This window comes from Streptosporangium subroseum (assembly GCF_900188345.1).
Classification (GTDB): domain Bacteria; phylum Actinomycetota; class Actinomycetes; order Streptosporangiales; family Streptosporangiaceae; genus Streptosporangium; species Streptosporangium subroseum.
On the sequence record NZ_FZOD01000007.1, the window covers coordinates 57,672 to 173,014 of the forward strand.

Consider the following 115,343-nt stretch of genomic DNA (forward strand, 5'->3'; position numbering starts at 1 on the left):
CGCCTGCTCAACCTGACGGACGGCCTGCTCGGCCAGGGCCGCGACGTGCTGGTGGCCATCACCACCAACGAGAACCTCGCCCGCCTCCACCCCGCCGTGGTCCGTCCCGGACGCTGCCTCACCCAGATCGAGGTGGGCGGCCTCCCCCACGAGGAGGCGGCTCACTGGCTCGGCACCTCCGAGGGCGTGCCCTCCTCCGGCGCCACCCTCGCCGAACTGTTCGCCATGCGCGACGGCTTCCTCAACCACTCGACGGTCCAGGAGAACACCGGCCTCTACCTCTGATGCCTCCGACGACCGCGAGCCCGCGGTCCCTGCCTTCGAGGACTTGACGCGCCACGCCGGGGGCACCGGGCTGGGCCTGCCGATCGCCCGGCAGATCGCCGAGACGAGCGGGGGCAGCCTCCAGATCGAGGACAGCCCCCGCGGCGCGCGTTTTGTCCTGTGTCTTCCGGTCCACGATGGTGATGCGGCTTCTCTCGCTTCGGAACCCGGCATCCTTCACCCGGACGTGTCCCCGATCGCCGGGTAGGTTCCGTACTCCCGACGCTAGGACCGCTCCCGCGAATCCCTCGATCGCTCCCCCGCCTGCGAACTCGGCCAAATATTCACCGAAGACGTCGCCCACCACAGCGCGTCGAAGGGTAGAACATCCTCATGGCGGCCCGAGACCATGAGCTTCTGCGTGCTGCCAAACACATCGCCACCGCGCTGGGCTTCACCCCCGATGAGGTCATGCGACGCGTCGTGGAGCTGGGCCGCGGCGACCGCGCCGACTGGTCCAGCAGCGAACTCCTGCTGCTTGCTCTCGCTCAACTGACAACCGAGCGGCCAACCTCTCCAGGAGTGGGTGGGCGCTGAGACGGTCGAGAACAAAACTCGCCCATCGACGTCACACGTCCGCCGACCGGGGATACCGGGCGTCGAGAATGGTGGTGACGCGTCCGGTGTCGATGTCATACACGTGGCCCGAGACACTCACTTTGGGTGAGAGCACAGGCGACGCGAGAAGCCGTTCGACGTCGGTCCTCACGGTGGTCTGCGGGTCGGCGACCTCGGTGGCTCCCAGCGCCGCCTCGGATATGCCGGTCGCCCGAGCGGCTTCACGCCGAAAGGCGGGGTCGGCCAGAAAGCCCGTTCCGCATTGTGTGTGGTGGACGACAGCCACCTCGAAGAGCCTGTCAGGCATGCCGAACACCTTCTCGGCCAGGAAGGCGAGGTAGGAGATGTCCTCGATCACGGCCTGGGTGACGCGTCCGCCCGCGTTACGGATGACGGGAGCGTCTCCGAGCCGAAGCCCGAGGACGATCGCGGGGTCGACTCGGTGGTCGAGGCAGGTGACGACAAGCAGCTGGGCGGCCGGCGGGCCGAGCGGCACCGGGGTGTAGCCGCGGGCGAATTGCTCGTTGCGTTCAAGCAGCAAGGTCATCCTGGTCATGGTGATGTCCGTTCGGGTTCAGGTGGTCGTTCTCATCGCCCTGCCGCGACCACGCACTGGAAGACCGAAGTGCGCCGAGTGTCGCGGCGGCCTCCACGTCCGTCAGTCCTCCGTCGACGCTTAGTGGACGCTGTCCACTTTAGCCCGACTGGTGGACGCTGTCCACATTGCTATCGTGGCCAAGTGAGCACGGGCCGACCAGCAGCGGAAAGACCCCCGGCAGGGCGACGGCGACCCCGGGGCGCCGTCCGCGACGGCCTGATCACCGCAGGGCTCGAACTGGCCCGCACCGGCGGCCCCGACGCCGTAGTGCTTCGCGAAGCGACCCGGATTGTCGGCGTCGTGCCCAACGCCGCTTACCGCCATTTCGCAGACCGCGACGAACTCCTCGCCGCGGTCTGCGCCGCGGCCATGGGCGAGTTGGGAGACCGCATGGCCGCCGACGTCGCCCGCGTGCCCGGCGAGCACGGCGACCCCATCGCGGCCCGCCACCGTCTCGGCGCGATCGGAGCGGCCTACCTCCATTTCGCTCACGATGAACCAGGCCTGTTCGCAACCGCGTTCGCCCTGCCGCAACAACACGCCTACAGCGCCACCGACGGCGACACCGGCGGGCTGGACCGCAGCCCTCTCGGCCAATTGCGCACCGCACTGGACGAGCTGGTCGACGCCGGCGTACTCGACCTGCGACGCCGCAACGGCATCGAATACCCCATCTGGTCCGCCGTCCACGGGATGGCCGTCCTCACCGGAAAGGGCCCGCTACGCGACGTCCCCGGCTCCGACCGTCACAGGTTGGAAGAACTCACCCTCACCTTCATCAGCGACTGCCTCACGTAGCGCTTCCCCCCGACGTCGTGCCCGTCGGGCGATGATGCCAGGGCCCGGGCGGGTCAGGGCAGGTCGGGCAGCGGTCCGGTCGCCAGCTCGCGCGCCTCGCCCGCGGCGACGCCGAACATGCGCAGCAACTGCTCGGCGAGTTGCTCGTCCACCGGCTGGGCGGCGAAGTCGGGATCCACGAGCGTCAGTTGCAGGGTGCCCAGCACCGAGCCGAAGGTGGTGGCGAACGCCAGCCGGGGGTTGTCCACCGTGAACCGGCCGGCCTCCACGGCCCGGATGATGTCCGGCAGGATACGCGGGGTCAGCCCGTGCCGGCCGTCCAGATAGGACAGTCCGTGGCGCACCAGGATGTGGGCGACCTGCGGGCGCTTCCGGGCCATCCGGACGGCAAGCCGGACCGACTGCGCGAACCCGGCAGCGGGGTCGGCCAGCTCGCGGTTGAGCCGCTCCAACAGCGCGCCGACCTCCTCCAGCACGTCGGCGACCGCCGCGACGAACAGGGCGTCCTTGCTGGTGAAGTGATTGTAGAACGAGCCGAACCCCACGTCGGCGGCCTCGGTGATCTCCTGGATGCTCGCCCGCTGCGCCGTGCCGTCGGCCAGCATCGCGCGCGCCGCGTCGACAAGCTTGCGGCGGGTCTGCGCCTTGCGCTGCTCCAGCCTGGACGCACTCATAGGCGTCACCATAGACGCACCCATAGGCCTCGCCATAGTTGACCGAGCCCACTGTTGATGATTTCATCAGTTTTGTGATGACGTCACAGCCCACGAGGACCGGCTGGCTGGACGTGCACGCGCACTACGTCACGGACCACTACGCCGAGGCCCGCCGCGCGGCCGGGCACGGCCGGCCCGACGGCATGCCCGGCCTGCTGGACCGGAGTTCCGCCGCGGCCCCGGAGGCCGTGGCGGCGGCCGGTGCGGACGCCGCGGTGAAAGTCGGTCTCCTCATCCGGCGTGCGCTTCGGCACCGACTCGCTCGGGCCCGAAGCGCCGGCCTCCGTCCTGTTTCCCCGGCTGCCCTCCGCGACGAAAGGTTCCCCGTGACCTATATCGAGTACAGCGACCACCCCGAGATCTTCGAGGCGCACGCCTTCCCCGAGCACATCGTGGATCTCGGCGAGATCCGGATGAACTACGCCGTGGCCGGGGATCCCGCGAACCCCGCGATCCTGCTGGTCCCCGGCCAGACCGAGTCGTGGTGGGGCTACGAGGAGGCCATGCGCCTGCTCGCCGAGACCTACCAGGTCTATGCGGTCGACCTGCGCGGGCAGGGCCGGTCCACGTGGACCCCGGGCCGCTACAGCCTGGACATCTTCGGCGGCGACCTGGTCCGGTTCATCGACCGCGTGATCGGCCGGCCGGTGGTGGTCAGCGGGCTGTCGTCCGGTGGGGTGCTTTCCGCCTGGCTGTCCGCGTACGCCGCCCCCGGCCAGATCCGCGCCGCGGTCTACGAGGACCCGCCGCTGTTCGCCTCGGAGACCACCCCGGCGATCGGCCCGTCCATCCGCCAGGGCCCCGTCGGCCACATCTTCCGGCTCCGGTACCGGTGGCTCGGCCCGCAGTGGTCGATCGGCGACGAGGCCGGCCTGCAGGCCGCCATGGCCCGCGAGGTCCCGGAGTGGCTGCCCGCGGCGATGCGGTCGGTGGCCGGAGGGCTGCCGCCCGCGGGTCCGAAGCAGAACCCGCGCGAGTACGACCCCGAGTGGGGCGACGCCTTCGTCTCCGGCCGGGTCGCCCTCACCTGCGACCACGAGGCGATGCTGCGGCAGGTCAAGGTGCCGGTGCTGTTCACCCACCATTTCCACCACGTCGACCCGGACACCGGGAACCTGATCGGCGCGATCTCCGACGAGCAGGTCCGCCACGTCCACCGGCTCGTCGAGGGCACCGGCAACTCGTTCACCTACCGAGCCTTCCCTGCCATGCCGCACTCGATGCACGGCCACGACCCGGCCACCTTCGTCGCCACCGTCGTCGAGTGGCTCGCCGACCTCTCATGAGCCGGCTGATCGATCCCCGGCAGCCGCTCCGCTCCAGCGGCCGAACCGGAGCGCACCTCGCCGGCTGAGTGCGCCGATCGGCGGGCTCAGCGGACTCGGTCGTAGACGAGAGCCAACGTGCCGTGCTCGCCCGCGGTCTGGCTGACGAGCGCCCACTGCCCCGCGGGCAGGCCGTCGTCGAAGAGGCGCGGCCCGCCACCGAGGAAGACCGGAAAGATCGTGATCGCCAGCCGGTCGACCTTGTCGTCCGCCAGCAGCGCCTTGATGACGCTCGCGCTGGAGAGCACAAGAATGTCGCCGCCCTCGGTCGCCCTGAGGTCCGCGACCACCTCGGCGGTCGGCTTGTCGACGATCGTCGTCCGCTCCCACGGCGCCTCGCCGAGGGTGGAGGAGAGGACCACCTTGTCGGTGTCGACGAGCCACTTCGCGAAGCCCTCGTCGCGCGGGTCGGCACCCTCCATGCCGATGACGGTGGGCCAGAAACCGAGGAACCCCTCGGCGTTGACCCGCCCGAGCAGGGCCGTCGTCGCCGGCTCCCAGAGGCTGGTCAGGTGGTCGCGGGCGACGTCGGTGACGGCGTACGGCATCACCCAGCCCATGTCCAGAGCGTCGCCCGGTCCGGCGTAGTGGCCGTCGAGGGAGAGGCTCATGTTGGTGACGACTCTGCGGCTGCCGGTCTGCGCTGTCACTTCGTGCTCCCTGTGTCGGTGTCGTGCTCGGTGTCGTCGGTGTCGTCGGTGCTGCCGGTGCTGCCGGAATCCGCGGCGAGGACCGCCGCGAGCTTGTCGAGGCTCTGGCCGAAGCCGATCTCGATGCCTGCGATGAATTCCGCGGAGTCGACCGTGCTGTCGGTGATCCGGTAGTGGACGTCGAGGTCCGTGCCGGTGTCGGTGGGCCGGAGGCCGAGGTCGACGTGGGCCGTGAAGGCGAGGCCGCCGTCGCGAAGCAGCGGGGAGAGCCGGTAGGCGAGCCGCTCACCGGGGCGTACGTCGTCGACGACTCCCTCCGCGCGCCCGGCGACCAGGTCGGAGCCGTCGGCGTCCTCGGCATCGCGGTACTCCTGGACGATCCGCCCGCCCGGTCGCGCCTCGAAGACGAGCTCGGAGACGCGGAGGTCGTCGGGCGTCCACCATCGGGCGAGCAGGGAGGTCTCGGTCAGGTGGCGCCAGACCAGCTCGGGGCGCCCCGTCAGCGATCGGAGGAACCCGAACGAGCGGTCGTCGGCCCACCCCGGCTCCTCCGCGGCGAGCCGCTCCGCGTGGAGGCTGAGCCCGTAGCGGTCGTAGGTCTCGCGCGGGCCCCCGGCCTGGTCCGCGGTATCGGCGAGTCTGCTGAGCGCAGCCGCCAACTCCCGCAGAGGACCGGGTTGGAGCACGTAGATGCGGCGCTGTCCGGTGCGCTGGGAGGTGACGACGCCGGCGCGCTCAAGGGTCTGCAGGTGCTTGGTCGTCTGCGGCTGGCGTGCCTCGGCGAGCTGGGCGAGGACGCCGACCGAGCGGGGCCGCTCGGCCAACAGGTTCAGGAGCCGCCAGCGGGCCGGGTCGGCCAGTGCGGTGAGGAGTGCGTCCATGGACATGATTATTCTTCACCGGGAATATTCGCGTCAAGGAATATCTAGGGATCGGCCGGACAGCATCGGGATCGGCCGGGACCGATCTCCGGCCGTCGGCGGCGGGCCGCCAGGGGCGTGCCAGCGGCATGTGCGGGCGATGCCAGAGGGCCGCGGCAGTCTGCGTGTCGAGGGCGAAGCCTGCACGGCCCCGGTCCGAAACGGAAGGACGGAGATATGAGCGCCCCGCCCGGCCCGGTGAGCGTGACCAGGCGTCGTTCACCGAGCAGCGCGCGGATATGTTCGAGGTCGCCGTCGCGCCCCACGAAACCAGTGAACTGGGCCGGAACGCCGCCCCCCGCCGCCTCGGCGGGCGAGGGCCCGGCGCGCAGCACCGCCAGGTGCACATCGCCGAGCTCAGGGGAGGGATCGACACCGAGCTCCTCCGCCATCGTCCGGCGCGCGTCTTCGAACACCTGGAGCGCCTCGGCCTTGCGGCCGCTCCCGTACAGGGCTCGCATGAGCTGTCCGCGCAGACGTTCTCGCAGCGGATGCGCCGCCGTAATCTCCGGCCCGTCGACGCCGACAGGACAAAAAGGGCTCAGCGGTGTCAACCGGATGCCCTCACGCCCCGTCTCTCCTGTGCCCCATCTGTCGCAACAGGAGTCGCCTTGCGCATCCGCTCGATTCTCCCGGCCACCATCCTGGCCGGCAGCCTGACCCTGTTCTGCCAACCGGCGCAGGCCGCCGTCTCCGAGGTGCCACAGGATGCGGTCGTCGTCACCGACATCGTTGACTATCGATGCACCGCAACCGGTGCGGCCGAGGAACAAGACATCAAGGTCAAGGTCGAGCTGACGATGCCGACCGACGCGACGGCGGGCACGCAGATGACCATCGGCTGGCGCGGAACCTACGCCGACGACGCCACCGCGCTGAGAGCGCCCGCCACGGGACTGGCCGGTGGCACCAAGCTGTACGCCTACGCGTCCATCAGCGGGCTCGCCAAGCTGACCTCCGCCACCGGGGTGGGCGAGCTCACCCCGCTCAGCGCGGGTCAGATCATTCCCCTGCCGACGGTCCCGGTCTCCCTGAAGACCAAATCTGCCAACCCGGGCACCGCGACGGTACGGCCGGCCGCCATCAACTTCGGGACCAAACCCGACGAACGATCGATCGAGTGCGAGGTGCAGAACGCCGACGCCCTGACGACCTACCCCCTCACCGTCGCTTCCGCGGACGGCACGCCGGCCGATTCCGTACCGGTGTCCCCGAGTCAACAGCCGACCACTACCACCCCGGTGACCACCGGCGATCAGTCAACCGATTCCGTCCCGGTGACTTCGAGTTCGCAACCGTCCCAGGCAACCGCGGCCGGGACCTTGGCGGAGGGGAACGGCAAAGTGATCAAGACCCCATCGGGAGGAGCCGCGACCGGAGGCGGCGGTGAGTCCGGCCCCGATGGGCGAGTGCTCATGCTGACCGGCTTCCTGCTCACCCTCGCTGCCGCCGCCGGACTTCTGCTACGCCGTCGTCGCCTCTCCTGGGGATGACCACTCACCGCTCACTCTTCGCCGACCGCATCTCGTCCTTGATCGTCTTTTCGGTGAATCAGCGAGAACGACCGACATATTCCCCATAGGGTGCGGCGGTGCACTCCTCCCGCGTCGTCCTCGCCATGCTCGCTGCCATGCTTCTCGCCGGATGCGCCGCAGACAGGACCGCGCGACTGGACCATGTCGTCGGCGCCTCCTGCCCCAAGGGTCCGCAGCCTGACCTGTCCCTGCCACGCCAGAGCCTTCCCGATGACTTCGTGCCGGTTCAGGTCATCCGCTGCCACTGGGACTCTCGCTACCTGCCCGGCAAGGGCCGCTGGGAGGTCGTGATCGAGGAGCACGCCAACGGTCCTGTCGACGAGCTGATGAGCGAGCTGCGCCGCCCGTCCGAGAGATCAATGTTTGGCCGGAACTGCCTGATGATAGAGATCCTGGTCGACTACTTCGTCGTGGTGGACTCCGCCGGCAGGGTAGTGCTGCCGGACCTGCCGACCGGCCTGTGCGGGGGGCCGTTCTCTTCCACCCTCGATGCCCTTCGCGGTCTGCCGTACCGGGTCGACGAACAAATACCCATCCGCAGGATCGAGAGCGAGAAAGCTTTCCGAGCCGGCTGCGGCGACAAGTACACGGACGTGATCCTCACTTTCTCCCGGCTGCGGGCGGGGACGACACAATCGCAGCAGGCGCGTCCGATGTGGAATCCCGCGCCGAAAGGACTCCGCGTATGCGCCTACCGCACCCTGGACAAGACCGCAGGCAGCGTCGAGGGGAAACTCGAATCCGTGCGCATCCTCAAGGGCGGCAACCTGCGCAACCTGCTCACCGCTCTGGACAGCACGCCGGCTACCGACTGCCCGAGCGATCACACCCGGTTCGCGGTACTGAGCACCGGCTCCAGGGAGGCCTACGCCGAACTTGACGGCTGCCACAACCTCATGCGCCCCGACGGCACCTTCGGCCGCCTCACCCCAGATGCAGTGAGGCTTCTCGCCGATTGACCTCACCCGCCGGACGCTTGGCGATCAGGCATCGAAGCGGTGCCGAAGACAACCCCTTCATCCAATCTCACTTGATGCTTGACGCAATGGCATCTGAGGATGCCGATCGAGAAACACCTCGACGATGTCACCGGCGCACGGCAGGATCGAGGGATGACGCACTTTCTCATCTCCTTCCCCAGCGCCGCCATGGTGATCTCGGACGAGGATTTTCCTGACGTGATACGCGACTCCCACGCGGTCATCCGGGAGGCCAAGGATGCCGGCGTGTACGTCTTCGGCGGCGGGATAGACGAAGACGTCGACCCCGTTCTCGTGGCCGGTGACGGCACGGTGACGGACGGCACCTATCCGCAGACCAAGCAGTTGAACGGCGGGTACACCATCCTGGACCTGCCCTCCCGCGAGGCGGCGCTGGAGTGGGCGAAGAAGATCGCGGCCTCCTGCCGCTGCTCACAGGAGGTCCGGGCGTTCCAGTACGACCCGCTCGCCTGACGGCGTACGGCCACCCCCCGCGCCGTCCGCATGCCCCGCCTTTTCACACGCGGGCGGTGCGAACGCGGTCAGTCGGCGTCGACGCGGTCGAGGAGGTCCTTCAGGGCGTCGCTTGACAGCCCCGGATTAACAGGAGTCCCTCCCTCGTCAAAGCACCCCCGGTCTGCTCAACCGGTGGAAATGAACAGGAACCCCGGGGGACAATGGCCGGCAACGGCGAATGCCCCGGCCCCCGCCCCCGGGCACCGTGGAAGGTCAGGGGCTGGTCACTTTTTCAGGGTGACGTCGAGGAAGTCCAGTGATCGATGGATGAGGCCGAGTATGTCACTCGCGCCCGCGAACATGTGGCCCGCACCGTCGACGGGGATCAGTTCGGCTCGGACGCCGTACCTGTGCAGTGCATCGGCCAGTGTCCGGCTGCCCTGGTAGGGCACCGCGTCGTCGTCGGTGCCGTGGACCAGCACAAACGGTGGTGCCGCCGCATGCACCTGCCGGATGGGACTGGCTGCCTCCGCCGCCTCCACCAGTGCGGGCTTCTGCGCGGGTGAGCCGCCGAGCAGCCACCCGCCGGGTTCGTCCGGACCACCCATCCCCGGGCTGGTGACGTCGATCGGCCCGTACCAGTCGACCACCGCCTGCAAGGCGGCCAAGTCGTGGGATCGGTCCAGCCCGGCGAGCGCGGCCAGGGTGGCACCGGCAGACTCCCCCCACCCCGCGAACCGGTGCGGGTCCAACCCCAGCGGCTCGGCGAAAGTGCGCAGCCAGCCGATGGCCGCCTGCACGTCGTGCAACTGCGCGGGGAAGACCGCTTCCCGCGACAGCCGGTAGTCGATATCGGCCACCGCATACCCGCGGGCCAGCAGGTGCTCGTGGAAGCCGATCGGATGCAGGGTATCCGGCAGACCGGTGCGGCTGCCCTCCCAGAAAGAACCGCCATGTATCCAGGCGATCAGCGGTACCGATCCGCCGCCGGGCGGCGAGGCCGGCAGATGGAGATCCATCATCAGCGGGCGGTAGCCCTTCAGAAGGGCGGGTTCACCGTTGTCGGCAAGGGCTGGCCCAAGCCTCCCGCACAGACCGATACGGGAAAGTAGCACCACCGTCGACTCATCTGCATGCCGTTCGGATGGGGTCGTTTCGTTATCAGGAGCTAAAAACCTCAGCCCGCCTGATGGCGCGATCCTGGAACTTTTCTGACGGCATACGGCTGCCATCCGCGGAGAGCAGCAGCACCGACAAGAGGAATCAGGCGAGCTTGCGCAAGGCGGTTCCTGAATCAGGAGCAGAGAGGCTCCGCCAGCCTTATCAGGGGCGGTCCAGCGTCCCACTTTGGGCGATTTTTTACAGTAAAAAATGAATTGTGGAGAAATTCTCCACAAGATCTAGACGCATGCCTTTACCCGGGTGACAATTCCAGCGTCAATCGAAGATCGTGGAGCCGCCGGGACGTTGCACCCGCGCGGAGCCCAGCATGACAGGGCGTGACGAATGCTGGCACTTCGTGGGGTTGTTGCGGTCTCCCTGGTGGGCGCGGTCCTGGCGGCGCTCACCCCAGGCTCGGCTCTGGCCACGCCCGCACCAGGCTCGGCTCTGGTCACGCCCGCACCGGGCCCGGCTCCGGCGGTGCCCGCACAGAGCCTGGCCCCGGCCGTCGAATCGCCGGCCGCGACGACGGGCCGGGCCGTGGACCCCGCACTCGTCCGCGCCCGGCAGACGGGGCAGCCCGCCGAGGTGGAGGCGCTGCGCAGTGAGACCAGGCAGGTCTTCGTCAAGCCGGACGGCACCTACGTGCTGGAACAGAACGTCCGCCCGGTGCGGGTGCGCCAGGCGGGTCGCTGGGTGCCCGTGGACACCACGCTCCGCGAGCAGCCCGATGGCACGGTGGCGCCCGCCGCCACGGCGGTCGGCCTGGCCTTCTCCGGCGGTGGCAACGCCAACGGCAACGGCGGCGCTCCGCTGGCCCGCATGTCGCGCGGTGGCAAGGCGATGGAGCTGGGCTGGTCGGGCACGCTGCCGAAGCCGGTGCTGAACGGCGACACCGCCACCTACCCCGAGGTCATGCCGGGCGTGGACCTCCAGGTCACCGCGGACGTGGACGGCTTCTCCCACATCCTGGTGGTCAAGTCGCGGGCCGCCGCCGCGAGCAGTGCCCTGTCCGAGCTGACATTCCCGCTCTCGACCAGCGGCCTGTCGATGGAGTCGGACCAGGCGGGCAACCTGGAGGCGGTCGACGACAACGGCGGCACGATCTTCGTCGCGCCGACCCCGATGATGTGGGACTCCGAGGGGGCCACGAGCCCGCAGGCGTTCAGGGAAGGCCGCGCGCCCGAGGCCCGGCAGGCCCAGATGGGCGTGAAACTGGCCGGCAGAACGTTGCGCCTGCGGCCGGACCGGAAGTTGATGACGGACCCGAAGACCCGGTTCCCCATCTATCTGGACCCGTACTTCTCGGCCGCCCGTGGCTCCTGGACCGCCGTCTGGAGCAATTGGCCCGACTCCAACTATCTGAACTCCAGTGACGTCGCCAGGGCGGGCCACGTCGAGTCGCAGAAGAACCGCTCGTTCTTCCAGATGAGCACCGGCTCGACCATCCACGGCAAGCAGATCATCAAGGCGACGCTGCGCACGTACGAGACGTGGTCGTACTCGTGCAGCGCCCGCAAGGTCGAGGCCTGGGCGACCAACAGCATCAGCAAGAGCACCACCTGGAACAAGCAGCCCGCGTGGGTCACCAAGCTGTCCACGGTCAATGTGGCCAAGGGGTGGGGCCCGTCCTGCCTGCCCGGCGGCGTCGAGTTCGACGTCACCCCGCAGGTCGTGGACGCCGCCGCCAAGAAGTGGCCCACCGTCACCATCGGCATCCGGGCCACGAGCGAGACCGACGTGTACGCCTGGAAGAAGTTCAAGAACAACCCGACGCTGGTCATCGAGTACAACTCGCTGCCCGCGGACCCGGTGGCCGTCGACGCGTGGTCGGACCCGGGCGGCCCCTGCGTCTCGGGTACGGGCCGGCCGATCATCAGCACCGCCACCCCCAAGCTGTGGGCCAAGCTGAAGGACGTCGACAACTCGGTCAGGGGCCGGTTCGAGTGGTACAACGAGGCCGGGACCAAGACGGGTGAATACCTCACCGCGCTGGGCTCGACCGGCACGGCCTTCTCCGCGACGGTCCCGCAGAGCCTGTACTCCGACGGCGCGCTGATCCGCTGGCGCGTCCGCGCCGAGGACGGCAAGGCCAACAGCCTCTGGAGCCCCTGGTGCGAGGCCACCGTGGACGCCACGGCCCCCGGCAGGGAACCGATCGTGACCTCGCCCGGATTCGCCGAGAACGGATGGAGTGACGGGGTCGGCCTGGCGGGCTCGTTCACGTTCGACCCCAACGGGATCTCCGACGTCGCCGCGTACGTCTACGGGCTCGACACCTCGCCCAAGACGGAGGTCGCCCCCGGCACGGACGGCACGGCCACGATCCAGCTCACCCCGCGCCACGACGGCCCCAACGTGCTGTCGGTACGCAGCAAGGACCGCGCGGGCCAGCTCGGCCCGATCCGCACCTACGTCTTCAACGTCAACTCGGGAAGCGCGCCCAAGGGTCACTGGCCGCTGGACGAGGGCCAGGGCACGGTGGGCGCCGACATCGCCGGAACCCATCCCGCCACGCTGTACGGAGCCACCTGGGCGAGCGGCAAGACCGGCATGGGCCTGCGCCTGGCGAACGCCTACGCGCAGACCTCCGGCCCGATCGTCGACACCGGACGCAACTTCACCGTCACCGCCTGGGCCCGCCTGACGGGTACGGGCGCCACCGCCACCGCCGTCACCCAGGAGGGCGGCAGGACCGGGGCCTTCTCCCTGCAGTACTCCAAGACCGACGACCGCTGGGCCCTGACCCGCACCGGCTCCGACGTCGACGCCGCGACGACCGTGCGCGCGCTCTCCACGGCCGCGCCGAGGCTGAACGAGTGGACCCATCTGGCCGGCGTCTACGACTCGGCGGATCGCCGGCTCTCGCTGTACGTCAACGGCAAGCTGGAGTCGTCGGCCGCCTTCACCACCCAGCCGTGGAACGCCGCCGGCCCCCTCACGATCGGACGAGGAAAGGTCAACGGGGCCGCCGCGGAGTTCTTCCCGGGCGACATCGACGAGGTCCGCGCCTACGGGCGGGCCATGTTCGCCGACGAGGTCGCCGACCTGGTGAACAGCGCGGCCACGCTGATCGGGCACTGGCGACTGGACGAGGAGTCCGGGCTGTCCGCCGCCGACTCCTCGGGCAGGGCGACGGCGGCGCCGGCGACGCTGACCGGCGGCGCCTCGTGGACCGCGGGCTGGCTGGACGGCGCTCTCGCGCTCGACGGGGTCAACGGCTACGCCCAGACCACCGCACCGGTCGTCAACACCAGGTCGGGCTTCACCGTCACCGCCTGGACCCAGCTCGACTACCTGCCCACCCGTGACACCGCCGCCGTGGCCCAGCCGGGCAGCCGCGCCGCCGGCTTCCAGCTCGGCTACGACAAGGAACAGGGGCGGTGGGCCCTCGGCATGGCCGCCGCCGACACCGACACCGCCGCTCTCGTACGCACCCGCTCCGACGCCATTCCCGCCCCGCTGGAGTGGACCCACGTGGCGGGCGTGTACGACCCGCTGGCCGGCCAGCTCCGCATCTACGTCAACGGCCAGCTGTCCACCACCACCGTCACCAGCCACACGAGCGCGTGGAACGCCACCGGCCCGCTGCAACTGGGCCGGAGCAAGACCGCGGGTGTCTTCACCGGTTACTGGCCGGGGACCGTGGATGACGTCCGTACCTATGACGGCGTGCTGAAAGCCGAGCAGATCGCTCAGCTGGCCGCCCAGTAACCCCTGGCCACCCAGTAAGTCCCCTCTGACCAGCACCCCCCGACTGGGAGAGTTCATGGATCTGCCGGATGAGTTGGACCTGCCCGAATCCCGCTGGAATCGTTTACAGCAACGCCACGAACGGCCCGCACCCGACGTTCCCGACCCCTCCTGGAACCGTTTCCAGACGCCCAAGGCCGAGTCCCCCTGGCCCCGCCGGCTGGCGACCGTCTTCTCAATAGTCCTCGTCCTGCCCCTGGCGTACGCCATGCCCGCCTACGCCGAGCCCCGCTCCGCCCCGTCCGTGCAGAGGGAGACGCCGGTCAAGGGAGAGAAGGTCCCGGTCCTGCCGCCGATGACCGATCCGGTGCAGAAACAGGCGTGGAAGGCGCCACCGGGAGTCACCTGGCCGAAACCCCAGACGGCCGAGCTGGGCGGCACTGAGGCCAGGACCCTGGCGACCGGCTTCCCGGTGAGGCTGGCCCCGCAGAAGGAGACGTCCGCCAAATCCGCCGATGCCATCGATGCCGCCGCCGTCCCGGTGAAGGTCGAGCTCCTCGACACCGCCGGGGCCGGCCGGCTCGGTCTGACGATGCGCGTCTCCCCCGGCCAGGGCGCCGCCGCGGCCACCTCGGCCGCGAAGGATCAGGGCGCCGCCGCGGCCAGGCCGGGCGCGAAGACCCGCCTGGCGATCGACTACTCCGGCTTCCGCTACGCCTACGGCGGCGACTACGGAGCCCGGCTCCAGGTCGTCAAGCTGGAAGAGTGCGCACTCGACGCCAGGGCGACCGGCTGCGCCCAGCCCCAGCCGGTCAGGAGCGAGAACAACACGCAGACGGGCACGCTGACCGCCGAGGTCGCGACGACCGGCCTGTACGCCGTGGTCGCCGCCGCGTCGGGCTCGACCGGTGACCACGGCTCCACCTCCCTGGCCCCCTCGTCCGACTGGAGCGTCGGACCCCAGTCCGGGGACTTCAACTGGGGCTACGAGCTGCGCACTCCCCCGGCGCTGGGCGGCGAGGAGCCGGAGCTGTCGCTCGGCTACTCCTCCCAGAGCGTGGACGGCCGCACCGCCTCCACCAACAACCAGCCGTCCTGGGCCGGTGAGGGTTTCGAGCTCAACCCCAGCGGCTTCATCGAGCGCCGCTACAAGTCCTGCATGATCGACGGCAAGAAGACCGGCGACCTGTGCTGGGACGGGGAGAACGTCACCCTGTCGCTCGGCGACTCGGCCGTCGAGCTGGTCAAGGACGCCACCTCCAAGCAGTGGCGGCCCAAGCGCGACGACGGCACCCGGATCGAGTCCCTCACCGGGGCGACGAACGGCGACAACAACGGCGAGTACTGGCGCGTCACCACCGCCGACGGCTCCCAGTACACCTTCGGCCTGAACCGCCTGCCCGGCTGGGCCACCGGCAAGCCGGAGACGAAGTCGGTCCTGAGCGTGCCGGTCTTCGGCAACAACAGCGGCGAGCCCTGCTACTCCAGCACTCCGGCCAACGCCTGGTGCCAGCAGGCCTACCGGTGGAACCTCGACTACATGGTGGACACCCACGGCAACGCCACCACGTACTGGTACGCCCAGGAGAAGAACTACTACGGCCGCACCATGAAGCCCGAGCTGGGCACCGTCTACGACCGCGGCGGCTACCTGACCCGCATCGACTACGGCTACCTCCAGGGCGAGCTGTTCACCAAGGCCCCCGCCGCCCGCGTCGTCTTCGACGTGGCCGAGCGCTGCCTGCCCAGCGGCACGATCACCTGCGCCGCCGACCAGCTCAAGAAGGAGACCGCCGGCAGCTGGCCGGACGTCCCGTTCGACCAGGTCTGTGACTCCGGCGTGAAGTGCGTCGACCGCCTGTCGCCGACGTTCTTCACCCGCAAGCGTCTGACCAAGGTCACCACGCAGATCCTCAACACCGACACCGCCAAGTGCGCGGCGGCGCAGTACTGCGCGGTGGACTCCTGGACGCTGACACACCAGTTCCCCGCCACGGGTGACGGCCTGAGCCCGTCGCTGTGGCTGGCCTCGATCCAGCAGACCGGCCACGTGGGCGGCACGATCACCCTTCCCAAGATCACGTTCGCCGGCGTGCAACTCCCCAACCGGGTGGACGCGAACGAGGGCCGCGCTCCCCTGGTCAAGTGGCGCGTGCAGGGCGTGAACAACGAGACCGGAGGCGAGCTGCGCGTCAACTACGCGCCCGCCGAGTGCAAGCCGGGCGAGCTCCCGGCCCCCGACAAGAACACCAAGCGCTGCTTCCCGCAGCGCTGGGCGCCGCTGAACGAGGCGGAGGTCGTCGACTGGTTCCACAAGTACGTGGTCACCCAGACGGTCGAGGTGGACCGGGTCGCGGGCTCGACGAACGTCGTCACCGACTACGAGTATCTCGACGGCGCCGCCTGGCACTACGCGGACAACATCCTCGTCAAGCCCGAGCACCGCACGTGGGCGGACTTCCGCGGGTTCGGCCGCGTACGGGTGCGCGAGGGCGACGGCCAGGACACCAAGCGCACGCTCACGGAGTTCCGGTACTTCCGCGGCATGCACGGCGACAGACAGGCCGACGGCTCCAAGCGCACCGTGCAGGTCACCGACTCCGAGGGCGTCAAGCTGGACGACCTCGACCAGTACTCCGGCCTGGAGCGCGAGGAGATCCTGTACGACGGCGACGGCGGGGCCGTATTGAAGGCGACCGTCGAGCAGCCGTGGTCGCTGAAGACCGCGGAGTCCACGCAGGGCGGCGTCACCAAGGCCGCGCACATCGTCGAGGCCAAGTCCATGGTCACCCGTAACGCGCTGCCCGGCGACAAGTGGCGCCGCACCGGCGAGGAGCGCGTGTACGACGCCCAGGGCCTGCTCACCCAGGTGGAGGAGAAGGGCGACCTGGCCACGGCCGACGACGACCAGTGCACCCGCTACACCTACGCCCGCAACGACACGAGCTGGATGCTCGACTACACGAGCAGGATCCAGAAGGTCGCCGCGAGCTGCGGCACCTCCGTGTCCACGCTGGCCGCCGCCGAGGTGCTCTCCGACGAGAAGGTCCAGTACGACGGCAAGGCGTACGGCCTGGCCCCGAGCAAGGGCGACGTGACCTCGGTCCAGCAGCTGGTCTCCGGGGACGGCACGACGATCACCGACAGCACCCACACCTACGACGCCTACGGCCGCGAGCTCACCGAGACCGACGCCGTCGGCACCACGTCCACCACCACCTACACCCCGGCCGCGGGCGCCCCCGCGACCGAGATCAAGGAGGTCAACCAGCTCGGCCACGTCGAGCGCACCCTGCTCGAACCGGCCTGGGACGAGCCCGTCGCCGAGATCGACGCGAACAACCGCCGCGTCGACATGGAGCACGACGCGCTCGGCCGCCTGGTCAAGGTCTGGCAGCCCGACCGCAGCAAGGCGGCCGGACAGTCGCCCAGCACCGAGTTCTCCTACGTGATGCGCAACAACGGCCCCAGCATCGTCACCACGAAGACGCTGGACGCCGACGGCGCCTACACCGTCAGCCACGAGCTGTACGACGGCCTGATGCGCGAGCGCCAGACCCAGGAACCCGCGCCCAGGGACGACCAGACGACCGACCCCGCGCTGCGCGACGGCCGTACGATCACCGACACCTTCTACAACTCCCAGGGCGAGCCGTCCAAGGCCAACACCGGCTACTTCGCCACCGGGACACCCTCCACCGACCTCCTGGCGGTGGCCGACACCGACGTGCCCACGCAGGTCGTGTCCTTCTTCGACGGCACGGGCGACGTCAACGCCCAGGCCCTCAGGTCGAAGGGCGCGGAGAAATACCGGGTCACGAGCAAGCAGGAGGGCGACAGGGTCCACGTGACGCCGCCGGCCGGCGAGACGGCGACCACCCGCATCGGCGACGCCGAGGACCGCCTGATCGAGCTGCGCCAGTACAGGGGGGCGACCCCGACCGGCGAGTACGACTCCACGAAGTACACCTACGACCACGCGGGACGGCTCTCCACGGTGACCGACTCGGCGGGCAACGTGTGGCGCCACCACTACGACATGCGCGGCCGGGAGATCAAGGCCGAGGATCCCGACAAGGGCGTCACGACGATGGCGTACAACGACGCCGACGAGCTCGTCAGCACCACCGACTCCCGCGGCAGGACCCTGTGGTACGTCTACGACGAGCTGGGCCGTCAGAAGGAGATGCGCGAGAACTCCGCGACCGGCCCGCTGCTCGCCGAGTGGAAGTACGATGCCCTGGCCAAGGGCCATATGAACGCCAGCATCCGGTACGTGGGCGGGCAGGCGTACAGGGCCGAGATGAACGCCATCGACGCCGACTACCGCCCGCTGCGCGAGACCGTCACCATCCCCGCGCGGGAGGGCAAGCTGGCCGGCTCGTACGTGCTCAACACCCGCTACACGCTCGACGACCAGGTCCAGTCCGTCAGCTTCCCCGCCGCGGGCGGGCTGGCGGAGGAGTCGGTCGTCTACAGCTACGACGAGCTGAACCAGACGACCAAGGTCACCGGCCTGTCGTCGTACGTGACCGCGGCCCGCTACTCCAAGCTGGGCGAAGCCCTGCAGTACGAGCTGGGCACCGGAGGCAAGAAGACCTGGCTCACCTACACCCACGACGAGTCCACCCGCAGGATGACCAGCATGCGGCTGGACAGGGAGGGCGCGGCCGCGACCGACCTCGACCTCAACTACACCTACGACGCCGCCGGCAACATCACCAAGATCGCTGACAGGGCCGGCGGCCAGGACACGCAGTGCTTCAACTACGACCATCTGCGCCGCCTGACCTCGGCGTGGACGGCCACCGACGACTGCGCCAGCCGTACCCCGCAGTCCGGCAAGATCGGCGGCGTGGCCCCGTACGCGGTCAGCTACGCCTACGACGCCATCGGCAACCGGACCAAGGAGACCAAGCACGCCTGGGGTGGCGCGGGCGAGACGGCCCGTACCTACGCCTACCCGCAGCCGGGCGGCAAGCAGCCGCACGCGCTGCAGAGCGTCGGCGCGGACCTCTTCGAGTACGACGCCGCGGGCAACACGACCAGGCGCAAGGTCGGCACCGCGGACCAGGCCCTGGTCTGGGACTCCGAGGGCAACCTGGAGTCGGTCACGGAGGCGGGCAAGACGACGTCGTTCGTGTACGACGCGGAGGGCGACCGGCTGATCCGCAAGACGCCGAGCGACGCCACGCTCTACATCGACGACATGGAGCTGCGCTTCGACTACGCCGCGGACGTCGTCGAGCAGACCCGCTACTACACCGTCAACGACCAGGCCATCGCGGTACGCACGCCGGACAACCAGGTCTACTTCCTGGCCGGCGACCACCAGGGCACCGCGCAGGCCGCGGTGAACGCCAACAGCGGCCAGCTGGCCGTACGGAGGATGACGCCCTTCGGCGAGGACCGGGGCTCGCCACCTTCATGGTGGCCGGGGCAACGCGGATTCGTCGGCGGCACGAAGGATACGACGACCGGGCTCGTCCATCTCGGCGCCCGCGAGTACGACCCCAAGTTCGGCCGCTTCATGTCGGTGGACCCGATCATCGACGACGTGGACCCGCAGCAGCTCAACGCCTACGCCTACGCCAACAACAGCCCCGTCAGCATGAGTGACCCCGACGGGCAGTGGGTCTGGGTCGTGGTCATCATCGGCGTCCGGCTCGGGGCCCGCTACGCCGCCAAGAAGGCGGCCCAGCGCGCCATCAGGCGGGAGATACTCCGCCGTGCCAGGGAGGCGGCCAAGAAGCGGGCCCTGGAAGCGGCCAAGAAGAAGGCCAGGGAGGAGGCCAAGAAGCGGGCGCTGGAGGCGGCCAAGAAGAAGGCCCTGGCCGAGGCGAAGAAGCGGCGGCTGGCGGCGGCCAGGAAGAAGGCCGCCGAGAAGGCCCAGAAGGCGCGGGAGGCCGCGGCGAAACGACGGGCCGCGATGGCGGCCCGCAGACAGGCGAGAAAGGCGGCTCGCGAGGCGGCGGCCAAGAAGAAGATGGCGCTGGCCGCTCAGCGGCGCAACCACCGGGCCGGCAGGGTCCCCAGGGGGATCCAGCACGCGCGCTCGACCCCGGCACGGCGCCCGACCAGCCACAGGGCGGCGCAGCGGCAGGCGCCACCCAGGGCGAACCGGCAGCCGGCGCAGGCACGGCCGAGCCAGGTCTACCGGAACGACGGCACCGCCCAGCCGACCCAGTCCTACACCATCTACGGCAACGGCCGGATGTACCCGCAGGGGCGGCCACCGTCGAATCTCCCGCGGCCCAACGGCTCGGGCCAGGGTGAGAAGCAGATCTTCAAGCCGGAGAAGATCGAGGCGGAGAACACCAGGAGAGGAGCCACCGCGGAACTCGGCGCCCGGAGCCAGAAGATCGCGGACAACTTCATCGACCTGTTCGACACCTGGTTCGGTGGAATGGGCTGACAGCACCCCCTTCGGCTGACGCGGCTGACGTCCGCCGAGCACAGACAGGCGCGGGACCCTCGTGGTCCCGCGCCCGCGCGCCTTCCCGACGGCAGATCGGTGTGGTCCCGCGCCCGCGCGCGAGTTTCCCGGCGGCAGGTCGGCGGTGCCGGTCACCCGCCGTGGTCCCGCGCCCGAGCCTTTAGAGTGTCCAGTTCCGCACGGCCGGGGCGTACCCGGCCGGCTTGTCCCCCACCTTGACGCCGGCGCTGATCAACCAGCTCTGATAGTCCGGCGTGAACATTCTGTAGACCCCCTGAGGCGGCACGGCACTTGCCTCGTCGAGCTTGGCGCGCAGCTCCGCCGGCAGCTGGAAATCGAGTGCGGCCAGGTTGGCGTCAAGCTGGTCCGTGCCGCTCGCCCCCATGATCGCCGAGGCGACCCCGGGCTGGGTGGCGACCCAGTTGACCGCGACCTGAGCCATCGTCACACCGAGCTCGCCGGCGACACTCTCGAGTGCCGCCAGGAGCCGCCAATCCTCGTCCGTCCACGAGAGCCCGGGCATGCCTCCGCCGCCGAGCCGCCCCTCCCCCGCCAGGCCCTGGTCGGCATGCCGGTACTTGCCGGTGAGGAAGCCGCCGCCGAGCGGACTCCACGCGGTGATACCGAGTCCCAGGCTCTGCCCCATCGCGACGTGCTCCAGCTCGATCGTCCGCTCGATCAGGGAGTAGGGCAGCTGCAGGCTGACCACGGGCACGAGGGAGTGGGCCTCGGCGTAGGTCTGGGCCCGGGCCGCGTACCAGCTGGGCACGTCGGACAGGCCCGCGTAGCGGATCTTTCCGGCCCTGGTGAGGTCGTCGAAGGTCCGCATGACCTCCTCGACGGGCGTGATGCGGTCCCAGGTGTGCAGCATGAACAGGTCGATGTAGTCGGTGCGCAGGCGGCGCAGCGATGCCTCGACCGCTCTGATCATGTGTTTGCGGCCGTTGCCCCCCGCGTTCGGATCTCCGGGGTCGACGCTGTTGGTGAACTTGGTGGTGAGCACCACCCTGTCGCGCACCTTGGCCTCCGCGATGAGATTGCCGAGGATGGTCTCGCTCTCACCGGCGGTGTAGAAATCCGCGGTGTCGATGAAGTTTCCGCCCGCTTCGAGGTATCGGCCGAAAATGGGCCGGGCTTCCTCCTCGGTCTTGCCGTACGCGGCGTGGAAACCGCCGGTGCCGAAGTTCATCGTGCCCAGTGCCAGCCGGCTGACGCGCAGCCCGGAACGGCCGAGCAAATAGTATTGATCGAGAGACATAAAGCATTACCCCGTTCGGAAGGACTCGCGGAGGCCGGCCTTTCCCGGCTCCCCCGAACGGCCGAGGCTTGCATACGGTGAACGCCTCCACGAACGCGTGGACCAGGGTGTTGTTGCCGATGACCTGGGGCTCACTCGCTTTCTCAGCCGTGCGGTCCAGTCAGCGTGCCCATCGAAAAATGGACTGTCAAGTCCAATTTTCCCGTGATGGTCGGGCGAGTCCGTTCGCTGACGGTGGCGACATGCCAAGAAGATCTGGGCGGCGACCAGGGTGCGCATCGCGCGGCGGCACTCGTCGCGATTGACCGGAGTGCCCGATGTGCGTGGGCATGGCCTCGGTGAAGGCACTCAGCGCCGGATCGCCACGCTCACCGAACGAGCGGGGCAGCCGACAACCGGACAGCCCAACTTGGGTCGCACCCGGGGTCAGCGCGGTGTGGCGGCGTCGAGCAGCTCCTGCAGGCGCAGGCCCCGGGCCGCGTTCAGCTCGCCCGAGCGGCCCGACCGCACGGCGGCGGCGAATTCGGCGCGCAGGATGGGCCAGCATTCCTCATGGTCGATATCGGAGGTGTCGAAAACCAGTTCCCCGGCCGGGCCGAGCAGCTCGATCCGGGTGCGTGCCCGGGGCAGCAGGACGCTGCCCGAGAGGGACGCCTGGCTGACGGCGCCGTTCTCGTGCTCGCAGGTCAGCTCCACCCAGCGGCGGGGATCACCTGTCCCCCGGATGCCGGTGATGGGACCGATCGCGGCGTCCAGGAGGTCCAGCAGGTGCGGGCCGAGGTCGAGCAGCGCTCCCTGCTCCAACCGCCAGCCGGTGGCGAACTCCCCTCCGAGGAAGGCACCGTGCAGGTAACACGAACGGGCACCGGTTATCTCCAGCTGTGCCGCCCGGCGCAGGAAGTCTCGCGTGGAGGGGTGGTAACGCTTGGTCAGCACCATCTGCGAGACGACACCGGCGTCGGCGACGGCGTCCGCTACCGCACGCGCCGACGCGAGGTCGGGCCCCAGCGGCTTCTCCAGCAGCAGTGCCTTGCCCGCCTTGGCCGCACGCACGGCGAGCTCCGCCTGGACCGCCGGGGGCACGGCGAATGCGACGGCCTCACACCGGTCGAACAGCTCTTCCAGCGTGCCGGCGACAACCGTCCCGTACGGCTCGGCAACCTCCCGGGCCGCGGAGGCACGGCGCGCCCAGACAGCGGCGAGCCGTGTCTCCGGGCCTGCGGCCAGCATCCGGGCGTGCATGGTACGGGCCCACGGGCCGGCGCCGATCAGGCCGACCTCGACGGGCGTGGTGGTACTCACAGACTCTCTCCAGCGGGTAGGAGCGGTGGGCGGGCCGCCGCCAGGCGGGCGTCGGCCTGCTCGGGCGCGTACAGGTGCTCGACCACCATCGCGGTGGCCCCGGCGAGCGCGGCGCGGTTGCCGAGCTGCGAGGTGACGACCTGCAGGTTGCGCGTGGCCCGGGGCAGGGCGCGCTGGTACAGCAGTTCGCGCACCCCGGTGACGAAGTGGGTCTCGGCCAGATCTCCGGCGATCATCAGGACGCCGGGGTTGAGCAGGGTGACGACGGTGACGAGCACCTCCCCGCAGCGCCGACCGGCCTCGCGGGCCAGGCGCACCGCGTCGGGGTGGTCCGCGTCGAGGTAGGCGCGAACGTCCGCGCCGGACGTGGCGGGCACCCCGAGGGCGGCCAGCTGCCCGGCCAGTGCCCGGCCGCTGGCGATGGCGGCCAGGCAGCCGTAGGAGCCGCACATGCAGCGGACGTCAGGCTGGTCGCTGAGGCGGATATGGCCGAGGTCCCCGGCGCCGCCGTCAATGCCGCGGAAGACCCTGCCGTCGATGACAACCCCGGCTCCGATGCCGGTGGAGACCTTGACCAGCACGAACGCGGAACAGTCGGCGAACGAGTCGCGCTGCTCGCCCAGCCCCATCAGGTTGGCGTCGTTGTCGACCAGGACCGGGACGGCGGGGCCGGTGCCGGCGTGCCGGCCGAGAGACCGCTGCATCCGTTCGGGAACCGGGTATCCGTCCCAGCCGGGCATGATCGGCGGTCGCACGACCCTTCCCGACGACCAGTCGACGGGCCCGGGGAGCGACAGGCCCACCCCGCAGACCGCGGCCGGGGCGGTCCCGGACGCGGTCAGCAGGTCGGCGAACCAGAGGCCGAGCCGGTCGAGGACGAGCTCGGGGCCGTCCTCGATCAGCAGGTCCCCGGAGTGCTCGGCGAGGATGCCGCCGGCCAGGTCCAGGACGGCGGCGCGGGCGTACGTGGTGTCCAGGTCTGCGGCGAGGACCACGGCATGCCGGGTCTCGAACTCCAACCGGGTGGAGGGGCGTCCTCCGGTCGGCTGGTTGCCGGGGACCTCGCGCAGCCAGCCGGCGGAGAAGAGCTGGTCCAGCCGCTGGCCGACGGTCGACCGGGAGAGTCCGGTGACGCGCTGGAGCTCGCCCCGGGTGCCCGCCTGCCCGGTGCGGATCAGTTCCAGGAGGTGGCCTGCGGTGTTCCAGGGCGTTGCCATCCGGTGTGTCGCTCCTCGTCTCAGCTTTTGTCCGCGCCGCTGGTGAGGCCCTCGGTAAGGAGCCGTTCAGCGGCGTAGAAAAGAAGTACCACGGGGATCGTGAGGACGACTGATCCGGCCATGAGAATGGTCTTGGGAACCTCAATGCCGTTGGCCAGTTGCTGGAGACCCAGCGAAACAGTCCACTTACCGGGCTCGGCGGCGAGGAAGAGCAGGGCGAAGAGGAACTCGTTCCAAGCGATCATGAAGACGTACAGGCCGGTCGCCATGAGCGAGGGCGCGGCCAGCGGCAGCACGACCCGGCGCAGGGTCTGCAGCCGTGAGCAACCGTCCAGCGCCGCTGCCTCCTCGATGCTTCTGGGGATGGTGATGAAGTAGTTCTTCAGCATGTAGATGGAGACGGGCACGGTCTGTGCGATGTAGACGACGGCGAGCCCGACCAGGCTGCCCTGCAGACCTATCCGCGCGAACATCACGAACAGCGGGATCGCCAGGAGGGTGGCGGGAAAGAGGTAGACGGCGAGGAACACCGCGCTGACCTGACGTCCGCCGAAGAACCTCAACCGGCTGACGGCGTAGGCGCCGGGCACGGACGCCAGCAGGGTCATCGCCACGGTGGCGAGGGCGACGAGCGCGGAGTTGCCGAGCATCCCCAGGAATCCCTGGCCGCCGTCGTCGACCGACTGGAGGACGTTCTGGTACGTGCTGAACGTGAGCTCGGAGAAGCCCACCCACAGCCGGCCCGGGTCGAGCAGCAGCTGGTCGATGGGCTTCACCGACAGCAGCAGCATGTAGTAGAAGGGGAAGAGGGTGATGACCGCGAGAAAGGCGATCACGACCCACTGCAGGACGCCGAAAATCCTCTTCTCGACCTGTGCGCGGCTCATGACGCCTCCTCCTGGACCCTCTTGGCGAAGAACTTGAAGTAGACGCCGAGCAGCACGGCGAGGATGAGCGCGAGGACCAGTGCCTGTGCGGCTGCCGCGCCCACGTCGTAGCGGGCGGTGAGGAAGTCGTAGACCCGCACGGCGACGACGTCGGTGCCGGAGCCGCCGCCGGTGAGGAGATAGACGTCGTCGAACTTGTTGAACGTCATGATGAACCGGAGCACCGACAGCAGCGCGATCACCGGCATCAGCTGGGGCAGCACGATGTGGCGGAAGCGCTGGGTGTGCGTGGCGCCGTCCACCGTGGCGGCCTCCTCCAGCCCGGCGGGGACGGCCTGGAGCCGGGCGAGCAGGAAGAGGAAGGCGAACGGGAAGTAGCGCCAGATCTCGAAGGCGATGACGGTGAGCAGGGCGAGCGGCAGATGCACGTGCCAGCCGAGGAGGGAGATCTCCTGGGAGCGGGTCGACAGGAAGGCGATCGGCTTGTCCCAGCCGAGCAGCTTGCCGCCCCACTCGTTGACGATGCCGAACTGCGGGCTTAGGGCGATCTCCCAGACGAACGTGACGGCCACCACGGGCGCGACGTAGGGCAGCAGCATCGAGCCGCGCAGCAGGGCCCGTCCGCGGAAGGGGCGGCGCAGGGCGAGGGCGGCGACCAGCCCGAGGGCGATCGAGCCGACGGTGCTACCCGCGGTGTAGACCAGGGTGGTCCACAGCGAGGTCCAGAAGCCGGGTGAGGTGAAGACCTCGGTGAAGTTCTCCCAGGTCCAGTTGGACAGGAAGCTCATGCTCTGGATGTCGACCAGCCGCGCGTGCTGGAAGGCGAGCAGCACGGTCCAGGCGATGGGCAGGATGACGACGACCAGGACCACGAGCGCGGTGGGAGACACGAAGGCCAGCCCGGTTCGGTTCTCGCGCTGGGCCAGGGTGGGGGTTCGGCCCTGGCGGGCCTTGCGCCCCGGGCTGGGCGCGGGGGATTGGCGCTGCTCGGCGCCTTGTACGGTGCTCATCGTGGGTTCCTAGGGAGACAGGGCCGGGGGCGGCTCACTGGAGGGACTTCTGCAGAGCCGTGACTTCCTCGGCGGCTTCCCTGGCGGCCTGCTCGGGGGAGCTCTGACCGGCGGTCATGGCGCCGACCGCCTTTGGGATGGGCAGTTCGCCGATCGTCGCGCCGACCAGCGCGCCCTGACCCTCGGTGATGCCCCAGCGCTGCATGTTGCTGACGCCGGCGGCGAGTTCGTCGAGCAGTGTGGCGGAGTAGACGGACTGCAGGGGCTTCTTCGTATCGACGCCGATGTCGCTGGCGCGCCAGGCCTCGCGGTACTTGTCGGGGTCGGTGGCCGTGCCGTTGCGGACCGGGATCTTGCCCTCGGCGGCCATGCCGAACCAACCCTCGTACCCGGTGCTCATCATGTATTCGACGAACTTCTCCGAGGCCCCGGTCTCGGCGGCCCGGGTGATCATCCAGGAGGCGATCTCCCCGAACTGTGCGGGCTTGGCGGCGCCCGGACCCTTCAGGGCCGTGACGATCCCGCTGTTGTCCGAGAGATACTGCGGGTTCTTGGCGCACTGCGCACAGCTGGGCAGGGCATCGGCGCGCAGGCCCGCCAGCTCGTCCAGCAGGAAGGTGGACCAGACGATCATCGAGGAGCGGCCGGCGAAGTAGGTGGCGCGGGTCGAGTCCACGCTCTGGGTGCCGGCGGCCCCGTAGTCGGCTGCGAGTTGATCGTAGGTGGTGAAGGCCTGCCGGCACTGGGGGCTGTCGAGGGCGACCTTGCCGTCGGAACCGACAAGCCGGCAGTCGTTGGCGAGCGCCAGGTCCTCGAAGCTCTGCTGGGTGAAGACGTCACTCGGGTCGGTGGCGAGTGACATGCCGCTGATGCCGCCGCGGTTGAGGGACTTGGCGGCCTGGAGCATGGCGGCGTAGGAGTCGGGGGCGGCGAGTCCCGCATCGGCGAACAGGTCCTTGCGGTAGACGAGGATCTGCATCCAGGCGTCGCTGGGAACGCCGAGATGGATGGTCCCGTCGCTGGTCAGCCCCAGGGCGTTGCCGTTGAAGGTGCCGATGCCGAGGTTGTCGACGACCTTGCCCGTGGCCGCGGTGTCGAGCAGCCCGTTGGTGTACATCTGCCAGGCCGGGGCGAGCGGGACACCACCGATGACGTCGGGGAGGGTCCCGGCGGCGGCCGCGGACATCATCAGCTGCGGCAGCTGGCCTTCGTCGACCCCGACCAGCTTCACCTGGACACCGGTCTCCTTCTCGAAGGCCGTGACGATCTTCTTGGTCGCCTCCATGCGCGGAGTGAGATTCTCCAGACTCCAGACCGTGATCTTGTTGTCCGGGCTGCTCTTCCCCTGCGCGGCGCAGCCGGACATCAGCCCGACCCCCAGCGTGGCGGCCAAGCCGGCCGCCAGCGCCCTCGACCTTCGGGACCACATGCGTATGAACCGTCCTCACTGCCGCCTTGTGTTACGTACGTGTTGCATCAGAACACCACTTTTGCGTAATGGCAAGACCTAAGCCTAGGATGCATTAGACATAAACCAGGCCGATTTGCTTAACAGTCCGCCATAAACAATCTTCCGGAGTCCTCCTGTGGAACGCGTCGTCCAGTTCACCGGCCCCCGCCAGGTGGAGGTCGCCACCGGCGAATCCGCCCCTCTGCCACCCGGTCACCTACGCGTCCGGACCCGGTACTCCGGCATCTCCGCGGGCACCGAACTCACCGCCTACCGGGGGACCAACCCCTACCTGACCCGCACCTGGGACCCCGAGGCGCGGCTCTTCCGTGACGGCGGGCCCGGCATCTCGTACCCGGTGGTGGGCTGGGGATACTCCGAGGTCGGTGAGGTCCGCGAGGTCTCCCCGGAACTCGCGGGCACCCCCGGGATGCCCAAGCCCGGGGAACTGGTGTGGGGCATCTGGGGGCACCGCAGCGAGGGCATCGTCCCCGCCGAGAGAATGATCGGCCACCGGCTTCCCGAAGGGCTGGCCCCGCTCGCCGGCTCCTTCGCCCGGGTCGGGGCCATCGCGTACAACGCCGTACTCGCCGGCGACATCCACCTCGGCGAGGACGTCGCCGTCTTCGGCCAGGGCGTGATCGGCCTGCTCACCACCCGGCTGGCACAACTGAGCGGCGCCCGCGTCACCGCCGTCGACGCACTCGACTCCCGGCTCGCCAGAGCGGTGGAGTACGGCGCCGTCCGTACCCTGAACGCGCGCACCGACGCCGTCGCGGAGCGGATCCGCGAGGCCACCGACGGGCGCGGCGCCGACGTCGCCGTCGAGATCAGCGGCGCCTACCCTGCCCTGCACGAAGCCCTGCGCTCGGTGGCCGTGGGCGGCCGGATCGTCGCCTCGAGCTTCTACCAGGGCGACGGTGTGGGCCTGCGGCTCGGCGACGAGTTCCATCACAACCGCGTGCAGCTCGTCAGCTCCCAGATCGGCGGGGTCCCGCCGCAGCTCGCCGGGCGCTGGAGCGTGGACCGACTCCAGCAGACCTTCCTGCGGCTCGTCGCCGACGGCCTCGTCGACGTGAAATCCCTGGTGAGCCATGTCGTACCAATCGCCGACGCGGCCGAGGCCTACGTCCTTCTGGATGAGCGTCCCGCTGACGCCCTCCAGGTCGTGCTGGAATTCTGAGAGGGCTGACGACCATGTTCAAGACCGCCTGCCAAGAGCAGCTGCTTCCCGGCGAGACCCTCCAGGAGAAGTGGGAGTTCGCACAGAGCGCCGGCTACGACGCCATCGAACTGCGCGCCAAGGGCGACTTCCATTTCCGCGACCGGCTGCCCGAACTGCGCAAAGCCCTCGCCGATGGCGTCGTCATGCCGACGGTGTGCGTGGACATGCTGCACTTCTTCGGCGCCTTCGACGACGACCTGCGCCGCGACGCCGTCGAGCAGATGAAGTCCCAGCTGTCCGTCATCGGCGAGCTCGGCGGACTCGGCGCCCAGACCCCCGCCTCCTACGGCATGTTCTCGCGCCGGCTGCCACCGTTCGAGCCGCCGCGCGGCGAGGAGCAGGATCGCGAGGTGCTGCTGGAAGGACTCACCGAGCTGGGCGAACACGCCCGCTCCGAGGGTGTCGCGCTTTTCCTCGAGCCACTCAACCGCTACGAGGATCACATGGTCAACCGGCTGGAGCAGGCCGCCGACCTGATCCGCGCCGTCGGCCTGGACTCGGTCCGCATCGGCATCGACAGCTACCACATGAACATCGAGGAGGCCGACCCCGGGGCCGCCATCCTCGCCGCCGCGCCCCTGATCGGCCACGCCCAGGTCAGCGACTCCAACCGCTTCCAGCCCGGAGCCGGCCACCTCGACTGGCCCGCCTGGCTGGGCGCGCTGAACGCCATCGGCTACGACGGCTACCTGGCCGTCGAGTGCCGGCTCTCCGGGGACCCGGCCCAGGCCGTGCGCTCGATCCCGTCCCTCCTTCACCGAGCCGCCGGATGATCACGGTCCCCGAAGCGGCCGTGCCAACCCCTGACGCCGGCCGCCGGGCACACCTGCGCCAAGCCGCCACCCATGTCCTCTTCGACAACTGGACCGGGGCGGCGACCGTTCCCTCGCGTGCCCTGTACCCGCACCAGTGGAGCTGGGACTCGGCCTTCATCGCCATCGGGTTGCGCCACATCGCCCCGCGCCGGGCCCAGCGCGAACTGGAGACGCTGCTGGGCGCGCAGTGGGGGGACGGCCGGATCCCGCACATCGCCTTCAACCCGTCCGTACCGCTCGGCGCCTATTTCCCCAGCCCCGACTTCTGGCGCTCCTCCACCGCCGGCCGGAACGCCGGGGCGCCCTCCACCACCCAGACCTCCGGGATCGTCCAGCCGCCTGTCCACGCCCTGGCAGCCTGGCAGGTGCACCTCGCGGATCCCGCCGAGTCGCGCCGCCGCGGCTTCCTGCCACGCGTGTACCCCCGGCTCGCCGCCTGGCACCGTTACCTGTCCACCTCCAGGGACCTGGCCGGCGGCTCACTGGCCGCGGTGGTACACCCCTGGGAGCCGGGGCTGGACAACAGCCCGTGCTGGGACGAGGCCCTGGCCCGGGTGGAACCCGCACCGCGGCGGTCCTTCCGCCGGGCCGACCTCGACCACAGCTCCGCCGCGGACCGGCCCACCGACCTGGACTACGCGCGGTACGTGCGCCTGGCCACGACCTACCGCGACCACGCCTACGACGACGCGCGCACCCCGCACGCCTTCGCCATCGAGGACCCCTCCTTCAACGCGCTGCTCATCGCGTCCGAACACGCGCTCGCCGCGATCGCCCGAACGGTCGGCGCGGACGCGGGGGCGCACCTGCGGCGGGCCGAGGCGACGACCGCCGCCCTGATCGACCGGTTGTGGGACCCGGCCGGAGGCATCTTCCTCGCCCGTGACCTGGTGACCGGCGAACCCATCGCCGGGCACAGCGTGTCCGGGCTCGTCCCCCTGATCATCCCCGGCCTGCCGCAGGACATCGCGTCGGCCCTGGCAGGAACCGCCCACGGCCCCCGTTTCCGCCTGGGACAGGTGCATCTCGTGCCCAGCTACGACCTGACGGCGAAGGAGTTCGACGCCAACCGCTACTGGCGCGGGCCCAGCTGGTTCAACACGGCCTGGCTGATCCACCACGGCCTCGTGCGGCACGGCGAAGCCGGAGCCGCCGGCCGGCTGCGCGCACAGTTCCTGACCGCGGCGTACCACTCGGAGTTCGCCGAGTACCTGGAGCCGTACACGGGAGAGGGACGCGGCATCCGGCGCTTCAGCTGGACCGCCGCTCTGGCACTGGACCTGCTCCACGCATGCGACGAAGAGGACTCCGCCCGATGACCGCCGACCGCCTGCTGGTCAACAGCGGCACCTTCGCCGCCATGACCTCCCACGGGGACATCCACGGCACCCGGGGCACCTCGACGGACGGACTGTTCATCCGCGACGCCCGGCACCTGAGCCGATGGCTGCTAACCGCGGACGGTGCGGCCCCGACCCTCCTGACCTCCTCGGAGGACGGCTGCGTGCTCACCCCGGCCGGCACCCGTGACCATCCCCCCGCCTACACCCTCTTCCGGGAGCAGGCGGTGGCCCCGGGCGCCCTCACCGAGCACATCCGGCTGGTGAGCAACCGAGGCGAACCCACCGTCGTGGAGGTCGAACTCCAGGTCGACGCCGACTTCGCGGACCAGTTCGAGCTCCGCGCCGACCACCGCACGTACGAGAAACCCGGCGCGCACCACACGGCGCACAACACGCCGGACGGGGTCGCCTTCCACTACCGGCGTGGCGAAACCTGGTCCTCGCGCACCGCCGTCACCGCCTCACCCCCGCCGCACCGCACCCGCCCGGCGGACGAGGGCGGCACCGCCCGCGTCCTGGTCTGGCGGTTGGCGCTGCCGGCCCACGGCACGGCCGATCTCGCGCTCACCGCCCGGGCCGTTCCTCACGATGCGCCGGAACCACCCCTGCCCGGTACCCCCGCCACCGTGCGGAACCGGCAGGAGGCCGACACCGGTGGATTCGTTCACGCACGGCCCCGCCCGCGTGACCTCACCTCCTGGGAGGAACTGGCCCGAGCCTGCGAGCAGGGCCTGGCCGACCTGGCGAAGCTGCGCATCCCCTTCGCGGGACCCGACGGTGAGGCGCTGCGGGTGCCCGCGGCCGGAATCCCCTGGTTCCTCAGCCTTTTCGGTCGCGACTCCCTGCTGACCTCGCTCTTCGCCCTGCCGTACCGGCCCGGGCAGGCCGCCGACACTCTGCTCGCCCTGGCCGCCACCCAGGGGACGCGGAACGACCCGGCGCGCCTGGAGCAGCCGGGGAGGATCGTGCACGAGGTACGGTACGGCGAGCTCGCGCACTTCGGGCAGGTCCCCTACGGCCGCTACTACGGAAGCGTTGACGCCACCCCGCTCTTCCTGGTGCTGCTGGAGGCCCACGCCGCGGTCACCGGCGACCCGGCTCTGGCCCGGCGCCTCGAACCGCAGGCACGCGCGGCGGTGGAGTGGATGTTCCGCGACGGCGGCCTCGGCGAGAACGGATACCTTCGCTACACCTCCGACGCGGCACGCGGCGGCCTGGCCAACCAGAACTGGAAGGACTCGCCCGGCGCCGTCTGCTTCTCCGACGGGCGCCAGGCCGAGGGCGCCCTGGCGGTCTCCGAAGTGCAGGGGTACGCCTACGACGCTCTGGTCCGCACGGCGCGGCTCGCCCGCACGGTGTGGGAGGACCCGCGTGAGGCCGACCGCCTGGACGAAGCCGCCGCCGACCTTCGGGCCCGCTTCCGCCGCGACTTCTGGATGCCCGCACACGCCTTCCCCGCGCTCGCCCTGGACGGCCGGGACCGGCAGGTCGACACGCTCGCCTCCGATGCCGGGCACCTGCTGTGGTCCGGCATCCTGGGCCCGGAGGAGGAGCTGGCGGTGGGCCACCGGCTTCTGCGGCCGGACTTCTTCTCCGGCTTCGGCATTCGCACGCTCGCCGCGGGCCAGGCCCCCTACCACCCGCTCTCCTACCACCGGGGCAGCATCTGGCCGCACGACAACGCCGTCATCGTGCTCGGCCTGGCACGCTGCGGGCTCGTCGAGCAGGCCGGCACGGTCGCCCGAGGCCTGATCCGGGCGGCGGCCCTCCACGACTGGCGACTGCCGGAGGTCATGGCCGGATACGGGCGCGACGACCACCCGGCCCCGGTGCCCTATCCGCACTCCTCCTCCCCCCAGGCCTGGGCCGCCGCGACGCCACTCGCCCTCCTCACCGCCCTGAGGGAAACCGCCACCGCTTCCGCGGATCCCTCCGGCGATGTCGAAGACACGCGCCGCCACACCGACGGTCACCGGGAAAACGCCGCCCGCTGAGAGTCGCTGTCACGTCCGCAGACCCGCCTACGTCCCCGATGAACGGTCCCCGGTCCGACGGCGGGCGGGCCGGGTTCACTACAGTCTTCATGTCTCATTGGATCAAGAGCATCAGAGGTGCCATGCCTGTCGACGATCTCCGGCAGCTTCTCCGCGGGCTGCCGGTGTTTCCCGATTCCATGCCCGCCTTCGACACGTCCGCGACGCCCGGCGATCCGGGTGAGCTGTTCGCCGAGTGGCTGGAGGAGGCGATCTCCGCGGGGGTGCCCGCGCCGCACGCGATGACGCTCTCCACCGTGGACGACGGGAACCCCACCGCGCGCGTGCTCATCCTCAAGAACCTGACCGGCCACGACTGGCAGTTCGCCACCGGTTCCGGCAGTCCCAAGGGCCGTCAGCTCGCCGCGCACCCGCACGCGGCGCTGACGTTCTTCTGGCCCGCGGTCGGCCGCCAGGTCCGGATCCGCGGAGCCGTACGGCCCCTGAGCTCGGACGACGGCGCCCGTGACTTCCTGGCCCGACCGCCGGGCTCGCGCGCGGAGGCGCTGATCGGACGGCAGAGCCAGGTGCTGGCCGACCCCGCCGAGCTCGACGCGGCCCTGGCCGAGGCGTACGCGAGGGTCGAGGACGACCCCGATCTCGTCGCCTCGCACTGGACCCTGTACGGCGTGCGCGCCGAGCAGGTCGAGTTCTGGCAGGGGAACGCCGAGCGGCGGCACACCCGGCTGCGCTACTCGCGCACCGGCGACACCTGGTCGAAGGAGATGCTCTGGCCCTGAGAGGTCAGGGCCGGACGAGGAGGTCGCGCAGGCGGCGGCACTCACGGGTGAACCGGCTGGAGCTCTTCCGCCCGGCGACCGCCGTGACCTCGGGAATCTCTCCGCGCGCCCCGGCCCACTGTGCGACCGTCACGCCCAGGGTGACGAGGTCGGTCACGCCGGTGGCCGGTCTCTCCCCCGCCTTCGGCAGCAGGTGCGGCAGCGCCGCGCGGATCACCGCCCAGACCTCCCAGTGCGCGCCCTGCCGCGCGGCCTGCTCCAACCCGGCCGTCGCGTGGGGCAGCTTCGCCCCCGTCCGGGTGGTGAGCAGGGCGAGCTGCCTTCCGAGCGCGACCACGGGCAGGTCGCCCCTGGCCGCCATCCGCAGCAGGAGCCGTACGCCCTCGTCCGGGTGCTGCCGGGCCAGGAAGAAGGCGAGCAGCAGCGCGGTGGCATCGCCCGCCGGACCGTCGGCCGCGGCGAGCATCTCCACGTACGCCGGTTGAACCACGGGCTGCTCCCAGGAGTGGGTCAGGTGCGGCACGTAGTGCGCGGCGACCGCGTCGCGGTGCGAGGGCAGGAAGGCGGGCCACCAGTCCAGGTGACCGCCGTGCTTTCCCCAGCGCTCGTCGGACGCCTCGCCGAGCAGCTCGTCGACGAACACCAGCCCGGTGGGCTCGACCCTCAGCTGCGCGATCATGCTTCCCTGGGAGACGCCGGATTCGCGCTCGCCGAAGGAGTTCGTGCGCAGGTCCTCATGGTTTTTCCAGCGGACACGTGTCGCGGGATCGGCCGGGCCGTCCGCCAGCCAGCGCGCCGCACGACGGCCGGCCTCCGAGGTCAGCCGGGCGGCCCGGGCGACGATCTCGGGGCCCGCGGTCCGCGGCAGCCGGAGCAGCGCCTGCTGGAAGTCGGCGGGCATCGGCTCGGCCCCCGCGGCCTCGACGGCCTCCAGCCGGGTCAGGAACTCGGCCGGGTCGAGATGGCCGGTGTCGTGGGTCGGGGTGGCCAGCAGCGTGGACGGGAGCCTGTCCTCCTTGAGCGCGGCGAGCACCTCGGCGCATCGCCGCAGCAGGAACCGGTGCGGCACGGAGACCCGGCTCGCGTCGGGCAGCCGGTCGGGCGTGGCCTTCCGGGGAGCGGGCCCTCCCCCGCCGACCTCTCTGACCGAACCCCTCGTCATCGCGGCCGGAACCTCCCTGAGAAACCCCCTCGTCGCCGCGGCCGGGACCTCCCTGCCGAACTCTCTGAGGAACCCCCTCGTCACCACGGCCGCGATCTCCCCCGCGATCGAGAGCACGTTCCTGAATTCGCGCGCCTCCTTCACCTCCGATCCGCCGCCGTCGGGTTCGGCTCCCGGGGAGACCAGCTCCGCGGCCATCGCCGTGAACCAGTCGGAGACCGAGTACCACTTGTCCTTCCCGTAGACGGTGGGAGCGTGGCGGGTTCGCCGGCCGAGTGCGACGCGCAACGCCTCGGGGTCCTCGGTCGCGAACCGGGCGAAGCTGGCCAGCCAGCTCTCCACCGACTGCCAGGTGGAGAACCAGGCCGTGTTCTCGAACTCGGCGACCGAGGCCGGCAGGGCGGGAAGCGGCCCCGCCGGCTCCGGTGCGGTGAGCTCCGGCGGGGTGAAGGCCTCCGGCTCCTCCTCCGGTTCGGCCTCTCCCCCGACCGCTCCGGCCAGTTGCCGGCCCAGGTCGGGCGGGAGCGTGGCGAGCGCCGCCCGCAGCGTCTCCGCGCCCGGCGGGGTGAGGTGCCGGGCGTGCTTGACCGCGAGACGGACGGCCCGTTCCTGTACGGCGTGCGCTCCGTGGCCGAGGGCCGTGGCCAGGGCCGGGGCGAGCTCGTCGGCTCTGGTCGGCGCCTGCCGTACGATCTGGTCGAGCCAGGTGAGGCCGGTGCGCACCAGCCCGCCCTCCGCCCGGAACAGCAGGCCCTCCAGGGCCTCGGTCACATCGGCGGGATCGAGGTGGTCCAGGCGGCGCAGGTGCTTGAGCGACAGCTCGGCCACCGGACCGGGCGCGACCGGCAGCAGCCGCAGATAGTCGCGGGCACGGGACTCCACCTCGGCGGGGGAGGGTTCGAGCAGCTCGTGCAGCCGGGCGAAGAACCTCAGGTCCTGGGCGTCTCCTCCGCGCAGGAAGCGGCTGACGCAGCCGTCCAGCAGCATCCCACGCGACACCCTGCCCTCAGAGCTGAGCACCGCCAGAACCCCGAGCCAGGAGGTCGCGCTGAGCGGGGAGCTCCGCTCGTCGAGCAGGGCCCGGCCGACGCCCTGGGCCTCGAAGATCCTCGGCAGCAGGACGTCGAGCAGCGGATCCGCACGCGACCGGGAGGCGCTCGGGGTCACCCCGAGCCAGGCGAGCACGAGCGGGTCGTGCTGCGGCGGGGTCACGCCGGTACGGCGGAGCAGGGTCATGACCAGCGGCGCCCCCGGGGAGTCCCCGTCGCGGATCCGGAGCGCGAGCCTGGCGACCAGGTCGGCCTGCCACTGCGGCTCCCGCGCGGAGATCACCTTGATGAGCGCCTCGGTGTCGCGGGGCGCGTCCCACGGGAAGAGCACGAGGTCACGCCGGTTCAGCCAGGCGGCCACGGCCGCCGCACCGCCGAGCGAGCCCGCGCCCGCCACCCGCATCGGCTCGGCCCAGTCGCCTTGCCCCTCCCAGAGGTTCCGCGCGCGGCGCACCAGCTTGAGGTGGCCGGGGAGTTCGCGGGCGACCTCCCGCCGCCCGGCGTCGTCGAGCACGGCCAGGCGGGTCCCCAGCCCGGCGAGGTCGCGGGCGTCGATGAGAGCGCGGATCTCGTCCCAGAGGGTCACCGGGAGATCTCCTGATCCCGCGAACCCTGCGGAGCCGAAGTGGTCTCCTGAGTCTGCGGGCTCGGCAGAGCCGAAGCGGCCTCCTGAACCTGCGGGCTCCGCGAGACCGAGGCGGTCTCCGGGGACGAGAGCTCCCGCGCGGCGATGCGGGCGGCGAGCACGTGCTTGCAGGGACCGCGCGATCCCCGGTGGTCGTACCACCAGGGGCAGGTGCACGACCCGGCCCGCAGCCCGACCTCGCGGACGCCGCCGTCCGTGGTCACCTCGGCGGAGTCGGGGCCGGTCGGCCGGACGGCTCCCCTGTCCACCAGCGTCCGGGCGGAGGTCAGGCGGGGGTTGAGCGTGGCGACATGGTCACGGTCGTAGGGCAGCTCGCGGTGGAAGTGGGCGGCCTCGGCGAGGTCGTATCCGACCCGGCCGGCCGTACCGAGCTGGGTGAGCGCGGCCCGGACCCGGTCGATGGGCAGACCCGAGCGTTCGGCGAGCAGGCCGAGCTCCAGGGTGGGCTCGAAGTTGAGCAGGACGCCGACCAGGTCGGCGTCGTCGGCCACCTGGTCTCCGGAGAGGTCGTCGAGGACCGCGCCCTCTCCGGAGAACCCGCGCCAGGTCTGCGGGGACAGGGCCAGCGTGTAGCGCATGCCGGGCAGCTCCACCTCCCAGGCGCTGGACCCGGAGCCGTCGGACGGGCCGTACACGCGCAGGACCTTGACGAACCGCAGCAGCGGCATCAACGTCGCCAGCCGCCCGACCCCGGCCAGGTGGACCCCGCCCGGCGCCGACCGCTCCGACAGCCGCAGCTCCTTGCCCGCCGGGATGGCCCACACCTCGGCCGCCGCCCGCTTGGGCAGGCCGCGCAGGAACCGTACGGCCTGCGGCCCCGCCAGCTCGGCGCGCAGGTCGAACCCGGCGGCGATCACCTGGACCTCGGCGAAACCGCGCAGCCACCGGCTGGGCAACGGCACCTTCTTCTCCACCACCGCGCCGTCGAGCGTGGTCACGGTGAGCTCGTCGGGTCCGACGCCGAGGTGCAACGGGTCGCGCCCGCCGACCCTGGCCAGCGCCTCACGCAGCGGGTTGTTCACGTCCACGTTGGTGGTGCCGCGGTCGAACACCTCACCGTCGAGGCCGGGGCCCAGCACGTCCAGCCGGGAGTAGACGCCGCCGCAGGCGGAGAACGACTCGAAGCGGAGCCGGTCGCCGCCGCAGGTCACCACCGGGTCGCGGGTGAAGCCGGGCTGCGGCCGGTGGTAGCGCGCCAGCGCCACGTCGGCGACGGCCAGCAGCCCCGCCGCGGCGGGCGCGGCCTGGGTGAGCAGCCCGCTGAAGAACCGGGGATGGTCGAGAAAGCCGGTGGCCGTCCGGCCCCCGGAGGTCGACAATCCCAGGTGGCCCTCGGAGAGGGCGGAGAGGCCCGCGTATGAGTACGCCTGCACTGCATTCGTCATGTGGCGGACGTTAGAGATCACTACCGACAAAATCGCGCCGATCGCGCTGAGCAGCCGAAATGGCGGGGGCAGATCGGATTCCTCCCGTACCGGCCGCCCTAGCGGTCTGCCCGCCCGGGTACGACACCGCCGTCGCCCGATCGATCGGCCGAACGCATCCCGACGTCGACGCAGCATCAGCCACACCCCGAGCACACGTAGATCGTCACGCCTCAGGGGGGCTCTGCCCCATGTCCCTGAGCGATCACGCTCCCGGAGGAATGCCAGAATGGGATCATGGGCGCGGGGAAGCTACACGGGAGAGAGCCCGAAGAGGACGCGATCGCCGAGCTGCTGGCGGGAGCCCCGGCGGGCACCAGCTCGTCGCTGGTGCTGCGCGGTGATCCGGGCATCGGCAAGACGGCGTTGCTCGACCACGCCGCCGCGGCGGCCGGGGACATGCGGCTGGTCCGCGGTACGGGGGTCGAGTTCGAGGCGGAGCTGCCGTTCTCGGGGCTGCAACTGTTGCTGCGCCCGGCGCTCGGATCCCTCGCCGCGCTGCCCGGCCCGCAGCGCGAGGCTCTGGAGGCGGCGTTCGGGCTCGGGCCCGCAGTCGGCTCCGAGCCGATGCTGGTGGGGCTGGCGGTGCTCTCCCTGCTGGCGGAGCACGCGGACGAGACGGGGCTGCTGTGCCTCGTCGACGACGCACAGTGGCTCGACCGGGCGTCGCGGGACGCGCTCCTGTTCGCCGCCCGGCGCCTGCACGCCGAGGGCGTGGTCATGATCTTCGCCGCCCGGGACGGCGAGGGATCCTTCCCCGCCCCCGGCCTTCCGGAGTTGCGCCTTTCCGGGCTGGCCCCGGAGGCGGCTGCGGCCCTGCTCGACCGGCATCCGCTCGCGCCCGCCGTGCGCTATCGCCTACTCGCCGAGGCCGGCGGCAACCCGCTGGCTCTGCTGGAGCTGCCGGTTGCCCTGGCCGCCGAGGGCGGCAGCGCGTTCTCGCCGGGGGCGCTCCCCCTCACCAACCGCCTGCAACTGGCCTTCCACGGCCAGGTCAGCCGGATGCCGGAGGCCTGCCAGAGCCTGCTCCTGGTGGCGGCGGCCGACGAGACCGGCGAGCTCACCGTGATCCTGCGTGCCGCCGCCGCGCTGGGGGCGGCCGTCGAGGACTTGTCCCCCGCCGAGCGGGCCGGCCTGGTGCTCCGCGGCGACGCCGACGGCACCACGATTCGCTTCCGCCATCCTCTGATCCGCGCCGCCGTCTACCAGCGGGCGCCGCTCGGGCAACGCCTCGCCGTCCACCGCGCGCTCGCCGCCGCCCTCGGCTCGCCCGAGCACGCCGACCGCCGGGCCTGGCATCTGGCGGCCGCCGCCACCGGAGCCGACGAGGAGGCCGCCGCCGCGCTGGAACGCGCCGCCGCCCGCGCCCGCGAACGCAGCGGCCACGAGGCGGCCTCGGCGGCGTACGAACGGGCCGCCCGCCTGAGCATCGAACCCGCCGCCAGGGCTCACCGCGAGGTCCTGGCGGCGGAGGCGGCGTTGGAGGCGGGTGATTTGGAGCGCGCCAGGGCATTCGGGGGCCGCGCGGCCCGGCGGCTGGACGAGGCCCCGGCGGTGAACGCGCGGATCGCCCAGGTGCGGGCGCTCGCGGACTTCTGGCAGGGCTCCTATCCCGCCGCCCACCGGTTGCTGCTCGACGGCGCCGAGTTCATCCGCGACACCGATCCGGGCCAGGCCGCCATGTTGCTGATCCATGCCGTTCACACCTCCTGGTATCTGGGGGAACGGCAGCTCGCGGCAACGCTGGACCGGCTGGCCGCGCTGCCGTTGGACGATGCGGATCCACTCGCGCCGGTGGGGCCCTACCTCGCCCACCTCGACCGGGGCCGTTCCGAGCGGCCGCCGCCGCTGAGCGACACCCTCGCGGCGACGCGGAGGCGGGGCCGGGCCACCGACCAGGCATTGACGATCCTCTGCGGAGCGGCACTCGCGTTGGGCCAGGACGCCGACGCCTACGAGTTGGCGACCGCGCTTGCCGCCGAACACCGCGCCCGGGGCGGCGCCGGGCGGCTGCCGACGGTGCTGTTCTTCATGGTCGAGGGCGAGGTGTTCACCGGACGGCACCTGGACGCACTCGCCACGGCGACCGAGGCCCTGGGACTCGCCCGCGACACCGGCCAGCAGCAGTGGGTCAGCCAGTTCAGCAGCGTGCTCGCCTACCTCGACGCGGCCAAGGGGGAGGAGGCGGCCTGCCGGCGCAACGCCGAGGAGGGGCTGGCGGGGGCCACCGCCGGGGCCATCTCCCCCGGCGCGCCGTGGGCGCACTGGTCGCTCGGGCTGCTGGACCTCGGCCTCGGCCGCGCCGAGGCGGCGCTCGCCCGCTTCGAGCGCCTGACCCGCGAGCCGATGCGCCATCACATCTGCGCCACCCGTTCCACTCCCGACCTGGTGGAGTCGGCCGTACGAGTGGGGGCGCCGGAACGCGCCGCCGAGCCTCTGGCGCGCTTCGAGCGGTGGGCCGGGTCGGTCCGGCAGCCGTGGGCCGACGCGCTCGTGCTGCGCTGCCGTGGGCTGCTCGCCGCCGATGACCAGGCCGAGGCGTTCTACACGGCGGCCCTCGAACTGCACGACCAGGACGGCCGCACGCTGGAGTACGCCAGGACCGCACTGCTCCACGGCGAGTGGCTGCGCAGGGCTCGGCGGAAGGCCGAGGCGCGAGGGTCGTTGAACGATGCCCTGGGAGTCTTCGACCGGCTCGGCATGCGACCGTGGGCCGAACGCGCCCGCGGCGAGCTCACCGCGACCGGCGCCCAGAACCAGGGCGCCAGGCCCGCCGAAGGCGTGGCCGCCGGCCTCACCCCGCAGGAGCTGCAGATCGCCCGGCTCACCGCGCAGGGTCTGTCCAACCGCGACATCGCCGCGCAGCTCTTCCTCAGCCACCGGACGGTCGGCTATCACCTCTACAAGGCCTATCCCAAACTCGGCGTCGCTTCCCGGAGCGAGCTCAAGGATTTCGCCGATCAACTGGGGCTGTGAGATATTTTCTCGATGATCGCCCCGAAACAGGTGCTACCTGGACAAATAATCCCCGTGGACGTCGACGAGGTCCCGCCGATCGAGCTGGGCCCCGGTGTCCACGTACGGACACTCCCGGGCATGCCGGGGATCAGGACGTGGGTGATCGACATCGCCCCGGGCGCCGAATGGCCGGACCTCGACGTCCACGAGACCTACGGCGAGGCGTACTTCGTCGTGAGCGGTGAAGTCATCGAGGGCGACCGCACCCACGGCCCGGGCACCTACGTCGCCTTCGGCACGAAGACCAGCCACCGGCCCCGTACGGAGACCGGTGCGCGCGCCTTCGGCTTCAACTACGACGTCACCGCTTGACGAACTTCAGGAGATCGGCGTTGAGCCGGTCCTTGTCGCTCACGAAGAGTCCGTGGCCCGCCGCCGGATACTGCCATCCTGCTGCGACAGGACAGCGGTGCAGGTTCTTTCACCTCCACACGGACTCACAGCGTCTCGTGGCGCACTCAACGGATGTGGCAGTTGCCGGGCCCGGCGCTGCCGGGACCGGCCCGAACCCGAGGGTTACCCGGCAGACAGCGCCTCTCGCATCGCCTTTGCGGTGGAAGTCGGGTCGTAGCCCTCGGGGACGCCTCCGACCAAGATGATGTCGCCCTCGATGTGCCGCGAGCGCAGCGGTGCGATCTCCTGGTAGGCGGGTGAGTCCCACCAGCCCTGCGCCTCGGCGATCCCGGGGAAGCCGATCATCACGACGTGCCCGGGCCAGGCGCCCTCCTTCACCTCGTGCTGCGTGGCGCGCACGAGGAAACGGCCGCCGTACGGCTCGAAGGTGGCGGGGATGCGCTCCATGTACTCGGCGATCTCCGGGTGCGGAGCGGCCTCCTGCAGGTGAGCTATGACGTAGGCGGTCATGATTCCTCCTCTGTTTCGTGGACGACCGGGGCGGACCGGCCCAGCGGTCCGCCCCGAGGTGTTCAGACGCCGGCCGGCACCTTGTCGAGGAAGCCGAGCACTCGGCTGATCCGCCCGTCGTCACCGATCACCGCGATGTCGAAGCCGATGGCGACCGGCTCGGCGCCCTCGGGTCCCAGGTGCCAGGTGAACCGCGCGATGTCGTGGTGGGCGTCCACGGCGCCGCCGAGGCTGAAGACCAGCCCGCCGAACTGCCCCTGGATCGCCGCGATGGTGGCGTCGAGCCCGTCCCTGCCCTGAACGGAGACCAGTGGGTCGGTGTACACCGCGTCCTCGGCATAGACCTCCGCCAGAACGGCCTGCCGCGCGGCGGCGTCGGTCTCGTTCCACGCGGCGAGGTAGCGCTGGATCAGCTCGTTCGTGTCGCTCATGTCTTTCTCCTCAGTGGTCGTGCTCTCTTGTGACCACCAACTTAGGAAGAGGGGAACGACGGGGAATCTGACACGCTTAAGTACTTTCGCCCCCATGAGGCCCGCACCTGCTCAAACCATGTACTGGTCGCGGCGGCGGTAGAGGCCGGCCCGCTCCTGCTTGCGGAACTCGGGGAGCGTAATGGGAGCCGGGTCGGCCTTCCGGTGTTTCAGGATTCAGAACGGGAATTCGTCGGAGAACTCTCCGCCGGGCGGTCGGACTCGGACTCGGACTCGGACTCGGACTCGGACTCGGACTCGGACTCGGACTCGGACTCGGACTCGGACTCGTCCAGGATCCTCAGCGCGTTCTCGTATTTGCGCCTGAGCGAGGCGGCCTTCTCCGGACCGAGCACGGCCAGCCGTTCTTCGGCGGTGTTGTGGCCGATGTCGGCGCGCTTGACGAGTCGGCCCAGGGGGTGCGCCGCGGCCCGCCGGACGAAGTCGTCGTAGGTCTCGCCCTCGTTGCGGGTGACGGCCATGATCGCTTCCACCGTGTACGGCTCGACCCCGGCCTCCAGCAGGTCCTCGGGCGTCAGGGCGGTGTCCTCGACGACGTCGTGGAGCATCCCGGCGATCTGCGCCTGCAGGCCGTGGGGCTCGAGCGCCCTGGAGACCGCCGCCGGATGGTGGATGTAGGCCAGCCCGGCCTTGTCCGTCTGCCCCTCGTGAGCGCGATCCGCCAGTCGATGGGCGTCGTCAAGGGTGAAGGTCATCGTCAGCTCCTCGGGCCGATACTGTGACCTTACTCGTGGTATCGCCGTCCTCGGCGGGCGGCCCACTCACGCGGCGGATATCCCATGGACCCGATCCCGGCCGGCGCGTGGATTGTCATCCGCCCTCCACCATCACGGGGCAATTCGAAGAGCATCCATTGATCTCTCGGGACGGTGGAACGGGCCAATCGGTATCGAAGGCACAAACGGCGGCGACGCCACGCTCCTCACAATGTGCGACGGCCGGAATCACGTGCACCGCCAAGCGACTCTTCCCTTACCGGAGAGCGTCGGAGGTGAGTCCCGAGGCGATCGGCTCCGCACCTTCACGGGAACCTTCGAAGCCACCTGACCGATCCCGGTCAAACCCACGGGCAAACAGGATGCATTCTGGACCACGAGTAAACCATTTGTCCCCTGAATCACCGGAATGCGTTCCGTTGCGAGCCTCAACGCATGGAAATTACCTTCCGAGCCTCCGCGACGGCCGGAACGGCCGTTCTCGCTCCGCCGGGACCACACCCGCCTCTCCCCGCCCATCACGGACCCTACGGTTTCCACCAGCGGAAACGGGTCGGATGACATCGGCCGAAGATCCGGGGCCACCCGCTCGGTCCCGTCACGCGACACGCCCGGGGGAACCGGCAGAGGAGCGATGGGCACCGGTGGCCCAAAGTGGCAGAAGTCGATTTTTTTCGTGGCCACGACCACGGAACCCGGCCAGAGGTCACGAAAGTTCAAAGCACCCCCTTGAGGTCATCCGGAAAGACCATCACTGACGTGCCCCGGACGCAGTCATGCGAACTGTCAAGACACCTCCAAGCGAGCCACTGTTTTTAGCCCGTCAAGAGCGGGAAGCATTTATACAATGACGTCAAGGCACCGGAGTTCAACCTTGAGTAATTAACCCGGGAGCCTGGATCATCAACAGACAGGGTTTCTCATGCGCGGCGACGAAAGGAAGGACTAGAGTTTTACACGCGGGGAAGAGACGCGAGAGCCATCGTCGGCCGGTTCACAGCCGCACACTCTGACGCCAAGATTAAGGAGTGACACAATGGCACGTCAGCAAGTTGTCACGTTCACCGATGACATCACAGGGAAGCAGGCGGACGAGACCGTCTCGTTCGGCCTGGACGGAACCACTTACGAGATCGACCTGAGCACGAAAAACGCCACGAAGCTTCGAGACGCCCTCCAGCCCTTCCGGTCGGCGGCGCGAAAGGCAGGCACTCCCCTGACCCGCAAGGGCCGGGCGAAGAGCTCCACCGGCAACCGGGAACGGAGCGCCGAGATCCGGGCGTGGGCCAAGGCACACGGGATCGAGGTGAGCGAGCGCGGGCGCATCGGAGGGAAGGTCGCGGAGGCTTTCGCCGCCGGCGACCCCAGCATGGCCAAGGGCTCGGGCAAAAAAGCACCGGAGGCCGCGTTCAGCAAGTAGGAAACGCAGGAACGGAGCTCCCGGACCTTGCAGGGGTGCCGGCGTCGTAGCCGACCGGGAGTGCTGGAGAGGGGCCCCCTCCGGTGGGCGTGTCGACCATGGTTTCGTATGTCGGATACGTAAACCATCCGATGCGCCCCCACCGCCCCGAAACCACAATCAACCAGGTGGTCACCCTGTTGCCTGCCCATCTGAGCCGCGTCGTCCTCCACCGGTGGACGAGCGTGGACCCGCGTGAGATCGGATCGGCCGAGTATCACGATCCGTTCGGCGGCACCACCAGGACCTGGGAATACACCCGCTGGACCAGCGAGGAGAGGGCCATCGGGTTTCCCGCCACCGAGCTGGTGCCGTCCTGGGCGGCGAGCACCCCTCCGGGGACCTGGCTGGAGGTCGGGCTTCAGGCCCGCACCACCTCCGGCGCCCTCACCAAGTGGTACGTGATGGGCCGCTGGGCCGAGGACGACACCGACGTCCACCGGACGTCCCTGCCCGGTCAGGGCGACTCCGACGGCGACGTCGCGGTGGACACCTACGTGGCCACCGGAGCCGTCACCGCCTACCGGCTCAGGTTCACGCTGTACGGCTCGGGCGCGAAGGTGCACCGGGCCGGGGTGATGGCCTCGGCGGTTCCCTCCCGGGCCACGGTGCCGGTGAGCCCGTCCGGGGAGAACGGGGGCGTCGAGCTGGACGTGCCGCGCCGGTCGCAGCGGGTCCACGCGGGCCACTTCCCCCAGTGGGACGGCGGCGGGGACAGCTGGTGCAGTCCCGCCTCGATGACCATGGTCCTCGACTACTGGAAGCGCGGGCCGCGGCCGGCCGACCTGTCGTGGGTCACGCCCGGTGACCCGTGCCCGGCCGTGGACCACGCCGCCAGGGACATGTACGACCACAGCTATCAGGGCACCGGCAACTGGCCGTTCGGCGTCGCCTACGCCGGCCGGTACGGCATGGAGGGCTTCGTCACCCGGCTGCGCTCGCTCACCGAACTGGAGCGCCTCGTCCACGCCGGGATCCCGGTGCTCACCTCACAGTCGTTCCGGGAGCACGAGCTGCCCGGTTCGGGATACTCCACCGGCGGCCACATCATGGTCGTCGTCGGTTTCACCGCGAGCGGTGACGTCATCGCCAACGATCCCGCGGCGCCGGACGACCGCTCGGTGCGCCGGGTCTATCCGCGGGCCGCGTTCGAGAACGTCTGGCTCCGCGGTTCCGGCAGCGGGGGAATCGTGCACGTCGTCCACCCGCCCGGCATTTCCCTGCCCCCTTCCGACGGCAATTGGTGATCATGCTCAACGACTCTCCCATCCGTCCCGTCGATGTGGCCAGGGTGGACGACCGTCCGCTCTGGGTCGAGATCCTCGGGGAGGAGGTCTGGTGGGACGAGCCCCGTCCGCATGAGGGCGGGCGCAGATGCGTGGTCCGGTGCGGGCCGGACGGTGTGCCGCGCGACGCGATCCCCGCGGGCTGGAACTCCCGCAACCGTCTCATCGAGTACGGCGGGCGCTCCTGGCGGCCGCTGCCGGACGGCCGGATCGTGTTCACCAACTGGTCCGACCAGCGCGTCTACCTGTACGGCGAGCGCCCCGGCCCGGCCTCCGGCGGCGGACCGGGCCGAGCCGAGCGGGCCGAGCAGGCCGAGCGGGTCGCCCCCGGCCCCGGGCCGACCGCTCTCACCACGGATCCAGACGGCCCCGAGCCGATCGCCCTCACCGGCGACGACGGGGCCCGCTACGGCGACCTGTACCTCCCGCCCGGCCGCGACGAGGTCTGGGCCGTCCGCGAGATCCACCCCGCCCAGGCCGGCCCCGGCTCCCGCGTCACCCCCCGCCGCGACCTGGTGGCGGTGCCGCTGGACGGCGGGCCGGTCCGGGTCATCGTCACCGCCCAGCACTTCCTGACCAACCCGCGGATCTCCCCCGGCGGGACCCACGTCGCCTGGATCGGCTGGGACCACCCGGCCATGCCCTGGGACGGCACCGAGCTGTGCGTCGCCCCCCTGGACGCGAACGGCTCCGCCGGGCCGTACCGGGTCGTCGCCGGCGGCCCGGACGAGTCGGTGATCCAGGCCGAGTGGCGCGACGACGGCGCCCTCTACGCGCTCACCGACCCGGACGGCTGGTGGAACCTGCACCTGATCCCCCTCGACGGCTCCCCCGCCCGCGACCTGGCCCCGCGCCGGGAAGACTGCGGCGACGCCCTCTGGCGGCTCGGCAGCACCTGGTTCGCGCTCGCGGGCGAGCGGATCGTCATCGTGCACGGCACCCCGGCCCACCGCCGTCTCGGCGTGCTCGACCCGGCGGGCGGCGAGATCGTCGACGTCGACACCCCGGCCACCTACTGGAACCCCACGCTCTCGGCCTCCGGCGACCTGGTGGCGGGCGTGGCGGCCTCGCCGTACACACCGTTCGAGGTCGTGTCGGTGGACCTGCGGACCGGCGCGCACGCCGTACTGTCGGCGAAGAAGGACCTGCCCCCTCGCGACGCGCTGCCCGCGCCCGAGGCGGTGACCTTCGACGGTGTGCACGCCCATCTCCACCCGCCGCGCGGCGCCACCGGACCGGCCCCCTACGTGATCTTCGTGCACGGCGGGCCGACCAGCGCCTCCCCGATGGTCCTCGACCTGGAGATCGCCTACTTCACCAGCCGGGGCATCGGCGTGGCCGACGTGAACTACGGCGGCTCCACCGGGTACGGCCGGGCCTACCGGGAGCGGCTGCGGCACCGATGGGGGGTGGTGGACGTGCGCGACTGCGAGACGGTGGCGCGCGGGCTGATCGCCGCCGGGCGGGCGCATCCCTCCATGGTCGCGATCAGAGGCGGCAGCGCGGGCGGCTGGACGTCGCTGGCCGCGCTGGTGCACAGCGAGGTGTTCCGCGGCGCGGTGGCCCACTACGCGATCACCGACCCGGAGAGCTGGGCGGCGGAGACCCACGACTTCGAGTCGCGCTATCTCGACGGCCTGATCGGCCCGCTCCCGGAGACCCGGCAGCGCTACCTGGATCGTTCTCCCACCCTGCACGCCGATCGCGCGTCCGGCCCCGCCCTGCTCATGCACGGTCTGGAGGACGTGATCGTCGATCCGGTCCAGGCGGAGCGGTTCGCCGCCGCGCTGGAGCGCGGGGGCACGCCGTGGGCGTATCTGACCTTTCCCGGGGAGCAGCACGGCTGGCGGCGGGAGGAGACCATTGTGGCCGCGCTCGAAGCCGAACTGGCCTTCTACGGTCTGATCTTCGGTCTCCCGACGCCCGAGGTGCCGCCTCTGACCCTGCGCGGCCTGTGAACCGTTCACGTCCTCATCGAGGGTCGTCACCCCCGCCGAGCCGTCCGGCCTTCTCCGGCGGGCGCGGGGGAAGGCCTCGGGCGCAGGTGAGGGTACGCTGCATGACTCTGCGTCCCAGGACCTATTTCTTACCTGGCCGTATAAGCATTGAAACACCCTCAATGTAGACTCAAAGTAATCGGCCGAGCACCGTGAGCAAGTGTCGGAGGGCTGAGTGAGAGTCCGCCACGCCCCCGGCTCACCCCCGGCACGCACCCTGACCCGTCGTTTCCAGGAGGGCTTTCTTCAATGAGCGAGGTCGCACGGATCTGCTCGGACCTGATCAGGTTCGACACCACCAATCCGGGCCCCGGCGAGCGTCCGGCGGCCGAATACGTCGCCGAACTGCTGGCGGAGACCGGCGTCGAACCGGTCGTGTTCGAGTCGGACAGGCACCGCACCAACGTGGTCGCCAGGATCCCGGGTGACTCGGACGAGGCCCTGCTGATGCACGGCCATCTCGACGTGGTCCCGGCCGTGGCCGCCGACTGGCGGATCCACCCGTTCTCCGGGGAGATCGAGGACGGCTGCGTCTGGGGCCGGGGCGCGGTGGACATGAAGGGCACCCTCTCCATGACGCTCGCCCTGGTCCGCGACTGGGCCCGGCGCGGGGTGCGGCCGAAACGGGACCTCGTGCTGGCGTTCCTCGCCGACGAGGAGGCCACCGGCGAGTACGGCGCGAAGCTCGCGGTGCAGCGGCACCGCGAGCTGTTCGACGGCTGCACCGAGGCCATCAGCGAGTCCGGCGGCTACAGCGTCGAGGCGACACCGGACGCGCGGATCTACCCGGTCTCGGTGGGCGAGCGCGGCACCGCCTGGATGAGGCTCACCGCCCACGGCATCGCCGGGCACGGCTCCCGCCCGCCGGCGGACAACGCCGTGGCCGAGATCTGCCACGCCCTGTCCAGGGTCGCCTCCTACCAGTGGCCGATACGGCTGACGCCCGGGGTGGCGGCCCTGGTCGAAAGCCTGTCGGACATCCTCGGCGAGAGCATCGACGCCGACCGCCTGGAGAAGGAGGCCGAACGGCTGGGCCGGATCGGCAGATTGTTCGAGGCGCAGATCCGCAACTCGGCGAATCCGACGATGCTGGAGGCCGGCTACAAGGTCAACGTGGTCCCCGGCACGGCCACCGCGTACGTCGACGGGCGGTTCCTGCCCGGATACCGCGACGAGTTCCTGGAGACGATCGACCGCCTGCTCGGCCCGAAGATCACCCGGGAGTTCGTCAGCTTCGGCGACGCCCCGTCCGCGCCGCTGGACTCGCCGTTCTTCGAGCAGCTCTGCGCCGCCCTCGTCGCCGAGGACCCGGCCGCGCGACCGGTGCCGTACGTGATGTCCGGCGGCACGGACGCGAAGTCCTTCGACACGCTCGGCATCAAGGGCTACGGCTTCGCCCCGCTGATGCTCAGCCCGGACCTCGACTACTACGGCATGTTCCACGGTGTGGACGAGCGTGTCCCCGTCGAGGGCCTGGAGTTCGGCGTGCGCGTCCTGGACCGTCTCCTCGTCTCCTGACCTCTCGCCCTCCGGCTCCGCTCCTCTCATCCCCGCCCACCGTTTCCCATCCCTTCTCGTCTCCCGGCCTTCGCCTTCCGGCTCCACTCCTCTCGTCTCCGCCCGCCCTTTCCCGTCCCTTCTCGCCTTCCGGCTCCAGCCCTCTCCACTCCTTTCCCCGCCCCTTTTTTGCCCCTTGCCCGCTCTCCTCCCGCTTTCTCGCGCCCTCCCGGCCTCTTCTCGACCGATTCACAGCGGACTCTGAGCAAACTCACAGCCGGGCCGCACCAGGAGAATAAAGCGGTTTTCATCGGGGCATTCCGCACGCCGGAGAACGCCATGGGGGAAGCCAAACGCCCTGGTCAGGAGGCCGCTGTCACGATCGGCCCGCCCCGGACCCCAGGGAGAAACGGCCGGACGCCGCCTCCCTGAAACTTGGGCATCATGACTCACGTGCCGATCCTGATGTACCACTCGGCGTCCGGCCGGTCCGGTCATGAGACGCGATCACCGGCGGCGCGCCCGCAGGTCCTCGCCGGGCCGCCGTCGATCCGTCCGAAGAGGCGGATGCCGGCCGAGGGCCACGCCAGGGCCGCCCTTCACCCGGTACGGCCTGCGCCGGGTGCGCGGGGGTGAGTGAGAGGGACGCGGAGCGGCCGGTCTGGCCGGCGGGCGAAGGTCTCGCCGCCGACGCCCGGCGAGATCGGCGGGAGCCCGAGGCGAGTGCGGCCTCCGACCTGGTGAAAGTCGCCGGCAAGGCCGATGCAACCGCTCCGTTCGATGCTGACGGAGCGATGACCGACCCCACGATGGCCCAAGGCGCGAGAACCGGCCTCATGGATCGCCTGCGCGCGGACCTCCGCAACCCGTTGTTCCTCCAGGGCTACGCACTGATGATCAACACGGCGATCACCGCCGTGCTCGGCCTGGGCTACTGGGTCCTGGCCACGCATCTCTACTCCGCCTCCGCCTTCGGCGAGGGGCAGACCATGATCAGCGTTCTGCGCCTGTTCGCCTCGCTCACCGGGCTGGCGTTCGTCGGCGCCCTGGCCAGGTTCATTCCGGTGGCGGGCCGGCGCACCGCCGAGTTCGTCGTGCGCGGCTACGTGATCGCCGGAGTCGCCGGTCTGGTGGCCGCGCTCGGATTCCTGCTGACCCTCCCTCTCTGGGGACCGGTCTACGGCCACCTCGGCGGGTTCGGCCCGGGGCTGTTCTTCCTGGTCTCCGTCCTGGTCTGGACGGTCTTCACCCTCCAGGACGTGACGCTCGCCGGGCTGCGCAGGGCCATCTGGGTGCCGGTGAACAGCCTGGCCTTCGGCCTGGTCAAGATGGCCATGCTCGTCGGCCTGGCGCGCGCGCTGCCCGACGGCGGTCTCTTCGGGGGGATCTTCATCTCCTGGATCGTGCCGACCGCCCTGGCGCTGATCCCGATCAACTGGTTCATCTTCACGATCGTCATCCCCAGGCACGTCAGGGAGACGAGGGAGTCCGCCGCGAACCCGCCGCCGCTCCGCGAGGTCGGCCGGTTCCTGGCCGGAGACTTTCCCGGCACGCTCTCCGTCCTGCTGATCGTCTACCTGGTCCCGGTCATGGTCGCCGCCTGGCTCAACGACGCGGCGATGTTCGGCTACTTCTCGATAGCCCACACCCTGGGCTGCATGATCGAGCTTCTGGCGGCGAACATGGCGGTCTCGCTGACCGTGGAGGGTTCCTTCAACGCCGCCCGGCTGGCGCAGAGCGTGCGCAACGCGCTCCGCCGCACCTTCCTGATCGTCGGTCCGATCATCGCGATGGTCGTCGTCGCCGCCCCGCTGATCCTGAACGTCTTCAGCCCGGAGCTCTCCAGGGAGGGCACGCCGCTGCTCCGCCTGATGGCGCTGGCCGTACTGCCCGGCACACTGATCGAGATCTACCTCAGCATGCTGCGGGCGCAGAGCAGGGCCCGGAGCCTGGCGGCCGTCCAGATCGGGATGGCGGTGCTGGTGCTCGTCTCCGTCGCCGCGATCTTCCCCTCCACGGGCATCGTCGGGGTGGGGTACGGGATGCTGGCCAGTCAGCTTCTGATCGCGCTCATCATCCTCCCCGGTCTGCGCAGAGCGATCAAAGTCGGCAAGGCCTCGCCGACCGTCGTCGCGTAGGACACGATGCGACCCTGCGATCCACCGCCGCACGAGCTTGCCGCCGTATCGGGGGCCGTGATAGACGGTCACCGGTGACTCCAGAGGACGTCGTGGCGAGACGTACCGGTCGCCGCTGCCTGGCGCTGCCCTCCAACCGCCTGGGCCTGTATCTGGCACTGCGGCACTGGTGCCGTCCCGGCCAGCGACTCCTGATGTCACCGCTGTCGGCCGACGAGATCCTGTTCCTGGTGCTGGCCGCCGGGCTGCGCCCGGTCATCGCCCCGCTGTCGCCCCGCGACGGCAACATCGACGCGGGCGCCGTCGACCTCGACCGGATCGACGCCGTGCTGACCACCAACCTGTACGGCCTGCCCGACCGGGTGGCCGCCTTCACCGGCAAGATCCTGATCGAGGACGTCGCACACGCGATCGAGACCACCGTGGGCGGCCGGCCGCTGGGCGCCTTCGGGGTGGCCGGGGTCTTCAGCCTGTCCAAGCACGTCGGCGCCGGATCCGGCGGGGTCCTCGCGGTCGAGCACGAGGCCGACCTGCGGGTCCTGCGGCGCGAACGCGACCGGCTGCTCCGGCCGGGCGCCCTCCACCGGGAGATCTTCACCATCCTGACCTCGGCCGTCCGGCACACCGCGCTACGCCTGAACCTGGTGCGGCCCGCGCTGCGCGCGATGCGTGCGCTGGGCATGGAGGAACCTCGCGACGGTCACCGCATCCCGCCGCGCCTCGGAGACCTGGTCGCCGCGCTGCGCACGGCCCCCGGACTCCCGGCCTTCGACTCCTGGGTCCGGGCGGACCTGCACGACTACCGGACCCGGCTCGGCCCCCTGTCACAGTGGTACCAGGTGCAGCGGCTGTGCGCCCTGCCCCACCGGCGCGCCGAGCGCGTCGCGGGGGTCCGGATGCTGTCCAGGCTGCCCACGGTGGCCCCGGCCGTCCACGACCACCTTCACCAGCCTCTCTTCCGGGTGCCGCTGCTGGTCGCCGACCGGAACGCGGCGATCGCCGCGCTGGAGCGCCGTGGGGTGGCGACCGGATATCTCTACGACCCGCCCTACGACGGCTACCTGCCCGGCTTCACCGATCCCTCGCCTCACCCCGAGATCGCCCTCTGGTGGGGCCGGCACGTACTGCCCGTCGACCCGCTCCACGCCCACCGCGCCATGCCGGTCCTCGAGAGGCTCGCTCCGGCGTCTCCGCTCCTTCCCACGGCCTCCTCCGGCCTCTCCTAGGGATGCGGACGCCGAAACGACGAAGGGTGTCGACGATCGACGCATGGCGAATGATCGCCGACACCCTTCTCACCGGCCCCTAGCCGTAGACGCCGAACTCGTAGAGCGAGTAGCCGTACGCCGTACCGCGCTGGGTGAGGTTCAGCCGGACGTACCTGGCCGACACGTTGAGCTCGATGGCGTCGAACCCGCCGTCACCGGTCGTGGTCGAGTAAGCGGTGCTCCAGTCCGAGCCGTTGGCCGAGGTCTGGAGCTGGTACGCCTTGCCGTACGCGGCCTCCCAGCCGAGCTGGACGCGCTTGATCGCGGTGGACGCGCCGAGGTCCACCTGGATCCACTGCGGGTCGGCCCACTCGCTGGCCCACCGAGAGGTGAAGCTGCCGTCGGTGGCCCGGCCCGGGGTGAACGGGCCGCCGTCGCCGGTCGGCTGATAGGTGGAGGCGGTGGTCGGCTTGCTGAGCGCCACGTTGGTTCCGGTGACCACCGGGGGGACCACGCGGAACGACCTCTGCTCGATGCCGACGTTGCCCTGCCCGTCGAAGGCGTACACGTAGACCTTCCACACGCCCATCTGCTCCGGCGCGGTCACCGTGAACCTGCCGGGGCCGGTCTGGACGAACCGGACGTTGTCGAGGCCGCGGTTGCCGTTGATGTGCTTGTTGCTGAACATGAGGTTGTAGCGGATCAGGTCGCTGTTCGGGTCGGTCGCGGCGACCTCGACGGTGAAGGTCTTTCCGGCCTGGACGGCGGTCTGCGAACCGACCGTCATCGAGGTGATCTCCGGGGGTGTGTTCGCCGAGGCCTGCCCGGTGTAGGCCGCCCTGAGCGAGTGGTAGCCGTGCCGCCGCCAGCCGCCGGTGGTGGTGTTGAGCCACACCCCGCCGAAGTCGTTCTCCAGGCCGTAGTGGAACTCGGTCGCGCCGAGCGCGACGCCCGGATGACTCTTGATCGCGTTCCAGCTGGCGGTGTACTGCTGCCGCTTCTGCAGGTCGGTCGGCTCGTTCGGGACGCCGTTGACGTCGCCCGGAACCTCCCACTCACCGTCGGGTCCGGCCTCGGTGACGATGTACGGCTTGGTGTACCCGCCGTTGATCCAGTCCTGCTTGACGGTGCCGATGGCGCCGTAGGAGTTGACCGCGAGCAGGTCCAGCGCCGGGGAATAGGCCTTGTAGTAGGTCCAGGCCTGGGTGTAGGCGTCGGTGGAGGTGACCGGGTGGCCCGGGTCGGCGGCGTGGATCGCCTGCGCCACCTCGTTGACGAACTTCGCGTACGCCACCCGCCGCTGCTCGACCACGTCGGCCGGCAGGCCGTGGTCCTGCATGGTGAGGATGACCTCGTTGCCGACGTCCCACATGAGCACGCCCTGGCGGCCCTTGAGGCTGTTGACCCGGGCGACGATCTCGTTCTTCACGCTGGTCTTGTACGCGGTGTCGTTGACGTAGTCGGCGCCCTGGTTGAGCCAGTGCCCGACGATGACCTTGATGCCCTGCTGGGCCGCCCTGTCGAGCAGCGCCGGGGTGTTGGCGTCGTCGACGCCCCAGAGACGGATCGTGTTGACGCCCATGGCCGCCAGGTCACGCATGTAGCCGTCGGCCGCGGCCTGCGGCGGGCCGTAGGTCATGCCCTTGATCTCGTAGGGTGAGCCGTTCACCTGGAGCTGCCAGCTGCCCTGCGAACCGGTGACCCTGACCGTGCTCGGCCCGGCCGGGGTGGCGGGGTCGGTCATGGCGGCGGGGACGGTGCCGGCCTGCCTGGAGACCGAGACCTGATCCACGCTCAGCACGCCGCCGGAGGTGGTGGCGGCGGTCGGCGTCGTGACGCCCGCGAGGGCGTTCGGCAGCGAGCCGCCGATGGCCAGGTCGAAGCGGAGGTAGAAGCCGTGGTGGAGGGCGGCGTTCCAGGCGGCGACACCGACCTGGCTCTCGCGCACGACCCAGGTCTGCCTGCCGTCGAGATAGAAGCGGACCTCCTCGTCGGTCTTGGTGCGATCGATGACCTGGCTGTATTCGTGGTAGCCGCTCTGGCAGCCCTCGCAGGTGGCGAAGCCGCCGGTGCGGCCGTTGTACTCGTTGCACACCCCGTCGGGGGCGGTGCCGCAGTGCAGGGCGTTGGCCAGCTGGTCGCGGCCGTTGACGTCGGTCATGATGTCGGTCTCGCCGACGGACGGCCAGTTGTTGTAGTTGCCCCGGTAGGCGGCGCCGGTCGCCCGGAAACCCGGCCAGTAGCCCAGGGCGCCTGCCACGTCGGGCTGCTTGAGCCGGGCGCTGAACCTGAGCATCTCGCCCGGTTGCGGCGTGAAGTCGGTGCGCTGGGTCTCGATCCGGCCGGAGGTCCAGTTGCCCGCGCCGTCCTTGATCGCCTTGATGTTCAGGTTGCCGCCGCCGTCCAGGAAGACGTTGGCCGTCGAGGCGCTCATGGTCTCGACCTCGCCGGTGCCCCAGTTCGCGGCGCCGCCGGGATACTGCTTGCCGGTGCGCAGGATCCAGTTCGCGGCCGAGGGGGAGGTGCCGGCCGACCCGGTGAAGTCGTCCTTCCACACCTCGGTCCAGGTGCCGGGCTGCTCGGGCCCGCCGCCGCCGGTGCCCGGCTGACCGTAGATCTGGAACTCCCACAGCGAGTAGCCGTAGCCGGTGCCGCGGACGGTGCCGGACATCCGCACGTACCGGCCGGAGCCGGTCACGTCCAGCGTCTGGGTGCCGCCGGTGCCGGTGGTGGTCGAGTAGATGTCGGTCCAGGACGAGCCGTCGCCGGAGACCTGGAGCTTGAACGCCTTGCCGTAGGCGGCCTCCCAGGTCAGCACGGCCCTGCTGATCGTCGCGGTGGCGCCCAGGTCGACCTGGAGCCACTGCGGATCGCTGAACGAGCTGGCCCACCGGGTGCCCGTCAGGTTTCCGTCGACCGCCGCCGCCGCGCTGTAGGCGGCGCCCTCGGACGACGAGGCCGTCGCCGTCTTGCCCTGCGACAGCAGACCGTCGGCGGCCGCCGCCGGACTGATGAACGCCAGACCGGAAATGACCAGGCTCGCCAGAGCGGCGATGACCAGGCCTAACCGGAACCGGCCCGAACTACGAGCTGGATGCACGATCTCTCCTCGAAAAAGGGGGTGCCTGCCGTACCGGGACGGCAAGGTGGAGGAGAGCGCTCTCCGTAATCGAGGGTGCTCCTGGAGATCGAGCAGTGTCAAGGCTCTTCCCCTCACGGGTTCGAAACACGTCGCTCACGCACCGCAGGATCTCGGCTCGGCGGATGCGCCTCTGAGGCATCTTTCCGCAGGACCGGGGCCTACAGCGGGGGTCGGAGACCTGCGGACGTCCCGTGTCAGGGGCATGAACAACAGGTTTCGGTTCGAGTCAGACTCCGTCTTGACAGTCGTGAGGGCGAGGAACAAGCTGAAAGGAGAGCGCTCTCCCATCTTCCGTTTCCCCAACGGTCACCCCCCACCGAAGGAGAGGGCATGCACTCAGCCCGAAGTCCAGTGCGACTACGCCTGGGCCTGATCGCCGCCACACTCACCGCGCTCGTCGCGGCCGGCCTGGCGATCATCACCCCCGCCGTCGCGGCGGACGCCCTGCTCTCGCAGAGCCGGCCCGCCACCGCCTCCTCCACCGAAGGAGGCGGGTACGGCGCCGGAGCCGCCTTCGACGGCAGCACCGGGACCCGCTGGTCCAGTGCCGCCGCCGACCCGCAGTGGATCCAGGTCGACCTCGGCGCCACCGCGACGGTCTCCCAGGTCGTCCTCAACTGGGAGGGGGCGTACGGCAGGGCCTTCAAGATCCAGGTCTCCAACGGCTCCTCTCCCTGGACCGACATCTACTCGACCACGACCGGCGCCGGCGGCACCCAGACCCTCAACGTCTCCGGCTCCGGCCGGTACGTGCGGATGTACGGCACCGCCCGCGGCACCGGCTACGGCTACTCGCTGTGGGAGTTCAAGGTGTACGGCACCGGCGGCGCCGGGACCCCCCCGAGGCCCAAGCCGACGTTCACCGACGAGGTGACGCACCACGAGTTCCAGGCCAACTGCTCCCTGACGGCGAACCGGCCCGACGACCCGATCGTCTACCCCGGCCTGCCCGGCGCCTCGCACATGCACACCTTCGTCGGCAACAGGACGACCAACGCGAGCAGCACGGCGTCGTCGCTCCTCGGCGGCGGCACCTCGTGCACCAACCCGCACGACAGGTCGGCCTACTGGTTCCCGAGCTTCTACAAGGGCACCCAGCTGGTCGAGCCGACCGGCAACCAGGTCATCTACTACAAGTCCGGCATCCTTAACTACTGGGAGGTGCAGCCCTTCCCGCAGGCCCTGCGCTTCGTCGTCGGCAGCCCGACCGCGACACTGGCGGAGTTCCGCGACTCCCCCGGCACCGTCGAGGGCTTCGAGTGCGGCGACATCTCCCGCAGCTGGGACATCCCGACGTCCTGCGTGGCGGGCAGCCAGGTGAACGTCCGTTACCAGTCGCCAAGCTGCTGGGACGGCGTCAACCTCGACAGCCCCAACCACAAGAGTCACATGTCCTACCCCGTCGGCGGCTACTGCCCGGCCACCCACCCGGTGGCGGTGCCGATGCTGGAGTTCAAGATCGCCTTCCCCGCGAGCGGTGATCTCTCTCAGGCGCGGCTGGCCAGCGGTCGCGGCTACACCTGGCACTACGACTTCTTCAACGCGTGGGACAACCCCGCCATCCTCGACGCCCTGGTGACCCACTGCATCAACGGTGGACTCCAGTGCAACCCGCGTGGATACGACCTGTACAAGCCGCATCGCGGCGCCGCCCTCACGGAGAACTTCGAGCTCCCCTGACCGCGCGTGCCCGGCCCCCGGGCCCTCCGGACGGGGCCGGGCACGTGCCCCTCGACCCGGGAAGGTCTCCCATGCGACGCACCGGCGTCATTCTCGCCCGCTCCCTGAGCTCCATGAGACCTGCCGGCGTGGTTATCGCCCGTTTCTCGCATCCGGTCCGGCCGTCGGCTCGCGGGCCGGTCCGGTGACGGGCTCCCTCCGCTCCTCGTGTCCGGTCCGGACGTGATCCCTCCGCGCCGGCCGTCCCGCCGAATTCCGGCATTGACAGCGCCCGTCGGGGCGGTGACGCTGGATCGTGTCGGAGAGCGCTCTCCACCAGTGATCTTCACCAGCGAAGGGAAACCATGTGATCATCGACGAGCTCGACCGTCTGGTGGAGAAACTGGACCTGGAGCGGAAGGTACGGCTGCTCACCGGGGCGACCGTCTGGTCCACCCACGCCGAGCCGGACATCGGGCTGCGGGCCATGGTCACCTCCGACGGCCCCGTCGGCGTGCGCGGGCAGGGATGGGACGAGCGGAGCCCCTCGCTGACCCTGCCCTCGGCGACCGCACTGGCCGCGACCTGGGATGACGACCTGGTGAGACTGCTGGGCGGGCTGCTCGCCGCCGAGGCGCGGCGCAAGGGCGTTCATGTCCTGCTCGCCCCGACGCTCAACCTGCACCGCTCGCCACTCGGCGGCCGCCATTTCGAGTGTTACTCCGAGGATCCCCTGCTGACCGGCCGGATCGGCGCCGCCTACATCCGCGGCGTCCAGGCGGGCGGGGTGGCGGCCACCGCCAAGCACTACGTCGCCAACGACTCCGAGACCGAACGGCTCACCCTCGACGCCCGCGTCGACGAGCAGACCCTGCGCGAGCTGTACCTGGCACCGTTCGAGGCCGCGGTGGAGGCCGGAGTCTGGGCCGTCATGTCTGCCTACAACGGGGTGAACGGGACCACGATGTCGGAGAATCCCCTGCTCGCCGACCCGCTCAAGGCGGCGTGGGGCTTCGACGGGGTGGTCGTGTCCGACTGGGGAGGCGTCCGCTCCACCGGTCCCGCGGCCCGCGCCGCGCAGGACCTCGCGATGCCGGGCCCCCAGGGCCCCTGGGGGGAGGCGCTGGTCGCCGCGGTGCGCGCGGGCGATGTGCCGGAGGCCGCGATCGACGACAAGGTCCGGCGCCTGCTCCGGCTGGCCTCCAGGGTCGGCGCGCTGGATCCCGGCCTCTCGGCGGACGGCCCCGCCGCCTTCCCCGACCCCGCCGAGCGAGGGGACCACGGCCCCACCCCCGCAGAGTGGGGAGGCCAGGACCTCGCCCACACCGGGCGGGAAGATCACGACCCTGCCCGTGCGCTGCTGCGCCGGGCCGTCGCCGCGGGCACCGTACTCCTGCGCAACGAGGACTCGCTGCTCCCCCTGGATCCCTCACGCCTGCGCAGGGTCGCCGTGCTCGGGCCGAACGCCGTCACCGCCCGGATCCAGGGCGGCGGCAGCGCGGGTGTGTACCCCGTCTCCGTGGTGTCCCCCCTCGACGGCATCCGCGACGCGCTGTCCGGCACGGCGGAGGTGGTCCACTCCCCCGGCGTGCATCTCGACGACCGGCCCACCCCGCTGGGCACGGGCAACGCCCGCAACCCGCTGACCGGCGAACCCGGCGTCCTGGTCCGGCTGCTGGACGCCGCCGGCGCGGAGATCCACACCGAGCACCGGCTGACCGGCCGCATCCTGGAGCCGGCGCGGATCGACTCCGCCGCCGCCGTCGAGATCCGCGCGCTCCTGAGCCCGGAGGCGGACGGCCTCTGGGACCTGGCCGTCGCCGGATGGGGCCGCGTCTTCCTGGAGGCGGACGGCCGCGTCCTGATCGACGAGGAGGTCGAGCGCGACACCGACGACCCCGCCACCGTTCACCTGTCCCCGCCGTACCGGCGCGCCCGGCTCACGATGGCCGCGGGCCGCGACGTGGAACTCGTCTCCCGGCGGCGGCTCGACCCCGGGAGCGGAATCGCCTCCGTCCTGGCCGCCGACCCGCCCTGGCGCGATGACGAGGTGGAGCTGGCCGCCGCGGTCGAGCTCGCCCGGACCTGCGATGCCGTCGTCGTCGTGGTGGGCACCACGGAGGAGATCGAGAGCGAGGGCGTCGACCGTACGCACCTAAATCTGCCGGGGCGCCAGGACGAGCTGGTCCGCGCGGTGGCCGCGGCCAATCCGGCCACCGTCGTGGTCGTCAACTCCGGCGGCCCCGTGGTCCTGCCGTGGCGCGAGGAGGTGCCGGCCGTACTTTTGAGCTGGTTTCCCGGGCAGGAGGCCGGGCACGGCCTCGCCGACGTCCTGTTCGGCCACGCCGAGCCCTGCGGCCGGCTGCCCACCACCTGGGCCGGCCGGGCCCTCGTCTCCACCGTCCCCGAGGACGGGACGCTCGCCTACGCCGAGGGTCCGGACATCGGTTACCGTGCCTGGCTGCGGCAGCCCACGCCGCCCGCGTACTGGTTCGGGCACGGGCTCGGCTACACGTCCTGGTCGTACGAGAGCCTCTCCGTTCCCCCGGACGCCGTCCCCGGCGAACCGTTCTCCGTCCGGGTACGGCTGCGCAACACCGGCGAGCGGGCCGGGCGCGAGGTCGTCCAGGTGTATCTGTCCCGGCCGGAGACCGGCGTGGCCCGTCCCGCGCGCTGGCTGGCCGGCTACGCCACGGTTGACGCGGGTCCCGGCGAGGTCGTCGACGTCACGGTGGACCTCCCCGCGCGGGCCTTCCAGCACTGGTCGGCCGGCCACCGCACCTGGCGGGCCGAGGAGGGCGCCTTCACGGTGCTCGCCGGACGCTCGGTCGCCGACCTGCCGCTCCGCGGCACGGCGCTCCTCGGTCCGGAGGGGTCGCGGCCCGAGCTGGTCGGAGAGCGCTCTCCCATGCTACTGAAGGCTCCATGAGCGAAGGCCTCCCCCTCCCCCGAGTGCCGGGACCCCCCACCCTGGAGGACGTGGCGTGTACGGCGGGGGTCTCCCGCGCCACGGTCTCCCGCGTGATCAACGGAATTCGCAACGTCGATCTCGCGATCCAGGAGCGGGTGCAGCAGGCGATCATCCTTACCGGCTACGTTCCCAACCAGGCCGCGCGTTCACTGGTCACCCGGCGGGCGGGGTCGATCGCCCTGATCGTCTCCGGAGCCGGCGGCGAGGAGAACCTGTTTCCCCATCAGGTCTTCGCCGATCCGTTCTTCGGGCGCGTGGTCGGGGGCGTCGTCGGCTTCCTGCGCCCGCTGGGCATCTATCCGACCCTGATGTTCGCCGACACCCCGGAGACCCGCGACCAGGTCATCGCCTACCTGCGCCGGGGCAACGCCGACGGGGCCATCCTGGTCTCCATCAGCACCGAGGACACGCTGCCCCAACTGCTCGCCGACGCCTCGCTGCCCGCCGTGCTCTTCGCCAGACCGGTCCGGCCGATCCCGATCACCTACGTCGACGTGGCGCACCGGACCGGGGGCAAGCTGGCCGCCGACCACCTCGTGGCCCGCGGCCGCCGTCGGCTGGCGACCATCTCCGGTCCGCTCGACGTGCCCGCCAGCCGGAGCCGCCTCGCGGGATTCCAGGACGCGATGGCCGTCCACGGCCATCCCTACCTTCCCAGCGCCGAGGGCAACTTCACCCTTCCCAGCGGCGAGGTGGCGATGGAACGGCTGCTCGCCGAGCACCCCGACCTCGACGGCGTCTTCGCGGCCAACGACCTGATGGCCCAGGGCGCCCTGCTGGTACTGCGCCAGCACGGACGCCGCGTGCCCGACGACGTGGCCGTGGTGGGCTTCGACGACAGCAGCGCGGCGCTGGCCTGCCGCCCGCCGCTCACCACCGTCCGCCACCCCGTCGAGGACATGGCCGCCGAGATGGGACGGCTGCTGCTGGCCCACATCGAGCAGCCCGACCACCCGGTGACCTCACGGATCTTCGAGCCCACCCTGGTGATCAGGGAGTCGGCCTGACGGCCCAGCACCTGTCCTCGCCGGCCCGCAGCGCCTGCGGTTGACACCTGTGGGCTGGAGGACCGATGAGTTTTCGCCGTCCGGCGCCTCTGTACCTGTAGACGGCCGCCAACGGCGCGGGCCGGTGGCAGCCATGATCTTCTCGCCCGGATGAGGGGGCACAGCGGATCGATCATTGGCCCGCTGACCGCGTGGCTGCTGTCCAGAACGGCACGAGTGCCGCGTTGATCACCGAGGCGGTTGCACGGCAACCCAATGATCTTTGGAGGATGAGATGAGTTCAGATCTTCACGAACCAGCGGCGCCGGGCGGCGCCTCATCGGCGCACGACGGGGAGCGTGCCGTACTCGCCTTGTTCGACGCGACATCGAGCGCGTGGAGCGACGGTGACGGCGGCGCGTTCGCCGACCGCTACGCCGAGGACGCCACGGTGATCCTGCCCGGAGTCCACCTGCGGGGCAGAGCCGAGATCCGGACGAGCATGGGCGAGGCCTTCGCCGGGCCGCTGAAGGGCTCACGGCGCATCCACACGCCGCAAAGCGTACGGTTCCTGGCCGAGGACGTGGCCGTCGTGGTCACCCGCAGCGCCACCGCCTTCCCGGGCGAGGCCGAACCTCCGTCCGATCGGTGGGAGTGGGCGACCTGGGCACTCGCACGACACGGCGGCCGATGGCTCGTCGAGTCGTATCACGGCTGCCCCGCCGGGTGATCGAGGACGAGGTTTCATGACCCACCACGCACAGCGAAGGAGCCCGCGTCCACAGGGCGTTCCCGTTGCCTCCAGGGTCTCGGCAGGCCGTCGGCGGAGGTGTTCTCTCCGTACACGGTGATCTGCGGGGCGGGGCTGATCGGCACGTTATCGCCGGCAGAGGGTGGCGAAGGCAAGACGGAAGCCCCGTCGGCCATCCGAGAACCCTGTCACGCCGACACCGGACCTGGAACAGAATGAAGCCCATGCATGACCCACAGGACTTCCAGCCCGCGGGGACGCCCCACCAGCCGGTCGGCCCGCCTCAGCACTACCTCCCCTCGCCGCGGCCCACGGCGTGGATCGTGTCGGCTCCGCCCGGCAGCCGTTACGACCGGCTGGCCCGCACACCCCTGCACGCCTGGTGGCGGCCCGTGCTGGGCACGGTTCTGGTCGCCGTGGGGTTCGTCGTGATCGGGGCCGCGATCGTCATCGGCGGTAGCCTGATCGGTTGGATCGCGGGCGCCAAGACGAGCGGCTCGCTGCTCGATCTGACGATCAACCTGCTCTCGCTCGCCGCCGTGATACCGGCGGTGTACGGCGTGGCGGTATGGATCCAGCGGCGCCCGCCGGGCACGCTCTCCTCGGTCCTCGGGCGCCTGCGATGGCGCTGGATGGCGCTGTGCACGGGAGTGGCGGTCGGCGCCGCGGCGCTGGGCCAGGCCGCGCTCGTCGCCACCTACGCCGCCACCGGGGAGGACCTCGATCAGCTGTTCGGCTGGGTGGGCTGGAGCCGTTTCCTGCCGACTCTGATCGTCACCCTGCTGCTGGTGCCCTTCCAGGCCGCCGCCGAGGAATACATCTTCCGGGGTTGGCTGATCCAGGCCTTCGGCGCGTTCTTCGCCAACCCCTGGCCCGGCATCCTGCTGGGCGCGACCGTGTTCACCGCGATGCACGCGTATGTCGACTGGGGCATCGTGGACGTCTTCACCTTCGCCGTGCTGATGGGCTGGCTGGTCGTGCGCACCGGCGGCCTGGAGGCCGCCATCGCCCTGCACCTGGTCAACAACGTGCTGGCCTTCGGTCTCAGCGGCGCCGACGGAACGCTGGAGGAGGCGCTGAAGCAGGGGTCCGTACCCTGGCAGGGCCTGTCCGGCACGGTGGTGCAGCTCGGCGTCTTCGGGATCGCGGTGGTGATCCTGGCCAGGAGGCGAGGGGTCGCGACGCTCTCCCCGCGACCGGCGGGCTTCGGGTCGCCGGCCCTCCCGCACCCGTCGCCGTGACCGTGCGCCCCTCCCGGACTGCCTGCCGCTGTGCGTCATGATGCGGGCGTATTGCGGCGGCAGCCCGTACGGGCGGTCACGCCTACGGGCACGTGACCGTCACGGCGATGGGATCGCCGTCCGTTCGGCGGCGAGAAGCGAGGTCAGCGGAGTTTGGGGTCCAGGGCGTCACGGACGACGTCGCCCAGCAGCAGGAAGCTGAGCACCGTCGCGGTGAGGAACAGCGACGGGAAGACGAGCAGGTGGGGGTTCTCGGCGAAGTAGGACTGGGCGACGTTGAGCTGCAGGCCCCAGGAGACGTCGGGATACTGCAGGCCCACGCCCAGGTAGTCAAGGGTGGCCTCGCCGGCGATGACGTTGCCCACGTTGAGCATGGCCACCACGAAGACCGGGGCGATCGCGTTGGGCAGGATGTGCTTGAACATGATCCGCCGATCATTCGCGCCGAGCATCCGGGCGGCGGCCACGAAGTCCATGTCGCGGACCGCGATCACCTGGGCGCGCATGAGACGGGTCATCGTGGTCCAGCCCAGCACGACCAGTGCCAGGGTCATCGCCCAGATGCCGTGCCGGGGGAAGGCGATCAGGATCACGGTCGCGCCCAGGACGAAGGGGATGCCGAAGAACACGTCGGTGAGCCGGGAGATGACCGCGTCCAGCCAGCCGCCATAGTAACCGGCGAGCAGGCCGAGCACGATCGAGATGAGCAGCGCGAAGACCGTCACCGCGATGCCGATCATGACGGAGGCGCGGGTGCCGTGCACGATCTGCGACCAGTACTCGCAGCCTTGGGTGTCGTAGCCGAACACCGCGACGCCGTCCGGTCCCTTCCTGAACAGCCGCAGGTTGCACCTCTCGTACGGGCCGAGCCCGGTGAACAGGCCGGGAAAGGCTGCCATCACGACGGCGACCACGAGGATCACCGCCGAGAGCCAGAAGATCACCCGGCCGCGCAGTTCCAGCCAGGCGTCGTACCAGAGCGACCCCGGCTTCATCCGGTCCGCCCCCGTCTCCGCGATCTGGGCCTCAAGCACGGCGGATCCTCGGGTCGAGCACGCCGTACAGGAGGTCGACGAGCAGGTTGACCACGATGAAGATCATCACAAGCATGGTGACGATGCCGACGACGACGGGACCCTCCTGGAGCTGGATGGACTGGAAGACCTGCTGGCCGATGCCCGGCAGGTTGAAGATGCCCTCGGTGACGATCGCGCCGGCCATCAGGTTGCCGAAGTCCACGCCGAGGAAGGTGACCACCGGGATCAGCGAGTTGCGCAGCGCGTGCCTGCCGATCACCCGTCTTCGGCGCAGTCCTTTGGCGCGTGCCGTACGGACGTAGTCGGCCCGCACGTTCTCGATCAGGCTGGTGCGGGTCAGCCGTGCCACGTAGGCCAGGCCGAACGAGCCCAGCACCATGCCGGGCAGCAGGTAGCTGACCGGCCACCCCTCGTCCACGCCCGCGGTCGGGAACAGCGCGAGGTTCAGGCCCAGCAGGATCTGCGCGGTGTAGCCGACGACAAAGACGGGGACCGCGATGACAAACGTGGTCCCGGCCAGCACCGCCGTGTCGGCGATCCCGCCCCGGCGCAGCCCCGCGATCACGCCGAGGCCGATGCCGACCACGAGCTCGAAGATCCAGGCGGTGACGGCGAGCTGTGCGGTCACCGCCCACCGTCCCTGGAGCAGCTCGCTGACCGGCTGCCCGGTGAAGGTCTGCCCCAGATCGCCCTGGACGGCGTTCAGCATGTAGCGGCCGTACTGGACGAGCAGCGGGTCGTTGAGGTGGTAGCGCTCCCGGAGCGTGTGGAGGAGCTCGGGAGACAGGGGCTTGTCCCCCGCCAGGGCCACGATCGGATCGCCGGGCAGCGCGAAGACCATCGCGTAGATCAGGAACGTGGTGGCGAAGAAGACCGGGACGGCCTGGAGCAGCCGCTGGATCGTGTATCTCACGGTCGCGCCTCGGGGGAAGACCCCGGAGCGGTGTGCTCCGGGGTCGCGAGTGCCTCGTGGATCAACTACTTCACCGTGATCAGGTCGAGGTTCGGGCTGTAGGCGTCGATCTGGACTCCGGTGATCTTGTCGGAGTATCCGCCCTGGTCCTGCCAGTTCCAGAGCGGGGCCATCGGCATCTCGCGCAGCGCCACGTCCTCGGCCTGCTGGTAGAGGGGGATGCTGGCCTCCATGCCGGCCGCGGAGTTGGCCTGGGCGATCAGGTCGTTGAACTCCTTGCTCTCCCAGCCCATCCGGTTGCCCTCTCCCCACATCGGCTGCAGGTAGTTCTGCGGGCTCGGGTAGTCCATCACCCAGTTGTTGCGGTACGGCCCGTCCTGCTTGTGCTCGCGGAGCGTCGACAGGTAGTCGGCCGCCGGGACCTTGCGGAACTGGATGTCGGCGATCCCGAGGTTGTCCTTGAGCTGGTTGGCCACCGCGGTCATCCACTGCTCGTAGCTGGGATCGGCGTTGGAGAAGTAGAGGTTCATCGTGCCGCTGAACCCGCCGGCCTTGTCGAACAGCGCCTTGGCCTTGGCCACGTCGTAGACGCAGGCCTCGCCGCAGGCGCCCTCCCGGTAGCCCGGCACCAGCGGCGCCACCAGCGAGCTCATCGGCTTGAAGGCGCCGTTGAACACCGCGTCCACGATCGCCTGCCGGTCGATGGCCATCGAGATGGCCCTGCGCAGGTCGGCACTGGCGAAGCGCTTGTCGAAGACGGGGAAGCCCAGGTAGTCCATGGTCCCGCTCGGCGTGGCCACGAACCTGTCGCCGAGCAGCTTCTTGGCCTCGGGGGCGCTGGCCGGCGGAATCGTCTGGATCAGGTCCACCTTGCCGGCCCGCAGGTCCACGTAGGCGGTGTCGCGGCTCTCATAGATCTTGAAGTTGATCGAGCCGGACTTGGCGGGGCGAGGCCCGGCGTAGCCCTCGAACTTCTTCACCTTGATCTGCCGGTTGCGCACCCAGGTGCCGTCCAGGGCGAACGGTCCGTTGCCGATCGGCTTGATGTCGTAGGCCGCCAGGTCGGCGAAGGCCGCCTTGGGCATCGGGGCGAACCCGGTGTAGGCCAGGGTGATCGGGAACTGGCTGAACGGCCCGGTCAGCGTCACCTGAAGGGTGTTGGGGTCCACGACCTTGAGCCCGCTCAGCTTGTCGACGGTCGGCTTGGGCGCCTCCTCCGAGCCCTCGGGGGCCTCCGGGTTCAGCTTGTCGTAGCCCTCGATGTTCTCGAAGTAGTAGTTGTTGGTCCACGCGTTGGGACCGTAGGCCGCGGCGTTCCACGCGTCGGCGAAACTCTCGGCGGTCACCGGCTCACCGTTGTGGAACTTCTGCCCCGGCTTGATCTTGATCGTCCAGACCTTCTGGTCCTCGCTGGTCACCGACTCGGCGGCTCGCATCTGCGGCTGCCCCTTCGCGTCGATGACGACCGGCAGGTCGAACAGCGCCTGCAGGACGGTGATCGAGTAGCTGCTGGAGGTGTTGCCGGGGGTCAGGTGGTCCGGTTCGGTCAGCGCGACCGAGAACTCCTTGGCGCCCGGCTGCCCGCCGCCGGCCGCCGGCGGCTCCGACCCGCCACACGCGCTCACCGCGAGCGCCGTCGCCAGGAGGACGGCGAATCCTCGTATTCTCGTCAAGACCGTCACGTGTTCCTCCCGGGGGGTGTTGCCGGAGAGGGTAAAGAGGCTGACAAGCCGTGACATCGGAGAGTTTACGTATTCCCTCCGCCGGGGGGCATACGGCACTCTGGGCATGGAGGAGACCATGGACCAGATCACCCTGAGCCCGCGCCACCTCCACGCGTTCACCGAGGTGGGTTTTCAGGTCGCCGGACGCAGCGGCGTGCCCGGCGCGATGCGCGCGCTACGCGAGATCGTCGCGCTGGAGGCCTACGAGTTCGTCGCCTACGACCCGGCGACCGGGAGGCACCGCAGCCTGGTCTCGGACGGCTACGCGCGGGTCGACGGCGACGCCGCCGAGGAGTATGTCCGGCTCGATCCCTATCGCCGGGCGATGGACACGCGGACGCCGCTGGTCATGGGCGCCCCGGGCACCGAGCGCTACTTCCGGCGCCACCTCGAGCCGTACGGCTGGCGCGCCGGACTGACCACTCCCCTGTTCCTGACCGAGGGCCGCTACACCGGGCTGCTCCATCTGAACGCCCGCGACCCCTCGGCCTTCCTGGGCCAGGCCGGAACGCTGATCAGCGCCGTCTCCCCCACCCTGGCCCACGTCACCGACCTGAGCCGCTGCGTGATCGACCCCGTCGGCCTGCCGCCGGGCTTCCACGCCGTGGCCTTCGACCGCGGCGGCACCCGCAGGGACGTCGCCGACACCCCGTCCTCGGAGACCGTCGCCGCCGAGCCCGCCATGGCGGAGCTCGCCAGGGAGTTCATCGACTCCCGCGAGCTCAACCGGCGCGGGCTCTGGCAGGACGGGACCGGGCGGTGGCATGAGGTGCGGTTGCTGCGCGCCGGCGTCGGACCGCACGGCGCCCTCCAGGGCGCGGTGATCGCCGAACGCCCGTGCGCCCTGCCGTACGAGCTGACCGCCAGGGAGGTCGATGTGATCACCCACGTCGCGCTCGGCGACTCCAACCCGCAGATCGCGGCGGCGCTGGTGCTGAGCATCCGTACGGTCACCACCCACCTGGAGCACATCTTCGCCAAGCTCGGCTGCGAGAGCCGGACCCGGCTCACCACCAAGGCCCTCGCCGAGGGTCTGTGCCGGCTGCTCATCTGAGGCCCGGTCCGCCCGGCGGGAGCGGTGTATCGGGGTCCGGTCGGCCCGGGTCCGGCTGAAACCGAGCCGGCCGTGGTCCGCAGCGGTCCACAGCGGTCCGCCGGGCCGGGTTCAGCCGACACCGGCCAGCGTGCCCTTGCGTACGGTGGCCAGCTCCAGCACCAGCTCGAACCAGACCTTGTTGGAGCCGGCCTCCCTGATCAGGCCCCAGCGGTGCGCCAGCGCCTCCAGCAGGGGCAGGCCGCGGCCTCCCGTCGCGTCGGCCGACGCGTGACACACGCAGGGGGCCTCCGACGAGCCCTCGTCCTGGACGCAGACCCGCACACCCTCCGCCGAGTAGGAGACCGTGACGGTGAACACCCCGCCGTCTCCCGACCGGGAGTGGATCACCGCGTTCGTGGCGATCTCGCTGGTGAGCAGGACGCAGTCGTCGTGAAGGGGATGATCGCGCCCCAGAGACATCGAGACCAGGCGACGAGCTCTCGCCACCTGGTCCGGGGAACCCGCGAGGCGGAGAACCCATTCGCTTCCGTCATACTCCGACGTGTCCATACGACCCCTCCGATACTGTTCACGCCTTTGGAAGACGCGGGGCTCGAGAGGGTCGATGTCTCGGAAAAGTAGGAGTTCGATCACTTACCAGATAGACAGGTCGAGCTTGCCAGAAGGGCTTTCACCTGCGTGCTCGCATCTGTCGCCCCGTGCGGTCGCACCTGTCACACCCGGTGCCAGCGAGCCTCGAAGAAACAGTAGACCGCGAACAGCAGCAGGCAGATCGCGACGATCCCGAGCAGCCACGGACCGGCCGAGGTCTCGGCCAGCGAGCGCAGCGTCGAGTCGATGCCCTTGGCCTTGTCGGGGTCGTAGGTGATCGCCGCCTGGACGATGAAGACGCCGGCGACCGCGGCGATCACACCGCGGGCGAGGTAACCCGCCATGCCCAGCTTCTCGGCGAGCTGAAGCGCCTTCGGGGGCATCTCACCGGTGCGCAGGTCCTGGAGGAACTTCTTCTTCCAGCCCTTGTGAATCCAGTAGGCGCCCAGGGCGATCAGTCCCAGCCCGATCAGGCCCACGAGGAACTGCCCGGCGGGCAGGTCCATGAGCTTGCCGGTGATGTCCTTGGAGCTCTCGTCGGTCGAGGCTCCCGCGTCACCCCGCAGCAGCAGGCCGAGCAACGTCGCGACGATCACCCCGTAGACCACCGCGCGCGACCCCGCCTCGACCCGGTCCTTGGTCCGGCCCCGGCCGATGATCGCTTCCGACAGCTGCCAGAGGGTCAGCGCGATGAAACCGACCACCATCAGCCAGAGCAGTACGGTGCCGAACGGCTGCTCGGCCACCGTCTCGAGTGCCCCGGTCTTGTCGGCCTCCTTGCCACCGCTCCCGCCGCCGAAGGCGATCTGCAGGGCCAGGAATCCGATCAGCCCGTACAGGACGCCACGGCAGGCCATACCGAGCCGGGCCAGCCTGTCCAATGTCTGACTGTTCGCCGCTCTGCGCGCGGCGCCTTCCACCTGAGCGCTATTCATACCAATGCGCTCTTACCGCGTGATGGGCAGGTAAACCTCAGGTCGAGGCCATCGCCCGGTTCCCGGCCCCCGGCCAATCCCGGGGCATCGCTCGACTCCGAAGCCTCTCCCCACTACCAAATATTAGCCCTTTTTCTGACATAAGCCATATTTCAGACAGGGTCATCGGGGATGGATACCCGCCCGCTCTCGGGCGCCCGGCTCCTGGACTTCGGCCGCTCCCGGGCACCGCCCGGTCCCCGGACCTCGGCCCGCTCCCGAACGTCCGTCAGTTCTCGGGCATCGCGTCCAGCCGCCGCAGGATGACGCCCTCCCGCAGCGCCCACGGGCACACCTCCAGCTGCGTGACCCCGAACAGGTCCATCGTGGCGTCCGCGACTATCGCCCCGGCCGGCAGCTGCGGCGCCCGCCCCTCCGAGACCCCCGGCAGCGCCGCCCGCTCCCGCACGCCCATCTTGGCCAGCCGATCGGTCCATCCGACCAGGTCGGCGTGCCTGAGCACCCGGCGGACGTACGGTCCCTCATGCGAGGGGGCGGCCCCGGCGATCCGCGCGAGCTGCCTGAACGTCTTCGACGTCGCCACCGCGTGATCGGCCTGGCCGTACCGTGCCACGTTTCCCACCGAGCGGGCGATCTCCGCCCGCACGTGCCTGCGCAGCGCCCGCGCCTCGTCGGCCGGAGGCGGATCGGCGCTGAAGCAGTCACGGGTGAGGCGGCCCGCTCCCAACGGCAGCGACACCGCCACGTCGGGCTGCTCGTCCATCCCCGAGGCGATCTCCAGCGACCCCCCGCCGATGTCCAGCACCAGCAACCGGCCGGACGACCACCCGAACCACCGCCGCACGGCCAGGAACGTCAGCCTCGCCTCGTCCTGACCCGACAGGACCTGGATGTCCACCTGCGTGTCGGCCTTGACCCGCGCGAGCACCTCCTCGCCGTTGACGGCCTCCCGGACCGCAGAGGTCGCGAAGGCCATGAGGTCCTCGACGCCCTTGTCCTCGGCGATCCGCAGAGCCTCCTCGACGAACTCCCGCAACCGCGCCGCCCCCCGCTCGGAGAGACGGTTGCCATCCTCCATGTGCTCGGCGAGCCTCAGGTCCACCTTGTGGGAGTACGCTGGCAGCGGCCGAGCCCCACGATGCGCGTCCATCACCAGCAGATGAACCGTGTTTGAACCTATGTCGAGAACGCCCAGTCGCATGGGATGAAGTTACTACTCTCCGATGGCTCATCCGCCCGGGGTACGGCGATGAACGCTGACCGCGTATCCCCCGCCGTCGTAGGCGGCTCCGTCCCAGGTCGCCAGGCGCTGTTCCAGAGCCAGCCCAGACGCCGCGCACCAGGCGTCGTAATCGGCGAGCGTGACCGTGGCGGAGGCGAGCGGGAGGTGCGCGGCGTCCAGCCCGAACCCACTCACCAGCAGCCCCCCTGGTCGCAGCCGCACCGCGAGCCCGGCGACGGCCCGCGCCTCGGTCCCCTGAGCGAGCAGGGGGATGACGTTGCCCGCGGCGACGACCATGTCGAAGGACCCGGCGCCCACCGAGCCGAGATCGGCCGGGTCGCTCAGGTCGGCCAGGATCCAGGTCAGCTCCGGCGCGGCCCGCCTGGCGACCTCGAGCATGGAATCGTCGAGATCGACGCCCACGCAGTCGTATCCCAGCTCGGCCAGCCGGATCGCCACCCGCCCGGTGCCGCATCCGGCGTCCAGGACCCGCGCACCCGGGGGCAGCAGCTCCGCGCACAGCCGCGCCTCGCCGTGCATGTCCGCTCCCGACTCGGCGAGCTTGGCGAACCGCGCGGCGTACCGCTCCCCGGCGTCGTCCCCCGCGATGTCCGCCCAGCGGCTCCTCGACTCACTCATCGCACCAGGGTCCCACCCCGTCCGGCGGCTCCCGAACCGAGGTCCGAGCCGGCTCGGTTCAACGGCCCCGCTCCGAGCCCGGGCCGACTCGGCCATGGCACCCCGCGAGTTCGTGATTCCCGAAGGGTTAACCGTCGACGGCGAGCTTGGGGGCGACCTCCGCGACGCGGTCCAGCAGGTTGATCAGCCGGGCATAGTCCTCTTCGGTCATCGCTTCGCGCAGTCCGGCTTCGACGCTGCTGGACAGGTCGCCGGCCGCTGCGGCGCGATCGGCGCCGGCGGCGGTGAGGGAGACCAGCATGACCCGGCCGTGGTCGGGAGAGGCGTGGCGATCGACCAGGCCCTTGGCCTCGAGGTTCTTCACGATGCCGGTCATGGTCTGGGACGTCACGAGCGCTTCGCGGGACAGCTGGGTACAGGACTTGGCGGCGCCTCCCGCGAGATAGCCGAGGACCTTACACTGGGATTCGGTCAGGTCCAGGGCGCGCACCGCGTCGGCCTTGCGGGCGATGAGCGACTGCTCCGCGCGCTTGAGATGGAAGCCGAGTGTGCCGGGCGATTCGCTGGGCGTCGCCTCCTGCGGCCGGCCGGGCTGCACCAAGCGCGGGGCCGGAGTGTCCGAGTTGGTAGCCATGCTGCCGCCCACCTGCCTTACGTCGCTTCCTGCGATCCAGTATACCACTACATCAATTTAGGACCCTTCAATCATGAAGGCCACCTTCGATCACCCAGCGCCCACGCGAATCGCCACGGGCCGCGATCACCTTGGAGCGCGCCGACATGGCGGTTTGCGCGCTCAATTCCATCATCGATACAGCCATTGTGATCAATGAAGGAACCTTCATTGATTGCGTACCCTTCATGGAAGGAGTAGGTTGAGTTCTGAGTGGTGACGCCGCTCCGGCGCTCACCGGCCCCAGCCCAGCCCTCGCGGCCGGACATGAAGGGACATCAACGCTTGAGCCGAGCCGCACTCGACTCACTTCCGATAGGAAACGACATGGAAATGTCCGGACTCACCGCCCTCGTCACCGGCGCCACCGCCGGCATCGGCCGGGCCGTGGCCATCCAGCTGGCACAGGAGGGAGCCGAGGTCGTCGTGCACGGTCGCGATGCCCGCCGCGGCCTGGAGGTCGTCGCACAAATCGAGGCCGCCGGCGGGACGGCCCGCTTCGTCCAGGCAGACCTCACCAGCACCGACGACGTGCTGCGCCTGGCCAAGGAGGCGGGCGAGGTCGACGTCCTGATCAACAACGCCGGCATCTACAAGTTCCTGCCCACGTCGGAGATGACAGACGAGCTGTTCGACCTGCACATGAACCTCAACGCCAAGGCCCCCTACCTGCTGGTCCGCTCGCTGGCCCCCGGCATGGCCGAGCGCGGGCACGGATCCATCGTCAACATCAGCACCCTCGCCGCCGCCGTCACGACCAAGGGCACCGGCATGTACTCCGCGTCCAAGGCCGCCCTGGAACAACTGACCGAGGTCTGGGCGGCCGAATACGCCGGCAGGGGCCTCCGCGTCAACGCGGTGGCACCGGGCCCCATCCACACCCCGGGCACCGACGAGATGGACGCCGCCACCCTCAAGGCCGTCGCCGAGACCACCGCCATGCGCCGCATCGCCGAGCCCGAGGAGGTGGCCGAGGCGGTCATCTTCCTGGCCTCCCGCCGCGCCAGCTACATCACCGGAGTCGTCCTGGAAGTAGCCGGCGGACGACTCGGCATCAGCTGACCGCCCCAGCCCGGCCGAGCCGCCCGTGGGCCTGACCGCCCGGCCGGGCATCACTACGCCGGGACACCCTCGGACATCGAGACGGAAAAAACCGGATCAAGCGCTTTTTGATGCGGCTTTCCCACGCGGAAACGGCTTTCCAGATCGCCGTTGGAGGGAGATCTGAAGGGAAAGAGACTCCCCGGGAGTCGAGCCACCGAGATCCGCCTTCCACCGGATGGTGGAAGATAGTGCCGTCGCCCGCGACGGGCGGCATTCAGCAAGGAGAGATCTCGTGACCCTCATGCGTGCGATCAGCCAGGACACCTTCGGCGGGCCGGAGGTGCTGCACGCCGTCCAGGTCGAGCGGCCGGAACCGCTGCCGACCGAGGTGCTGGTGCGGGTCGTCTCCGCGGGGGTGAACCCGGTGGACGTCAAGACCAGGTCGGGCGGCGGCATGGCCGGGGTCCTGGGGGATCCGCCCTTCATCCTCGGCTGGGACGTCTCCGGCGTCGTCGAGCAGATCGGCTTCGGCGTGAACACCCTGCAGGTGGGAGACGAGGTGTACGGCATGCCGTGGTTCCCCCGCCAGGCCGGGGCCTACGCCGAGTTCGTGACCGCCCCCTCCCGGCAGTTCGCCCATAAGCCGCGTTCCCTGGGACACGACGAGGCCGCCGCCATGCCGCTGGCCGTACTGACCGCGTGGCAGAGCCTGCTGGACGCCGCGGACGTCCAGCCAGGCCAGCGCGTCCTCATCCACGCCGCCGCGGGCGGCGTCGGGCACTTCGCCGTCCAGGTGGCCAAGCACCTCGGCGCGTATGTGATCGGCACCGCCCGCGCCGCCAAGCACGCTTGGCTGCGCGAGCTGGGGGCCGACGAGCTCATCGACTACACCGCCACCCGCTTCGAGGACGCGGTGAGCGACGTGGACGTGGTCCTCGACCTGGTCGGCGACGGCCACGACGCGACGAGCACCCGCTCCCTCGACGTCCTCCGCCCCGGCGGGCTGCTCGTCGCGGTGCCCTCCGGCTTCTCCCCCGACCTGCTGCGCGACGCCGAGGCGCGGGGCCTTCGCGCCCAGGCGTTCCTGGTGGAGCCCGACGGCGCCGCGCTGACCCGCATCGCCCGGCTCGTCGACGACGGGAAGATCGCCATCGGGGTCGAGGAGGTGCTCCCGCTGGAGAAGGCCGCCGAGGCTCACGAGCGGATCGCCGCGGGCCGTACCAAGGGCAAGCTCGTCCTACGGGTCGCTCCCTGAACGGAGTGATCCTGCCGGCGTCATGGATTGACGTACTGGTCGGCGTACGCCGCGGCGGGCGCGATGGGCGTGATCACGTCGATCAGGACCCCGTTGGGATCGGCCACGATGAAATGCCGCTGCCCGAAGTCCTCGCTGCGTAGCTCCAGCTCGGCCCGCAGCCCTTCGCGGACGACGAGTCGTTCCCACTCCGCGTCCACGTCCTCCACCTCGACGTTGAGCAGCAGTCCCCGGACGGGAACGCGATAGGCCTCGGGCAGCGTCGGGTGGTCGTGGTCGAGCAGGGCGAGCTCGTACGGCAGCGGCCCCGGCCGCCGCAGGCTCACGTACCAGTCGGCCTCGAACGTCGGCTCGAACCCCAGCAGCCCGGTGTAGAAATCGCGGGACTCCCGGAGCCTTGAGGTGCAGATCACCGGATAGAAGCTGGTCAGTTTCATGCGAACTCCTTCACATACCGTCGGTATGTGAAGGTAATATATTGACGTACCACCGGTATGTCAACGGACGGGAGTGCGATGCCGAACGACGGCAGGGCACGGCAGAGAGAGCAGACCAGGCGGACCCTCCTGCGCGAGAGCAGACGCCTGTTCGCGACCCAGGGCTACGGCGCGGTGGGCCTGTCGGAGATCGTCCGTGCCGCCGGGGTCACCAAGGGCGCGCTCTACCACCACTTCGACAGCAAGGCCGCCCTGTTCCGCGCCGTCCTGGAAGAGGTGCAGCAGCAGGTCGCCCGGACGGTGGCCGCGACCGCCGAGGCCCACGACGATCCGTGGACGCAGTTCACCGCCGGATGCCAGGCGTTCCTCACCGCCGGCACCGATCCGGACGTCCAGCGGATCATGCTCGTCGACGGCCCCTCGGTGCTGGGCTGGAACGAATGGCGCGCGCTGGACGAGGCCGCCTCGGCCCGTCACCTGGCCGAGGCGCTCACCGCCCTGATCGAGGGAGGAATGATCGCCCCGCAGCCGGTCGCGCCACTGACCCACCTGCTGTCGGGCGCGATGAACGAGGCGGCCCTGTGGCTGGCGGGCTCGGCGAACCCCGAAGATCTGACCGATGCCCGGGCAGCCCTGTCACGGATCCTGGAGGCGCTGCGCGTCAGATGAGTCCGGCGCGGCGGGGCGAGCCCCACCCGCGAAACACGGCGGCGGCGAAGGGGCGGATCCGCTCCCGGGACTCGTCACGCCGGCGGTGCCCTTCACCGCGAGACAGGATCGGCGACGCGCGGGGCGATTGCTCATCTACCTGACATCAGCGAGCTACTCTTATAGCAACTCGTCGTCATGAGCGGCTGTCAAGTTCGAGGCACAGGACCTTCTCCCCACGTTCGAGGAGACCCATGTTCCGACGGCTCGGCCTCATCATCACGACCATCCTGGCGACCCTGGCGGCATCCGTCTCCACGGCGGTCGCCGCACCACCGACGACGGTCGCCAATGTCGCCCATCGCGGGGCCTCCGCGTACGCGCCGGAGAACACCATCGCCGCCTTCGAACTGGCGCAGGCGCAGCACGCCGACGTGTTCGAGCTGGACGTCCAGGAGACGAAGGACCACCAACTGGTCCTGATGCACGACACGACGCTGGCCCGCACCACCAACGTCGAAGGGGTCTTTCCCGACCGGGCCCCCTGGAGGGTCGGCGACCTCACCCTGGCGGAGATCCGGAAGCTGGACGCGGGCTCGTGGTCCGCCTCGAAATACAAGGGTGAGCCGGTGCCCACCCTCGGTGAGACGCTGCACGCGATGAGCGGGAGCCGGCTCGGCCTCCTCCTGGAGATCAAGGCGCCGGAGCTCTACCGGGGCATCGAGGCCCGCGTCGCCGACGAGCTACGCGACAACCCCTCGTGGCTGAGCTCCGACCGCGTCACCGTGCAGTCGTTCGACCGGGACTCGATGCGGACCTTCCACAAGGACCTGCCCCAGGTCCCGATCGGCCTGCTCGGCACGCCGGCGACCGCGGAGCTCCCGGAACTGGCGGAGTTCGCCGACCACATCAACCCGCCGTACAACGCTCTCACCTCGGAGTACGTCAAGCGCGTCCATGCCCTTCGCATGGAGGTCTTCGCCTGGACCGTGGACAGTCCGGACACCATGCGCCGCCTGATCTCCTACGGGGTGGACGGCATCATCACCAACAAGCCCGACGTGCTGCGCAAGCTCATCCCCGCATCGAAGCGGCGCGCTTCCTGACCGGTCGCCACCGATCCCGCTGGGAACGGTGAGCTCCCTGCGGATTCGTGGCGACTCTCATCGTCGCGGGCGACGGATGCCTCACGGACACGGCCCTGATGATCCGGTGGCATCCGCTCGTCGCCGCGGCCCCTTCCGGAAAACCTCAGTGGGCGGGCTGGGTCGGATGCGGGTCGCCGGGAACCTCGCCGAACATGGTGTTGGTGATGGCCCACCGTTCGTGATCCCGCCAGGCGCCGTCGATGAACAGCAGGTCAGGTGAGCAGCCCTCGTAGCGGAAACCGTGGCGCCGGACCAGCTTCAGGGAGGCGTGGTTGCCGGGCTGGATCTGGGCTTCCAGCCGGTGGAGCCGCAGTTCCTCGAAGGCGTGGCGCAGCACGAGGCCGAGGCCTTCGGACATGTATCCCTGGCCGGCGGTGGGAGCGAAGGCCGCGTAGCCGAGGGAGCCATTCTGGAAGCGTCCGCGGATGATGCTGTTGATGTTGATATTGCCCGCGATGGCGCCGGTATCCCGCACGCAGACCAGCAGGCCTTCGGCGGACAGCGGGTCGTCGAAGGTCCGGAGATAGGTCTGGAACGCCTGCGGCGTGGTGGGCAGGGACATCCACGGGTGGTGCAGGTCGGCGCTGGCCCGGACCAGTCCGATGAACTCCTCCTGGTCGTGGTCGGCGATCGGACGCAGGGTCACGCGGGAGGGGCCTTCCCGCCGGCCGGTGCGAACCGTCTCGGCCGCTGTCCGTTCGGTTCCTTCGGCCCCATCGTTCTGAATCACGGAGGGAACGGTATCGCGGCTCGCCGGTGCGAACTAGTTGATCAATACCAACGAATGCCTCAGGCCCGTCCGCGTACGGACGCGGTCAGGACCGAGCGCGCCACACCCGCTCCCCGGGCGGAACCCGTCCGCAGCAGAGCGATTCGAGGCGGTCAGGGCAGCAGCTCTCTCCGGATCGCCCGCATCGCCTGCTCGTGAGCCCACCCGGCATCGCAGCCGGGCAGCCCGAGCAGCACGTCGCTCGCGAGGCTGTCCATGATCCGGCACATCCGCATCGCGTGGTCCTCCGGGTCGTCCACCGGCCGGAACAGCCCCTCCCCCACCCCCCGGACCACGATGCGGGCCAGCTCGCGCGCCCAGGCGCCGGTGAACCCGGCGATCCTGGCCAGCGTCTCCTCGTCCTGCGGCGGGCGGGCGACGATCTGGGCCCACAGCCGCCAGCGGACGTCGCCCGCGCCGGCGGGCAGATACATCTCCACCAGGCGGCCGACCGCCTCGCGCGGGTCGGCGACGGTCGCGAGCTCGGCGGTCCGGCGCTCGGCCAGCTCGTCCTCGCTGAGCAGCAGCGTCGAGACGAGGATCCGGTCGCGCTTGCCGAAGTAGTACATGACATGACCGCTGCTCATGCCGGCCCGTTCCGCGATGTCGCGCACGCGCAGCCGATCGGGACCCACCTCGTCGATCGCCAGCAGCGCCGCCCGCAGCACGTGCGCCCGCACGTCGGGACGCTCCAGCTTCACCGTCATACCTCATACCGTACCGGTTTAGAATGCTAATCCAACTTTGAAAGCCATTCTAAAAAGGGAGCGGCCGTGCGGCTGACACCTACGGAGCGCGACCGGCTGCTGCTGTTCACCGCGGCCGAGCTGGCGCGCGCCAGGAGTGCGCGAGGACTGCGCCTGAACGTGCCGGAGGCCACCGCCCTGATCGCCGACACGGTCTGCGAGGCCGCCCGGGACGGGGCCAGGCTGGCCGAGGCGATCGCGGCGGGCCGGAGCGTGCTCGGCCCCGGTGACGTGCTGCCCGGGGTGGCCGACATCGTCACCGAGGTGATGGTCGAGGCGGTCTTCGACGACGGCACCCGGCTGGCGGTCGTCACCGAGCCGTTCGGCGGCGGCTCGCTCGGGGACGCGGCCCCGGGCGCGGTGATCGAGGCGGTACGCCCCCTCCCGGAGGAGAGGGCGGCGCTACTCCCCGCGAAGGAGGACGCGATCGAGGTGCGGGTGCTCAACACGGCGACCGTACCGATCAGCGTCACCTCGCACTTCCATTTCTTCGAGACGAACCCCCGGCTGCTCTTCGACCGGGCCGCGGGCTACGGGCGCCGCCTGGCCGTCCCCGCGGGTTCCACCCTGCGCTTCGATCCGGGCGAGAGCCGCGTCGCCAGGCTGGTCCCGATCGGCGGGGCGCGGGTGGCGATCGGGTTCGCCGGCCTGGTCGACGGCCCGCTGGACGCGCCGGGAGCCTTCGAGCGAGCCATGGAGAAGGCCCGGGCCTGCGGTTACCTGGGAAGCGAGCCGGTGTCTGAGTCCTCGGTCGCCGGTGATCCTGCGGCGGCGAGCGTCGTCGTGCCGAGGACCGAAGAGCCCGGCGACCGCGTGGCGGGTGAGTGGTGAGCGTCTACGGACCGCGCCGGGGAGATCGGGTCAGGCTCGGCGACTCCGGCCTGGTCGTCGAGGTCGAGCACGACTCGCAGAAGCCCGGAGAGGAGTTCCTCGTCGGGTTCGGCAAGACCGCCAGGGACGGCCTGCACCTGAAGGCCGCCTCCATCGCGGACACCTGCGACCTGGTGATCAGTAACGTGCTGATCCTCGATCCGGTCCTGGGGGTGCGGACCGCGTCGATCGGGATCCGCGAGGGACGCGTCCACGCGATCGGGCGGGCGGGAAATCCCGACACGCTGGACGACGTGGACGTGGTGGTCGGCACCGGCACCACGATCGTGTCCGGCGAGGGGCTCATCGCCACGGCGGGCGCGATCGACACCCACGTGCACCTGCTCAGCCCGCGCATCATGGAGGCCTCCCTGGCCTCCGGCGTCACCACGATCATCGGCCAGGAGTTCGGGCCGGTCTGGGGTGTCGGCGTGAACTCGCCGTGGGCACTGCGGCACGCGTTCAACGCCTTCGACGCCTGGCCGGTGAACATCGGGTTCCTGGCGCGCGGCTCGTCGTCCCATCCGGCGCCGCTGGTCGAGGCGCTGGTCGAGGGCGGCGCGAGCGGCTTCAAGGTGCACGAGGACATGGGCGCGCACACCCGCGCGCTGGACACCGCGCTGCGGGTGGCCGAGGAGCACGACGTGCAGGTCGCGCTGCACACCGACGGCCTGAACGAGTGCCTGTCGGTGGAGGACACCCTCGCGGTCCTCGAAGGCAGGACGATCCACGCCTTCCACATCGAGGGCTGCGGCGGCGGGCACGTGCCGGACGTGCTCAGGCTGGCCGGGGTGGCCAACGTCATCGGCTCCTCCACCAACCCGACGCTGCCCTTCGGCCGGGACGCCGTCGCCGAGCACCACGGGATGATCGTCTCGGTGCACGGCCTCGATCCCGGCCTGCCGGAGGACGTGGCGCTGGCCGGGGACCGGATCCGGGCGGGCACGATGGGCGCCGAGGGCGTGCTGCACGACCTCGGGGTCATCGGCATCACCTCCTCCGACGCGCAGGGCATGGGCCGGGCGGGCGAGACGGTCCGCCGTACGTTCGCGATGGCCGGGAAGATGAAGGGCGAGCTGGGCGCGCCCGAGGGTCACGACAATGAACGGGTGCTGCGCTATCTGGCCAAGCTGACCATCAATCCCGCCATCGCGCACGGCCTGTCCCACGAGGTCGGCTCGCTGGAGCCGGGCAAGCTGGCCGACATCGTGCTGTGGCGGCCGGACCACTTCGGCGCCAAGCCGCAGCTCGTGCTGAAGGCCGGGTTTCCCGCCTACGGCGTGACCGGCGACCCGAACGCCTCCACCGACGCCTGCGAGCCTCTGGTGCTGGGCCCGCAGTTCGGCGCGTACGGCGCGACCCCCGCCGACCTGTCGGTGGCCTTCGTCAGCGGGGCCGCCGCGGACACGGGCGACGACCACATGACGACCCGCCGGCGGCGTGTCGGCGTGCGCGGAACCCGCGGCATCGGCCCGGCGGACATGGTGCGCAACTCACGGCTCGGGTCCGTCCAGGTGGACGCGCTCGGCCGGGTCACGCTCGACGGCGACCCCGTCCGATCGGCTCCCGCCGAGTCGATCTCGCTCAACCGCCTGTACTTCCTCTGAGCCTCCCCGATCTCTACACCGCCCTTCATCCGCCTCCCCGCCCGGGCCGTTCCCGGCCTCCGGTCCTTGAGGCTCCGGCGGCGGGCCTCACCCGGCCGGACCTCTTCCGGCGACTCGCCCGGCCGAACCGCCTCCGACAACCCTCGCTCCGCCCGACTTCCGACAAGGATCACCATCATGTTCTTCATGCCGCCGGAGTGGCACCCCCACACTCGCACCTGGATGTCCTGGCCGGTCGCCGGTTACGCCCTGGCCGACCCCGAGGCCTCCTACCGCGCCTGGTCCGGCGTGGCCAACACGATCGTCCGCTACGAGCCGGTCACCATGGTGGTCGACCCGAGCGAGCGCGGCTCGGCCGCCCGATGGCTGTCCCCCGGGGTCGAACTGATGGAGCAGCCGCTGGACGACTGCTGGATGCGGGACAACGGCCCGACCTTCCTGGTGGACGGCCGGGGCGCCCTGGCGGGGGTCGACTGGACCTTCAACGGGTGGGGCTGGCACCCGTACGCCAAGGACGACCTGGTCGCCGCGGCGGTCCTGGAACGGGCGGGGGTGAGCAGGTTCCGCTCCGAGATGGTCAACGAGGGCGGCGGCATCCACGTGGACGGCGAGGGCACGGTCATCGTCACCGAGACCGTCCAGCTCGGGGAGAAGCGCAATCCCGGCTGGACCAGGGAGCGGGTCGAGGCCGAGCTGCGCGCACGGATCGGCGTGGAGAAGGTCATCTGGCTGCCGCGCGGCCTCACCGCCGACTACGGCAGGTACGGCACGAGCGGCCACGTGGACCTGCTCGCCTCCTTCGCCCGCCCCGGCCTGGTGCTCTGCCACGTCCAGCCCGATCCGGCCCACCCGGACCACGAGGTCACCCGGGAGAACCTGGCGATCCTGCGGTCCTCCACCGACGCGAGGGGCCGTCCCCTGGAGGTCGTGGAGCTGATCGCCCCGGAGACCCAGGAGGCCGGCGGGGAGCCGGTCGACTACTCCTACATCAACCACTACCTGGCCAACGGCCTTGCCCTGCTCTGTTCCTTCGACGATCCACGCGACGCCGCGGCGGCCGAGATCTTCACCAGGCTCTTCCCCGGACGGGTCGTCGAATCGGTGGACGCCCGCGACATCTTCGCCCTCGGCGGCGGCATCCACTGCATCACCCAGCAGCAGCCCCGGCCGTGACCCATAACGAAAAGGGCGATTTGTCCATAGGGCTGTCCGGATCCGGCCACGATAATAGCTAGATCTTGCCAATCGGGGCAATTGTTGCGAATACTTGCAAATTGTTCTTAATTACAAGAGAGGCCTGAAATGAAGCAAGTTATTGTTCACAAGCCCGGCACCGTTACGCTCAGTGGCACCGCCAGCCCTAAGCACGTCGGCTGAGATCAAAGTCGTAGAACCGGCGCCCAGCAATGGGCGCCGGCTCGTAACATGAGATTGCTCAAATAAATTGACGGTTTGGTGTAAAGGAGACTGGTGAGTCGGGGACCGCACCCATCGGGAGAGTCACCTCTTCCTGCCCTGCTACTGCCCCCCGTGGACGCGAATCGGCGCCTGCGCGGGCCGTACACCGCGGGAGGTGCGATCGTCTCCGCCCTGGCGCCCATCGCTCGGCCGGAGCTGGTCGCCCGGTATGACATAGAGCTGCGTGCCATGGCACCCGACATGCATGAGCTGGTCCCCGCCCGGCGTCAGTCGGCGGCCATGCACCTGCCCAGCGCGGAACGGATCCTGGTCCACGCGCCACGCCGCACGCTGCGCCTGTCCAATGGACTGGCCGAGTTCATCCGCGAATACCTGGCCGAAACCGGGCCCCGGACCCTTGTCGTCGAGAACATCCACGAGGCCGACCCCACCGATCTCGAGCTCCTGGCGGTGCTGAAGCGCCGGATCGGCCCGAAGCTGCTGACCGTGGTGACCGGTGGTCAGGCCGTGCCCGACGAGCCCCTCGGACAGGACGAGCACGATGCCCGCGCCGACGAGCTGGAGCGGGAAGGAACGATCGGCGCGCGACTCGGGGCGATTCCCTACCATCGCGAGCACGGCAGCGACCCGCAACGAGCGTTGGAGGCCTACAGGTTCGCGGTGGAGTGGTGCCTGGAGGCCGGCTGTCACGACGCCGTGGTGGAGCTGGGCCGGAGCGCGCTGCGACTCGCCGACCCGTCCACGGAGCACGATCTCTGGTGGCGCCTCCTGCACAGCACCGCGACCGCGCTGAGCTCCCTGGACCGCGAGGAGGAGTCGGAGGCCCTGTTCGAGCTGGCCAGGCGCGAGAGCATCTGCCCCAGCGTGCACGCCTCCGCCGCCTACTCCACCGGGATGCTGAAGGTCCGCCACCACGACCCGGTCCAGCGCGACCTGAACGCCGGGCTGGCCTGGGTGAACCAGGCGATCGCCATCTCCTCGCTGCTTCCCGACCCGCGTGATCGGGCGTTCAAACTGGGTTTCGACCTCAACGGCCGGGCGCTCGTGGAAGTACGGCTGGGCCACCCCGCGAAGGCGCTTGAGCTGGTCCAGGAGGCCGTCGAGCTGGCCGAACGCGACCTTCTACCCGGCGAGCACCCGATCCACCGGCTGGTGCTGCTGGCCAACAGGGCACAGCTCACCATCATGCTGGGCCGCCCGGAGGAGGCGCTGGAGGACCTGAACGCGGTGATCGCCGCCGATCCCGGCTACCCCGACTACTACATCGACCGGGGCAACCTGCTGCACCGGCTGGGCCGCCTGGACGCGGCGATCGCCGACTACGAGACCGCGATGCGGGTCGGCCCGCCCTTCCCCGAGCCGTACTACAACCGGGCCGAGATCCGCTTTTCCACCGGAGACCACCGGGGCGCGCTCGGCGATCTGGACCACGCGCTGGAGCTGGACCCGGAGTTCGTGGACGGGCTGGCCAACCGAGCCGGGCTGCTCGTCGCATTCGGGGAGTACGGCAAGGCCAGGGTGGACGCGGAGACCGGACTCGCGCTGGATTCGGCCAACCCGTACCTGCTGTGCGCCCTCGGTCAGGTGGAGATGGCCGAGGGCCGTCACCGGAAGGCGCGGGTCGCCTTCGACCAGGCGCTGGAGCTCTCCCCCTCGCTGGCCGCGGCCTGGGCCAACCGGGGAATGCTGGCCTTCGAGATGGGCGACCCCGAGGGCGCCGTCTCCGACTTCACCCACGCTCTCGAACCGGGCGCGGACCCCGCGTTGCTCTTCAACCGCGCGATGGCGCTCCGCGCCACCGGACGCGACGAGGAGGCGGTGGCCGACCTCACCCGCGCGATGGAGCTGGCTCCGGACGACGACGACATCCGCCGCGCGCTGACGTCCTGAACCGCACGGCGTCCCTCCGCACTCCCGGCGAGATCATCGGGGTGAGTGCGGAGGGAGGAAAACCCGGGTGACGCGGAGGTTCCGGTTAGTGCGCCGGAGCCGGACCGGAAACAATTCATTAACGATGACCAAGCGTATTGAGGCCAACACCGAAGGCCCATTCTCCGAATTGAGAACGCACCCCGGAGAAGGACCCGTACCGGTGAATTCAGCGATCCGCCGGCGGCCTGGCACACGGCCCGCGAAGGAATGTTCATCGGATATCCCGTGACACCGCGTATTGATCGGTGAAGTCTCGGTGAACACCGCCTGCGAGAACGGGGACGGCCGCACGCGAACGCGGGAGAGAAGGGGAAAGGCGGCACGGGGACAGGAGACGAGAAACCCGGGCGGAAGAGGGCCACACGGAGACGGGAGGGCGGCGAACCGGGACCCGGGGAGCGATCTGCGGAGACTCGGGGAGCGATCAGCGGGACGGACCGCTGAGATAGCGTTCGGCCAGCTCGCAGGTGCCCTCGGTGTAGCCGGCACCGAGTTCGGCGGCGATCTCCACGCCTGTATGGGTACCGATCCAGGCGACCAGCAGCAGACGACGGAACATGATGAATGTCCAGATCTCGGCCTCGTCCTCGGCCGGAAGGTCCAGCACGGTCCGGTAGCCCCGCACCCATGCCGCGATCATCTCGGGGACCTGCGGGTGATGCTCGACGAAGCTGACCGCGGCGGCCAGGTCATAGAGGTACCAGCCGAAACCGCAGTCGTCGAAGTCGATGACGCTGGGCGGCTCGTCTCCCGCCACCAGCAGGTTGGCCGGCCGCAGGTCGGCGTGGATCAGGCCGTAACGGCCGGGGTCCCGGCCGAACCAGTGCAGCCGCTCGCGCAGTTCCTTGTCCATCCGGCCCAGTACGGCCAGCGCCTCGACTCCCACCCCCGCCCCGTCCTGCCAGCGACCCCACCGCGACTCGGCCCCCAGCGCGGCCTCGTAATCCCAGTGGAAACGGGTGAATCCCGCCGGGCGCCGCCAGCTTCGCGCGTGCCGGTGCATCCGCGCGGTGATGGCGCCGAGCCGCTCGAAGTCGGGCACCAGCCGGTCCTGCGACGGCTCGGTCCCCGGCAGGAACTCGAACATCACGCAGTCGCGGGGCTCCGCCCCGAGGACGGTGAGCACCCGGGAGCCGCCGGGGGACGGGAGCACCCTGGGGGTGCGGACCCCGGCCTCCTCACGGAGCGCCTCCAGCCAGTCGAGCTCGGAGAGGATCGCCTGCGTGGAGTGATAGCCGAGGCGGTGCACCCGCAGGACGAACCGCTCACCGGTAGCCGGGTCGTCCACCCTGTAGGTGGCGTTCTCCGACACGTTGATCAGCGTGATCTCGGCACCGGGCAGGCCATGGATCCGCACCGCCTTCCGGGCGGCCTCGTGCACGCGGGCCAGCACGTCATCCCCTGCGGACAGGTCGTGGGCCCGCATCGGTCCTCCAGGTGAATCACCCAAAGTGCCAGATCTTATCTGAGATCTTGCATTATCCGGTCTGCCACGGTGTGCCGCTGCTCGTTCTGCTCGTCCTGGGGACGCACCATCGTGACACGCTCCGCGCCGGGCTCCGCATCGAGGAGCGTGATACGGATCTTGGACTGCCGGTGCCGGAGCCGCTCCCAGTCGTCCATGAAGGTCCCGCGGAGACCGTGCTTGTCGGCCAGCGCCATCAAGGTCTCGGTGCGGTAGTAGAAGTCCTCCCGCAGGACCTGGTGCTCCTTGCCCTCCGTACGGTCGAAGGTGAAGTCGAACCACCCGCCCGGCTTCATGATCCGGCCGATGTGCTGGAAGCACTCCTCGATCACGTGGAGCGGGAAATGGGAGAAGACGCTGTGGGCGTGGATCACGTCGAACATCTCATCGGGCAGGGCGGCGAAACGCAGGTCCTTGACCGGCATGAGATGGGGAAGCTTGTCGCGCAGGCCATGGTCGACGAGGGTTTTCTGGGCGGCCATCAGAAGGTCGGGAGAGATGTCGACGCCGTAGTAGTTACCGGTGTCCAGGTAGTCGATGAACAGGCGTCCGGCGCGCAGGTTGCCGCAGCCGATGTCCAGCATGCGGTGCTCCGGCTTCAGGCCGTGCCGCTGCAGGTAGTCGAACTGCATCTGGCCGAGGGCGAGCCAGCGTCCGTGGGACTTGCTGCCCGCGGCCCTCTCCGGACCTCGGGAGACGTCCGACTTCATGACGGCCCGGTAGTAGTCGACGTGGTCACGCGTGCTCAGGCGCAGCCACGTGTTCCTGCCCAGCCGTCTCACATGCCCCGGGATCCGCTGAGGACGGCGGAGGGCGTATTTGATCTGGTGGCCGATACTTGCGCGGTTGTGACTGTGCATGCCTCTCCTGAGTCAGATCGATACCTCGACGATCTCGCCGATGACGGGATCGTATCCGAAGGTATTTGCGATATCACTCAACGTAACGGCGGCGAGAATGGTGATTTCATCGCCCGTTGACCTTGGCCCCTCCGGCCTCGACGGTCCTTGACCTTGGCCCTCCGGATCTTGACATCCTTGCCCTCGCCGTCCCGAACCTTGACCCACCGCGAACCCCGGCACCCCGGATCTCACCGTCCCCGGCCTCGGCGACACCCCGGATCTCACCGTTCCCGACCTCGGCGACACCCCGGACTTCGCCGTCTCCGGCCTCGGCGGCCCGGCCTCGTCTACCCTGACTTCGACGCCGGGGTCCGGCCGGCCTGCGGGTTTTCTCCGAGCGGACGGGTCGCGGGCTCGCGCCGGTCCTCCGCGCGGGCTCGCAAAGCGTCAGTTCTTACATGAGACTTCGCATCGTCTGGTCGGCGGCGAATACGGAGCGGACCGCCCGGTGCGAAGACTTTCAACGGTGTAAGGGGGCCCGATGAATCTCGAACTCGCGCTGCGCATGTGTGAGGCCGCGGTGAAGCAGGCCGGGCGGGAGGGAGCCCTGATCTCGGTCGCGGTGGTCGACGCGGGCGGGCATCTGGTCGCGTTCCAGCGGATGGACGGCGCGGAGATCGCCGGCCCGGTTCTCGCTCCCGGCAAGGCCTACACGGCGGTGGCCCACCGCATGTCCACCGCCGACCTCGCGCCGCTGGTCGTGCCCGGCGGAGAGCTGTACGGCCTCGCCGGGGACCGATACGTGTGCTTCGGCGGCGGCATTCCGCTCAGCGAACCCGGCAAGGATCACCGGGTGGTGGGCGCGGTCGGCGTCAGCGGCGGCACCGTCGCCCAGGACGTGGCCTGCGCCGAGATCGCCACCGCGCTCTGGGAAGGGGCCTAGCCCGGCGGTCGAAAACGTCGAATCCCCTGAAACCAAGGGAATCTCGCGTTATCTCCGGGTCTGGAGGGGCAGAGGGGGTTCGCCCCAGGCGGTGATCGCCTGAATGGTCTCGCTCCTTGGAGGATTTTGATGGACGTTATCGTGCTGCTCGCCCTGGTCTGTTTCCTGGCCGCCACCATCTGGTCCGCCATCAGCCGATCCTGGCCGATCGCGCTGCTCGCGGCCGGTGCGTTCCTGCTGACGCTGTCGACCACCTCGCTGGTCAACGGCTAGTCCCGTTTTCCGCGTGTGAGTGATCTTCAGCGGAGATCTCGGGGGTCGAGGCGAGGGGGTTCAGAAAACGGAGTCGGAGGTCGGTGGGTCGGGGATGGCCGGGGGGACCGGCCCGTGCCCGGGATCAACCGGATGTCGTCCGGCGGGGTGGGGTCCAGGCGTCGTTGGGGGCTATGGCGAGGTCGTCGAGGTCGAGGTCCTCGCCGGACTCGCCGCGGGGCCGGACCGTGACGGGGCCGCCGCTCTCACGGTCGACGACACGCAGGGGCCCTCCGTCGGGCTGCAGGTACGTGTCGCCCCATTGCATGAGGGCGAGCACCGCGGGCAGGAGGTCTCGCCCCATCCGGGTGAGCACGTACTCGTGGCGGGTGCGCTTGCCGGGTTCGCGGTAGGGCCGCCTGTCGAGGATCCCGGCGGCCACGAACTGCTTGAGTCGGGCGGCGGCCACCGCATCGGTGATCCCGACCCGTTCGACGAAGTCGTCGAAGCGCGTGGTGCCGTAGCAGGCCTCGCGGAGCAGGAGTATCGCCGACCTGCTGCCGATCACGTCCATGGCCTTGCCGATCGAGCAGTTGTCGCCTATCTGCCACTTCGACCGGTCGGCGAGAGGTCCCAGGAAAGTCATGGCCATACGCCGATCCTACTCTGACTCCGCCAGGCCATAGCCAGATGCTACGGTCTGGCTATGGAATCATGTAGCCAGGAAGAGAAGGCGGCCCCGGAGACCTCCGACCTCACCTACGCGGCCGCGACCGAGCTGACCGCCGCGATGGCCGCCCGCGAGGTCTCGTCCGCCGAGCTGACCGAAGCCGCGATCTCCCGGATCGAACGCTTCGACCAGGACGTCAACGCCGTCTGCGTGCGGGACTTCGACCGGGCGCTGACGGCCGCGCGCGCCGCCGATGTCGCGCGGGCGAAGGGTGACGTACGACCGCTGCTCGGCGTCCCGATGACGGTCAAGGAGTCGTTCAACGTCGCCGGGCTGACCACGACCTGGGGCATCCCGGCGTTCAAGGACGCGAGGGCGGCCGAGGACGCCGTCGCCGTCGCCCGGCTCAAGGCGGCCGGCGCGGTGGTGCTGGGCAAGACCAACGTCCCGTTCGCCCTCGGCGACCTGCAGACGTACAACGACCTGTACGGCGCGACCGGCAATCCGTGGAACCTGGGCCGTACGGCGGGGGGTTCGTCCGGCGGCTCGGCCGCCGCGCTCGCGGCCGGGTACGGCGCGCTGTCGATCGGCTCCGACATCGCGGGCTCCCTGCGCGCGCCCGCCCACTACTGCGGCGTGTACGCGCACAAACCATCACAGGGCCTCCTCCCGACCCGCGGCCACACGCCACCGGGGACACCTCCCCTGGCCTACGAGCGCGACCTCGTGACGATCGGGCCGATGGCGCGCGGCGCCCGCGACCTGTCACTCATGCTCGACCTGCTGGCCGAGCCCGACGAGACCGCGATCGGCATCGCCCACGCGCTCGCCCTGCCGCCGGCCCGGCACGACGACCTGGCGGCCTTCCGCGTGCTCGTCGTGGACACCCATCCGCTGATCCCGACGGCGTCGAGCGTGCGCGCCGCGATCGGCGACCTCGCCGACCGGCTCTCCGCAGCCGGCGCGAAGGTGGCCCGCGAGAGCGAGTCGCTGCCCGACCAGGTCGAGGCGGCCCGGCTCTACATGCGCCTGCTGCTCGCGTCCTGGGGGGCCGGCTATCCGCAGGAGGTCTACGAGCACCTCCGGCTCGACGCCGGGCGGCTCGACGCCGGTGACCGGAGCCTGGCCGCTGAGCGTACCCGCGGTTCGGTGCTCAGCCACCGCGGCTGGATCGCGGCGGACAGCGCGCGTGTACGGAACCGCCAGGGCTGGCGAGAGCTGTTCGCCGAGTTCGACATCGTGCTGTGCCCGGCCATGCCGACCCCGGCGTTCCCGCACGACCGGAGCCCGGACCGCTGGGCCCGCCGGATCACGATCGACGGGACGGACCACGACTACGCCGACCAGCTCGTATGGGCGGGAATCGCGTCGGTGCCGGGCCTTCCGGCGACCGTGGCCCCGATCGGGCGATCCGCGGACGGCCTGCCGATCGGCGCGCAGCTGATCGGCCCGATGTTCGAGGACCGCACCCCGATCCGGTTCGCCGAGCTCCTGGAACGGGAGTTCGGCGGCTTCAACCCCCCGCCGCTCGCCCGCCCAAGGCTATAGCACTTGACTTATATAAGTGATGTTTAATACTTTTACGCCATGCATGCTTCCGACCTCCTCGGCGACCCGATGCGCAGTGCCGCCCTCGAACCGCTCGTCGACGGCGAGACGATCTTCGGCGCGACATGCGCGCCCATCCGGGACAGGTGAGGAGAATCCCATGATCGACGTTACCCAGCAGATCAACGCCGTACGGCGGCAGGTCGGCAAGCGCGTGCTCGAAGCGGGTGAGGCGCGCGTCGTGACCATCAGCCAGGCGTACGACGCCACCCTCGACGACCTCTGGGACGCCTGCACCGATCCCGAGCGCATTTCCCGGTGGTTCCTGCCCGTCTCGGGCGACCTGCGCCTCCATGGTCGCTACCAGTTCGAGGGCAACGCGGGCGGAAGGATCGAACGCTGCGATCCGCCGAAGGGCTATGCCGCCACCTGGGAGTACGGCGAGGAGGTCAGCTGGGTCGAGGTCCGGCTGACGGCCGAACCCGACGGCGGGACGCGGTTCGAGCTTGAGCACACCGCTCACGTCGACGACGAGCGATGGGCCGAGTTCGGCCCCGGCGCGGTCGGCGTCGGCTGGGACATGGGATTCCTGGGTCTGGCCATCCACCTGTCGTCCGGACAGGACATGAACCCGCAGGAGTCCGCGGCGTGGTCGGCGTCCGACCAGGGCAGGCAGTTCATGACGCTCAGCAGCCGGGAGTGGTGCGACGCGAGCATCGCGGGCGGCGAGGACGGAGCGTCCGCGCGAGCCGCAGCGGATCGGACCACGGCCGCCTACACCGCCCCCGCCCCCGACGAGCCGGCCGAGCCCTGACGTCCCAACCGGCCCGCTCGCGGTGGCGGCCGCTACATCAGTCGAATTTTTTCCTGATTTCCGGATCTATATAACGGTGCCACCGAGTGAACTCCGTGGACTCGCGTTTAGTCTGAATTGTCGTATCAGTTCTTGTCTTCAGCCATTGCGACATGAAATCCGCGTCTATTGAGGGGCAGGTCTGCCCTTCATGAAGATGACACGACTGGGGCGCTTGTGAACCGAATATTCCCTGAATTCCTTGCGGACCGATCGGGCCATCGAGTCCTCGAAGGCCCGTCAGACCTTGAAGCCCTTGCGGACCCAGTATTTCTTTGAGAAGGGGACCGACCAGACCATCGATTCCCTGCGAACCCGTCAGACCTTGGAGTCCGGTCAGACCCAACAGGCCCAGAGTCCCATTCGAGCCGTTCAGACCATTCAAACCGTTCAGGCCATTCAGGCCATTCAGGCCGTTCAGGCCGTTCAGGCCGTTCAGGCCATTCAGGCTCTGCCGGCCGGTGACGCCGTAGAACTGGCTTCGCCGGTCGGTGACGTCCTGGAGTCCCTGTGGACCGGTCAGGTCCGGGGCTCTCTGCGGCACGGCGACGTCCTGAAATTCTTGCGAACCGGCGGCTTCGGGCACCCCAACGGGCCCGGGCTCTCCGGCAGGTCCGGGCTCTCCGGCAGGTCCCGGTATTCCAGGGGGTCCCGGTATTCCAGGGGGTCCCGGTATTCCAGGGGGTCCCGGTATTCCAGCAGGTCCAGGCATTCCGACTGGCCCGGGCTCTCCCGGCGGCCCAGGTATTCCGGGCAGCCCAGGCACTCCGACAGGCCCGGGCTCTCCCGGCGGCCCAGGTATTCCGGGCAGCCCGGGCATTCCGACTGGCCCGGGCATTCCGCGTCCTCCAGCAGGCCCAGCAGGTCCCACCGGACCCCGGAGACCGTCTCTGCCGGCCGGACCCTGCGGGCCACGACGGCAGGAAGGTCTGTGGCACTCGCAGGAACGCCCGCGACAACCACAGGGATGCCTACGACACTTGCAGGAAGGTCTCCGGCATTCGCAGTCATCCCCGGCTTTGGAAATGCGGTTGTTCTGCGAATAGGGGTGGGCGACTTCCGCTTTCCAGATTACGGCGTCCGCCGACGCCTGGTTCGACGGCATCAGAAGGACGCCGACCATCGCCGCGACGGATAAAGTCCCGACGCGACCGCTGGAGAGGTTACGTGGTGCCCATCTACTCTTGCAAGAAAGCAATCGATTTCCCATGCTGTTCCCGATTCCGAAAATATCGGATCCACCGTACCGCTACGGAAATGGTAGCGATCAGGAGGGTACCCCGAGGGCTCGGTCATAGCGCGTTGACGCAGTTCCAGAAGGGCAAACAAGTGGTACCGCCGGAGAAAAACGTTGACCACTTCTGACATTTAATAATCTTTATGGCAACTATTCAGGCTCGGTGTGACATGGGCCCGAATCTACTGTCCGTGAGCACAGATCCCACGGACCGGTCAGTGCGGCGGAGAATCGTGTTCGGCGCCGACGCTCCGCGAGCCGTGCCACGAGTTCCACAGCGCCTCGTACACCCCGCCCGCCGCGACCAGCTCGTCGTGGGCTCCGACCTCCACCACCCGGCCGTCGTCCATGACCACCACCCGGTCGGCGTCGCGGGCCGTGTGCAGGCGGTGGGCGATCGCGATGACGGTCCGCCCCTCTAGGACGGCGGCGAGCGAGCGTTCGGCGCGCCTGGCCGTACGGGGGTCGAGCATGGCGGTGGCCTCGTCGAGGATGACGGTGTGCGGGTCGGCCAGGATGACCCTGGCCAGGGCGAGCTGCTGGACCCGGTCCTGGCCGAGGGTGACGCCGGACGACTGGGACCCCAGCTCGTCGTCGAGCGAGGCGACCCAGTCGGCGCCGACCGCCGCCAGCGCCTTGCCCAGGCGGTCGTCGCCGGCCGTCGGATCTGCCAGCAGCAGGTTGTCGCGGACGGTGCCCAGGAACAGATGCTGTTCCTGGGTGACCAGGACGACGTGCTCGCGGAGTTGGGCGGGGGCGAGGTCGGCGACGGGCACCGAGCCGACGGTGACCGTGCCCAGGCGGGGGCGGTCGATGCCGGCCAGCAGCTTGCCCAGGGTGGACTTGCCGGCTCCCGAGGGGCCGACGACGGCCAGGCGCTCGCCGGGCCGTACGGTCAGATCGACGCCGGTCACCACGTCGTCGCCGCCTTCGTAGGCGAAGTGCACGCCGCACGCCTCGATGCGGTCGCCCTGCGGCGCCGCGGCGGCGACCTCCTCCCGCGCCGGTGTCGCGAGGCCCTCGATCCTGGCGAACGAGGCGCCGCTGCTCTGCAACTGCTCCAGCCAGATCAGGACCGTCTCGATCGGCTGGCCGAGCTGGCGCAGGTAGAGCACGCAGGTGACGACCGCGCCCAGCGTGACCTGGCCGCGGTCCAGGAGCACCCCGCCGAGCAGCAGTACCAGCACGGGCGGCAGGAGCGAGGAGACCTCCACCGAGGGCCAGAGCACGCTGCGCAGGAAGAGGGTCCGCAGCTGGGCGGCCCGGCTGCGTTCGATCACCCGTTCCGCCGCCCGCGTGCGCTTGGCCTGCAGGCCCAGGGCCTCGATGGTGCGGGCGCCCGCGGCGTTGGCGGCCAGGTGCTCGGCCAGCTCCGAGCGGGCGGCGCCTTCCTCCAGGTAGGCGGGGCGGGCTCGGCGAAGGTACCAGCGGGAGGCGGCCACGATGCCGGCCATCGCGAGCAGGCCGCAGGCGCCCAGGACCGGATCGACCAGGAAGACGGCGACGATCAGAAAGAGCACCTGCAGGCTCGAGACGAGGATCGCGGGGGCGGCGTCGCGCAGGGTGCGGCCGACGAGGGCCACGTCGGTGGTTCCGCGGGCGGTCAGGTCGCCGGTGCGGATGTGCTCGACCGTGGCGGCGGGCAGGGCCAGCACGCGGTCCAGGAGTTCGGCGCGGATGTGTTCCTGGACACGCTCGCTGAAGCGGGTGCCGATCTTCTCGGCGTACCTGGACAGGACCAGCTGGGCCAGCGCCGCGCCCACGGCGATCGCGGCGAGCAGGTCGACCGTGCCTCCGGCGCCGATGGAGTCGACGATGCGGCCCAGCAGCCATGGGCTGACCAGCGCCGCTGCCGCCGCGAGGCTGTTGAGCAGCAGCGTCGCGGTGAAACCCGGCACGTCGCGCCTGACCAGGCGCAGGGCGGCCCGCCGTACCTGCCGGCGGTCGGCGACGGGCAGGTCGCGGTTCATGCGAGCACCGATCGGTAGGCGGGGGTGGACTCCATCAGCTCGCGGTGGGTGCCGGAGGCGGCCACCCGTCCGTCCTCGATGAACAGCACCTGGTCGGCCTGGGCGAGCAGCAGCGGCGAGGTGGTGGCCACGACCGTCGTACGGCCGGCGCGTGCCGTACGGAGCCGCCCCGCGAGGAGGGACTCGGTGTGCGCGTCCAGCGCGGAGGTGGGCTCAACGGCCAGCAGCGCCTCGGGCTCGGCCAGCAGCGCCCGGGCCAGGCGCACGCGCTGACGCTGGCCGCCCGACAGGTTGCTGCCGCCGGGTTCGATCATCGAGTCGAGCCCGTGGCGCAGCCCTGCGACCACGTCCTGCGCCGCGGCGACGTGCACCGCCCGGTGGACGGCCTCGTCGTCCGCCTCGCCCCGGCCCTGGAGGACCTCGCGCAGCGTGCCCGCGAACAGGGCGGCGTCGTGGTCGGCGATCAGGGAGGTGCCGTCGAACCCGCCCAGCCCCTCGAGCAGCGCCACGCTCTCCTCGGGCCGGGCGCCGACCAGCCCCACCAGGCTCCCCGGCGTGACCTCCGGCCCGGCGGGCCGGGGCCGCTCCTCGGCGCGCAGCGCGAGGAAGCGGGTGACCTGACGGGCGGCGACCAGGCCGTGGCTGATCTGGAGGCTGCCCTCGATGAAGGAGGAGACCGGCACCACCAGCACGACGATGTACCCGTACACCCCGACCAGCTCGCCCACCGTGATCGTCCCCTCGGCGGCCAGCCGGGCTCCCAGCCAGGTGACGGCGGCCAGGAACAGGGCGGGCAATCCGGCGCCCAGCGCGCCGATCCAGCTCGTCAGCGACGCCACCCGGTAGCCCTGCTCGCGCAGGCTCGCCGAGTCGGCGCGGTACCGCTCGGCGTAGGTGCCCTTGCCGCCGAAGGCGTTGAGCACCCGCAGCCCCTCGATCAGGTCGACCAGGCGGGTGGTCAGCCTGCCCTGGTTCTCGCGGTAGCCGTTCTGCACCTTCATCAGCCGCCCGAGCAGCGGGCCGAGCAGGATCGCCAGCAGCGGCACGCCCAGCAGCACCACCACGGCCAGCACCACGGAGACCTGCAGCAGCAGCGCCGCCACCACGCCGTAGCTGATCACCGCGCCCACGCCGGGGCCGGTCACCGTCAGCGAGGCGGCGATGGTGACGACGTCGCCGATGCCGATCGTCACCACGTCGCCCGTCGAAGCGCGCTTGGGCAGGTCGGCGCCCAGCTTGTTGATCTGCTCGACCAGGGCGCGCACGGTGCGGAAGTTGGCGTCCATCCGGATCTTGGTCATCGTGCGGTGCCGCAACATCGCCAGCCAGGCGTTGACCAGGCCCGCGCCGAGCAGCGCCAGCACCCAGCCGGGCGCCAGGTTGTCGTCGATCGCCCTGGACAGCAGGTACGGCGGGAGCGTCAGGCCCACCATCCAGAGGGTTCCCAGCATCGCGCCCAGCGCGACCCGGCCCTTCTGCGCCCAGGCCAGCCAGCACAGATACCGAGCCGCCTTCATGGCGATCACGCTAGAGCATGGCTTTGACGTCTCTTTACCCGCCCTGGATCGGCCGTTCGCAGCGGCTGCCCCAGGTGATCGGTCCCTTCTTGTCGCGCTGCCCGGGTGCGCTCATGAGGGCGACGGCGCCACGGTGCGCGAAGCCCCGCTCGCGGTAGTGGCACGCGGCCCGGATCCCCTGGCTCCCGCATGGCGATCGGCGGGCCGCGTCGCGGGCATCAGGCGTCGGAGTCGACGAGGCTCCGGTCGATCTCGGCGCGGGTGGGCATGGAGGTGCTGGCGCCCGCCCGCTGGACGGACAGGCCCGCCGCCGCGGTGGCGAAGCGTACGGCCAGATCCGGGGACTGCCGCTCGACGCGGGCGGCGGCGAGAGCGCCCACGAAGGTGTCGCCCGCGGCCGTGGTGTCCACCGCGGGCACCTTGGGCGCCTCCACCTGCACGGCCGGGCCGTCACCCGCGGCCGTGAGCGCACCGCGCGACCCCAGGGTGATGATGACCCAGCCGACCCTGCCCCTCAGCTCCTGCAGGGCACGCGCGTGGTCCGCCTGACCGGTGATCTCGGCGGCCTCGTGCTCATTGGCCACCAGAATGTCCACGGCCTCCAGCAGCTCGGCGGGGAGCGGCTGGACGGGTGCGGGGGTGAGGACCACGGTGGTCCCGGCTCTCCGGGCGGCCCTGGCGGCGGCGGTGACGGCCTCGATGGGAAGCTCCAGCTGGAGCAGGAGCACGTCCGACCGGGAGATGACCTCGATCTCGGCCTCGGAGGGGGCGGTCACGGCCCCGTTGGCTCCGGGGACCACGATGATCGAGTTGCCGCCCCCGTCGTCCACCACGATCTGGGCGATGCCGGACGGGCCGGGAACCGTCCGCAGGTTCGTCACGTCGACTCCGGCCTCGGCGAGCGTCCGCCGCAGCTCGGACCCGAAGGCGTCGTCCCCCACCGCGCCGAGGAAGGCCACCTCGGCGCCCGCCCGCGCGGCGGCGATGGCCTGGTTGGCGCCCTTGCCTCCGGGGATCGTGCGAAACTCGCGTCCCGTCACGGTCTCACCGAGCGCGGGCGCGGCCTCGACGTAGGCCACCAGGTCCATGTTGGCGCTGCCGAACACCGAGATCATGATTCCTCCACCGGGGCCGGCGGCCGGCCGGTCAGCTTGTCCAGGCCGATCCCGTCGAAGCCGGTGGCGCTGCCGGCCGGTTCCTCGGAGACCGTTCCTGCGGGGTCCTCGACGCGCCGGGGAGCACGCCGATCATCGAGCCTACGGTCACGCCCACGGGTCCGGCGCCCCGGCCTCCCATCACACCCCCCAGGTCCGGCGCCCCGACCTCCCGTCACGCCCCGGGTCCGGTGCCCCGACCTCCCGTCACGCCCCCCGGCGGTCAGTGCGGCGAGGTCGCCGCCGCTCTCATACGACCAGCAGCAGCGAGACGGAGGCCTGAAGGCTGACCTCGTGGCTGACGCTGGCGCCGAGCAGGGCGCCGAGCCTGCCGTGGTGGCGGGGACCGAGCACGATGAGGTCGCTGCCCAGCTCACGGGCCCGCGCCAGGATGTTGTCGGGCACGCCCTCGCGCAGGATGTGGACAACCTCGCCCTCGGCGGTGATTCCCGCTCCGCGCAACCGAGCGACCGCCCGGTCCACGATGGCGCGGGCCTCCTCATCGGTCTCCAGGTCGACCACCTGGTCGGCGAAGATCTCCCTCTCCTCCGCGTGCAGGACCTGGACGTCCGCACCGGTGACCCCGGCCAGATACTCCACGGCGTCGAGCACCCGGTCCCCCCGAGGAGAACTGTCAATCGCAGTGAGAATGTGCTTGTACATGGATTCCTCCGGTCACGACACAATGATGGCGATACAAATCCGCTGAAACAGCGCGACGGCACGGGCGAGGCCGGCGGAATCGCGGGCAGCCACGGGCTACGAGCGGTCCCCCTCACCGTCGGACGGCGGTGCCCCCCGACGGCCCGGCCGATGGAGAGAGCCGCAGCGAGCGGGGCGATACCGATGGTCCGGCCGCACCGCCGCAGCATACGCCCGGTGATTTCGCCCCGATCGCGGGGGGCGTCCATCGGCTTCGGGCCACCTGACCGTGCCTTATCCGATCCCGCCGGAGCCGCGGGGGCGTTCCGCCCGCGGCCGGTGATCTCAGCCGGTGATCTCCCGGGCCCACGGCAGGAGAAGCCGTTCGACGGCGACCACGAGGTAGAAGAGGATCACGCTCATCGCGCTCAGCAGCGTCATCGCGGCGAACGCCAGCGACGTGTCCGCGGACGCGCCGGACGCGACGATGACGTAGCCGAGTCCCTGGTCGCCGCCGGCGAACTCCCCGACGACGGCGCCGACGACGGCGAGCGTGACGGCGACCTTGAGCCCGACGAAGATCTGGGGCAGCGCCCAGGGGATGCGCAGCTTCACGAAGGTCTGGCTACGGGACGCGGACAGCGATCTCGCCAGCTCGGTGAGCTCCACGGGGGTCGAGGTGAGCCCCGACATGGTGGCCACGACGATCGGGAAAAGGGAGATCAGGACGACCATGCTGATCTTCGGCACCGAGCCGAAGCCCAGCCAGACCACCAGTAGTGGCGCCACCGCGACCTTCGGGACGGCGTTCGCGGCGACCAGCAGCGGGAGGACCGCGCGTTCGACGGTCCGCGAGGCCGTCAGCAGGATCGCGGACAGCAGCCCGATCACCATGGCGAGGGCGAATCCGGCGACCGTCTCGACCAGCGTCGCCCATGCCTGGCTCATCAGGTAGCCGGGCATGTCCCTGAACGAGCGGACGATGTCCGGGGGCGCGGGCAGGATGAACGGCTTGATGCCGAACACGACGGTGGACAGCCACCACACCGCCACCACCGTCGCCCCGGCGAGGACGGGCAGCACCGCCGGCAGGTAGGTCCGCGCCGGCCGGACCCCGGTGCCGCTCGCCACCGTCAGCCGCCCGGCCTGCGGCCGACGGTGGAGTAGGTGAGCGGGTTGCGGACCACCAGCCGCGGATCCCTGGTCAGACGGTCGAGCTCGTCCAGCTGGGCCGCGCTCATTCCGGCGTTGAGGAAGGCGTCACGTGCCTGGGCGATGTTCGCCGCGATCAGCAGCGCCCCCGCCGTGCCGCCCTGCCATGACCGCGCGTGCACGATGGTGTCGACGTCGACCAGTCCCTCGGCGAGCATCGCGGCGTGTATCCGCCCGGCCCAGGTGGGATCCATGCCGTGGGCGGGGAAGGCCGACCTGACGACGCTCTCCTGGTAGGCGTCGATCAGCGCCTCGGCCTCCGGTGTGGGAGCCGCGAGGAGACCCTTGCGGAACGTGGTCTCGAAGTCCTCGACGAGCAGTGCCCCGCCGGGGGCGAGGGCGGCGGCGAGGCGGCGCAGGACCTCGTGGCGCTCGGGGAGGTGCACGAGCAGCAGCCGCGCGTGGATCACGTCCCACGGTCCCTCGGGGACGGGCTCCGAGACGATGTCGTGGCGCAGCACGTCGAACCCGGCGTCGAGCGGCAGGTAGCGGGTGTTGACGTCGGTCGCCAGCACCCTGCCCGTCGGTCCGGCCCTGTCGGCCAGCCAGCGGGCGATGCTGCCGGCCCCGGCGCCGAGCTCCAGGCACCGCCGCCCGGTCAGGTCGCCGAGTTCGGCGAGCCGTGACTCGGTCGGCCCGTCGAGCATCGTCGCGAGGTAGTCGTGCCGGTGCGCGGCTTCCGGGTCGTTGTTGTCGAAGGCGTACGACGGCGCCTCGGGATCGGTTGACGCGGCCAACGAGCGCTCCTCTGGTCCAGGGTTTCGGGGGGAGACCGGAAGTCAGCTGCCCGGCATGGCGTCGAAGTCGACGACGTCCTCGGGGGTCATGGCCGATTCGATGAGCCCGGCGCTCCGCAGGCTTTCGATGGCGCCGAGCATGCGGGTCTTGCTGATCAGGCCGATCGACGCACCCGTGCCCTCCGCCGTCACGGACGGCGTCATCAGTTTGATCTCCTGGCTCGCGGCGTCGGCGGCGGTCTCCGGCTGCTTCTGGTGCAGCAGTGCGGCGGCCTCGTCAGGGTGCTCGACGGTGTAGACCAGGGCCTTGCGCATCGCCTCGCGGAACCGCTTGACCAGGTCCGGGTTTTTTTTGGTGAGTTCGGTCGTGGTGAGCACCGCGTTGCCGAACAGGTCGGGCAGGTATTCGCTGTAGGGGAACACGACCAGCTTTTTCTGCTTCGCCTGCATCGTGGCCTTCTCGATGGTGGGCCGGCCGATGAGGAACGTGCTCAACGCGTCGACCTTGCCGCCGGCCAGGGTGCTTCCCAGCTGGACCGGTTGCACGGCGACCCAGCTGACCCCGGCGGCCTCGATGCCCGCGAGCCGGGCATATCCGGGAAAGAGCAGCTGGTTCACCGAGTTGGCGGCCGCGGCGATCTTCTTGCCCGCGAGGTCCTTGGGCGTGGTGATCCCGGTCCCCTCCATGCTCATGATGGAGACCAGGGTCTGCTGGTGGATGGCGAGGATGGCGCGGAAGTCCTTGTAGCCCTTGCCCCCCGCGGCACCCGCCGAGATCATCGCGCCGGTGAGGTCCAGACTCGCGAACTGCACCTGCCCGGAGGCCATGGCCTTGAGGTTCTCGCCGGCCGCCTTGCCCAATTCGATCCGCACATTGAGACGGGCCTCACGGAAATAGCCCTTTTCCTCGGCGATCCATGCAAAGGCATCTCGCCCGGCCGCACCAAAAGCGGTGATGTACGTGACGCTGTCTGCGGATTCTGCGGATTCTGTGGGTTTTCCCTGCGTTTCGCTTCCGCAGCCGGCGGCCACCAGCGTCAGAACCGACAGTAATGCCGTCAGCGCCGTCAACGTGCGAGCTTGCCTCATCCTGTGCCTCCTGCGGGAGGGGCGTTGACAACGCCACGGACAGCTTGATCGACAGGATCTTACTCCGATATGTCAGGCTTAAATAGATCTATTTAACGAGATCTGAAACATGCACATAATTCGGCGGTGAGGTTGTGAACATGGAACGTGCGAAAGGCCGGTACGGGCTCATACCGGCCTTTCGCGACGTGCTATTTCACGCCGTAGGCGCGAATGACGGTCTGCCTGACCTGACCGCCGGCGTTGTCCCTGGCCGTGACGCGCAGTGACACCTGCCCGCCTGCCCCGCCCGGTGAGTGCGCGACCAGAGCCGTGTAGCGGCCCTTGCCGGCCGGCAGGACGCTGAGACGCGTCCAGTTCCTGCCGTCGTCGTAGGACAGCTCGGCGGTGAGGTCCTTCACGACGAGACCGGGCCCCGGGCGCCGTACGGCGAATCCGAGTTTCACCGGAAGGCCGCGACGGATCTGACCGTTCAGGTCGGCGGGCACGTCGTAGTCGATCTGCAGGAGGGGCAGCTCCTCCCCCGCCTGCGTCCTGGGACGGGCCGATCTGAAGGTCCACGCCGTCTCGGTGGCGGTAGCGTGCGTCCACTCCTCCGACGATCGTTTCGTCGACAGTTCCAGGCGGTATTCGGCGCTCTCGGGCACGGCGGGGAAGACCCCGCGGGCGTTCGCCCGTTCCTCGACCAGCTGACCGTTCCGGTAGAACCTGGCGGACGTCGTGTCCGCCTCGTCACTTCCCCCGGCGTAGCCGTAGTGCCCGGAGGAGTCGACGAACTCCGGCACCTGGATCGTCAGCGCGTCCCCGGTCCTCCGGGGGACGAAGGCGGGCACTCCGTCCGGGATCGCCGGCCGTACCACGGGACCGAACCACCGCTCCCGTACCGTCTGGCCAGCCCTGTAGCTCTGCGGCAGATCGGTCAGCCCGCCGCGGAGAGAGGAGAAGGAGTCCCACGTGAACAGGTGCTGCACGACGTGCTGCCACTGGGTGTCGCCCGAGCTGACGTACTCGGCCCGCTCCAGCGGGGTGCGGACGATCCGCTGCAGCTCCATCTGGTTGCCCAGACCGTACTCCTGCCAGGGACGCCAGCCGAACCGCTGCTCCTTGGCCCAGCCGAACCCGCCGGACTGCTGGTAGCTCGTGTCGACGCGCGCGGTGTTGCCGTCGGTCACCTTGTGAACGACGTGCTCGGGAATCCGGCCGCTGGACACCTGCATGATGTCGTAGTGGTAGGGGCTGGCCATGGTCCCGGTCAGGTCCAGTCCGGCCCTGCCGCTCCGGACCTTGGCCAGCAGCCTCTGCGCGTTGTCGTTGGCGATCGCCATGGCCGGCAGCGGGTAGCGCTCCCCGTCCGGGGACCACGCCTGCCACACGGGCTCGTCCTTCGCCCCCACGATGACAACCGCGGCGGCGCCGGCCGCGCCCGCGGCCTCGGCCAGATCTTCCCAGTACCCAATGTCGGGGGGCGACACGACGACCGCCTTGCCGCGCAGCCTCAGGCGGGACAGTTCCTCAGCCGATCCGGTGCCGCCGTCGACGAGCGGCCAGTGATACCTCCCGTTCATTTCCGGGGAGCTGTGGAGCAGGTTCATCGTCAGCGACTCGGAGGAGCCGTCCAGATGGGCGGACAGCTTCGGAGCGGCGAGCTGCCAGCGCGAGGAGAACTCGAAGGTGCCCTCCTTGACGGGCTTGGTGGGGGTCACGGCCAGATGCTCGATGGACGGGTAGTTCATGGAACCCTGACCGATCGTGCGGGTTCCCATCGTGCGGTAGGTGAAGTAAGTGAAGACGCCGTCCTGCACGGCCGGCTTCGGCGTCTTGATGGTGATCGGGTTCGCCGTGCGGGCGTCCAGCACCACCTCCATGTCGCCGGTCACCCGGAGCTCGGGCATCGCGATCAGGTAGTTCATCGGGTGCGCGCTGCGGATCTCGTCCATGATGGCCTGCGTCATGTAGGTGCCCTCCGCCATGTTGAGGGTGACTCCGCGGTCCTCGTCGAGAATGTAGGCGGTGGCGTCGTTGAACGACGATGAGCCGAACATGGAGATGTAGGGCACCCGGGCCGGCTTGCCGGCGGCGTCCACGGCGGTGAAGTGCACCGCGTGGAGGCGGCCTCGATTCAGCAGGGCCAGCGTCGTGTGCAGCGTGACCGCGCCGTCCGCGGACACCGCGTTGACGTACCCTCCGTACCGTCCGTTCGCCACCTTGGCGGCGTCGACGTGCACCGGCACCGTGACCGTCGCGCCCGCCTGCACGGTGACCGTGGGCGAACCGAGACTGACCGCCCCGTCCACCTGGGCGCCGCCGTCGACGTCGGTCAGGCCGGCGGTGAGCGTCAGCGTGACCGGCGCCTGGGTGCCGTTGGTGTAGTCGACGGTCCCGTCCAGTGGGCTCTCCTCACCGGACTCGTGATATCCCAGGTCGAGCGCGCCGGTGGCCGTCACGCCCTGCCGCACGGCACGGGCCACGTCCACCCGGCCGCCGCCCTGCTGGTAGACCGTCTGACCGGCGGCCGTCTTGGCCGTGGCGACCAGGGCGTCCTTGATCTGCCGGGCCTTCCAGTCCGGGTGCTCCTGCTTGAGGATGGCGGCGGCACCGGCCACGTGCGGCGTCGCCATCGACGTCCCGGACAGGGAGGCGTACTTGTCGTCGACCACGGGTCCCAGCGCGGTCCCGTCGGCCCGGGCGGCCACGATGTCCACGCCGGGGGCGGTGATGTCCGGCTTGAGTGCCCCGTCGAGGCGGGGTCCGCGGCTGGAGAAGTCGGCCAGGACGTCTTTGGAGTCGACGGCGCCGACGGTCAGGGCGGACGCGGCGGCGCCGGGAGAGCCGACCGTGTACTCCCCGCCGTCGTTACCCGCGGCGACGACGAACAGGGTGCCGGTCCGCTCGGTCAGGGTGTCCACGGCGACGCTGAGCGGGTCGGTCCCGTCTGTCGGGCCACCCCCGAGGCTCATGTTGACCACGGCGGCGCCGGAGGTCGCGGCCCATTCCATGCCCTCGAGGATCCCGGATTCGAAACCGGATCCCGTGTTGTCCAGCACCTTGCCGACCAGCAGCTGCGCGCCGGGGGCGACGCCCTTGCGCCTGCCCCCGGAGGCGGTGCCGAGACCGGCGATGATCGAGGCGACGTGGGTGCCGTGTCCGAAGCCGTCCTTCGCCGAGGGATCCTCGGTGAAGTTGCGGGTCTCCGCTATCGTCCCGGCGAGATCGGGGTGACCCTCGTCGACACCGGTGTCGAGGACGGCGACCTTGATGCCCTTCCCGTCGAAGCCCGCGTTCCACGCCTCCGGCGCCCCGATCTGCGGGACGCTGTGCTCCAGGGAGGCCCGGACCTTCCCGTCGAGCCAGATCTTCTTGAGCCCCCGGGCCAGGCTCGGCTGGGCCGCACCTCTCCCGGCCGCGTCGACCGGCGACTCCACGGCCTGCCAGAGCTCGGCCAGCCTGTCCTTGCCGACGGTCACCGCCTGCGCGTTGACGCTCTCCAGCGTCTTGCCCGGCTGAACGCCCGGCAGGGAGGGGGTCCTCGTGACCCGTGCGGCTCCGTCGTAGACGAGCATGAGCGGCAGGGTCGCGCTGCCGGCGTCGTCATAGCCCTGCTCGATCAGGTCTCCCACCTCGAACAGGCGCTTGTCGACCAGGTTCCGGGCCACGTAGGGAACCATGTCGGCGGGCGTGATCCGCAGCTCGCCGTCGACCTCCTGGGAGTAGAACCTGGTGCCCTCCCGGCCCTTGCCCGGCTGGACGGTGGCGGTCCGCTTCCCGCCGGGGAGTCGCTGGACCGTCACCACGTCGCCGGTGATCAGGGTGACCCGGTCGAACGCGCCGGGCGCCTTCGGTGCGGTCTCGCCGGCGGAGGGGAGCGCCGGTACGGCGACTATGGAGAACGCCACCGAGGCGGCGGTGAGATGTGCAAGCCAGCGCATGAGGCGGCCGCGCCTTCCGTGATCGAATGTTGTCGATCACGAGAGTGCTGGACAGCCGTTCTCCCTGTCAGGAACACAGCCTGCCGAAACTACGACATGTCGTAAAAATGACAACTGTGCTGACAGTCGCCTAACTGTCGGCGCAAGCGAGGGCGATTTCGGGGATCCATGCCCCGAGCACGCCGTCCTCGTGTCAGGAACGCAGGTAGGCCAGCACGGCGAGGACGCGGCGGTGCTGGTCGCCGTCCTCGGCGTACAGTCCGAGCTTGGCGAAGATGCTGCGGATGTGCTTCTCGACGGCGCCGTCGCTGATCACGAGCTGGCGGCCGATGGCCGGGTTGGACCTGCCCTCGGCCATCAGGCCGAGCACCTCGCGCTCCCGCGGGGTGAGCAGGGCGAGCGGGTCGTCGCGGCGCCGCCGTACCATCAGCTGGGCCACCACCTGCGGGTCGAAGACCGTCCCTCCGGCCGCGACCGTGCGCAGGCCCCCCAGAAAGTCCTCCACATCCACGACCCGGTCCTTGAGCAGGTATCCCACCGCGCCCCTGGCGTCGGCGAGCAGGTCGTCCGCGTAGGACACCTCCACGTACTGCGACAGGATCAGCACCGGCGCGCCCGGCACCCTCCGGCGCGCCTCGACCGCGGCCCGCAGCCCCTCGTCGGTGAAACCGGGCGGCATCCGCACGTCCACCACCGAGACGTCCGGCCGGTGTTCGGCGACGGCCTCGACCAGGCTGTCGCCGTCCCCCACGGCGGCGACCACCTGGCAACCGAACTCCTCAAGGAGCCTGATCAGACCCTCGCGGATGAGAACCGCGTCATCGGCCACCACTACCCGCACGGAACCTCCGCAACTATCACCGTCGGTCCTCCGACGGATGAGTCGACCGTCAGCTCTCCGTCCACTGCCTTCAGACGGTCGGCGAGTCCGGACAGACCATGTCCTTTGGCGACATGTGCGCCACCGACCCCATCATCCCCGATTGTCAGCATCAGGTAGGCACCGGTTCTGGTCAGCGACACGGTGCAGATCGTGGCGTGACTGTGCTTGGCGACGTTGGTGAGGGTCTCGGCGACGACAAAGTAGACGGTGTTCTCCACGGCGGCGGTGAAACGACCGGTCACCTGGACGTCCAGCTCGACGGGGATCGTGCACCGGCTGGCCAGCGCGGCGAGCGCGGGAGTCAGGCCCCGGTCGCTGAGGATCGGCGGGGCGATGCCGCGCGAGAGGGCCCGCAGCTCGTCCAGGGTCTCGCGGGTGGAGGTGATGGCCTCACCGAGCATCCGGTCGACGACGTCGGGGTCACGCTTGAGCTGGCGCTGGGCCCGCGACAGGTCCATGGCCAGGGAGACCAGGCGCTGCTGCGGCCCGTCGTGGATGTCACGCTCCAGCCTGCGCAGTGCGTTCGCCTCGGCCGACACCGCGGCGGCCCTGCCCTGCGCCAGGTCGTCGATGCGCTCGTGCAGCTCGGCGACCCCGGTCAGCATGGCCCGGCCGAGCCCTGCCTGGAACAGCGCCGCACCGCGCACGAACATCGGGAGGGTGAGCGCGAACAGCAGGCCGATGACGAGGTTGATGATCATGTCGAACCAGAACCTGTCCCCGAATCCGAGCAGGTGGGCGAGTCCTCCGTCGTTGCCGGGGATGGCGGCGATGATCCATCCGTAGAGCGGGTAGGTGAGACCGGCGATCGCCCCCGCCCACCAGGTCACCGTCACGACGAAGGTCACGATGGAGATCGGGAAGGCCACGATGCCGTAAAGCAGGTCCAGCCACGACTGCCCGTTGATCATCGGGTTGACCAGCCTGCGGAACCAGCCGGCGTTCGCGGGCGAGGGCTGGTAGCGCGGCCGGGCGACCGGGCGGCCCAGCACCTCCGGTAACCAGCGCCGCTCGACGTCGGCGAAGCCCCGTGCGACCAGCAGCGTCGCCGCCAGGATCGGCAGGCCCACGAACGCGATCATTGAGCCGACTCCGGCGGCGAAGCCGGCGACCATCAGCGCGAACCAGATGATGGAGAGGGGGAAACCGACGATGAGGTACCGGGTGTCGGTACCGATGCGGCGCATCAGGGTTCTCATGCCCCTAACGCTACGAGCGATGGGCCCGGCCATCTAACCGGCGCACCCGCATGTGGGGGTGAGGCAGGCACTACCTTCCGCGGTGAGGTGATCGCGTCGCGAAGACTGCTGTGTGCGTGACTGCGCCGGCCGGGGCCGAACGGGAGGCTCGAATCACCATCCCCTGAGGAATCGAGGCCCCGGTGACCGCAGTCATCTCCCGTCCGGCCGTACGCACCGCGCCGGCGTCACCGGGCCGCGATCCGTTCATCGACGTGTTACGCGTGTTCGGCATGGCGCTGGTGGTGCTACAGCACTGGAGCATGCCGGTGCTCTCCTTCGCGGAGGGCCGGATCGTGACCGGCAACGCGCTGGCCACCGGGAACGCCTGGATGATCACCTGGATCAGCCAGGTGATGCCGCTGGTCTTCTTCGCGGGAGGCGCGGCCAACGCGATCAGCTGGCGGGGTTCGGTCTGGCGCGGCGGCACCCCTCCCGCCTGGATGGCGGTACGGCTGCGCCGCCTCGCCTGGCCGGTGCTGCCGCTCGCGGCGGTGTGGCTGCCCCTCCCCCACCTGCTCCTGCGACTCGGCATGCCGGAGCAACCGGTGGAGACGGCCTCGCGCCTGGCCGGGCAGCTGCTCTGGTTCCTGGCGGTCTATCTGGTCGCGGTGGCGATGACCCCGCTGATGCTCAGGCTCAACATGAGGTACGGCTGGCGCGTGCCCGCCGTGCTGGCGGTGGCGGCCGTGGCGGTGGACGCCGCCCGTTTCGGCACCGGCCTGGAGGTGATCGGATTCCTCAACATCGGGCTGGTCTGGCTCGCGGTGCACCAGCTCGGCTTCCTGTACGCCGACGGCCGCCTGGGCCGCCCCTGGATCATGGCGCTCACCGGGTACGGCCTGGCCGCGGCGCTGGTGGCCTTCGGGCCCTACCCGGGCAGCATGATCGGGATGCCGGGCGCAGCCGTCTCCAACATGGCGCCGCCCACGGTCGCGCTGCTCGCGGTGGGATTCGGCCAGATCGGGCTGGCGCTGGCGCTGCGCGGGCCGATCGTGGCCTTCGCGCGGTGGCCGGGGGTGTCGCGGGTGCTCGGCTGGGCCGGCCGGCGGATGATGACCGTCTACCTGTGGCACATGAGCGCGCTGTTCGTCATCACCTCGGTGGTCGTGGTGGGCCTGGGTGTCTCCACCCCCGAGCCGGGAACCTCGGCCTGGCTGTCGGGCTGGCCGCACTGGCTGCTCATGCTCGCTCTGGCGATGTGGCCGCTGCTGCGGAGCTTCGCCCGGTTCGAGGAGCCTCCGGCGGCCTCGCCGTACACCGGGGGGATGGTCAGGATCATGGTGGCCGCCGCGCTGGTCGGGGTGGGCCTGCTCACGTTCACGGTGATCGGCTTCGTTCCCGGCCCGGCGCCGGTGTTCGGCGCGGGCGCGATCCTGGTGGGCCTGGTGCTCACCTGGTCGGCTCCCGCCCCCCGGCCAGGCACGTCCGAGGCCGTGACGTCGTCGGGCGGCCCGCGCCGCGCTCTGGATTAAATCTTCTTAAATCGCTTTTTAGTGCGATTAGAAGGCTTAAGTCGCCCTATGCGACATATCTAGCGCGGAACGTAGGCACATCCGTACCCGAGGCCGGTCCGACCACCGTCAGTTCTTCGGCAGTATGGGACTGTGAGCCTTGTAGATCGCCTGCCAGAAGAGATCGATGCCGACCCCGACGCCATCTTCGACGCGTTCGTCGAGTGGAACTCCGAACGGGGGCTCACTCTCTATCCTGCGCAGGAGGAGGCGCTGATCGAGGTGGTCTCCGGAAACAACGTGATCCTGTCCACGCCGACGGGGTCGGGCAAGAGCCTGGTCGCGGCCGGAGCGCACTTCACCGCGCTGACCCGGGACGTGCGCACCTTCTACACCGCGCCGATCAAGGCTCTGGTGTCGGAGAAGTTCTTCGACCTGTGCGCCGTCTTCGGCACCGCGAACGTCGGCATGATGACCGGCGACGCGAGCGTGAACCCCGGCGCGCCGATCATCTGCTGCACTGCCGAGATCCTCGCCAACGTCGCGCTGCGCGACGGCGCCGCCGCCGACATCGGCCAGGTCGTGATGGACGAGTTCCACTTCTACTCCGAGGCCGACCGGGGCTGGGCCTGGCAGGTGCCGCTGCTGGAGCTGCCGAACGCGCAGTTCATCCTCATGTCGGCGACGCTGGGCGACGTCACCAGGTTCGAGGAGGACCTGACCCGCCGCACCGGCAGGCCCACCGCCGTGGTCAAGAACGCCGAGCGTCCGGTCCCGCTGGTCTACTCCTACCGGATGACCCCCCTCCACGAGACCCTGGAGGAGATGCTCACCACCAACCAGTACCCCGTCTACGTCGTCCACTTCACCCAGGCCTCGGCCATGGAGCGGGCACAGGCGCTGATGAGCATCAACATGTCGACCAAGGCCGAGAAGGAGGCGATCTCCGCCCTGATCGGCCACTTCCGGTTCACCACCAAGTTCGGCAAGGCCCTGTCCCGTCTCGTACGGCACGGCATCGGCGTCCACCACGCCGGGATGCTCCCGAAATACCGCCGCCTGGTGGAGCGGCTCGCCCAGGCGGGCCTGCTGAAGGTCATCTGCGGCACCGACACGCTCGGCGTCGGCGTCAACGTCCCGATCAGGACCGTGCTGTTCACCGCGCTGTCCAAGTACGACGGCAACAAGGTGCGGCGGCTGCGCGCCCGCGAGTTCCACCAGATCGCCGGCCGGGCCGGCCGGGCGGGCTTCGACACCATCGGCTACGTCGTCTGCCAGGCCCCCGAGTACGTCGTGGAGAACGAGAAGGCGCTGGCCAAGATCGGCGACGACCCCAAGAGACGCCGCGGGTTCGCTCGCAAGAAGCCGCCGGAGGGCTTCGTCGGCTGGAGCGAGGAGACCTTCGAGAAGCTGCAGACCGCCGAACCCGAGCCGCTGAACTCCCGCTTCAAGGTCAGCAACGCGATGCTGCTCGCGGTGATCAACCGCCCCGGCAACTGCTTCGCGTCGATGAAACACCTGCTCACCGACAACCACGAAGACCGCAAGTGGCAGCGCCGGCACATCAGCCAGGCCATCGCGATCTACCGCTCGCTGCTGGACGGCGGCGTGGTGGAGAAACTGGACGAGCCCGACGAGCAGGGCCGGATGGCCCGCCTGACCATCGAGTTCCGGGAGGACTTCGCGCTCAACCAGGCGCTGTCCACCTTCGCGCTGGCCTCCCTCGAACTGCTGGACCGGGAGTCGCCGACCTACGCCCTGGACATGGTCTCGATCATCGAGTCCATCCTCGACGACCCTCGCCAGATCCTGTCCGCGCAGCTCAACAAGGCGCGCGGCGAGGCCATCGGGCAGATGAAGGCCGACGGCATCGAATACGAGGAGCGGATGGAGCTCCTCAACGACGTCACCTACCCGATGCCGCTCGCGGAGCTGCTGCTGGCCGCCTACGAGACCTACCGCCAGGGCCACCCCTGGGTCGGCGACTACACGGTCAGCCCCAAGGGCGTCGTCAGGGACATGTACGAGCGGGCGATGACCTTCGCCGACTACATCCAGTTCTACGAGCTGACCAGGTCCGAGGGCACCGTCCTGCGTTACCTCGCCGACGCCTACCGCACCCTGTCGCGGACCATCCCCGACAACCTCAAGACCGAGGACCTGATCGACCTCATCGAGTGGCTCGGCGAGCTGGTCCGCCAGGTCGACTCGAGCCTCCTGGACGAGTGGGAGCAGCTCCAGAACCCGACCGGCGAGCTGGAGGCTCCCTCGCTGGAGGAGACGACCAAGCCGGTCACCGCCAACACCCGCGCGTTCCGCGTGCTGGTCCGCAACGCGATGTTCCGCCTGGTCGAGCTGGCCTCCCTGGAGAAGGAGACCGAGCTCGCCGAGCTGGCGCCCGACGTGGACTGGGGCGCCGCGCTCGACGCCTACTACGCCGACCACGAGGAGATCGGCACCAGCCCGGCCGCCCGCGGCCCCGGCCTGCTCCGCATCGAGGAGGAGACGGAGTTCTGGAGGGTCCGGCAGGTCATCGCCGACCCGGCCGGCGACGGCGACTGGGGCATCGACGCCCAGGTGGATCTGGCCGCCTCCGACGAGGAGGGCCGCGCCATGGTCCACGTCATCGGCCTCAACCGCCTCTGACGGAAATCCGCCGGGGCCCGGCGGATTTGATGGCATCGGACCCGTGCCGTGGGTCCGATGCCATCGGCCGGAGCCGCCTCCGACAGAAGCCGCCAGGCGCGCCACGGATATCCGGTGGCGCGCCTGGCGCCTCTGGACCGATCATGGGTCCCGAGGTCGGACCGCGCCCCCGCCGGGCGCCTCCACCCTCCCCCGGGCGGGTCCGGTGCACCCCGCGGAAGTTCCTCGGGACTCCCCCAAAAACGTTCATGAAGGAAGGCGCCGGACGGGTCCGGCAAAATAGAGAACGGCATTCTTCCCACGGCCGAGGCCGGGGGCTCCCACCGAAGGAATCCCATGAGCGACGACGCGATCAAACAGGTGCTGGGCCTGCTCTATCAGGAGGACACGCTGCGGGTGCTGGCGGCACTGGTCCTGAACGGCGACCCGGAGGAGTCCGGACTGGACAAGGACGCGACGCGGCGTGCGCTGGACCGGCTCGAACGCGGCGGGCTGGCCGTTCAGGAGGACGACGGACGGTGGCGGGCGCGGCGGGAGCGGTTCCGCGAGCTGCTGCACGCCACGGCCAAGCCCGTGCCCGCGGCCTCCCCCGAGGAGAAGGTGCTGCAGTCCTTCCTCGTCGAAGGACGACTCCGGGCGATCCCCAGCAAGCGTGACAAGCAGTTGATCGTGCTGAACTACGTCGCCCAGGTCTTCGAGCCGGGAATCCGTTACTCGGAGAAGGAGGTGAACGTCGCGCTGCGGGCCTTCCACGACGACTACGCGGCGCTGCGCCGCTATCTGGTCGACGACCGGCTGCTGAGCCGGGAGAACAACGTCTACTGGCGAAGCGGCGGCTCGGTCGAGGCCTGAAGCCGGTCGGACCCCCTCCCTTGTGGGGACTTTTACATAGGCCCTGAGCGCGAGGGCGATTACGTTGCCGCATAACCGCAAGCTCTGACGTGCCCACCCGGCCCGGGTGGCCCCGGGCCGGGGAGTTTCGGCATTCGTCGTGGTACGTGGTCACCCAGGTTCAGGAGACAACGCTTTGAAGCTCATCCTTGTCATCTCCTTGATGATGATCGCCGCCGGCGTCGTGACGTGGACGCAGGACATCAACGGCTTCGCGACGATCCTGTTGCTCATCGTGGGAGCCTTCGGCGCGCTCACGGCCCTGTTCAGCCGCTTCGGCGGATCGGAGACCTTCGTCGACAGCGGCGGAGGCGAATGAGAGGGGCGCGAGGGGTCACCTCGGGTCGTCGAGCCGGGGCTTTTCATGGGGGACGCCCTTGAGTTCGTGGAAGCCCGGTGTGCCGGCCACCAGTAGCGTCCCGTCCCACAGGCGGCCGGCCTGCTCGCCGACGGCGATCCGGGAGGTGACGGGGCCGAAGAACACGATCCGCTCACCGCCGGCGCCGGTGACGGCGACCACCGGGGTGCCGACATGCTCGCCGATCAGACCGATGCCCTCGGCGTGCGAGGCGCGTACGGCCTCGTCGTAGGCCGTCGACATGCCGGCCTCGGCCAGCTCAAGCGGCAGCCCGGCGGCGGTCAGGGCATCGTGCAGGGACCCGATCCAATCCTGTTCCCCGCGATCACAGGTCCACATCGCGGTGTACAACCTCTTGAGCGCCTCCTGACCGTACTCCTGCCGTACGACGGCGCAGATGCGCACGGGCACCCACAGGTAGCCCTCCGGGTCTCCTTCCGGATCCTCCTCGCGGCCTTCGTTGAGCACCGACAGGCTCATCACATGCCAGCGCACCTCGACCGGCCGGACCTTCTCCACCTCCAGCAGCCAGCGGGAGGCGATCCAGGTGTACGGGCAGGAGGGATCGAACCACAGGTCCGCGATCATCTTGTCCGTCATCACAAGCCCTCCGATCATCGTTTCCCGGCCGTGGCCGAGTGATGCGCCACCTTCGTCCCATCGTTTTCCGGCCGTGGCCGAGTGATGCGCCGCCTTTGTCGAGCCGCGCGCCATGCCCACCGGCCACCGCGTCGCTCCCATGAGTCCGCGCCATCTTCTCCACCGGGTCGTCGAGGATTCCGGCGACGTGGAGCCGCCGCCCCCTCCGGGGGACGGAGCGATCACAGGGTCGCGCGGCGCATGGCTCGCGACCCGAGCGCGAGACCCACCACGGCCGTGGCCGCGGCGGCGATCACCCCGTACGGCACCGCCTCCGAGAACAGGTCACCGGCGAACAGCGCCCGTTCGGCTTCGACGATGTAGGTCACCGGGTTGGCCTGGGAGAGGACGGACAGCCAGGAGGGAGCCGCGTCCATGGGCATCAGCACTCCGGACAGCAGCAGGAGCGGGAAGAGCACGACCTGCTGCACGCCGTAGAAGAGTTCCTCCCGTCTCTTGGCGGCGATCGCCAGCGCGAAGGTCAGGCCGCCGAGCCCGAGGCCGAACACGGCCAGGATGAGAAGTCCCGTCAGCGCGCCGAGGGGATGGAGCCGGAAGCCGAACGGCAGCAGAGCGACGACGATCAGGACGGCCTGTGCCAGCAGCGTCACCACCTCCTTCAGGTTCCGGCCGATCATCATCGCGGTCCTGCTCAAGGGGGTCACCAGCATCCGCTCCAGGGAGCCGGAGGCCATCTCGATGAGCAGGAGGTATCCCGCGCCCCCCGTCCCGAACAGGGCCAGCATGACCAGGATCCCCGGTACGAACCACTGCCACGGCGACCCTTCCCCGACGCCCGGTGTGCCGGACAGCAGCGGGCCGAACAGCAGCAGGAAGATCAGCGGTTGCGTCATGGTGAAGGCGAGGCCGAGAGGGTTGCGCAGGCTGGGAACGATCTCTCGGGCGAACACGGTGCCGGTATTGCTGATGACGTTCACGGTCACGCTCCTTGGGCGGAAATCGATGCCGGTGTCACTGATGACGTTCACGTTCGGGCTTCTTGGACGGGGGTCATTACCGGTGCCGCCGATGACTTCACGGCCGGATTCCTTGTGCGGGGGCCGGTGCCGGTGCCACCGATGACTTCACGGCCGGGCTCCTTGGGCGGGGGTCGGCGTCACCGGTCGCCTTCGCCCTCGCGCAGGCTGCGGCCGGTGAGCGCGAGGAAGACGTCGTCGAGCGTGGGGCGCCTGACCTCGGCGGTGAGCACCCGGACACCGGCGGCGTCCAGGGATCGCAGGAGATCCGGGAGCAGCGCGTTGCCGCGGGGCGCGCGCAGGCTCATCGTCATGGCGTCGACGGTGACCTCGCGGGCCGAGGGCATCCGGCCGGCGATCTCCGCGGACCGCCCGGCGTCCGCCTCGTCTGCCGTGGTGACGGTGACGCCGTCACCGGCCAGGTTCGCCTTCAGGTTCTCCGGGATGTCGTCGGCGATCATCCGTCCGTGGTCGATGACCATCACCCGCTCGGCCATCGTGTCGGCCTCGTCCAGGTAGTGAGTGGTCATGAAGATCGTGATGCCGTGCTCCTCGCGCAGCCGCAGGATGTGCTTCCACAGGTTGGCGCGGTTGTGCGGATCCAGTCCGGTGGACGGCTCGTCCAAAAACAGCAGTCGCGGCCGGTGGACCAGTCCGATGGCGATGTCGAGGCGTCGGCGCTGACCGCCGGAGAGCGTGCCGGCCTGCCGTCCGGCCAGGGATTCGAGGTCCAGTACGGCGAGCAGCTCGTCCGCCCGTTTCCGTGACTCCGCCCGGCTCAACCCGTAGCAGCGTCCTTGCGTCACCACCTCATCGCGGACCCGGAAGTGGTTGCCCGCGCCGTTGCCCTGGCCGAGATAGCCGATGTTCCGGCGCGTGCCCGCGGGATCGGCCAGCACGTCGCACCCGGCGACGGTCGCACTGCCGGAGGTGGGCGGGAGCAGGGTGGTCAGCATGCGCAGGCTGGTCGATTTGCCGGCGCCGTTCGGGCCGAGGAAGGCGACCAGCTCTCCCTCCTGGACGTCGATGTCGAGGCCGCGTACGGCCTCGACGGTCTCTCCTTTGACCCGGAAGTGACGGGTCAGTCCGCGAGTACGGATCATCTGTTCCTCCAGCGCGGGTGAGTTCGGGCGTGGCGAGGCCACGCCCCGGCGGGGTTGATCAGGTGTTTCGGGCATGACAGGGCCGTGCTCGGGCGGGGCGGATCGGGTGTTCCGGGCATGGCGGAGCCACGCTCGGGCGGGCTGAACTGGCGTTCCGGGCATGGCGAAGCCGCGCCCGGGCGGGGCTGATCTGGTGTTTCGGGCATGGCGAGGCCACGCTCGGGCGGGGTTGAACCGGTGTTCCGGGCATGGCGGAGCCGCGCCCGGGCGGGGCTGTTCGGGTGTTCGGGATGCTCGCGTCGGTCGGCACCGGATGTTGCGGCTGGAAAAGCCTAGACGAAAACACGTCCAAATCGTCAGGGTCCCTGACACTGCCGGCCGGGCTCCGGCACGCGCGGACCGTATCGTGAGGGCGTGGATCAGCCGCCGAAGCCCCCCATTCCGTATCTGCTGGCCTATGCCTTCACCCTCGCGGCGCGCCGGGCGGACGAGGAGCTGAGACCGTACGGCCTCAGCGTGCGGAAGTTCGGTCTGCTCGTGCAGCTCCAGCTTGAGCCGGAGCTCACCATGTCCGAGCTGGCACGGCAGCTGGGTGTCTCACGGCAGTCCCTGCACGAGCTGGTCGGCGAGCTGGAGCGGGCCGGTCACCTGAGCCGGCTGCCCGGAGCGACGGGCCGGACCCGCAGGCTTGTCCTCTCGCGGAGCGCCAGGCGACTGATCGCCCACGCGGAGGAGCCGCTGACGCGGATGGAGGCCGACTTCCTCGGCGACATGGATCCGTCCGAGGTCGAGACGCTGCGTACGCTCCTGCAGCGGCTGCTGGCCCACGCCACCGACGACGAGACCTGGCTGGCCGGGACCTGAGGCCGCGGCCGGGACGTGGAATCCCATATTTCGGATGACTGCCAAGTAGGCGCGGGCGAATCAGATCCGAGATCGGCCGGCGTTCATACTTCGGACGGCGGCCGGGTACGCGCGCGGATGGATCAGCTCCGTGAGCGGTCTCCGGCGACGGTCAGCCGTAATATTTCCTCGCGCCGTCGTGCAGGGGCACCGGGTCGGTCTTGGGGGCGTTGTCGCGGGTGATCTCCTTGGCGGCCGGGTGGACCTTCTCCAGGTCGGCCTTGTGATCGAAGAGCAGCTTGGCCAGGCTCTCCGCGAGGGCGGGGTCCATCTTCTCGTTCACCACGAGCAGGTTGGGCACCGCGATCGTGGACACGTCGGCGGGGGTCTTGTAGATGTCCTTGGCGATCGTTCCCGTGGCGTACACCGGGCCGTGCTCACCCTGCATCGCGG

Annotated in this window: 94 protein-coding genes (2 of these 94 cut by a window edge); 45 read left to right on the forward strand and 49 right to left on the reverse strand. The window is 70.1% G+C overall.

Going from position 1 to position 115,343, the window contains the following annotated elements; translation table 11 throughout:
* A protein-coding gene (locus CHC08_RS09530; RefSeq protein ID WP_089206840.1) for a DUF5925 domain-containing protein crosses the window boundary here: on the forward strand, nt 1-285 show its 3' end. The gene continues 819 nt to the left of window position 1, outside the view; 285 of the gene's 1,104 nt are visible here — the last part of the coding sequence; its start codon lies off the left edge, out of view; its stop codon occupies nt 283-285.
* A gap of 43 nt (nt 286-328) precedes the next feature.
* The gene (locus CHC08_RS51395) at nt 329-532 is read left to right on the forward strand and encodes an ATP-binding protein (protein WP_089206841.1); all 204 of its coding nucleotides are present in this window, start codon (nt 329-331) and stop codon (nt 530-532) included.
* 360 nt (nt 533-892) lie between these two features.
* Here the strand turns inward: CHC08_RS51395 and CHC08_RS09545 are convergent, their stop codons facing one another.
* A complete protein-coding gene (locus CHC08_RS09545; RefSeq protein ID WP_218825210.1) occupies nt 893-1,429 on the reverse strand; it encodes a carbonic anhydrase in 537 nt (178 codons plus the stop codon).
* A gap of 192 nt (nt 1,430-1,621) precedes the next feature.
* On the opposite strand from CHC08_RS09545, the gene CHC08_RS09550 reads away from it, so the two are divergent.
* Entirely contained in the window at nt 1,622-2,278 is a 657-nt protein-coding gene (locus CHC08_RS09550; RefSeq protein WP_089206844.1) for a TetR/AcrR family transcriptional regulator, read from the forward strand.
* Nucleotides 2,279-2,331: 53 nt separating this feature from the next.
* On the opposite strand, the gene CHC08_RS09555 is transcribed toward CHC08_RS09550, so the two are convergent.
* The gene (locus tag CHC08_RS09555) at nt 2,332-2,952 is read right to left on the reverse strand and encodes a TetR/AcrR family transcriptional regulator (RefSeq protein ID WP_218825211.1); all 621 of its coding nucleotides are present in this window, start codon (nt 2,950-2,952) and stop codon (nt 2,332-2,334) included.
* Nucleotides 2,953-3,029: 77 nt separating this feature from the next.
* On the opposite strand from CHC08_RS09555, the gene CHC08_RS09560 reads away from it, so the two are divergent.
* Nucleotides 3,030-4,280, forward strand: coding sequence for an alpha/beta hydrolase (locus CHC08_RS09560; protein ID WP_218825212.1), 1,251 nt, complete (start codon nt 3,030-3,032; stop codon nt 4,278-4,280).
* A gap of 86 nt (nt 4,281-4,366) precedes the next feature.
* On the opposite strand, the gene CHC08_RS09565 is transcribed toward CHC08_RS09560, so the two are convergent.
* From CHC08_RS09565 to CHC08_RS09575, 3 genes are read right to left on the reverse strand one after another with little or no spacing between them, the layout of a single operon-like run.
* Complete coding sequence (locus CHC08_RS09565) at nt 4,367-4,969, reverse strand: dihydrofolate reductase family protein (RefSeq protein ID WP_089206846.1); 603 nt, start codon at nt 4,967-4,969, stop codon at nt 4,367-4,369.
* The gene (locus CHC08_RS09570; protein ID WP_089207001.1) at nt 4,966-5,850 is read right to left on the reverse strand and encodes a metalloregulator ArsR/SmtB family transcription factor; all 885 of its coding nucleotides are present in this window, start codon (nt 5,848-5,850) and stop codon (nt 4,966-4,968) included. The genes CHC08_RS09565 and CHC08_RS09570 overlap by 4 nt, the downstream gene beginning before the upstream one ends.
* 44 nt (nt 5,851-5,894) lie before the next feature.
* Complete coding sequence (locus tag CHC08_RS09575) at nt 5,895-6,563, reverse strand: AfsR/SARP family transcriptional regulator (RefSeq protein ID WP_338055670.1); 669 nt, start codon at nt 6,561-6,563, stop codon at nt 5,895-5,897.
* On the opposite strand from CHC08_RS09575, the gene CHC08_RS09580 reads away from it, so the two are divergent.
* The 3 genes from CHC08_RS09580 to CHC08_RS09590 all read left to right on the forward strand — a co-directional run bounded on the left by CHC08_RS09580 (nt 6,501) and on the right by CHC08_RS09590 (nt 8,878).
* Entirely contained in the window at nt 6,501-7,382 is an 882-nt protein-coding gene (locus CHC08_RS09580; protein ID WP_089206848.1) for a hypothetical protein, read from the forward strand. The genes CHC08_RS09575 and CHC08_RS09580 overlap by 63 nt on opposite strands.
* A gap of 98 nt (nt 7,383-7,480) precedes the next feature.
* Nucleotides 7,481-8,383 carry a hypothetical protein gene (locus CHC08_RS09585; protein WP_089206849.1) on the forward strand — a complete coding sequence of 301 codons (903 nt, stop codon included), beginning with the start codon at nt 7,481-7,483 and terminating at the stop codon, nt 8,381-8,383.
* A gap of 153 nt (nt 8,384-8,536) precedes the next feature.
* The gene (locus CHC08_RS09590) at nt 8,537-8,878 is read left to right on the forward strand and encodes a YciI family protein (protein ID WP_089207002.1); all 342 of its coding nucleotides are present in this window, start codon (nt 8,537-8,539) and stop codon (nt 8,876-8,878) included.
* A gap of 266 nt (nt 8,879-9,144) precedes the next feature.
* Here the strand turns inward: CHC08_RS09590 and CHC08_RS09595 are convergent, their stop codons facing one another.
* A complete protein-coding gene (locus CHC08_RS09595; protein ID WP_089206850.1) occupies nt 9,145-9,882 on the reverse strand; it encodes a prolyl oligopeptidase family serine peptidase in 738 nt (245 codons plus the stop codon).
* Between the two features lie 484 nt (nt 9,883-10,366).
* Here CHC08_RS09595 and CHC08_RS09600 point away from each other — a divergent pair, with 484 nt between their 5' ends.
* Entirely contained in the window at nt 10,367-13,735 is a 3,369-nt protein-coding gene (locus CHC08_RS09600) for a LamG-like jellyroll fold domain-containing protein (RefSeq protein WP_089206851.1), read from the forward strand.
* A gap of 55 nt (nt 13,736-13,790) precedes the next feature.
* On the forward strand, nt 13,791-20,129 hold the full coding sequence (locus tag CHC08_RS09605; RefSeq protein WP_089206852.1) for an RHS repeat domain-containing protein: 6,339 nt from the start codon (nt 13,791-13,793) through the stop codon (nt 20,127-20,129).
* Nucleotides 20,130-20,310: 181 nt separating this feature from the next.
* On the opposite strand, the gene CHC08_RS09610 is transcribed toward CHC08_RS09605, so the two are convergent.
* The 6 genes from CHC08_RS09610 to CHC08_RS09635 form a co-directional block, all read right to left on the reverse strand.
* Nucleotides 20,311-21,408, reverse strand: coding sequence for an aldo/keto reductase (locus tag CHC08_RS09610; protein WP_089206853.1), 1,098 nt, complete (start codon nt 21,406-21,408; stop codon nt 20,311-20,313).
* A gap of 426 nt (nt 21,409-21,834) precedes the next feature.
* A complete protein-coding gene (locus CHC08_RS09615; RefSeq protein WP_089206854.1) occupies nt 21,835-22,710 on the reverse strand; it encodes a Gfo/Idh/MocA family protein in 876 nt (291 codons plus the stop codon).
* Nucleotides 22,707-23,927, reverse strand: coding sequence for an ROK family transcriptional regulator (locus CHC08_RS09620; protein WP_089206855.1), 1,221 nt, complete (start codon nt 23,925-23,927; stop codon nt 22,707-22,709). Before CHC08_RS09620 ends, CHC08_RS09615 begins: the two co-directional genes overlap by 4 nt.
* A 20-nt stretch (nt 23,928-23,947) precedes the next feature.
* Nucleotides 23,948-24,814: a carbohydrate ABC transporter permease gene (locus CHC08_RS09625; protein WP_089206856.1), complete on the reverse strand. Its 867-nt coding sequence runs from the start codon at nt 24,812-24,814 to the stop codon at nt 23,948-23,950.
* Nucleotides 24,811-25,824, reverse strand: coding sequence for a carbohydrate ABC transporter permease (locus tag CHC08_RS09630; protein WP_089206857.1), 1,014 nt, complete (start codon nt 25,822-25,824; stop codon nt 24,811-24,813). The genes CHC08_RS09625 and CHC08_RS09630 overlap by 4 nt, the downstream gene beginning before the upstream one ends.
* Before the next feature lie 34 nt (nt 25,825-25,858).
* Nucleotides 25,859-27,253, reverse strand: a complete 1,395-nt coding sequence (locus CHC08_RS09635) for an ABC transporter substrate-binding protein (RefSeq protein WP_218825213.1) — start codon at nt 27,251-27,253, stop codon at nt 25,859-25,861.
* Nucleotides 27,254-27,410: 157 nt separating this feature from the next.
* Here CHC08_RS09635 and CHC08_RS09640 point away from each other — a divergent pair, with 157 nt between their 5' ends.
* The 5 genes from CHC08_RS09640 to CHC08_RS09660 all read left to right on the forward strand — a co-directional run bounded on the left by CHC08_RS09640 (nt 27,411) and on the right by CHC08_RS09660 (nt 33,430).
* Nucleotides 27,411-28,457, forward strand: a complete 1,047-nt coding sequence (locus tag CHC08_RS09640; protein ID WP_089206858.1) for a zinc-dependent alcohol dehydrogenase — start codon at nt 27,411-27,413, stop codon at nt 28,455-28,457.
* A 14-nt stretch (nt 28,458-28,471) separates the two neighbouring features.
* Nucleotides 28,472-29,272 carry a sugar phosphate isomerase/epimerase family protein gene (locus CHC08_RS09645; protein ID WP_089206859.1) on the forward strand — a complete coding sequence of 267 codons (801 nt, stop codon included), beginning with the start codon at nt 28,472-28,474 and terminating at the stop codon, nt 29,270-29,272.
* Between the two features lie 20 nt (nt 29,273-29,292).
* A complete protein-coding gene (locus CHC08_RS09650) occupies nt 29,293-30,633 on the forward strand; it encodes an MGH1-like glycoside hydrolase domain-containing protein (protein WP_218825214.1) in 1,341 nt (446 codons plus the stop codon).
* Entirely contained in the window at nt 30,630-32,651 is a 2,022-nt protein-coding gene (locus tag CHC08_RS52365; protein WP_089206861.1) for an amylo-alpha-1,6-glucosidase, read from the forward strand. The genes CHC08_RS09650 and CHC08_RS52365 overlap by 4 nt, the downstream gene beginning before the upstream one ends.
* 122 nt (nt 32,652-32,773) lie before the next feature.
* Nucleotides 32,774-33,430 (forward strand): pyridoxine/pyridoxamine 5'-phosphate oxidase, encoded by a 657-nt coding sequence (locus CHC08_RS09660; RefSeq protein ID WP_089206862.1) that lies wholly within the window; start codon nt 32,774-32,776, stop codon nt 33,428-33,430.
* A 4-nt stretch (nt 33,431-33,434) separates the two neighbouring features.
* Here the strand turns inward: CHC08_RS09660 and CHC08_RS09665 are convergent, their stop codons facing one another.
* The gene (locus CHC08_RS09665) at nt 33,435-36,227 is read right to left on the reverse strand and encodes a DUF7824 domain-containing protein (RefSeq protein ID WP_089206863.1); all 2,793 of its coding nucleotides are present in this window, start codon (nt 36,225-36,227) and stop codon (nt 33,435-33,437) included.
* Nucleotides 36,224-37,672, reverse strand: coding sequence for an SWIM zinc finger family protein (locus tag CHC08_RS09670; protein ID WP_245878229.1), 1,449 nt, complete (start codon nt 37,670-37,672; stop codon nt 36,224-36,226). Before CHC08_RS09670 ends, CHC08_RS09665 begins: the two co-directional genes overlap by 4 nt.
* 276 nt (nt 37,673-37,948) lie before the next feature.
* On the opposite strand from CHC08_RS09670, the gene CHC08_RS09675 reads away from it, so the two are divergent.
* On the forward strand, nt 37,949-40,687 hold the full coding sequence (locus CHC08_RS09675; RefSeq protein WP_089206864.1) for a helix-turn-helix transcriptional regulator: 2,739 nt from the start codon (nt 37,949-37,951) through the stop codon (nt 40,685-40,687).
* 54 nt (nt 40,688-40,741) lie between these two features.
* A complete protein-coding gene (locus CHC08_RS09680; RefSeq protein WP_245878230.1) occupies nt 40,742-41,041 on the forward strand; it encodes a cupin domain-containing protein in 300 nt (99 codons plus the stop codon).
* Nucleotides 41,042-41,245: 204 nt separating this feature from the next.
* Here the strand turns inward: CHC08_RS09680 and CHC08_RS09685 are convergent, their stop codons facing one another.
* From CHC08_RS09685 to CHC08_RS09695, 3 genes are all read right to left on the reverse strand, one after another.
* Entirely contained in the window at nt 41,246-41,593 is a 348-nt protein-coding gene (locus CHC08_RS09685) for a DUF1330 domain-containing protein (RefSeq protein WP_089206866.1), read from the reverse strand.
* 62 nt (nt 41,594-41,655) lie between these two features.
* Nucleotides 41,656-42,024 (reverse strand): nuclear transport factor 2 family protein, encoded by a 369-nt coding sequence (locus CHC08_RS09690; protein ID WP_089206867.1) that lies wholly within the window; start codon nt 42,022-42,024, stop codon nt 41,656-41,658.
* 209 nt (nt 42,025-42,233) lie between these two features.
* Nucleotides 42,234-42,779, reverse strand: a complete 546-nt coding sequence (locus tag CHC08_RS09695; RefSeq protein ID WP_089206868.1) for an HD domain-containing protein — start codon at nt 42,777-42,779, stop codon at nt 42,234-42,236.
* A 1,057-nt stretch (nt 42,780-43,836) separates the two neighbouring features.
* Between CHC08_RS09695 and CHC08_RS09700 the strand changes: the two genes are divergently transcribed.
* The 6 genes from CHC08_RS09700 (at nt 43,837) to CHC08_RS09725 (ending at nt 52,403) form a co-directional block, all read left to right on the forward strand.
* Nucleotides 43,837-44,220: a histone-like nucleoid-structuring protein Lsr2 gene (locus tag CHC08_RS09700; protein WP_089206869.1), complete on the forward strand. Its 384-nt coding sequence runs from the start codon at nt 43,837-43,839 to the stop codon at nt 44,218-44,220.
* A gap of 167 nt (nt 44,221-44,387) precedes the next feature.
* Complete coding sequence (locus CHC08_RS09705; protein ID WP_245878231.1) at nt 44,388-45,506, forward strand: C39 family peptidase; 1,119 nt, start codon at nt 44,388-44,390, stop codon at nt 45,504-45,506.
* Between the two features lie 2 nt (nt 45,507-45,508).
* Entirely contained in the window at nt 45,509-47,503 is a 1,995-nt protein-coding gene (locus tag CHC08_RS09710) for a prolyl oligopeptidase family serine peptidase (protein ID WP_089206870.1), read from the forward strand.
* 288 nt (nt 47,504-47,791) lie between these two features.
* Nucleotides 47,792-49,060, forward strand: a complete 1,269-nt coding sequence (locus CHC08_RS09715; RefSeq protein ID WP_089206871.1) for a M20/M25/M40 family metallo-hydrolase — start codon at nt 47,792-47,794, stop codon at nt 49,058-49,060.
* Nucleotides 49,061-49,671: 611 nt separating this feature from the next.
* Nucleotides 49,672-51,177 carry a lipopolysaccharide biosynthesis protein gene (locus tag CHC08_RS09720; protein WP_089206872.1) on the forward strand — a complete coding sequence of 502 codons (1,506 nt, stop codon included), beginning with the start codon at nt 49,672-49,674 and terminating at the stop codon, nt 51,175-51,177.
* Between the two features lie 92 nt (nt 51,178-51,269).
* Nucleotides 51,270-52,403: a DegT/DnrJ/EryC1/StrS family aminotransferase gene (locus CHC08_RS09725; RefSeq protein WP_218825215.1), complete on the forward strand. Its 1,134-nt coding sequence runs from the start codon at nt 51,270-51,272 to the stop codon at nt 52,401-52,403.
* Nucleotides 52,404-52,482: 79 nt separating this feature from the next.
* On the opposite strand, the gene CHC08_RS09730 is transcribed toward CHC08_RS09725, so the two are convergent.
* Nucleotides 52,483-55,485, reverse strand: coding sequence for a galactose-binding domain-containing protein (locus tag CHC08_RS09730; RefSeq protein WP_089206874.1), 3,003 nt, complete (start codon nt 55,483-55,485; stop codon nt 52,483-52,485).
* A 372-nt stretch (nt 55,486-55,857) separates the two neighbouring features.
* Here CHC08_RS09730 and CHC08_RS09735 point away from each other — a divergent pair, with 372 nt between their 5' ends.
* The 5 genes from CHC08_RS09735 to CHC08_RS09755 all read left to right on the forward strand — a co-directional run bounded on the left by CHC08_RS09735 (nt 55,858) and on the right by CHC08_RS09755 (nt 63,135).
* Nucleotides 55,858-57,207, forward strand: coding sequence for a DUF1996 domain-containing protein (locus CHC08_RS09735; RefSeq protein ID WP_089206875.1), 1,350 nt, complete (start codon nt 55,858-55,860; stop codon nt 57,205-57,207).
* Nucleotides 57,208-57,553: 346 nt separating this feature from the next.
* Complete coding sequence (locus tag CHC08_RS09740; RefSeq protein ID WP_089206876.1) at nt 57,554-60,115, forward strand: glycoside hydrolase family 3 C-terminal domain-containing protein; 2,562 nt, start codon at nt 57,554-57,556, stop codon at nt 60,113-60,115.
* Complete coding sequence (locus CHC08_RS09745) at nt 60,112-61,164, forward strand: LacI family DNA-binding transcriptional regulator (RefSeq protein ID WP_089206877.1); 1,053 nt, start codon at nt 60,112-60,114, stop codon at nt 61,162-61,164. Before CHC08_RS09740 ends, CHC08_RS09745 begins: the two co-directional genes overlap by 4 nt.
* A 274-nt stretch (nt 61,165-61,438) precedes the next feature.
* Nucleotides 61,439-61,873, forward strand: a complete 435-nt coding sequence (locus CHC08_RS09750; protein ID WP_089206878.1) for an SgcJ/EcaC family oxidoreductase — start codon at nt 61,439-61,441, stop codon at nt 61,871-61,873.
* Between the two features lie 245 nt (nt 61,874-62,118).
* The gene (locus CHC08_RS09755; RefSeq protein ID WP_179281961.1) at nt 62,119-63,135 is read left to right on the forward strand and encodes a CPBP family intramembrane glutamic endopeptidase; all 1,017 of its coding nucleotides are present in this window, start codon (nt 62,119-62,121) and stop codon (nt 63,133-63,135) included.
* 143 nt (nt 63,136-63,278) lie between these two features.
* On the opposite strand, the gene CHC08_RS09760 is transcribed toward CHC08_RS09755, so the two are convergent.
* The 3 genes from CHC08_RS09760 to CHC08_RS09770 all read right to left on the reverse strand — a co-directional run bounded on the left by CHC08_RS09760 (nt 63,279) and on the right by CHC08_RS09770 (nt 66,758).
* The gene (locus tag CHC08_RS09760; RefSeq protein WP_089206880.1) at nt 63,279-64,169 is read right to left on the reverse strand and encodes an ABC transporter permease; all 891 of its coding nucleotides are present in this window, start codon (nt 64,167-64,169) and stop codon (nt 63,279-63,281) included.
* Nucleotides 64,162-65,085, reverse strand: a complete 924-nt coding sequence (locus CHC08_RS09765) for an ABC transporter permease (RefSeq protein ID WP_089206881.1) — start codon at nt 65,083-65,085, stop codon at nt 64,162-64,164. The genes CHC08_RS09760 and CHC08_RS09765 overlap by 8 nt, the downstream gene beginning before the upstream one ends.
* A gap of 65 nt (nt 65,086-65,150) precedes the next feature.
* On the reverse strand, nt 65,151-66,758 hold the full coding sequence (locus tag CHC08_RS09770; protein WP_179281962.1) for a peptide ABC transporter substrate-binding protein: 1,608 nt from the start codon (nt 66,756-66,758) through the stop codon (nt 65,151-65,153).
* 127 nt (nt 66,759-66,885) lie between these two features.
* Here CHC08_RS09770 and CHC08_RS09775 point away from each other — a divergent pair, with 127 nt between their 5' ends.
* Entirely contained in the window at nt 66,886-67,863 is a 978-nt protein-coding gene (locus CHC08_RS09775) for a helix-turn-helix transcriptional regulator (RefSeq protein ID WP_089206883.1), read from the forward strand.
* A gap of 111 nt (nt 67,864-67,974) precedes the next feature.
* Here the strand turns inward: CHC08_RS09775 and CHC08_RS09780 are convergent, their stop codons facing one another.
* The 6 genes from CHC08_RS09780 to CHC08_RS49405 form a co-directional block, all read right to left on the reverse strand.
* Nucleotides 67,975-68,415 carry an ATP-binding protein gene (locus CHC08_RS09780; protein WP_089206884.1) on the reverse strand — a complete coding sequence of 147 codons (441 nt, stop codon included), beginning with the start codon at nt 68,413-68,415 and terminating at the stop codon, nt 67,975-67,977.
* Between the two features lie 164 nt (nt 68,416-68,579).
* Entirely contained in the window at nt 68,580-69,338 is a 759-nt protein-coding gene (locus tag CHC08_RS09785) for a DUF1206 domain-containing protein (RefSeq protein WP_245878233.1), read from the reverse strand.
* A gap of 322 nt (nt 69,339-69,660) precedes the next feature.
* A complete protein-coding gene (locus CHC08_RS09790) occupies nt 69,661-70,494 on the reverse strand; it encodes a Ppx/GppA phosphatase family protein (RefSeq protein WP_245878234.1) in 834 nt (277 codons plus the stop codon).
* Nucleotides 70,495-70,620: 126 nt separating this feature from the next.
* A complete protein-coding gene (locus tag CHC08_RS09795) occupies nt 70,621-71,253 on the reverse strand; it encodes a class I SAM-dependent methyltransferase (RefSeq protein WP_089206887.1) in 633 nt (210 codons plus the stop codon).
* Between the two features lie 127 nt (nt 71,254-71,380).
* Nucleotides 71,381-71,887, reverse strand: a complete 507-nt coding sequence (locus CHC08_RS09800; RefSeq protein WP_143653155.1) for a MarR family winged helix-turn-helix transcriptional regulator — start codon at nt 71,885-71,887, stop codon at nt 71,381-71,383.
* A 67-nt stretch (nt 71,888-71,954) separates the two neighbouring features.
* Nucleotides 71,955-72,116, reverse strand: a complete 162-nt coding sequence (locus CHC08_RS49405; protein ID WP_179281963.1) for a hypothetical protein — start codon at nt 72,114-72,116, stop codon at nt 71,955-71,957.
* A gap of 137 nt (nt 72,117-72,253) precedes the next feature.
* On the opposite strand from CHC08_RS49405, the gene CHC08_RS09805 reads away from it, so the two are divergent.
* Nucleotides 72,254-72,988, forward strand: a complete 735-nt coding sequence (locus tag CHC08_RS09805; RefSeq protein WP_218825216.1) for an SDR family NAD(P)-dependent oxidoreductase — start codon at nt 72,254-72,256, stop codon at nt 72,986-72,988.
* Between the two features lie 283 nt (nt 72,989-73,271).
* Nucleotides 73,272-74,225: an NADP-dependent oxidoreductase gene (locus tag CHC08_RS09810; RefSeq protein WP_089207006.1), complete on the forward strand. Its 954-nt coding sequence runs from the start codon at nt 73,272-73,274 to the stop codon at nt 74,223-74,225.
* Between the two features lie 20 nt (nt 74,226-74,245).
* Here the strand turns inward: CHC08_RS09810 and CHC08_RS09815 are convergent, their stop codons facing one another.
* Nucleotides 74,246-74,662 carry a VOC family protein gene (locus CHC08_RS09815; RefSeq protein ID WP_089206889.1) on the reverse strand — a complete coding sequence of 139 codons (417 nt, stop codon included), beginning with the start codon at nt 74,660-74,662 and terminating at the stop codon, nt 74,246-74,248.
* 78 nt (nt 74,663-74,740) lie between these two features.
* Between CHC08_RS09815 and CHC08_RS09820 the strand changes: the two genes are divergently transcribed.
* A complete protein-coding gene (locus CHC08_RS09820) occupies nt 74,741-75,331 on the forward strand; it encodes a TetR/AcrR family transcriptional regulator (RefSeq protein ID WP_089206890.1) in 591 nt (196 codons plus the stop codon).
* Nucleotides 75,332-75,564: 233 nt separating this feature from the next.
* Entirely contained in the window at nt 75,565-76,416 is an 852-nt protein-coding gene (locus CHC08_RS09825; RefSeq protein ID WP_089206891.1) for a glycerophosphodiester phosphodiesterase, read from the forward strand.
* 145 nt (nt 76,417-76,561) lie between these two features.
* Here CHC08_RS09825 and CHC08_RS09830 read toward each other — a convergent pair whose 3' ends face one another.
* Nucleotides 76,562-77,188, reverse strand: coding sequence for a GNAT family N-acetyltransferase (locus CHC08_RS09830; protein WP_245878235.1), 627 nt, complete (start codon nt 77,186-77,188; stop codon nt 76,562-76,564).
* Nucleotides 77,189-77,340: 152 nt separating this feature from the next.
* Entirely contained in the window at nt 77,341-77,934 is a 594-nt protein-coding gene (locus CHC08_RS09835) for a TetR/AcrR family transcriptional regulator (RefSeq protein ID WP_089206893.1), read from the reverse strand.
* Nucleotides 77,935-78,000: 66 nt separating this feature from the next.
* Between CHC08_RS09835 and ureA the strand changes: the two genes are divergently transcribed.
* The 4 genes from ureA to CHC08_RS09855 all read left to right on the forward strand — a co-directional run bounded on the left by ureA (nt 78,001) and on the right by CHC08_RS09855 (nt 83,759).
* Entirely contained in the window at nt 78,001-78,804 is an 804-nt protein-coding gene (ureA, locus tag CHC08_RS09840) for an urease subunit gamma (protein WP_089206894.1), read from the forward strand.
* Nucleotides 78,801-80,450: an urease subunit alpha gene (locus tag CHC08_RS09845; protein ID WP_179281964.1), complete on the forward strand. Its 1,650-nt coding sequence runs from the start codon at nt 78,801-78,803 to the stop codon at nt 80,448-80,450. The genes ureA and CHC08_RS09845 overlap by 4 nt, the downstream gene beginning before the upstream one ends.
* Before the next feature lie 177 nt (nt 80,451-80,627).
* Nucleotides 80,628-81,623, forward strand: a complete 996-nt coding sequence (locus CHC08_RS09850) for an agmatine deiminase family protein (RefSeq protein WP_089206896.1) — start codon at nt 80,628-80,630, stop codon at nt 81,621-81,623.
* 357 nt (nt 81,624-81,980) lie between these two features.
* Nucleotides 81,981-83,759 (forward strand): tetratricopeptide repeat protein, encoded by a 1,779-nt coding sequence (locus CHC08_RS09855; RefSeq protein WP_245878236.1) that lies wholly within the window; start codon nt 81,981-81,983, stop codon nt 83,757-83,759.
* Nucleotides 83,760-84,225: 466 nt separating this feature from the next.
* On the opposite strand, the gene CHC08_RS09860 is transcribed toward CHC08_RS09855, so the two are convergent.
* Both CHC08_RS09860 and CHC08_RS09865 read right to left on the reverse strand, forming a co-directional pair.
* The gene (locus CHC08_RS09860) at nt 84,226-85,227 is read right to left on the reverse strand and encodes a phosphotransferase enzyme family protein (protein ID WP_089206898.1); all 1,002 of its coding nucleotides are present in this window, start codon (nt 85,225-85,227) and stop codon (nt 84,226-84,228) included.
* 35 nt (nt 85,228-85,262) lie between these two features.
* On the reverse strand, nt 85,263-86,126 hold the full coding sequence (locus CHC08_RS09865) for a class I SAM-dependent DNA methyltransferase (protein WP_089206899.1): 864 nt from the start codon (nt 86,124-86,126) through the stop codon (nt 85,263-85,265).
* Between the two features lie 523 nt (nt 86,127-86,649).
* On the opposite strand from CHC08_RS09865, the gene CHC08_RS09870 reads away from it, so the two are divergent.
* Both CHC08_RS09870 and CHC08_RS49410 read left to right on the forward strand, forming a co-directional pair.
* On the forward strand, nt 86,650-87,051 hold the full coding sequence (locus CHC08_RS09870) for a GlcG/HbpS family heme-binding protein (RefSeq protein WP_089206900.1): 402 nt from the start codon (nt 86,650-86,652) through the stop codon (nt 87,049-87,051).
* Between the two features lie 129 nt (nt 87,052-87,180).
* Nucleotides 87,181-87,324 (forward strand): hypothetical protein, encoded by a 144-nt coding sequence (locus tag CHC08_RS49410; protein WP_179281965.1) that lies wholly within the window; start codon nt 87,181-87,183, stop codon nt 87,322-87,324.
* A gap of 124 nt (nt 87,325-87,448) precedes the next feature.
* On the opposite strand, the gene CHC08_RS09875 is transcribed toward CHC08_RS49410, so the two are convergent.
* Nucleotides 87,449-87,955, reverse strand: a complete 507-nt coding sequence (locus CHC08_RS09875; RefSeq protein WP_089206901.1) for a winged helix-turn-helix transcriptional regulator — start codon at nt 87,953-87,955, stop codon at nt 87,449-87,451.
* 54 nt (nt 87,956-88,009) lie between these two features.
* Here CHC08_RS09875 and CHC08_RS09880 point away from each other — a divergent pair, with 54 nt between their 5' ends.
* A complete protein-coding gene (locus tag CHC08_RS09880) occupies nt 88,010-89,521 on the forward strand; it encodes an amidase (protein ID WP_089206902.1) in 1,512 nt (503 codons plus the stop codon).
* Nucleotides 89,522-89,681: 160 nt separating this feature from the next.
* Nucleotides 89,682-90,335, forward strand: coding sequence for an SRPBCC family protein (locus CHC08_RS09885; protein ID WP_089206903.1), 654 nt, complete (start codon nt 89,682-89,684; stop codon nt 90,333-90,335).
* 37 nt (nt 90,336-90,372) lie between these two features.
* Here CHC08_RS09885 and CHC08_RS09890 read toward each other — a convergent pair whose 3' ends face one another.
* The 12 genes from CHC08_RS09890 to CHC08_RS09940 all read right to left on the reverse strand — a co-directional run bounded on the left by CHC08_RS09890 (nt 90,373) and on the right by CHC08_RS09940 (nt 105,940).
* A complete protein-coding gene (locus tag CHC08_RS09890; protein WP_179281966.1) occupies nt 90,373-90,918 on the reverse strand; it encodes a hypothetical protein in 546 nt (181 codons plus the stop codon).
* Entirely contained in the window at nt 90,894-91,289 is a 396-nt protein-coding gene (locus CHC08_RS49415) for a hypothetical protein (RefSeq protein WP_179281967.1), read from the reverse strand. Before CHC08_RS49415 ends, CHC08_RS09890 begins: the two co-directional genes overlap by 25 nt.
* A 537-nt stretch (nt 91,290-91,826) precedes the next feature.
* Complete coding sequence (locus CHC08_RS09895; protein ID WP_089206905.1) at nt 91,827-93,581, reverse strand: ABC transporter ATP-binding protein; 1,755 nt, start codon at nt 93,579-93,581, stop codon at nt 91,827-91,829.
* Nucleotides 93,578-95,098 carry an ABC transporter transmembrane domain-containing protein gene (locus CHC08_RS09900; protein WP_218825217.1) on the reverse strand — a complete coding sequence of 507 codons (1,521 nt, stop codon included), beginning with the start codon at nt 95,096-95,098 and terminating at the stop codon, nt 93,578-93,580. Before CHC08_RS09900 ends, CHC08_RS09895 begins: the two co-directional genes overlap by 4 nt.
* 218 nt (nt 95,099-95,316) lie before the next feature.
* Nucleotides 95,317-96,213, reverse strand: a complete 897-nt coding sequence (gene rbsK / locus CHC08_RS09905) for a ribokinase (protein WP_089206906.1) — start codon at nt 96,211-96,213, stop codon at nt 95,317-95,319.
* A 288-nt stretch (nt 96,214-96,501) separates the two neighbouring features.
* The gene (locus CHC08_RS09910) at nt 96,502-96,915 is read right to left on the reverse strand and encodes a universal stress protein (RefSeq protein WP_089206907.1); all 414 of its coding nucleotides are present in this window, start codon (nt 96,913-96,915) and stop codon (nt 96,502-96,504) included.
* Nucleotides 96,916-97,239: 324 nt separating this feature from the next.
* A complete protein-coding gene (locus CHC08_RS09915; RefSeq protein WP_089206908.1) occupies nt 97,240-98,025 on the reverse strand; it encodes an ABC transporter permease in 786 nt (261 codons plus the stop codon).
* 2 nt (nt 98,026-98,027) lie between these two features.
* Nucleotides 98,028-98,843, reverse strand: a complete 816-nt coding sequence (locus tag CHC08_RS09920; protein WP_218825218.1) for a class I SAM-dependent methyltransferase — start codon at nt 98,841-98,843, stop codon at nt 98,028-98,030.
* 42 nt (nt 98,844-98,885) lie between these two features.
* Nucleotides 98,886-99,932, reverse strand: a complete 1,047-nt coding sequence (locus CHC08_RS09925) for an ABC transporter substrate-binding protein (protein ID WP_089206909.1) — start codon at nt 99,930-99,932, stop codon at nt 98,886-98,888.
* Nucleotides 99,933-100,123: 191 nt separating this feature from the next.
* Nucleotides 100,124-103,858 carry a S8 family peptidase gene (locus tag CHC08_RS09930; RefSeq protein ID WP_089206910.1) on the reverse strand — a complete coding sequence of 1,245 codons (3,735 nt, stop codon included), beginning with the start codon at nt 103,856-103,858 and terminating at the stop codon, nt 100,124-100,126.
* 193 nt (nt 103,859-104,051) lie between these two features.
* Nucleotides 104,052-104,699, reverse strand: a complete 648-nt coding sequence (locus CHC08_RS09935; protein WP_089206911.1) for a response regulator — start codon at nt 104,697-104,699, stop codon at nt 104,052-104,054.
* Nucleotides 104,690-105,940, reverse strand: a complete 1,251-nt coding sequence (locus CHC08_RS09940) for a sensor histidine kinase (protein WP_089206912.1) — start codon at nt 105,938-105,940, stop codon at nt 104,690-104,692. The genes CHC08_RS09935 and CHC08_RS09940 overlap by 10 nt, the downstream gene beginning before the upstream one ends.
* A 182-nt stretch (nt 105,941-106,122) precedes the next feature.
* Between CHC08_RS09940 and CHC08_RS09945 the strand changes: the two genes are divergently transcribed.
* The 4 genes from CHC08_RS09945 (at nt 106,123) to CHC08_RS09960 (ending at nt 111,289) form a co-directional block, all read left to right on the forward strand.
* Nucleotides 106,123-107,454, forward strand: coding sequence for an acyltransferase family protein (locus CHC08_RS09945; protein ID WP_089206913.1), 1,332 nt, complete (start codon nt 106,123-106,125; stop codon nt 107,452-107,454).
* Nucleotides 107,455-107,586: 132 nt separating this feature from the next.
* The gene (locus CHC08_RS09950) at nt 107,587-110,079 is read left to right on the forward strand and encodes a DEAD/DEAH box helicase (RefSeq protein WP_089206914.1); all 2,493 of its coding nucleotides are present in this window, start codon (nt 107,587-107,589) and stop codon (nt 110,077-110,079) included.
* A gap of 336 nt (nt 110,080-110,415) precedes the next feature.
* On the forward strand, nt 110,416-110,931 hold the full coding sequence (locus tag CHC08_RS09955) for a DUF2087 domain-containing protein (protein ID WP_089206915.1): 516 nt from the start codon (nt 110,416-110,418) through the stop codon (nt 110,929-110,931).
* Between the two features lie 175 nt (nt 110,932-111,106).
* A complete protein-coding gene (locus CHC08_RS09960) occupies nt 111,107-111,289 on the forward strand; it encodes a hypothetical protein (protein WP_089206916.1) in 183 nt (60 codons plus the stop codon).
* 15 nt (nt 111,290-111,304) lie between these two features.
* Here CHC08_RS09960 and CHC08_RS09965 read toward each other — a convergent pair whose 3' ends face one another.
* From CHC08_RS09965 to CHC08_RS09975, 3 genes are all read right to left on the reverse strand, one after another.
* A complete protein-coding gene (locus CHC08_RS09965) occupies nt 111,305-111,928 on the reverse strand; it encodes a DsbA family protein (protein WP_089207009.1) in 624 nt (207 codons plus the stop codon).
* 221 nt (nt 111,929-112,149) lie between these two features.
* Nucleotides 112,150-112,905: an ABC transporter permease gene (locus CHC08_RS09970; protein WP_089207010.1), complete on the reverse strand. Its 756-nt coding sequence runs from the start codon at nt 112,903-112,905 to the stop codon at nt 112,150-112,152.
* 179 nt (nt 112,906-113,084) lie between these two features.
* Entirely contained in the window at nt 113,085-114,047 is a 963-nt protein-coding gene (locus tag CHC08_RS09975; protein WP_089206917.1) for an ATP-binding cassette domain-containing protein, read from the reverse strand.
* A gap of 414 nt (nt 114,048-114,461) precedes the next feature.
* Here CHC08_RS09975 and CHC08_RS09980 point away from each other — a divergent pair, with 414 nt between their 5' ends.
* On the forward strand, nt 114,462-114,911 hold the full coding sequence (locus CHC08_RS09980; protein ID WP_089206918.1) for a MarR family winged helix-turn-helix transcriptional regulator: 450 nt from the start codon (nt 114,462-114,464) through the stop codon (nt 114,909-114,911).
* 151 nt (nt 114,912-115,062) lie between these two features.
* Here CHC08_RS09980 and CHC08_RS09985 read toward each other — a convergent pair whose 3' ends face one another.
* A protein-coding gene (locus CHC08_RS09985; protein WP_089206919.1) for a TAXI family TRAP transporter solute-binding subunit crosses the window boundary here: on the reverse strand, nt 115,063-115,343 show its final stretch. 691 nt of this gene lie beyond the right edge of the window; the window shows 281 of its 972 coding nt (coding positions 692-972); its start codon lies beyond the right edge, outside the window; the stop codon is at nt 115,063-115,065.

Bases quoted from the DNA above. Each gene is read 5' to 3' on its own strand.
- CHC08_RS09545 (WP_218825210.1), bottom strand. From the start codon at position 1,429: ATGACCTTGCTGCTTGAACGCAACGAGCAATTCGCCCGCGGCTACACC.
- CHC08_RS09555 (WP_218825211.1), bottom strand. From the start codon at position 2,952: ATGAGTGCGTCCAGGCTGGAGCAGCGCAAGGCGCAGACCCGCCGCAAG.
- CHC08_RS09560 (WP_218825212.1), top strand. From the start codon at position 3,030: ATGACGTCACAGCCCACGAGGACCGGCTGGCTGGACGTGCACGCGCAC.
- CHC08_RS09570 (WP_089207001.1), bottom strand. From the start codon at position 5,850: ATGGACGCACTCCTCACCGCACTGGCCGACCCGGCCCGCTGGCGGCTC.
- CHC08_RS09590 (WP_089207002.1), top strand. From the start codon at position 8,537: ATGACGCACTTTCTCATCTCCTTCCCCAGCGCCGCCATGGTGATCTCG.
- CHC08_RS09595 (WP_089206850.1), bottom strand. From the start codon at position 9,882: ATGATGGATCTCCATCTGCCGGCCTCGCCGCCCGGCGGCGGATCGGTA.
- CHC08_RS09600 (WP_089206851.1), top strand. From the start codon at position 10,367: ATGCTGGCACTTCGTGGGGTTGTTGCGGTCTCCCTGGTGGGCGCGGTC.
- CHC08_RS09605 (WP_089206852.1), top strand. From the start codon at position 13,791: ATGGATCTGCCGGATGAGTTGGACCTGCCCGAATCCCGCTGGAATCGT.
- CHC08_RS09610 (WP_089206853.1), bottom strand. From the start codon at position 21,408: ATGTCTCTCGATCAATACTATTTGCTCGGCCGTTCCGGGCTGCGCGTC.
- CHC08_RS09620 (WP_089206855.1), bottom strand. From the start codon at position 23,927: ATGGCAACGCCCTGGAACACCGCAGGCCACCTCCTGGAACTGATCCGC.
- CHC08_RS09625 (WP_089206856.1), bottom strand. From the start codon at position 24,814: ATGAGCCGCGCACAGGTCGAGAAGAGGATTTTCGGCGTCCTGCAGTGG.
- CHC08_RS09630 (WP_089206857.1), bottom strand. From the start codon at position 25,824: ATGAGCACCGTACAAGGCGCCGAGCAGCGCCAATCCCCCGCGCCCAGC.
- CHC08_RS09635 (WP_218825213.1), bottom strand. From the start codon at position 27,253: ATGTGGTCCCGAAGGTCGAGGGCGCTGGCGGCCGGCTTGGCCGCCACG.
- CHC08_RS09645 (WP_089206859.1), top strand. From the start codon at position 28,472: ATGTTCAAGACCGCCTGCCAAGAGCAGCTGCTTCCCGGCGAGACCCTC.
- CHC08_RS52365 (WP_089206861.1), top strand. From the start codon at position 30,630: ATGACCGCCGACCGCCTGCTGGTCAACAGCGGCACCTTCGCCGCCATG.
- CHC08_RS09660 (WP_089206862.1), top strand. From the start codon at position 32,774: ATGCCTGTCGACGATCTCCGGCAGCTTCTCCGCGGGCTGCCGGTGTTT.
- CHC08_RS09670 (WP_245878229.1), bottom strand. From the start codon at position 37,672: ATGACGAATGCAGTGCAGGCGTACTCATACGCGGGCCTCTCCGCCCTC.
- CHC08_RS09675 (WP_089206864.1), top strand. From the start codon at position 37,949: ATGGGCGCGGGGAAGCTACACGGGAGAGAGCCCGAAGAGGACGCGATC.
- CHC08_RS09685 (WP_089206866.1), bottom strand. From the start codon at position 41,593: ATGACCGCCTACGTCATAGCTCACCTGCAGGAGGCCGCTCCGCACCCG.
- CHC08_RS09690 (WP_089206867.1), bottom strand. From the start codon at position 42,024: ATGAGCGACACGAACGAGCTGATCCAGCGCTACCTCGCCGCGTGGAAC.
- CHC08_RS09695 (WP_089206868.1), bottom strand. From the start codon at position 42,779: ATGACCTTCACCCTTGACGACGCCCATCGACTGGCGGATCGCGCTCAC.
- CHC08_RS09700 (WP_089206869.1), top strand. From the start codon at position 43,837: ATGGCACGTCAGCAAGTTGTCACGTTCACCGATGACATCACAGGGAAG.
- CHC08_RS09710 (WP_089206870.1), top strand. From the start codon at position 45,509: ATGCTCAACGACTCTCCCATCCGTCCCGTCGATGTGGCCAGGGTGGAC.
- CHC08_RS09715 (WP_089206871.1), top strand. From the start codon at position 47,792: ATGAGCGAGGTCGCACGGATCTGCTCGGACCTGATCAGGTTCGACACC.
- CHC08_RS09735 (WP_089206875.1), top strand. From the start codon at position 55,858: ATGCACTCAGCCCGAAGTCCAGTGCGACTACGCCTGGGCCTGATCGCC.
- CHC08_RS09745 (WP_089206877.1), top strand. From the start codon at position 60,112: ATGAGCGAAGGCCTCCCCCTCCCCCGAGTGCCGGGACCCCCCACCCTG.
- CHC08_RS09750 (WP_089206878.1), top strand. From the start codon at position 61,439: ATGAGTTCAGATCTTCACGAACCAGCGGCGCCGGGCGGCGCCTCATCG.
- CHC08_RS09755 (WP_179281961.1), top strand. From the start codon at position 62,119: ATGCATGACCCACAGGACTTCCAGCCCGCGGGGACGCCCCACCAGCCG.
- CHC08_RS09775 (WP_089206883.1), top strand. From the start codon at position 66,886: ATGGACCAGATCACCCTGAGCCCGCGCCACCTCCACGCGTTCACCGAG.
- CHC08_RS09780 (WP_089206884.1), bottom strand. From the start codon at position 68,415: ATGGACACGTCGGAGTATGACGGAAGCGAATGGGTTCTCCGCCTCGCG.
- CHC08_RS09795 (WP_089206887.1), bottom strand. From the start codon at position 71,253: ATGAGTGAGTCGAGGAGCCGCTGGGCGGACATCGCGGGGGACGACGCC.
- CHC08_RS09800 (WP_143653155.1), bottom strand. From the start codon at position 71,887: ATGGCTACCAACTCGGACACTCCGGCCCCGCGCTTGGTGCAGCCCGGC.
- CHC08_RS49405 (WP_179281963.1), bottom strand. From the start codon at position 72,116: ATGAAGGGTACGCAATCAATGAAGGTTCCTTCATTGATCACAATGGCT.
- CHC08_RS09805 (WP_218825216.1), top strand. From the start codon at position 72,254: ATGGAAATGTCCGGACTCACCGCCCTCGTCACCGGCGCCACCGCCGGC.
- CHC08_RS09810 (WP_089207006.1), top strand. From the start codon at position 73,272: ATGCGTGCGATCAGCCAGGACACCTTCGGCGGGCCGGAGGTGCTGCAC.
- CHC08_RS09815 (WP_089206889.1), bottom strand. From the start codon at position 74,662: ATGAAACTGACCAGCTTCTATCCGGTGATCTGCACCTCAAGGCTCCGG.
- CHC08_RS09820 (WP_089206890.1), top strand. From the start codon at position 74,741: ATGCCGAACGACGGCAGGGCACGGCAGAGAGAGCAGACCAGGCGGACC.
- CHC08_RS09825 (WP_089206891.1), top strand. From the start codon at position 75,565: ATGTTCCGACGGCTCGGCCTCATCATCACGACCATCCTGGCGACCCTG.
- CHC08_RS09835 (WP_089206893.1), bottom strand. From the start codon at position 77,934: ATGACGGTGAAGCTGGAGCGTCCCGACGTGCGGGCGCACGTGCTGCGG.
- CHC08_RS09850 (WP_089206896.1), top strand. From the start codon at position 80,628: ATGTTCTTCATGCCGCCGGAGTGGCACCCCCACACTCGCACCTGGATG.
- CHC08_RS09860 (WP_089206898.1), bottom strand. From the start codon at position 85,227: ATGCGGGCCCACGACCTGTCCGCAGGGGATGACGTGCTGGCCCGCGTG.
- CHC08_RS09865 (WP_089206899.1), bottom strand. From the start codon at position 86,126: ATGCACAGTCACAACCGCGCAAGTATCGGCCACCAGATCAAATACGCC.
- CHC08_RS09870 (WP_089206900.1), top strand. From the start codon at position 86,650: ATGAATCTCGAACTCGCGCTGCGCATGTGTGAGGCCGCGGTGAAGCAG.
- CHC08_RS49410 (WP_179281965.1), top strand. From the start codon at position 87,181: ATGGACGTTATCGTGCTGCTCGCCCTGGTCTGTTTCCTGGCCGCCACC.
- CHC08_RS09875 (WP_089206901.1), bottom strand. From the start codon at position 87,955: ATGGCCATGACTTTCCTGGGACCTCTCGCCGACCGGTCGAAGTGGCAG.
- CHC08_RS09880 (WP_089206902.1), top strand. From the start codon at position 88,010: ATGGAATCATGTAGCCAGGAAGAGAAGGCGGCCCCGGAGACCTCCGAC.
- CHC08_RS09885 (WP_089206903.1), top strand. From the start codon at position 89,682: ATGATCGACGTTACCCAGCAGATCAACGCCGTACGGCGGCAGGTCGGC.
- CHC08_RS09895 (WP_089206905.1), bottom strand. From the start codon at position 93,581: ATGAACCGCGACCTGCCCGTCGCCGACCGCCGGCAGGTACGGCGGGCC.
- CHC08_RS09900 (WP_218825217.1), bottom strand. From the start codon at position 95,098: ATGAAGGCGGCTCGGTATCTGTGCTGGCTGGCCTGGGCGCAGAAGGGC.
- rbsK (WP_089206906.1), bottom strand. From the start codon at position 96,213: ATGATCTCGGTGTTCGGCAGCGCCAACATGGACCTGGTGGCCTACGTC.
- CHC08_RS09910 (WP_089206907.1), bottom strand. From the start codon at position 96,915: ATGTACAAGCACATTCTCACTGCGATTGACAGTTCTCCTCGGGGGGAC.
- CHC08_RS09925 (WP_089206909.1), bottom strand. From the start codon at position 99,932: ATGAGGCAAGCTCGCACGTTGACGGCGCTGACGGCATTACTGTCGGTT.
- CHC08_RS09930 (WP_089206910.1), bottom strand. From the start codon at position 103,858: ATGCGCTGGCTTGCACATCTCACCGCCGCCTCGGTGGCGTTCTCCATA.
- CHC08_RS09940 (WP_089206912.1), bottom strand. From the start codon at position 105,940: ATGAGAACCCTGATGCGCCGCATCGGTACCGACACCCGGTACCTCATC.
- CHC08_RS09955 (WP_089206915.1), top strand. From the start codon at position 110,416: ATGAGCGACGACGCGATCAAACAGGTGCTGGGCCTGCTCTATCAGGAG.
- CHC08_RS09965 (WP_089207009.1), bottom strand. From the start codon at position 111,928: ATGACGGACAAGATGATCGCGGACCTGTGGTTCGATCCCTCCTGCCCG.
- CHC08_RS09975 (WP_089206917.1), bottom strand. From the start codon at position 114,047: ATGATCCGTACTCGCGGACTGACCCGTCACTTCCGGGTCAAAGGAGAG.